Origin of the sequence: Haladaptatus cibarius D43, from assembly GCF_000710615.1 — an archaeon.
Classification (GTDB): Archaea; Halobacteriota; Halobacteria; order Halobacteriales; family Haladaptataceae; genus Haladaptatus; species Haladaptatus cibarius.
In genome coordinates this window covers 1,834,336-1,948,609 of sequence record NZ_JDTH01000002.1, presented here as the reverse complement: position 1 = coordinate 1,948,609, position 114,274 = coordinate 1,834,336, and the positions used below count along the sequence as shown (strand labels likewise).

At 58.3% G+C, this 114,274-nt stretch carries 115 protein-coding genes, 1 tRNA gene, 1 other RNA gene and 3 pseudogenes (1 of these 120 cut by a window edge); 70 read left to right on the top strand and 50 right to left on the bottom strand.

The features are described 5' to 3' along the window. Positions 1–71 precede the first annotated feature (71 nt). A complete protein-coding gene (locus HL45_RS15310) occupies positions 72–284 on the bottom strand; it encodes a hypothetical protein (RefSeq protein ID WP_049971909.1) in 213 nt (70 codons plus the stop codon). A 302-nt stretch (positions 285–586) separates the two neighbouring features. Between HL45_RS15310 and HL45_RS15305 the strand changes: the two genes are divergently transcribed. Next, positions 587–1,408, top strand: coding sequence for a hypothetical protein (locus HL45_RS15305; RefSeq protein WP_049971908.1), 822 nt, complete (start codon positions 587–589; stop codon positions 1,406–1,408). A gap of 34 nt (positions 1,409–1,442) precedes the next feature. On the opposite strand, the gene HL45_RS15300 is transcribed toward HL45_RS15305, so the two are convergent. The 3 genes from HL45_RS15300 to HL45_RS15290 all read right to left on the bottom strand — a co-directional run bounded on the left by HL45_RS15300 (position 1,443) and on the right by HL45_RS15290 (position 2,485). Next, on the bottom strand, positions 1,443–1,643 hold the full coding sequence (locus HL45_RS15300; RefSeq protein WP_049971907.1) for a hypothetical protein: 201 nt from the start codon (positions 1,641–1,643) through the stop codon (positions 1,443–1,445). Positions 1,644–1,778: 135 nt separating this feature from the next. Continuing rightward, positions 1,779–2,063 (bottom strand): translation initiation factor eIF-1A, encoded by a 285-nt coding sequence (gene eif1A, locus HL45_RS15295; RefSeq protein ID WP_049971906.1) that lies wholly within the window; start codon positions 2,061–2,063, stop codon positions 1,779–1,781. Between the two features lie 348 nt (positions 2,064–2,411). Further along, a tRNA-Lys gene (locus tag HL45_RS15290) sits at positions 2,412–2,485 on the bottom strand. A 96-nt stretch (positions 2,486–2,581) separates the two neighbouring features. Here HL45_RS15290 and HL45_RS15285 point away from each other — a divergent pair. After that, positions 2,582–3,880, top strand: a complete 1,299-nt coding sequence (locus HL45_RS15285) for an ArgE/DapE family deacylase (protein ID WP_049971905.1) — start codon at positions 2,582–2,584, stop codon at positions 3,878–3,880. A gap of 16 nt (positions 3,881–3,896) precedes the next feature. Here the strand turns inward: HL45_RS15285 and HL45_RS15280 are convergent, their stop codons facing one another. Further along, the gene (locus HL45_RS15280; RefSeq protein WP_049971904.1) at positions 3,897–4,562 is read right to left on the bottom strand and encodes a DUF7119 family protein; all 666 of its coding nucleotides are present in this window, start codon (positions 4,560–4,562) and stop codon (positions 3,897–3,899) included. Between the two features lie 592 nt (positions 4,563–5,154). Here HL45_RS15280 and HL45_RS15275 point away from each other — a divergent pair. The 4 genes from HL45_RS15275 to HL45_RS15260 all read left to right on the top strand — a co-directional run bounded on the left by HL45_RS15275 (position 5,155) and on the right by HL45_RS15260 (position 8,231). Further along, a complete protein-coding gene (locus tag HL45_RS15275) occupies positions 5,155–5,964 on the top strand; it encodes a hypothetical protein (RefSeq protein WP_049971903.1) in 810 nt (269 codons plus the stop codon). Between the two features lie 117 nt (positions 5,965–6,081). Then, on the top strand, positions 6,082–6,708 hold the full coding sequence (locus tag HL45_RS15270) for a VOC family protein (protein ID WP_049972076.1): 627 nt from the start codon (positions 6,082–6,084) through the stop codon (positions 6,706–6,708). A gap of 71 nt (positions 6,709–6,779) precedes the next feature. Beyond that, positions 6,780–7,745, top strand: coding sequence for an oxidoreductase (locus tag HL45_RS15265; protein ID WP_049971902.1), 966 nt, complete (start codon positions 6,780–6,782; stop codon positions 7,743–7,745). Between the two features lie 48 nt (positions 7,746–7,793). Continuing rightward, entirely contained in the window at positions 7,794–8,231 is a 438-nt protein-coding gene (locus tag HL45_RS15260; protein ID WP_049971901.1) for a Rieske (2Fe-2S) protein, read from the top strand. On the opposite strand, the gene HL45_RS15255 is transcribed toward HL45_RS15260, so the two are convergent. Next, the gene (locus tag HL45_RS15255; RefSeq protein WP_049971900.1) at positions 8,214–9,221 is read right to left on the bottom strand and encodes a M23 family metallopeptidase; all 1,008 of its coding nucleotides are present in this window, start codon (positions 9,219–9,221) and stop codon (positions 8,214–8,216) included. The two genes, HL45_RS15260 and HL45_RS15255, sit on opposite strands and share 18 nt — an antisense overlap. Positions 9,222–9,381: 160 nt before the next feature. Here HL45_RS15255 and HL45_RS15250 point away from each other — a divergent pair, with 160 nt between their 5' ends. Beyond that, positions 9,382–9,918 carry a hypothetical protein gene (locus HL45_RS15250; protein ID WP_049971899.1) on the top strand — a complete coding sequence of 179 codons (537 nt, stop codon included), beginning with the start codon at positions 9,382–9,384 and terminating at the stop codon, positions 9,916–9,918. A gap of 25 nt (positions 9,919–9,943) precedes the next feature. Here HL45_RS15250 and HL45_RS15245 read toward each other — a convergent pair whose 3' ends face one another. The 3 genes from HL45_RS15245 to HL45_RS15235 all read right to left on the bottom strand — a co-directional run bounded on the left by HL45_RS15245 (position 9,944) and on the right by HL45_RS15235 (position 12,345). Beyond that, complete coding sequence (locus tag HL45_RS15245; protein WP_049972075.1) at positions 9,944–10,780, bottom strand: RNA ligase family protein; 837 nt, start codon at positions 10,778–10,780, stop codon at positions 9,944–9,946. After that, complete coding sequence (locus tag HL45_RS15240; RefSeq protein ID WP_049971898.1) at positions 10,777–12,012, bottom strand: MBL fold metallo-hydrolase; 1,236 nt, start codon at positions 12,010–12,012, stop codon at positions 10,777–10,779. The genes HL45_RS15245 and HL45_RS15240 overlap by 4 nt, the downstream gene beginning before the upstream one ends. 81 nt (positions 12,013–12,093) lie before the next feature. Beyond that, positions 12,094–12,345, bottom strand: a complete 252-nt coding sequence (locus HL45_RS15235) for a hypothetical protein (protein WP_211250866.1) — start codon at positions 12,343–12,345, stop codon at positions 12,094–12,096. Between the two features lie 149 nt (positions 12,346–12,494). Between HL45_RS15235 and HL45_RS15230 the strand changes: the two genes are divergently transcribed. The 4 genes from HL45_RS15230 (at position 12,495) to HL45_RS15215 (ending at position 20,174) form a co-directional block, all read left to right on the top strand. Continuing rightward, entirely contained in the window at positions 12,495–15,065 is a 2,571-nt protein-coding gene (locus HL45_RS15230) for a PD-(D/E)XK nuclease family protein (protein ID WP_049971897.1), read from the top strand. Next, positions 15,058–17,904: a UvrD-helicase domain-containing protein gene (locus HL45_RS15225; RefSeq protein ID WP_049971896.1), complete on the top strand. Its 2,847-nt coding sequence runs from the start codon at positions 15,058–15,060 to the stop codon at positions 17,902–17,904. Before HL45_RS15230 ends, HL45_RS15225 begins: the two co-directional genes overlap by 8 nt. A 74-nt stretch (positions 17,905–17,978) precedes the next feature. Beyond that, positions 17,979–19,451: an aldehyde dehydrogenase family protein gene (locus HL45_RS15220; RefSeq protein WP_049971895.1), complete on the top strand. Its 1,473-nt coding sequence runs from the start codon at positions 17,979–17,981 to the stop codon at positions 19,449–19,451. Positions 19,452–19,760: 309 nt separating this feature from the next. After that, positions 19,761–20,174: an RDD family protein gene (locus HL45_RS15215; RefSeq protein WP_233274793.1), complete on the top strand. Its 414-nt coding sequence runs from the start codon at positions 19,761–19,763 to the stop codon at positions 20,172–20,174. 17 nt (positions 20,175–20,191) lie between these two features. Here HL45_RS15215 and HL45_RS15210 read toward each other — a convergent pair whose 3' ends face one another. Beyond that, entirely contained in the window at positions 20,192–21,517 is a 1,326-nt protein-coding gene (locus HL45_RS15210; protein WP_049971893.1) for a metallophosphoesterase, read from the bottom strand. A gap of 143 nt (positions 21,518–21,660) precedes the next feature. Between HL45_RS15210 and HL45_RS15205 the strand changes: the two genes are divergently transcribed. The 7 genes from HL45_RS15205 to HL45_RS15175 all read left to right on the top strand — a co-directional run bounded on the left by HL45_RS15205 (position 21,661) and on the right by HL45_RS15175 (position 27,011). Continuing rightward, positions 21,661–22,065 carry a 30S ribosomal protein S6e gene (locus HL45_RS15205; RefSeq protein ID WP_049971892.1) on the top strand — a complete coding sequence of 135 codons (405 nt, stop codon included), beginning with the start codon at positions 21,661–21,663 and terminating at the stop codon, positions 22,063–22,065. A gap of 42 nt (positions 22,066–22,107) precedes the next feature. After that, on the top strand, positions 22,108–22,545 hold the full coding sequence (locus HL45_RS15200; RefSeq protein ID WP_049971891.1) for a DUF7112 family protein: 438 nt from the start codon (positions 22,108–22,110) through the stop codon (positions 22,543–22,545). After that, positions 22,542–22,961: a DUF5807 family protein gene (locus HL45_RS15195; RefSeq protein ID WP_049971890.1), complete on the top strand. Its 420-nt coding sequence runs from the start codon at positions 22,542–22,544 to the stop codon at positions 22,959–22,961. The genes HL45_RS15200 and HL45_RS15195 overlap by 4 nt, the downstream gene beginning before the upstream one ends. Positions 22,962–23,061: 100 nt before the next feature. Then, positions 23,062–24,480, top strand: a complete 1,419-nt coding sequence (locus tag HL45_RS15190) for an ATP-binding response regulator (protein ID WP_049971889.1) — start codon at positions 23,062–23,064, stop codon at positions 24,478–24,480. Between the two features lie 66 nt (positions 24,481–24,546). Continuing rightward, on the top strand, positions 24,547–24,810 hold the full coding sequence (locus tag HL45_RS15185; RefSeq protein ID WP_049971888.1) for a hypothetical protein: 264 nt from the start codon (positions 24,547–24,549) through the stop codon (positions 24,808–24,810). A gap of 386 nt (positions 24,811–25,196) precedes the next feature. After that, complete coding sequence (locus HL45_RS15180; RefSeq protein ID WP_049971887.1) at positions 25,197–26,687, top strand: hypothetical protein; 1,491 nt, start codon at positions 25,197–25,199, stop codon at positions 26,685–26,687. A gap of 180 nt (positions 26,688–26,867) precedes the next feature. Then, a complete protein-coding gene (locus HL45_RS15175; RefSeq protein ID WP_049971886.1) occupies positions 26,868–27,011 on the top strand; it encodes a YHS domain-containing protein in 144 nt (47 codons plus the stop codon). Positions 27,012–27,092: 81 nt separating this feature from the next. Here the strand turns inward: HL45_RS15175 and HL45_RS15170 are convergent, their stop codons facing one another. Further along, positions 27,093–27,884 (bottom strand): BtpA/SgcQ family protein, encoded by a 792-nt coding sequence (locus tag HL45_RS15170; protein ID WP_049971885.1) that lies wholly within the window; start codon positions 27,882–27,884, stop codon positions 27,093–27,095. Between the two features lie 112 nt (positions 27,885–27,996). Here HL45_RS15170 and HL45_RS15165 point away from each other — a divergent pair, with 112 nt between their 5' ends. Then, positions 27,997–29,010, top strand: coding sequence for a phosphotransferase family protein (locus HL45_RS15165; RefSeq protein WP_049971884.1), 1,014 nt, complete (start codon positions 27,997–27,999; stop codon positions 29,008–29,010). A gap of 42 nt (positions 29,011–29,052) precedes the next feature. Here the strand turns inward: HL45_RS15165 and HL45_RS15160 are convergent, their stop codons facing one another. From HL45_RS15160 to HL45_RS15140, 5 genes are all read right to left on the bottom strand, one after another. Continuing rightward, the gene (locus tag HL45_RS15160) at positions 29,053–30,186 is read right to left on the bottom strand and encodes a DHH family phosphoesterase (protein ID WP_049971883.1); all 1,134 of its coding nucleotides are present in this window, start codon (positions 30,184–30,186) and stop codon (positions 29,053–29,055) included. Between the two features lie 63 nt (positions 30,187–30,249). Then, a complete protein-coding gene (locus HL45_RS15155) occupies positions 30,250–31,086 on the bottom strand; it encodes a M14 family metallopeptidase (RefSeq protein ID WP_211250865.1) in 837 nt (278 codons plus the stop codon). Between the two features lie 129 nt (positions 31,087–31,215). After that, complete coding sequence (locus HL45_RS15150) at positions 31,216–32,013, bottom strand: ABC transporter permease subunit (RefSeq protein ID WP_049971882.1); 798 nt, start codon at positions 32,011–32,013, stop codon at positions 31,216–31,218. Further along, the gene (locus tag HL45_RS15145) at positions 32,010–32,921 is read right to left on the bottom strand and encodes an ABC transporter ATP-binding protein (RefSeq protein ID WP_049971881.1); all 912 of its coding nucleotides are present in this window, start codon (positions 32,919–32,921) and stop codon (positions 32,010–32,012) included. Before HL45_RS15145 ends, HL45_RS15150 begins: the two co-directional genes overlap by 4 nt. A gap of 36 nt (positions 32,922–32,957) precedes the next feature. Next, positions 32,958–33,392, bottom strand: a complete 435-nt coding sequence (locus tag HL45_RS15140) for a universal stress protein (RefSeq protein WP_049972073.1) — start codon at positions 33,390–33,392, stop codon at positions 32,958–32,960. 254 nt (positions 33,393–33,646) lie between these two features. Here HL45_RS15140 and HL45_RS15135 point away from each other — a divergent pair, with 254 nt between their 5' ends. After that, complete coding sequence (locus tag HL45_RS15135) at positions 33,647–34,102, top strand: universal stress protein (RefSeq protein WP_049971880.1); 456 nt, start codon at positions 33,647–33,649, stop codon at positions 34,100–34,102. 71 nt (positions 34,103–34,173) lie between these two features. Next, positions 34,174–34,707 (top strand): DUF7529 family protein, encoded by a 534-nt coding sequence (locus HL45_RS15130; protein WP_049971879.1) that lies wholly within the window; start codon positions 34,174–34,176, stop codon positions 34,705–34,707. On the opposite strand, the gene HL45_RS15125 is transcribed toward HL45_RS15130, so the two are convergent. Further along, positions 34,708–35,391, bottom strand: coding sequence for a DUF5806 family protein (locus HL45_RS15125; RefSeq protein WP_049971878.1), 684 nt, complete (start codon positions 35,389–35,391; stop codon positions 34,708–34,710). 84 nt (positions 35,392–35,475) lie between these two features. Between HL45_RS15125 and HL45_RS15120 the strand changes: the two genes are divergently transcribed. Then, positions 35,476–35,844 carry a universal stress protein gene (locus HL45_RS15120; RefSeq protein ID WP_049971877.1) on the top strand — a complete coding sequence of 123 codons (369 nt, stop codon included), beginning with the start codon at positions 35,476–35,478 and terminating at the stop codon, positions 35,842–35,844. Continuing rightward, positions 35,841–36,365, top strand: coding sequence for a GNAT family N-acetyltransferase (locus tag HL45_RS15115; RefSeq protein ID WP_049971876.1), 525 nt, complete (start codon positions 35,841–35,843; stop codon positions 36,363–36,365). The genes HL45_RS15120 and HL45_RS15115 overlap by 4 nt, the downstream gene beginning before the upstream one ends. 7 nt (positions 36,366–36,372) lie before the next feature. On the opposite strand, the gene HL45_RS15110 is transcribed toward HL45_RS15115, so the two are convergent. Next, positions 36,373–36,828 carry a hypothetical protein gene (locus tag HL45_RS15110; protein ID WP_049971875.1) on the bottom strand — a complete coding sequence of 152 codons (456 nt, stop codon included), beginning with the start codon at positions 36,826–36,828 and terminating at the stop codon, positions 36,373–36,375. Between the two features lie 126 nt (positions 36,829–36,954). Between HL45_RS15110 and HL45_RS15105 the strand changes: the two genes are divergently transcribed. From HL45_RS15105 to HL45_RS15080, 6 genes are all read left to right on the top strand, one after another. Then, positions 36,955–39,411 (top strand): ABC transporter ATP-binding protein, encoded by a 2,457-nt coding sequence (locus HL45_RS15105; protein ID WP_049971874.1) that lies wholly within the window; start codon positions 36,955–36,957, stop codon positions 39,409–39,411. 283 nt (positions 39,412–39,694) lie between these two features. Further along, positions 39,695–41,380 (top strand): ABC transporter substrate-binding protein, encoded by a 1,686-nt coding sequence (locus HL45_RS15100; protein ID WP_049971873.1) that lies wholly within the window; start codon positions 39,695–39,697, stop codon positions 41,378–41,380. Positions 41,381–41,429: 49 nt separating this feature from the next. After that, entirely contained in the window at positions 41,430–42,443 is a 1,014-nt protein-coding gene (locus HL45_RS15095; protein WP_049971872.1) for an ABC transporter permease, read from the top strand. Further along, a complete protein-coding gene (locus HL45_RS15090; RefSeq protein WP_049971871.1) occupies positions 42,440–43,402 on the top strand; it encodes an ABC transporter permease in 963 nt (320 codons plus the stop codon). The genes HL45_RS15095 and HL45_RS15090 overlap by 4 nt, the downstream gene beginning before the upstream one ends. Then, complete coding sequence (locus HL45_RS15085; protein ID WP_049971870.1) at positions 43,402–43,761, top strand: DUF7268 family protein; 360 nt, start codon at positions 43,402–43,404, stop codon at positions 43,759–43,761. The genes HL45_RS15090 and HL45_RS15085 overlap by 1 nt, the downstream gene beginning before the upstream one ends. Positions 43,762–43,801: 40 nt before the next feature. Beyond that, positions 43,802–44,020, top strand: a complete 219-nt coding sequence (locus HL45_RS15080) for a hypothetical protein (RefSeq protein WP_233274792.1) — start codon at positions 43,802–43,804, stop codon at positions 44,018–44,020. On the opposite strand, the gene HL45_RS15075 is transcribed toward HL45_RS15080, so the two are convergent. The 4 genes and pseudogenes from HL45_RS15075 to HL45_RS15060 form a co-directional block, all read right to left on the bottom strand. Beyond that, positions 44,021–44,644, bottom strand: a complete 624-nt coding sequence (locus HL45_RS15075; protein WP_049971869.1) for a dienelactone hydrolase family protein — start codon at positions 44,642–44,644, stop codon at positions 44,021–44,023. A gap of 170 nt (positions 44,645–44,814) precedes the next feature. After that, positions 44,815–44,886, bottom strand: a pseudogene (locus HL45_RS21945) (UTP--glucose-1-phosphate uridylyltransferase); the annotation flags it as partial. A gap of 37 nt (positions 44,887–44,923) precedes the next feature. Beyond that, entirely contained in the window at positions 44,924–46,201 is a 1,278-nt protein-coding gene (locus HL45_RS15065; protein WP_049971867.1) for a dihydroorotase, read from the bottom strand. 25 nt (positions 46,202–46,226) lie between these two features. Beyond that, positions 46,227–46,916, bottom strand: coding sequence for a lipoate--protein ligase family protein (locus tag HL45_RS15060; RefSeq protein ID WP_049971866.1), 690 nt, complete (start codon positions 46,914–46,916; stop codon positions 46,227–46,229). A 54-nt stretch (positions 46,917–46,970) separates the two neighbouring features. On the opposite strand from HL45_RS15060, the gene HL45_RS15055 reads away from it, so the two are divergent. After that, the gene (locus HL45_RS15055) at positions 46,971–47,870 is read left to right on the top strand and encodes a hypothetical protein (RefSeq protein ID WP_049971865.1); all 900 of its coding nucleotides are present in this window, start codon (positions 46,971–46,973) and stop codon (positions 47,868–47,870) included. A 36-nt stretch (positions 47,871–47,906) separates the two neighbouring features. On the opposite strand, the gene HL45_RS15050 is transcribed toward HL45_RS15055, so the two are convergent. Next, positions 47,907–48,380, bottom strand: a complete 474-nt coding sequence (locus tag HL45_RS15050) for a DUF4385 domain-containing protein (RefSeq protein WP_049971864.1) — start codon at positions 48,378–48,380, stop codon at positions 47,907–47,909. Positions 48,381–48,478: 98 nt separating this feature from the next. Further along, a complete protein-coding gene (locus HL45_RS15045) occupies positions 48,479–49,051 on the bottom strand; it encodes a cysteine hydrolase family protein (protein ID WP_049971863.1) in 573 nt (190 codons plus the stop codon). A gap of 112 nt (positions 49,052–49,163) precedes the next feature. On the opposite strand from HL45_RS15045, the gene HL45_RS15040 reads away from it, so the two are divergent. Continuing rightward, positions 49,164–50,663 (top strand): Hvo_1808 family surface protein, encoded by a 1,500-nt coding sequence (locus HL45_RS15040; RefSeq protein ID WP_049971862.1) that lies wholly within the window; start codon positions 49,164–49,166, stop codon positions 50,661–50,663. 90 nt (positions 50,664–50,753) lie between these two features. Next, complete coding sequence (locus HL45_RS15035; RefSeq protein ID WP_049972071.1) at positions 50,754–51,899, top strand: nicotinate phosphoribosyltransferase; 1,146 nt, start codon at positions 50,754–50,756, stop codon at positions 51,897–51,899. 44 nt (positions 51,900–51,943) lie between these two features. On the opposite strand, the gene HL45_RS15030 is transcribed toward HL45_RS15035, so the two are convergent. Then, the gene (locus HL45_RS15030) at positions 51,944–52,546 is read right to left on the bottom strand and encodes a TIGR00296 family protein (protein WP_049971861.1); all 603 of its coding nucleotides are present in this window, start codon (positions 52,544–52,546) and stop codon (positions 51,944–51,946) included. 116 nt (positions 52,547–52,662) lie between these two features. Here HL45_RS15030 and rnpB point away from each other — a divergent pair. The 4 genes from rnpB (at position 52,663) to HL45_RS15015 (ending at position 57,994) form a co-directional block, all read left to right on the top strand. Beyond that, positions 52,663–53,046: RNase P RNA component (gene rnpB, locus HL45_RS15320), an RNA gene on the top strand. Positions 53,047–53,417: 371 nt separating this feature from the next. Continuing rightward, entirely contained in the window at positions 53,418–55,913 is a 2,496-nt protein-coding gene (locus tag HL45_RS15025; RefSeq protein WP_084156959.1) for a heavy metal translocating P-type ATPase, read from the top strand. Positions 55,914–55,970: 57 nt separating this feature from the next. Beyond that, the gene (locus tag HL45_RS15020; RefSeq protein ID WP_049971860.1) at positions 55,971–56,897 is read left to right on the top strand and encodes a cation diffusion facilitator family transporter; all 927 of its coding nucleotides are present in this window, start codon (positions 55,971–55,973) and stop codon (positions 56,895–56,897) included. 26 nt (positions 56,898–56,923) lie between these two features. After that, positions 56,924–57,994, top strand: coding sequence for a matrixin family metalloprotease (locus HL45_RS15015; RefSeq protein WP_049971859.1), 1,071 nt, complete (start codon positions 56,924–56,926; stop codon positions 57,992–57,994). A 7-nt stretch (positions 57,995–58,001) separates the two neighbouring features. Here HL45_RS15015 and HL45_RS15010 read toward each other — a convergent pair whose 3' ends face one another. The 7 genes from HL45_RS15010 to HL45_RS14980 all read right to left on the bottom strand — a co-directional run bounded on the left by HL45_RS15010 (position 58,002) and on the right by HL45_RS14980 (position 65,437). Beyond that, a complete protein-coding gene (locus tag HL45_RS15010; RefSeq protein ID WP_049971858.1) occupies positions 58,002–59,099 on the bottom strand; it encodes an aminopeptidase in 1,098 nt (365 codons plus the stop codon). 66 nt (positions 59,100–59,165) lie between these two features. Continuing rightward, positions 59,166–59,582 (bottom strand): CBS domain-containing protein, encoded by a 417-nt coding sequence (locus HL45_RS15005; RefSeq protein WP_049971857.1) that lies wholly within the window; start codon positions 59,580–59,582, stop codon positions 59,166–59,168. A gap of 66 nt (positions 59,583–59,648) precedes the next feature. Continuing rightward, on the bottom strand, positions 59,649–60,470 hold the full coding sequence (locus HL45_RS15000) for a metal ABC transporter permease (RefSeq protein WP_144240098.1): 822 nt from the start codon (positions 60,468–60,470) through the stop codon (positions 59,649–59,651). After that, positions 60,463–61,200: a metal ABC transporter ATP-binding protein gene (locus HL45_RS14995; RefSeq protein ID WP_049971855.1), complete on the bottom strand. Its 738-nt coding sequence runs from the start codon at positions 61,198–61,200 to the stop codon at positions 60,463–60,465. The genes HL45_RS15000 and HL45_RS14995 overlap by 8 nt, the downstream gene beginning before the upstream one ends. Next, the gene (locus HL45_RS14990; protein WP_049971854.1) at positions 61,197–62,249 is read right to left on the bottom strand and encodes a metal ABC transporter substrate-binding protein; all 1,053 of its coding nucleotides are present in this window, start codon (positions 62,247–62,249) and stop codon (positions 61,197–61,199) included. The genes HL45_RS14995 and HL45_RS14990 overlap by 4 nt, the downstream gene beginning before the upstream one ends. 223 nt (positions 62,250–62,472) lie before the next feature. Continuing rightward, entirely contained in the window at positions 62,473–65,091 is a 2,619-nt protein-coding gene (locus HL45_RS14985; RefSeq protein WP_049971853.1) for a valine--tRNA ligase, read from the bottom strand. A 151-nt stretch (positions 65,092–65,242) separates the two neighbouring features. Beyond that, on the bottom strand, positions 65,243–65,437 hold the full coding sequence (locus HL45_RS14980; RefSeq protein WP_049971852.1) for a hypothetical protein: 195 nt from the start codon (positions 65,435–65,437) through the stop codon (positions 65,243–65,245). Between the two features lie 334 nt (positions 65,438–65,771). On the opposite strand from HL45_RS14980, the gene HL45_RS14975 reads away from it, so the two are divergent. The 8 genes from HL45_RS14975 to gnd all read left to right on the top strand — a co-directional run bounded on the left by HL45_RS14975 (position 65,772) and on the right by gnd (position 71,775). Beyond that, the gene (locus HL45_RS14975; RefSeq protein ID WP_233274791.1) at positions 65,772–66,515 is read left to right on the top strand and encodes a lamin tail domain-containing protein; all 744 of its coding nucleotides are present in this window, start codon (positions 65,772–65,774) and stop codon (positions 66,513–66,515) included. 320 nt (positions 66,516–66,835) lie between these two features. Beyond that, positions 66,836–67,792, top strand: a complete 957-nt coding sequence (locus tag HL45_RS14970) for a CAP domain-containing protein (protein WP_049971850.1) — start codon at positions 66,836–66,838, stop codon at positions 67,790–67,792. A gap of 69 nt (positions 67,793–67,861) precedes the next feature. Next, complete coding sequence (locus HL45_RS14965; RefSeq protein WP_049971849.1) at positions 67,862–68,143, top strand: hypothetical protein; 282 nt, start codon at positions 67,862–67,864, stop codon at positions 68,141–68,143. Between the two features lie 60 nt (positions 68,144–68,203). Further along, on the top strand, positions 68,204–68,698 hold the full coding sequence (locus HL45_RS14960; protein ID WP_049971848.1) for a cation:proton antiporter regulatory subunit: 495 nt from the start codon (positions 68,204–68,206) through the stop codon (positions 68,696–68,698). A 7-nt stretch (positions 68,699–68,705) separates the two neighbouring features. Beyond that, positions 68,706–69,899, top strand: a complete 1,194-nt coding sequence (locus tag HL45_RS14955) for a cation:proton antiporter (protein WP_049971847.1) — start codon at positions 68,706–68,708, stop codon at positions 69,897–69,899. Positions 69,900–70,073: 174 nt separating this feature from the next. Next, positions 70,074–70,280: a hypothetical protein gene (locus tag HL45_RS14950; RefSeq protein WP_144240097.1), complete on the top strand. Its 207-nt coding sequence runs from the start codon at positions 70,074–70,076 to the stop codon at positions 70,278–70,280. A gap of 128 nt (positions 70,281–70,408) precedes the next feature. Then, positions 70,409–70,831, top strand: coding sequence for a hypothetical protein (locus HL45_RS14945; protein WP_049971845.1), 423 nt, complete (start codon positions 70,409–70,411; stop codon positions 70,829–70,831). 50 nt (positions 70,832–70,881) lie between these two features. Beyond that, a complete protein-coding gene (gene gnd / locus HL45_RS14940) occupies positions 70,882–71,775 on the top strand; it encodes a phosphogluconate dehydrogenase (NAD(+)-dependent, decarboxylating) (protein WP_049971844.1) in 894 nt (297 codons plus the stop codon). 32 nt (positions 71,776–71,807) lie between these two features. Here the strand turns inward: gnd and HL45_RS21295 are convergent, their stop codons facing one another. Next, on the bottom strand, positions 71,808–71,963 hold the full coding sequence (locus HL45_RS21295) for a hypothetical protein (RefSeq protein ID WP_162833884.1): 156 nt from the start codon (positions 71,961–71,963) through the stop codon (positions 71,808–71,810). Positions 71,964–72,091: 128 nt separating this feature from the next. Here HL45_RS21295 and HL45_RS14935 point away from each other — a divergent pair, with 128 nt between their 5' ends. The 3 genes and pseudogenes from HL45_RS14935 to HL45_RS21650 all read left to right on the top strand — a co-directional run bounded on the left by HL45_RS14935 (position 72,092) and on the right by HL45_RS21650 (position 74,183). Then, on the top strand, positions 72,092–72,667 hold the full coding sequence (locus HL45_RS14935) for a 2Fe-2S iron-sulfur cluster-binding protein (RefSeq protein ID WP_049971843.1): 576 nt from the start codon (positions 72,092–72,094) through the stop codon (positions 72,665–72,667). Between the two features lie 120 nt (positions 72,668–72,787). Then, positions 72,788–73,983 (top strand): annotated as a pseudogene (locus HL45_RS21655) (MATE family efflux transporter). Next, complete coding sequence (locus HL45_RS21650) at positions 73,977–74,183, top strand: hypothetical protein (RefSeq protein ID WP_233274789.1); 207 nt, start codon at positions 73,977–73,979, stop codon at positions 74,181–74,183. Before HL45_RS21655 ends, HL45_RS21650 begins: the two are co-directional and overlap by 7 nt. 339 nt (positions 74,184–74,522) lie before the next feature. Here the strand turns inward: HL45_RS21650 and HL45_RS14920 are convergent, their stop codons facing one another. Further along, positions 74,523–74,828, bottom strand: coding sequence for a DUF3784 domain-containing protein (locus HL45_RS14920; protein WP_049971841.1), 306 nt, complete (start codon positions 74,826–74,828; stop codon positions 74,523–74,525). A gap of 269 nt (positions 74,829–75,097) precedes the next feature. Between HL45_RS14920 and HL45_RS20500 the strand changes: the two genes are divergently transcribed. The 3 genes from HL45_RS20500 (at position 75,098) to HL45_RS14905 (ending at position 77,970) form a co-directional block, all read left to right on the top strand. Continuing rightward, positions 75,098–75,622, top strand: coding sequence for a hypothetical protein (locus HL45_RS20500; RefSeq protein ID WP_049971840.1), 525 nt, complete (start codon positions 75,098–75,100; stop codon positions 75,620–75,622). Further along, positions 75,622–76,674, top strand: coding sequence for a radical SAM protein (locus HL45_RS14910; RefSeq protein ID WP_049971839.1), 1,053 nt, complete (start codon positions 75,622–75,624; stop codon positions 76,672–76,674). Before HL45_RS20500 ends, HL45_RS14910 begins: the two co-directional genes overlap by 1 nt. Before the next feature lie 87 nt (positions 76,675–76,761). Beyond that, the gene (locus HL45_RS14905; RefSeq protein WP_049971838.1) at positions 76,762–77,970 is read left to right on the top strand and encodes an alpha/beta hydrolase; all 1,209 of its coding nucleotides are present in this window, start codon (positions 76,762–76,764) and stop codon (positions 77,968–77,970) included. Between the two features lie 412 nt (positions 77,971–78,382). Here HL45_RS14905 and HL45_RS14900 read toward each other — a convergent pair whose 3' ends face one another. Continuing rightward, positions 78,383–79,702: a 5'-deoxyadenosine deaminase gene (locus HL45_RS14900; RefSeq protein ID WP_049971837.1), complete on the bottom strand. Its 1,320-nt coding sequence runs from the start codon at positions 79,700–79,702 to the stop codon at positions 78,383–78,385. Between the two features lie 276 nt (positions 79,703–79,978). Between HL45_RS14900 and HL45_RS14895 the strand changes: the two genes are divergently transcribed. From HL45_RS14895 to trpB, 4 genes are all read left to right on the top strand, one after another. Continuing rightward, positions 79,979–81,403: an MATE family efflux transporter gene (locus HL45_RS14895; protein ID WP_303645176.1), complete on the top strand. Its 1,425-nt coding sequence runs from the start codon at positions 79,979–79,981 to the stop codon at positions 81,401–81,403. A 160-nt stretch (positions 81,404–81,563) separates the two neighbouring features. Then, the gene (locus HL45_RS14890) at positions 81,564–83,195 is read left to right on the top strand and encodes an alkaline phosphatase family protein (protein WP_049971835.1); all 1,632 of its coding nucleotides are present in this window, start codon (positions 81,564–81,566) and stop codon (positions 83,193–83,195) included. Between the two features lie 78 nt (positions 83,196–83,273). Continuing rightward, positions 83,274–84,806: an FAD-dependent oxidoreductase gene (locus HL45_RS14885; RefSeq protein ID WP_049971834.1), complete on the top strand. Its 1,533-nt coding sequence runs from the start codon at positions 83,274–83,276 to the stop codon at positions 84,804–84,806. A 216-nt stretch (positions 84,807–85,022) separates the two neighbouring features. After that, positions 85,023–86,192, top strand: a complete 1,170-nt coding sequence (trpB, locus tag HL45_RS14880) for a tryptophan synthase subunit beta (RefSeq protein ID WP_049971833.1) — start codon at positions 85,023–85,025, stop codon at positions 86,190–86,192. Between the two features lie 560 nt (positions 86,193–86,752). Here trpB and HL45_RS14875 read toward each other — a convergent pair. The 3 genes from HL45_RS14875 to HL45_RS14865 form a co-directional block, all read right to left on the bottom strand. Beyond that, entirely contained in the window at positions 86,753–88,000 is a 1,248-nt protein-coding gene (locus HL45_RS14875; RefSeq protein WP_049971832.1) for an MFS transporter, read from the bottom strand. Between the two features lie 302 nt (positions 88,001–88,302). Further along, positions 88,303–89,736, bottom strand: a complete 1,434-nt coding sequence (locus HL45_RS14870; protein ID WP_049971831.1) for a S8 family serine peptidase — start codon at positions 89,734–89,736, stop codon at positions 88,303–88,305. Positions 89,737–89,851: 115 nt separating this feature from the next. Beyond that, positions 89,852–90,373 carry a deoxyuridine 5'-triphosphate nucleotidohydrolase gene (locus HL45_RS14865; protein ID WP_267879600.1) on the bottom strand — a complete coding sequence of 174 codons (522 nt, stop codon included), beginning with the start codon at positions 90,371–90,373 and terminating at the stop codon, positions 89,852–89,854. A 150-nt stretch (positions 90,374–90,523) separates the two neighbouring features. Here HL45_RS14865 and HL45_RS14860 point away from each other — a divergent pair, with 150 nt between their 5' ends. After that, the gene (locus HL45_RS14860; RefSeq protein ID WP_049971830.1) at positions 90,524–92,503 is read left to right on the top strand and encodes an aconitate hydratase; all 1,980 of its coding nucleotides are present in this window, start codon (positions 90,524–90,526) and stop codon (positions 92,501–92,503) included. Positions 92,504–92,558: 55 nt separating this feature from the next. Here HL45_RS14860 and HL45_RS14855 read toward each other — a convergent pair whose 3' ends face one another. The 3 genes from HL45_RS14855 to HL45_RS20025 form a co-directional block, all read right to left on the bottom strand. Further along, a complete protein-coding gene (locus HL45_RS14855; RefSeq protein WP_049971829.1) occupies positions 92,559–92,771 on the bottom strand; it encodes a hypothetical protein in 213 nt (70 codons plus the stop codon). A gap of 62 nt (positions 92,772–92,833) precedes the next feature. Beyond that, positions 92,834–93,466, bottom strand: a complete 633-nt coding sequence (locus HL45_RS14850; RefSeq protein ID WP_049971828.1) for a hypothetical protein — start codon at positions 93,464–93,466, stop codon at positions 92,834–92,836. Between the two features lie 189 nt (positions 93,467–93,655). Continuing rightward, positions 93,656–93,874 (bottom strand): twin-arginine translocation signal domain-containing protein, encoded by a 219-nt coding sequence (locus HL45_RS20025; protein ID WP_084156952.1) that lies wholly within the window; start codon positions 93,872–93,874, stop codon positions 93,656–93,658. A gap of 129 nt (positions 93,875–94,003) precedes the next feature. Between HL45_RS20025 and rimI the strand changes: the two genes are divergently transcribed. The 4 genes from rimI to HL45_RS14830 are packed head-to-tail and all read left to right on the top strand — an operon-like array spanning position 94,004 to position 97,202. Beyond that, positions 94,004–94,474: a ribosomal protein S18-alanine N-acetyltransferase gene (gene rimI / locus HL45_RS14845; protein WP_049971827.1), complete on the top strand. Its 471-nt coding sequence runs from the start codon at positions 94,004–94,006 to the stop codon at positions 94,472–94,474. Between the two features lie 57 nt (positions 94,475–94,531). Next, on the top strand, positions 94,532–94,990 hold the full coding sequence (locus HL45_RS14840; protein ID WP_049971826.1) for a DUF5810 domain-containing protein: 459 nt from the start codon (positions 94,532–94,534) through the stop codon (positions 94,988–94,990). A 24-nt stretch (positions 94,991–95,014) separates the two neighbouring features. Continuing rightward, positions 95,015–95,425: a DUF5809 family protein gene (locus HL45_RS14835; protein ID WP_049971825.1), complete on the top strand. Its 411-nt coding sequence runs from the start codon at positions 95,015–95,017 to the stop codon at positions 95,423–95,425. Positions 95,426–95,453: 28 nt separating this feature from the next. Further along, complete coding sequence (locus HL45_RS14830) at positions 95,454–97,202, top strand: acyl-CoA dehydrogenase family protein (RefSeq protein ID WP_049971824.1); 1,749 nt, start codon at positions 95,454–95,456, stop codon at positions 97,200–97,202. Positions 97,203–97,229: 27 nt separating this feature from the next. Here HL45_RS14830 and HL45_RS14825 read toward each other — a convergent pair whose 3' ends face one another. Then, the gene (locus HL45_RS14825) at positions 97,230–97,676 is read right to left on the bottom strand and encodes a metal-dependent transcriptional regulator (RefSeq protein ID WP_211250864.1); all 447 of its coding nucleotides are present in this window, start codon (positions 97,674–97,676) and stop codon (positions 97,230–97,232) included. Between the two features lie 479 nt (positions 97,677–98,155). Between HL45_RS14825 and HL45_RS14820 the strand changes: the two genes are divergently transcribed. From HL45_RS14820 to HL45_RS14810, 3 genes are read left to right on the top strand one after another with little or no spacing between them, the layout of a single operon-like run. After that, a complete protein-coding gene (locus HL45_RS14820) occupies positions 98,156–98,707 on the top strand; it encodes an NUDIX hydrolase (RefSeq protein ID WP_049971822.1) in 552 nt (183 codons plus the stop codon). Further along, positions 98,704–99,222: an NUDIX hydrolase gene (locus tag HL45_RS14815; RefSeq protein ID WP_049971821.1), complete on the top strand. Its 519-nt coding sequence runs from the start codon at positions 98,704–98,706 to the stop codon at positions 99,220–99,222. The genes HL45_RS14820 and HL45_RS14815 overlap by 4 nt, the downstream gene beginning before the upstream one ends. A gap of 58 nt (positions 99,223–99,280) precedes the next feature. Further along, positions 99,281–99,628 carry a rhodanese-like domain-containing protein gene (locus tag HL45_RS14810; RefSeq protein WP_049971820.1) on the top strand — a complete coding sequence of 116 codons (348 nt, stop codon included), beginning with the start codon at positions 99,281–99,283 and terminating at the stop codon, positions 99,626–99,628. Positions 99,629–100,125: 497 nt separating this feature from the next. On the opposite strand, the gene yciH is transcribed toward HL45_RS14810, so the two are convergent. The 4 genes from yciH to HL45_RS14790 all read right to left on the bottom strand — a co-directional run bounded on the left by yciH (position 100,126) and on the right by HL45_RS14790 (position 104,780). Then, entirely contained in the window at positions 100,126–100,419 is a 294-nt protein-coding gene (gene yciH, locus HL45_RS14805) for a stress response translation initiation inhibitor YciH (protein ID WP_049971819.1), read from the bottom strand. Positions 100,420–100,484: 65 nt separating this feature from the next. Next, a complete protein-coding gene (locus HL45_RS14800; protein ID WP_049971818.1) occupies positions 100,485–102,728 on the bottom strand; it encodes a transglutaminase TgpA family protein in 2,244 nt (747 codons plus the stop codon). Then, positions 102,725–103,780 (bottom strand): DUF58 domain-containing protein, encoded by a 1,056-nt coding sequence (locus tag HL45_RS14795; RefSeq protein ID WP_049971817.1) that lies wholly within the window; start codon positions 103,778–103,780, stop codon positions 102,725–102,727. The genes HL45_RS14800 and HL45_RS14795 overlap by 4 nt, the downstream gene beginning before the upstream one ends. 1 nt (position 103,781) lies before the next feature. Next, the gene (locus HL45_RS14790) at positions 103,782–104,780 is read right to left on the bottom strand and encodes an AAA family ATPase (RefSeq protein ID WP_049971816.1); all 999 of its coding nucleotides are present in this window, start codon (positions 104,778–104,780) and stop codon (positions 103,782–103,784) included. Between the two features lie 265 nt (positions 104,781–105,045). Here HL45_RS14790 and HL45_RS20020 point away from each other — a divergent pair. Beyond that, a pseudogene (locus HL45_RS20020) lies at positions 105,046–105,192 on the top strand (antitoxin VapB family protein); the annotation flags it as partial. 76 nt (positions 105,193–105,268) lie between these two features. Here HL45_RS20020 and HL45_RS14785 read toward each other — a convergent pair. Then, on the bottom strand, positions 105,269–105,628 hold the full coding sequence (locus HL45_RS14785; RefSeq protein WP_049971815.1) for a DUF7573 domain-containing protein: 360 nt from the start codon (positions 105,626–105,628) through the stop codon (positions 105,269–105,271). 48 nt (positions 105,629–105,676) lie between these two features. Here HL45_RS14785 and HL45_RS14780 point away from each other — a divergent pair, with 48 nt between their 5' ends. After that, the gene (locus HL45_RS14780) at positions 105,677–105,883 is read left to right on the top strand and encodes a hypothetical protein (RefSeq protein ID WP_049971814.1); all 207 of its coding nucleotides are present in this window, start codon (positions 105,677–105,679) and stop codon (positions 105,881–105,883) included. Here HL45_RS14780 and HL45_RS14775 read toward each other — a convergent pair. The 3 genes from HL45_RS14775 to HL45_RS14765 form a co-directional block, all read right to left on the bottom strand. Then, the gene (locus HL45_RS14775; RefSeq protein WP_049971813.1) at positions 105,837–106,820 is read right to left on the bottom strand and encodes a 5,10-methylenetetrahydromethanopterin reductase; all 984 of its coding nucleotides are present in this window, start codon (positions 106,818–106,820) and stop codon (positions 105,837–105,839) included. The genes HL45_RS14780 and HL45_RS14775 overlap by 47 nt on opposite strands. Beyond that, positions 106,807–107,568 (bottom strand): coenzyme F420-0:L-glutamate ligase, encoded by a 762-nt coding sequence (locus HL45_RS14770; protein ID WP_049971812.1) that lies wholly within the window; start codon positions 107,566–107,568, stop codon positions 106,807–106,809. The genes HL45_RS14775 and HL45_RS14770 overlap by 14 nt, the downstream gene beginning before the upstream one ends. Positions 107,569–107,650: 82 nt before the next feature. Beyond that, positions 107,651–108,172 carry a metallophosphoesterase family protein gene (locus tag HL45_RS14765; RefSeq protein ID WP_049971811.1) on the bottom strand — a complete coding sequence of 174 codons (522 nt, stop codon included), beginning with the start codon at positions 108,170–108,172 and terminating at the stop codon, positions 107,651–107,653. 85 nt (positions 108,173–108,257) lie between these two features. Between HL45_RS14765 and HL45_RS14760 the strand changes: the two genes are divergently transcribed. The 6 genes from HL45_RS14760 to HL45_RS21430 all read left to right on the top strand — a co-directional run. Next, a complete protein-coding gene (locus HL45_RS14760) occupies positions 108,258–109,382 on the top strand; it encodes a PQQ-binding-like beta-propeller repeat protein (protein WP_049971810.1) in 1,125 nt (374 codons plus the stop codon). Positions 109,383–109,433: 51 nt separating this feature from the next. Continuing rightward, a complete protein-coding gene (locus HL45_RS14755) occupies positions 109,434–110,684 on the top strand; it encodes an NUDIX domain-containing protein (RefSeq protein ID WP_049971809.1) in 1,251 nt (416 codons plus the stop codon). A gap of 49 nt (positions 110,685–110,733) precedes the next feature. After that, the gene (locus HL45_RS14750; protein WP_211250863.1) at positions 110,734–110,940 is read left to right on the top strand and encodes a hypothetical protein; all 207 of its coding nucleotides are present in this window, start codon (positions 110,734–110,736) and stop codon (positions 110,938–110,940) included. 322 nt (positions 110,941–111,262) lie between these two features. After that, complete coding sequence (locus HL45_RS14745; protein WP_084157018.1) at positions 111,263–112,015, top strand: hypothetical protein; 753 nt, start codon at positions 111,263–111,265, stop codon at positions 112,013–112,015. 69 nt (positions 112,016–112,084) lie between these two features. Then, complete coding sequence (locus tag HL45_RS14740; RefSeq protein WP_211250862.1) at positions 112,085–113,905, top strand: spermidine synthase; 1,821 nt, start codon at positions 112,085–112,087, stop codon at positions 113,903–113,905. Positions 113,906–113,909: 4 nt separating this feature from the next. Further along, positions 113,910–114,274: the 5' portion of a hypothetical protein gene (locus HL45_RS21430; protein ID WP_211250861.1), read on the top strand. 139 nt of this gene lie beyond the right edge of the window; the window shows 365 of its 504 coding nt (coding positions 1–365); its start codon is at positions 113,910–113,912; the stop codon falls past the right edge of the window.

Here is a 114,274-nt window from a genome sequence, read left to right as displayed (position 1 = left end):
GTCTGCCACTTTTATTGGCTTGCGAGAAACGTTTCTGTAGTATGGTTGCCGAAAAACGAGGCGACTGTCGGTTACGCACGCCATCGCTGGATGTACGCCGTTCCCATCGCGACAAATGCGGTGCTGAGTGCGTCGAAGATTGCGACCGCAATGCCGTTGCCGAGTGCGAGGTAGATGGCGGTCCCAGCGATTAGCCCGAACAATCCTGCGACGATGACGTATTGCCATGTTGAAAGCTGTTCTGCTTGCTCGTCGAGCCTTCTGAGCGCGTTGGAAGCCGACATCTGTTATTACCTCGTTTGAATGTGTCTATAACTGGTACTGAGCGTATCTGCCGAGCAATCACTGACATTTTCGATGTTTTGACTGCTGATCGAATATACATCCCATTGTAGGACGGATACGACTTTGTCATGCTATTTATGACAATTATTAATAAATTTTAAAATGAATAAATACACACTAAAAATGTCGTATATTGTTCTTCATATTGGATTCAACCCGAAAAAACTAGTTCTAGATTGGTTATGTGAATGTATAACGGAGAAAAGTAACCATTATGCCCAATGCGGACTGGAGATAGAACATGCAACGAAGAGCAGCGGGCGTTTACGTAACCGTCTTTCTGGTTATCGCTGCCGGGGCGTACTCACTCATCGGAGTCGCTCAGGAGCCGACGGTTTCGGTCGAAAACCCCGACCAGACCCTCTCGAACCAAGGACAGAAATTCAACGTCGATGGGCGACAGTACAACGTCACGTCGCTTGGTGACGGTTCTGCGGAAGTCGCGTGGACGAACCAATCCGCAACCTACTCGGCTGAGTTAGGGAACAACACCACGGTAGAACAGGACAACACCACGTTCCGACTCCTCATCCCGAATCAGTCGAACCCGAGCCAAGCCACGTTGACCGAGGTACAAAACCTGAGCGAAGACACACAAACGGTCAATCAGGGTAACGTGACCTACGTCGTGGTCAACCAGAGTAGTAACGACAGCGCTAACAAGTCGCTCGTTCCGGTGGACGAGTACAAGCAACAGCAGTTCGGCGAGCCGGAGACGCAAACGCTCCAACAAGGAAACAACTTCCAGTACCAAAACAACTCGACGACGATAGCGAACATCTCCGCGGAGTCCGTGCTCCTACAGTGGGAGGCTCCGAAAACGACGACGACCTCGCTTTCGAGCGGTGGAACGGCCGAACTCGGTCCGAACAATCAAACCTACGTCGCCCACGGTCAGGGTGGCAACGTCGTCCTTTCGTCGAACGTCGATGCGTACAACAGCCAGAATGCGGAAATCGGTGAGTTCAACGAGCGTATCGCGGGCCTCTGGGGAGTGTCTATCTTGAGCTTCCTTGCAGCAATACTGTTGGCTATGTTCGCTTTCCTGCCGTTCAAAGGGTAGCTGAACGACGGCTAACAATCGAAAACTCGCCTTTTTACGCCCGAGAAATCCACGCCAGCGCCGCACCAATGCCGATTGCGGAGAGCGCGCCGATTATTTGGCCAATCATGAGCAGGGCGCTGCCGGATTTGCTCGCCCATGGTGTGCCGACGAGGGTTGCGATTCCGATGAGGACGAGCAGTGCGCCCATGACGATGCCGAACGGTTCGAGCGGATCCGAGACGAATCGGTTCATATCGGTGTTCTGTGTTCGGCTACCGTATAACATCTACTGAATGAAGTCGCGGAGGAGTGTGTATCGTCCAGATGACTCTCGACGATAACTTCGATAAGGATAGTGTAGTTGTTCTCGGTTCTAGAGAAACGGGTATTACTGGATGTGGCCTTCGCGTCGAAGTTGATCTGCGTCCTGTCCCGTGTATCGCCATTCGATGTTGGCTTTTTCATCTTGCCAGTCCCACGGCTCGACGAGGACGACGTCGCCCTCGTTAATCCATGTTCGATATTTCATTCGGCCGGGAATCCGTCCCATTCGTTCTTTTCCGTCCTCACAACGAACGCGAACGTGGTTCCCGCCGTTGTGTTCTGTTACGACGCCGAACATCTCGTCGCTGTTAGGCATTCGGAGATTTCGACGTTCTGTTTCTTCACTCACATCCAGTAATGGCACCGGACATGGTTAAGTGATGGGATACTATGGATACCATCTACCACGGCGTCGGAATCGCCTTTCGAGGGGGTTTCCACCCTACTTACGACATAATAGGTTGAGAAATGAATGGTGGTGTGACATTTTCCAACAGTGTTATTTCCGAGTAGACAAGCTGCGAAAATAGTATAGAATGGGTATCGACTATTCTTGCGGCTCACAAAGAAGTTCGCCGCAAGAAATACGGGCCGGAAGGGATTTGAACAACGCCCGAGAACCTGTGCCAGCGCAGAACCTCGGTCTAATTCAAATCCTGTGAGCCGCTTTGCTCGCCACGTTCGTTCCTCACAAAAGCGGGCTGGAAGGGATTTGAACCCCTGGCCGTCTGGTTAAAAGCCAGACGCTCTGCCTAACTGAGCTACCAGCCCTCATCCAGTTGTGGGAGTTGCGACGGTTAAACGTTTACCATTCTCTTCCGGTATCGGGTCGGCAAGGTTTACACTCCCGCCTGCATCTATCGAATCATGACAGGGTTTATCGATGCGCAGGGTAACGAACTGCGGACAGTTACCGAACGACTCTGCTCGTTCGACACGACGGGCGGGCAGGAAGCCTCCGCACAGGAATGGCTCGCCGACAAACTCGCGGATTTTGGGTTCGAAACCTACGAGTGGACTGCCGACGCCGAGCGATTGGCCAAACATCCGTCGTTCCCCGACGACCCGACGGACATCGAACACACTGAAGCCAGTGCAGGCGGGCCGAGTCTCGCCGAGCGCCCCAGCGTGGCGGGCGTGCTTGAGTTCGGAAATCCGAACGACGGGCCGACGCTCGTCCTGAACGGCCACATGGACGTGGTACCGGTCGCGCGCGAATCGTGGGACACCGACCCCTTCGAACCGACGTGGGACGACGCGGGCGAGAACCTCACCGCCCGCGGTTCGGCGGACATGAAATCCGGCGTCGTGACCTGTATCTTCGCGGCGAAGCATCTCGCCGAAACCGCTGATGGGGAACTCGACGGAAGAATCGTCGTCGAAAGCGTCGTCGGCGAGGAAGAAGGCGGACTCGGCGCGGCGGCGGCCGCACTCTCCAATCCGTATCCCTTCTCACGCGACGCGGCAATCGTCGCGGAACCGACCGACCTCACCCCCGTCATCGCCACCGAGGGGAGCGTCATGAAGCGACTCCACCTCACGGGGCGCTCGGCTCACGCGGCGACGCGCTGGCGCGGCGAGAGCGTCCTCCCGCATTTCGAGCGAATCCGCGAAGCCTTTTACGACCTGGAATCCGAGCGCGGAGAGTCGGTGACCCATCCGCTGTATGAGGAGTTCCCCGTCTCGTGGCCCATCGTCATCGGTACGGTCGAAGCCGGAACGTGGTCGTCCACCACCCCGGCGAACCTGACTGCCGAAATGCGCCTTGGCGTCGCCCCCGGCGAAACGGTTGACGAAGTTGAGGCCGCCTACGAAGAACGTCTGGCCGAAGTGGTCGAAGAAAACGAATGGCTATCCGAACACCCGCCGACTTTCGAACGATTTTCGATCCAGTTCGAGGCCGCGGAGACGGATGCGGACGAACCCGTCGTCGTCGCGCTCCAGTCCGCGATGGCCGACTACGACCGTGACGACCTCAACACGACGCTCCGCGGGGCGACCTACGGCGCGGACTCGCGCCACTACGTCCACGCGGAGATTCCGACCGTGATATTCGGTCCCGGAACCATCGAGCAGGCTCACTTCCCGAACGAGACGATTCACTGGCCGGACGTGGAAACCGCGGGTGCTGTGATGGTTGACACTGCCCGCGAGTTCCTCGGCTAAACGGATTTTTCGCACCTCACTCCAGTTCGCGTTCCAACGCGCGTGCGACCACCGCTTCCGGTTCTTCGCCTGCCAGCGCGGCCTGCCGTCTGAGTTCCCGGTACACCTCCGGCGGAAGCGAGAGCGTCACCTCGCCGAGTGTCACCCCGTGACGCCGCAGCGCGCGCTCGGGCGACGTTCCGTCGTTGATGTCGCTGACGATGGCGCGAACGTCCCGAACCGTCAGCGAGTTGTCGAGGATGGCCCACGCGAGTTGGTATCGGGCGTCCCCGCCCACCCGCGCGACGTGCTTCGCCGCGGTCGGCGCGATTTGTCCCAGCGCGACGTGTCTGCGAATCGACCGCGGCAGGTCGTGAACCCGCGCCCATTTGCGGATGAAGGCAACCGTCGTTTCGCCGCCTGCTTCCTCCGCGGCACCTTTGTACGACCCGACGCCTCGAACCAATGCGGCGCAGGCCGCGGCCCCGCGGAGCATGTAGACGCTGTCTTCGCTCCCGGCGCTTCCGTCGGCAAAGGCCCGGACGGTTTCGGCGGCTTCCGCGACGCTGTCCGGATCGTCCGGATCGAACGCTTTGGCCTGATTCGCGTGTTCGCCGGTAATCGTCTCGTCGCCGCGGATGACGGGTTCACCGACCGGTGATTTCCGGTCTGCTGGCGGTTCCTCCCCGAAGCCGTCAGTCATTGCTTGGGGATTGTCCCGATGGGGCAAAAAGGAACTGCTAACCCAGTTTTTTGCGGAATGGTTGGCTGTGGGTGTTATCCGCCTTATTCGCTCATCCTCTGTTATTCTTTCGAATATTTCGGTCTGTGTTATTTTTGCAAATGCCGTGGCGCGTGCGTCGGCAGGCCTGAGGCGTTCACCCCCGAGGGCCTGCCAGTTTTCGCGCGAGGGATGAGTACCGGAGCGAAGCGAGGAACGGAATCGGTTGGGGAGGTGTGTGGCCTGCGGAGGTGGTGGCGGTTTTCAGTGGACCCGTGACTTGCTATCGAAAATCTATCATAAAACAAGACAACACACGCTGGATTTCGTCGCAGTGGCGGTTTTCAGTGGAGTCGTGACTTGCTCACGACAAAGTTGACTTACTGCTCTTCTCTACGACAAGCCTCACTCGCTACTCCCGTCTACAGCAAATTCCTCCCTCTGAATCTATCCATCAGACGTCCCACATCACTGCCGCAATTTTATAACCGAAGCCGCCAAATCTCCGAGCAGAAACCGGGGCGACAGCCGAATTAACAGCACAACAACCCGCGAGAACCCCAACTGACCACCTATGCGAGACGAAGAGTACGACCCGACGACGTGCCCGGCGGCGGGCTGTGAGTACGAGGACGCAATCCGCTCCGTCGCAGCGCACATCAGCACGACGGACGACGACCGACACTCGTGGGACAACCTCGTCTTCGACGGTGCCCGCGATTTCGTCATCCGAGAAAAGCGCAGACAGCAGGACGGCGCGACCAACGCCCCCAACGACCAGAATTGCCCAAACAAGCCATCCGTGGAATCCGACTCTCCCTCGAAAAACGAACCCATCCAAACGCCCACACAAAAACCCACCCGAACGCTAGACCCCGACGAAATACCGCAACTCGACCTCGGGTTCGCTCGGGACGCGCTCGTTCTGCTTGACCTCGTCCGACAGTACGACGCCGATTCGTTGGCGGAGTTGGACACCTTCCGACTGGTGAACCTCTACACCCTGTTGTCCGACGTGAGCAGAGGGGCCGACGACGCCCGAAAGGAAGTTCGGGACGCGCTCCTCCACGTTCTCCAAGACGACCGACGAATCTCGTCCGACTACGGATCGGTGAAGCGATACACCACCCGACGACGGAATCAAAAAGACGAGGAAGTGATTCGCGCCGAACTGAACCGGGCCGGAATCGACCCCGACGAGGCGAGAAGCTTCGACACCAAAAAGCTCAAAGAACTAGCGGAAGAGCGCGGACTGGACGAATCCGCCATATTCGACCGCGAAGAACGAACCTACGTGAAAAAATCCGGAGCGGACGGGGACGGTCGCAGGCGGGCGTTCGAGGAACTCGACCCGGAAATTCGGTCGTTGGTCGAAGAGTGGTGAGGTTGTCTGTTGCGCTGCGGTGAGTTTTCGCCCCACTGGCATCGGTGTCACGTGGTGTCGTCGCTGTCCGCGAGAGTATATTGCCGCTCGGTTCGTATCTACGGATACGACCAAATCATGGTAGACGAGAACTCAAATGGGGAAATTCCCATCACGGCAGACCGCCCGGACAGCACGATTCACCTCAGCGGAACCGACCACGTTACCCTCATCGGAAGTAACGAGGAGGACACCGTCGAATTCTACCGCGACATCCTCGGGATGCCGCTCATCCTCCGTCAGCCAAATCTCGACGCGCCGAACGTCACGCACCTGTTCTTCGACACGGGCGACGGGCGGGTCATCACCTTCTTCGTGGAGGAAGGGCGACAGTCGAATCCCTCGCCACAGCGAACCGGAATCGGTGCGGTTCACCATCTCGCGTTCCGATTCGAACCGGAACGCTTGGAGGAAATCAAGCAGGGACTCGAAGAAAACGGCCACCGATACAACGTCTTCGACCGGAGCATCTTCTACTCGCTGTACACCAGCGACCACAACGGACTGACCATCGAACTGACGACCGACAAGTTCGACATTCCGGACGACAGACGCGCCGAAGTGCTGGCTACCGCCCAACGTCTACGCGAGGAAGACGGCTCCGACTACGCCAAAGCGGAACACCTCGAAGCCGCGTTGGAAGAACTCGGCATTCCGGTCGAACCCGTCGAACTTCCAGACGCGCCGACGGGTGCAGGTGTGTAGGCCGCGGGAAGAATTTCAGACCCACCGTATCGGGCAGTGGCTTTCTGTACCATGCGATCGTACACGATTCCATGACTGACACCGGATGGACTGCCGAACGAATGCCGGATATGACCGAAAAGACCGTCGTCGTCACGGGTGCGAACAGCGGCCTCGGTTACGAGGTGACCCGCGCCTTGGCTCGAAAGGGCGCAATCGTCGTCATGGCCTGCCGACGAACGAACCACGCGAAGACGGTCAAAGGGCGTATTCTCACGGAAATTCCCGACGCGACGCTCGACGTGCGCGAACTTGACCTTGCAGACCCGGACTCTATCCGGTCGTTCGCCGACGATTTCGAGGCCGAATACGACGACCTGCACGTCCTCTGTAACAACGCGGGCGTGATGGCAATTCCCCGCCGGGAAACCGAAGACGGGTACGAGATGCAGTTCGGCGTCAACCATCTCGGTCACTTCGCACTGACGGGTCTGCTGTTCGACCGACTGCTCGAAACGCGGGGGGAGACGCGCGTCGTGACCCAGAGCAGCGGCGTCCATGAACGCGGTGACATCAACTTCGAGGATTTACATGGCGAGCAGGAGTACGACAAATGGGACGCCTACGGCCAGAGCAAACTGGCGAACGTCCTCTTTGCCTACGAACTCGACAGGCGACTGGACGAGGCGAGTATCGACGGCGTGTTGAGCCTCGCCTGCCATCCGGGGTATGCGAGTACGAATCTCCAGCGACGCGGCCCAGAACAGGAAGGCTCACGACTTCGACTGTGGATGATGCGCCTTGTGAACGCAGTGTTTGCCCAAAGCGCGGAACGCGGCGCGCTTCCGATGCTTTACGCCGCGACCGATGAGGATGTCATGGGTGGGGAGTACGTCGGTCCCGGTGGACTGATGAACATGCGCGGTTTGCCCGAAATCCAACCGTCCAGCGACCGGTCGTACGACGAGCAGATGGCCGACCGCCTCTGGAAGATTTCTTCTGATTTGACTGGAGTCACCTACGATTTCGCGCAAGCGAAGACCGCGGACGACGATTAATTCTTCCGGAGAAGCACGTTTTATCTATCGCGCAAACAACGGTTATCCATGGTCGCCACGGACGATGCTACACAGTTGACGACGGTTGACGAACTCCCCGAAAACGGTTCGTTTCTCTTCACCGTTCTCGAACACGACGGGTCGAAAGGGGAGGTGATTCTGGTAAACGGCGGGGACTGCATCGCCGCGTGGCGAAACTTCTGTCAGCACGAAACCGACCAGCGACTCGACCGGGGATTCGGGGCTGCTATGCGCGACGGCGACATCATCTGCCCGAAACACGGGTCGATGTTCGACGGTTGTTCCGGTCACTGCGACAACGGAGAGGCGAAAGGCTCGACTCTCCTCTCGGTCGATGTGGCGGTCGAAGATGGGGATGTCTATCTCACCGATAGAACGTGTGACTTTCTGCACGAGGGCGGTATCGAAGACGATGACGACGAGGACGACGGCATGCCGTCGTCCTCGTCACATTTGACGTTTTGAAGCTTCGGAATCCGTCGATTCGGTCGTCGTCACGCGCTGACCCTCTCGAATCGAAGCGGGCTCGTTTTGCTCGCTCGCTCCGGTTTCGGCGTCCTCGATTCCGAGATTACCGAACGTAATCGGCAGTCCTGCCGAGAAAAAGAAATCCTGCCGGTCTTGCAGTTGAAAATGCAGATGTGGTTCGGTCGAGTTTCCCGAGTGTCCGCAGCGACCGATTTGCTGGCCGCGTTCGACTTTCTCGCCGTCTTCGACTGCGACGCTTCCCTCTGCCAGATGTGCGAGGACGCTGTACTCATTTTCCGCGTGCCGAATCGTGACGTAATTCCCCCTGATGTCGCGCTGAAACGGGTCGAGCATCCCTCGAAAATACGGCGAATCGCGGTGACCGTCCTTGGTTTCGACTACGGTTCCGTCCGCGGGTGCGAGCATCGGTTCGCTGTAACAGAAGTACTCGTCGGCACTGTCGCCATCACCATCGTGCGTGCGTCTGTCCTCGTCCGAAATCACGAAATCGTATGCGTATCGCTGTGAGACGATGCTCCACGAATGGGAATCCTCCTTCTCGACGCCGCCGTTGACGACCGTCCACGTTCCGGAAAACGGCAGTGTGAGTTCTGTCTGCTGGTCGAATCGTCCCGGTGCTGGTGGTTGACCACGGTACCGAAAAAGCGCGACGACGTTGCCGACGATTTGCCCCATCGACTGCACGAGGATGAACGGGTTGACCATTACGAGAAGGTTGCTCGCCAGAAAGCGCCCTCGCCAGCGCCAGTCGGTGTCGAATTCTACCGGCGATTCCTCGTCCGAGGTCGGAATCAGTACGCTAACCAGCGGCCACAGGCCGAACAGCCAGAACAGCATAAATATCCGGAGCGGTTCGAGCGACTCCGCAAAATAACTCGGAATCCCGAGAACTCCGAGATAGCTCACCGTAACCGGGTCGATTCGCCGGAGCGACGACCGCAGTGTTTGGAGGGTGTCCGCAATCATTTCAACCGTGACTTTCTTTTGTGCTCCGATAACTGTTTTCAGGCCGTTGGCGTTGCAGTGACTTTCCGATACAGCAGCTACGGTTCGGCGTAGCACTAACGCGGAACCTCTCAGAACGGTTCCGCAGAGGGTTATCGCGTTATCCCTCGAATAGTTTTGCATGGCACTCGTTGACGAACGATTGGTCGATGACATAGCGAAACACGACCGATACTACCGAGTCGAAGATTTCGTAACGTATCTCGAACGCCACCTTCGCGGCGAACCGGGCGTTCCGCTTTCAGTCATCCACGCTTACGCTGATGCACTCGGCTACGAACGAGAGAGAACCGACGAACTGCTAGAAGGACGCATCGTCGATTCGATGACGTGGGTCGCAGACGACGTGTTCTATCGAATCGGCGACGGCATCAGCATCTACCCGCTTTCGTGGCACGAACGATTGGACGGGTCGCGCGACGTGGCCGACTACGTGCGGGTGATGCTTGACGGCCGGGAGTCGGCGGGTGAAGAGTTTCCGAAGGGAGAACGAGGAATCGCGCAAACGGACATTCTGACCGCGCTGGAAATCATGACCGACGTGAATAGAAAGGAGGGCGAAAAAATGCTCCGAGAGCAACGCCACCACGGCGACATCGTCATCTACGCGTACCAGAATCCGGAAGACATCGTTCGATTGCCGGAAACGAAACAATAAGACGGGGCGAAATCGGTGTTCTATTTCAGCGACGGGAGACGAACTGCTGGGTGAGCGACGCGAGTTCCGACCGAAACGCCTGCACGTCGATGTCATTCGCCTCGCCGAACAGGCGGGCGTGTTCTTCGCGCACGATTGTCTCGAACGTTCGTTCGAACAGAGCATCCACCGCAACCGCCTGCCCATTCGATTCCAGCGCGTTTGCTACCCGTTCGAAACGACGGTCAGTCGCACATTCTCGGGCCAAGTCTTTCGGTGATTTCTCGCTCGTTTTTCGTTCGTTTGTCGCTTCAAAATCTCCATCGAGTAATTTGACGCGCCCACCCGTTTTGTTCCGGAGGACGACACCCGCCGCTTTCCCGTCGTACCAGTTCGACTGTGGCACCTCGTAGTCATGGGGGTCGAAATCAACCGCCCGAACCTCCTTTTCGAACGTGTTCACGTGATTCAGACCGAGACGGTCGTAAATCGCCTCCACCCGGTCGGGAGACAGAAACCGCTCACTGCTGTCCGACCAAATGTCGAACCCCAGAAACGACGGCGTTCGACGCCAGTCGTAGTCGATGATGTGCTGATACATTGCTTCGCCGAAGAAGACGACGGATTCGACGTTTTCGACTGCCGAGCGGAGCGCCGACCGGTCGAGGTTTTTTCGAATATGCCGAACCACGTGTTGGTAGGGCGTCGGAATCGCGTCCGCATCGTAGACGCGATTCCGGTCGCCAAATTGGAGCAGTCCCGACTCCTGAAGCCGAAACCGGAGATGTGTGCCGTCCACCTTCTCTTGAATCCAAAAGTGACCGCCGTCGAACAGCGATTTCGGTGCGTCGTCGGGTCGTGACATCGGAGGATAGCGTTTCATGCGCTCGTCCATTCCTCTCCAACTTCTGGCGCACTCGCGTCGTATCCATTGCCCCGCAACTCTTCGGCGAACGCCTCGCACCTGTCGCCGTGATTCACGAACACCGTCGCATCTCGGTACGATTTCAGAAAGTCGAGCAGGCCATCGCGGTCTGCGTGGGCGGAAAAGTCGTAGGACTCCACCTGTGCGCTGACGGGCATCACCCGGCCGTCGATTTCGCCGCGGCCCGAATCCAGCAGTTCCCTGCCGGGCGTTCCTTCGACCTGATAGCCAGTCATCGTGATTTTGTTGACGGGGTTCGCGCGGATTTCCGGAATGTAGGTCATCGCGGGGCCGCCTGAAAGCATTCCGGAGGTCGTCACGATGACCGTGTTTTTCCTCGCAATCCGCTTTCGCTGGCCGTTTTTTCCCGCCACGAATCGCGCGTTCGAGACGGCTCGTTTGAGTGCATCCTCGTCCCGGACGAAGTCGGTATTTCGTCGGAGCATTCGTGTCACTTCTTTGCCCATCCCATCGACGTAGCAGTCGATGTCGTGGGCTTCACAGACCAGCAACATCTCCTGCGTTCGACCGATGGCGAAGGCCGGAACGACGACGGTTCCGCCCTCCCAGAGCGTCGTCTTCACGCTCTCTGCGAATCGCTCTTCGACCTGCTTGCGCTCGTCGTGTTCCACGTCCGAGTAGGTGCTTTCGCAGATGACCACGTCCGCGTCGGGTCGCGCCGTGGTTCCCGACAAGAGTCGCTGGTTGCCGGTGTGGAAATCCGCGGTGTAGAGCAGTCTCGTCTCGCCGTCGTCCACGAGGACGTGCGCGCTTCCGGGGATGTGGCCAGCGTCGAAAAACGTGATTTTGTGACCTGCCGCTTCGAACGTCTCGCGGTAGCCGTGCGGAACCGACACCTGCCTGAGTCGTTTCAGGTCGGCTTCCGTAAACGGACAGTCGTAGCTCCCACCGTGGAGTTTCAGCGTGTCGCGCGCGAGCAAGTGGGCCAACTCCCGGGTGGGCGGCGTCCAGTGAATCGGCGGACGGTCGTCGCCGGAAAGTAGGGAGGGAAGAATCCCGACGTGGTCTAAGTGGCCGTGTGAGACGACGACAGCGTCGGGATTCACGCTTCCGACTGGAAACTGCGGCGGATTTCCCGTCAACATCCCGTAATCGAGCAGAAGGGAATCGTTGACGAGAATCGCGCTTCGCCCGACTTCGCGCGCCCCGCCGAGAAACTGGATGTTCATTGGGAAACAGTATTCGCCGGAGGCCTTTTCCTTCGTCGGTTCGGTCGCCGATGGCGACTGCCGAACAGTCGGCAGTCGTCCCTATTCGAATATTTTCTCTCGCTCGCGCTCTCGCTTGCGTGACTGTGACCGACCTGACTCGCTGCTCCCGCCGACCACATTCGACACCACGATGTACGCCAGATACAACAGAACTGCGAGGACGACGAGGGTGAGGACGGTGCTGACGAGCCACGACAGGAAGCCGAGGACGATGCTCACGATTTCCGCGACGAGCCACAGGAGGACGAGTGCGAGGATCGCCCAACCGCCAAGACGTAACCATCGAGTCATACTTCTCTATTTCGCTGTCAGCAGTATGAATGTTCGCCCCAAAACACGAATTTCGTCACGTCGTTTTCTGAGATTTTATTTTCTTTGTTCCCGATTTTCTAACCCACTCGTCGGTAGGTTTTTGCGCCCACTCCAACCACATCCTTGTCGTGTCATTGAAAAAGGCGAAGTCGGTCGAACGACTCTACGACGACTGTCGGGGGTACGACCGCGTCGTCGTTCCAGACGCGCCGCTTGCACAGGCGTTGAACCGACGACTGGACGAACCCCGGCTCGGGTCGTTCGCGGTGACGCCCCGTGGACTCGCGGCAGGGCGCGAGTGGCAACCCGACGACCGAAGACTGTTCCTTGCCGTCATCGACCGAACCGAACTGCACTGGAAACGCGCATCCTATCTCGTCCGGGCAGTGCTCAATTGCTGGTCGAAAACCGGGTCGTTGGATTCGATTTTCGAGTACGAGCGATTCGACACGGATGCGATGGCAACCGTAGTTGCCATCGCGCAGGAGGCGGACACCCGCCACCGACGACTGGCGGAGTACGAATCCGAAGATGAATCGGTCGCGGTAATCGCGCTGGAACTGTTTTCCGAACTGGAACGCTCGGTTTTACCCTCGGAGTACGACGAGATTTCCGCGTTTGCGGACACCTCGTTCGATCACGAACCGTTCCGTGTCTTCGATTCGGAGGGCGCAATCGTGGAAACGCTCTTCGACAGCATCACCGCGGAAAACGCCAACGAAGTCGCTGTCGTGATGGACGGCGGCAGTTCGTTTCCTGCTCTCGTGGAATCGGCGCTCGAATCCGCGGAAATCCCGTTTCACGGCGGCCCCCAATTTGCCGACGAATCGGCGAATCGAGCATTCCTGTCGCTCCTTCGCGCCGGTTTCGCCGGAAGCGACCTGCGTGTTCGAGACGTCCGCCCCGTGCTGACCGCGCTCGGCGAGAATCCGGCCGTCGAACACGACGAAAAGCGGCTTTCGGCACTTTCTGCTTCGTCGGTCGAATGGCTTCAGTCGTTCCGCGACGGAATCGAGGACGAGACGTTCGCTTCCGCACTGAAACGGTTCGAATCCCGCGCTGGCGTGTCCCTTCCGGAGTTCCGGCGAGAACTCGGAACGCTCGGTATCGCCGGGAAACAGGTCACGGAAACGGCTGTGGACGACCTCGAATTTTACCTTCAGTCGTTCGACGTTCCGGTAGACCGAGACGAAAACGGCGTTCTGCTGGCCAGCGCGAAATCCGCGGCCTACGTGGACAGGCCGGTCGTGTTCTACCTCGGCATGGACGAGGGTTGGACACATTCCCCGCCCGTCTGGCCGTGGACTGATTCGGAACGGCAGTTCGACAGAAATCTTCGACAGTTCCAACTCCTGCTTCAGAACGGGGTCGAACGGTATTCCCTCGTGCTGGACGAAAGCGGTGGACGCCCGGTTACGCCGTGTCTCTACTTCGAAGAACTGTTAGACGCGGATTTCGACCGATTCAGCGATTTGGAATCGGTGGCTCATTCGCGGCCCTACCGAACCCACAAAGTCGGTTTCGAGCACGAACCGATTTCCGTTTCCGATGAAATCGCTGAATCGACGGACGCCATCAGCCAATCGAGTTTGAACTCCTTCGTCGCTTGCCCGCGGGATTACTTCTTCCGCACCGCCCTCGAATCGCCGGACAAAATCTATTTCCGCGAAGGAAACCTGTTTCACGACTTCGCGGAGTTCTACGTGAACCATTCACCCGCGGTCGATGACGACCTGATTTCGGAGGTCGTAGCAATCATGCTGGACGAAGTCTCGCCGTTTTTTCCCGACGCAAAACGCCCGGTTCGAGAGACGCGATACCGAATCGGTATCGAGACCATCATCGAATATCTCGATGCCGACCCGCCGGAATCCGGTGAATTTCTCACGCCGGAGAGCGGTTGGGGCGAGAATACCTTCGCAGAGAAATTCGACCGCTCGGTCGAATCCCCGCTCACGGAACGCTGGTTCGAAAACGACTCGCTGGGACTGAAGGGAAAAATCGACCTTGTCCACTCCCCAACCCGACTGCTGGACTACAAAAGCGGGTCGAAGAAATCGGCGTATTCGGTCGTCAAATCGTCCTCGAGTGACGATATCGTCGACCGACCGAACTTTCAGGCCCTGCTGTATCTCGCCCACTGGCGCAACCAGCATCCCGGCCGACAACATCGATTTACCTTCTTCCACTTCCTCGAAACGCTTTCCGACGTGGTGACGGGCGAGGCGGACATCGGAGACACCCTGACGACGGTGACTTACTACCCCGAATCGTTTCCTGAGTTCGTCGCTTCGCGCGAAGTCTACGACCGACTCTGTGACGGCTACAAGGACTGCCGGACGACTTTCGAAGACCTTGGTTTCGAGCAGTACCGAGAAATCGCCTCGCGCAGGCCGTTTCCGGAAACGACCGACAAGGCGGACCTCCGCGAGTCGGAATACGCCGCGAATTTCACGGCGGACGTGTCGTCTGCGGTCACGACCGACGCCGACCCCGGAAAGGGCTGTGACCAAGCCCTCCGCGAACTGAACGGAGTTCGAAAACGAAACTACTTCCGTGAAGACGTGGACGCCTTCGAATCGTTCGTCGCAGAGCGATTGGGGGAACTGAACGACTACCGAACCGGGGAGCGATTCCCGGTCGGCGAACCGGCATTCGACCATCTCGACAACCGCGACTGCATTCTCACCGATGACTAATCCGAACGACCAACAACAGACGCTCATCGACAGCACCGACGGGATTTACAGGGTAGATGCCGGGGCCGGAACCGGAAAAACGTTCACTATCACCCGACGTTACGCGAATATCGTTTCGCAAACGGGCGTCTCCCCGGACGACGTTCTGCTCGTCACGTTCACCAACAACGCGGCGACGGAGATGAAAGAGCGCGTGGTCGAACACTGCAATTACGAAATGCGCGAACTGGCGGACGCGCCTATCGGGACGTTTCATAGCCTCTGTCACGACATCATTCAAGAACACGGCTTCGACGCACCAGAGTTGCTCGGCATCGACGACCATATCACCGCCAGTACGCGAATTCTCGGGGAGGAAATCGTGGAGGAAGCCCACTTTTCGGAGTTCATCGACCGATTCACCGACGACCACCCGGAACACGCCGAGTTCGTCAGAATCGTCCGAGATACGAGCGAACTGCTCGGACTGATTCACCAACTGTCCGCGAAAGGCGTCTTTCCAACCGAAGACGGCTGGTACCGAAACAGTGAGCGGTCGCTTGACGGCGAGTTCGACGCCTTTCGAGAGATATTCGACTCCGTGAACGAACAGCGCGGGCGCAAGCAGTCCCGTCTCCGCAAAAAGTTGGGGCGGTACGGGCGCGGAAAATGCTACCTTCCCGATGCACCGGAAAAGTCCGAACTGCGCGGCGGCAGGGGGACGAAACAGATCGACGAATCGGTCGCAAAACGCGTCTTCGATACCGACCGGGAAGCGCTGAAGGAGTTCGTCCACGACGTGTATTTCGAGTACGTCCGGTTCGCGCTCCGGCGGAACTACCTCAATTTCGGCTTCCTCCAGTTGTTCGCGTTCGTCTTACTCTGTGAGGACGACGACCTGCGAGAGGAATGCAAATACGAGTACGTGATGGTGGACGAGTTTCAGGATTCGAGCGAAATCCAGTTCAAACTCGCCCTCCTGCTGGCCGGAACCGACAACTTCTGCGTCGTCGGCGACTGGAAACAGAGCATCTACTCGTTTCAGTACGCCGAGGTGGCGAACATCACCGAGTTCGAATCCCGACTTGAGAGATTCGCCGACGAACTGAACGACGACGGGGAGCGCGTCGGGGTTTCTACTGCGGACGTGAACGACATCGCACTGGTCGAAAACTACCGATCCACGCAGGCCATCCTCGACTTTTCGGAACACAGCCTCACGACGGAAGCCGCGAAATCTGACGACGTAGACCCGGGCATCGCCGAGGAGATCGTCCCGCTCTCCTCGAACACGGAACACGAATATTCGCGCATCGAGGCCGTCGTCAGCGACGACGAACACGAATCCGTGTTGGAGACGATTCAGCAGGTCGTCGGAAACGAGGAGTACGCCATCGAACGAGACGGCGAACTACTCGCCCCACGCCACGAGGATATTGCGGTTCTCACCCGAACTCGGGATTTCGGCCGTGAACTACAGGACGTGGCCGACGAGTACGGCATCCCGATGGCGTACGAAGGCGGCGTCGAACTGTTCCGCACCGACCCGGCGAAACTCCTCCTCGCGTGGCTTCGCATCCTCGAAACCGATTCGAATCGAGGGTGGGCCGTCGTGTTGGAACAGGCGGGCTACAGTCTGGACGAGGTTCAGCACGTCCTCGAAACTGGAGAATATCCGACCGACATGGCCGACTTCCGCGCCGAAATCGAGGATATGGAAACCGTCGGCGCGGTTGCCAGAACGGTCTTTTCGCGGTACGGCTACGACGGAACTGACGCCGACGTGTTGCTCTCGACCCTGCAATCGGTGTTCGACGCGACGACGATGACTCGGGGCGACCTGATTCGATTTGTAGAGCGCGGTATCGAACGCGGAACCACGCAGGAGGTGGCCGACGGAATCGGCTCTGATTCGGTGACGGTGCAGACGATTCACGCTGCGAAGGGACTCGAACATCCGATCGTGATTTTGGCGAACATGAACGAAGGCCGATTCCCGACCCGAGGCTCTGACACCCGGGCCATCACCTACGGCGACCCGGTCGGACTCCGCCAGCGAAAACGTTACGCAGAAGCGCACGGCCGACCGCACATCTACGACGACTGGCAAACCGACGTTCTCCGGCACTGTCTTCCGAAAAACTACGACGAGGAACGGAGACTGCTGTACGTGGCGATGACGCGGGCCGAATCACATCTCGTTTTCTCGGCGGGCGAGTCCCCGAGTCCGCTGTTCGAGAACCTTCCAATTGATGCGTGGGAACGAACGCCCGACCTCTCGGTGGACGAGTCAGTTCGCACCGAACAGACGAAACTTCGGATTTCGACGCCCGACCCGGAAGGGCCGAGAGGCCACACACCGCACACGCTCATGCGCGACGACGTGTTCGAAGACCGCGAGGGACGCGGCACCGATTTCGGCGCGCGACTCCACGGTTTCGCGGAGCGCTACGCACGCGACGAACCGGTCGAACCGAAATCCGACGACCAGCGCCGGGTTGCCGAGTTTATCGACTCGATGGACGGCGAGAAAATAATCGAGGAGAACGCCTACCTGCCGCTCACGGTTGACGGCGAACAGGTGACGATTTCGGGGATCGTGGATTTGATTCACGTCACCCCAGATTCAGTCGAAATAGTGGATTACAAAACTGACCTTCGCAGAGACGCCCAATCGGAGTACGAAATTCAGTTGAGCATCTACTACCACGTCGTTTCGGCGGCCTATCCAGACCACGAGGTGTCAGCGAAAATTTTCTACACCGCACTGGACGACGCACTCGAACCGAGTGAGCTTCCCGAAATAAACCGACTGTCGAAGGCGGAACTGGCCGAATTGGTACGGGAGCGAACGGCGTAGAGGCAACCAACACAACCACACGACACCGCCGATTCCCCACTCTTTATCGGGGTCAAGGACGGAGTTGCAACCGAATGTCGGACAGAGATTTCACCGCGGACGGAGACTGGAACGCGCTCTATATCGACGGCGAATGGGTCGAGGGTGGCGACAGAGACGAACTCGAAGTGACGAACCCGGCGACGCAGGAACCAATCACGACGGTTCCGGCGGGTACCGAGGAGGACGTAAACCGCGCCTACGAGGCCGCCGCGGAGGCGCAGGCCGACTGGGCCGCGCAACCGGCAGAAGAACGCGTAGACGTGATCAAAAACGCGCTCGGTCTGCTAGACGACCACCGCGACGAGATTCTCGAATCGCTGGCGGTCGAATCGGGGAGCGCGAACGCCAAGGCCTTCGCCGAGTGGCAGACCGCACAGGGGATGTGCCACCACGCCACCGGTCTGGCCGACCAACTCGGCACCAAAGAGCAGGACTCGTTTATCCCCGGCAAGGAAAACGAAATCGAGCGCATCCCGGCAGGCGTCGTCGGCGTCATCTCACCGTGGAACTTCCCGTTCAACCTCTCGATGCGTGCCGTCGCTCCCGCGTTGGCGCTCGGTAACGCGGTCGTCTTGAAGCCTGCTTCGCCGACGCCTGTGACCGGCGGCCTGCTACTAGCGAAGATTTTCGACGAGGCTGGCCTGCCGAACGGTCTGTTGAACGTCGTGACCGGCCACGGAAGCGACATCGGCGACCGGATGGCCGAGCATCCCGAACTCGACGTGATGGCGTTCACCGGTTCGACGGAAATCGGCAAGCGCGTGGCTTCGAAGGCCGCAGAGAACCTTGCACTCCCGGCGATGGAACTCGGTGGCAACAACCCATTCGTCGTCACCGACGACGCGGATATCGACGCCGCAATCGACTCGGCGGTGTTCGGGTCGTTCCTCCATCAGGGCCAGATTTGTATTTCGATCAACCGCCACATCGTCCACGAGGATGTGTACGACGAGTACGTCGAGAAATTAACTGAGAGAGCAGCGAGTCTGCCGATTGGCGACCCCACGGACAGGGACAACGTCATCGGGCCGATTATCGATGAAGGCCAGCGCGACCAGATGCTCGACTACGTTGAATCGACCGTCGAGGCCGGTGCGACGCTGGAGACTGGTGGCGACCACGATGGCCTCTTCGTAGAACCGACGGTTCTCTCCGGTGCGACCAACGACATGGCCGCGGCGTGCAACGAACACTTCGGTCCAATTGCGCCCGTGATTCCGTACTCGGACGACGAGGAAGCCATCGAGATGGCGAACGACACCGAGTACGGCCTCGCCGGTGCGGTTCACGCTGGCGACATGGACCGTGCGCGTGAACTCGCGGACAGTATCGAAGCGGGCATGGTTCACATCAACGACCAACCGATCAACGAGGAACCGAACGTGCCGTTCGGTGGCGTGAAAGAATCCGGCATTGGACGGTACGACGGCGAAGCGATTCTGCACGAACTGACCCAGACGAAGTGGGTTTCGGTGCAAGAAGAGAAGCGTCAATATCCGTTCTGAAACCACCTTTTGACCACCACCTTTTACGACGGTCGCAGGCCAGCGTCCGGGTGATTCGCCAGAACGCTGACTGTCTTCTTCACGGGCGTCGCCCGTGAAGGAACGAGAGAGCGACGCTTTCTCACATTCCCTGTAAAAGCTGGATCAAAAGCACGGCACTCGCTCAGTCGCTTGCTTCTTCGCTCGTGGAGGAATCGCTAACCCCACCGGAAGCCAGTCTGTCTATCGCTCTCTTTGGTCGAGTGGCGAACATGGTTCGAAGACGACACAACAGAAAACTTATGACCTTTGTCTCGGAGGCTGATGGCAATGCCAGAACCAGTCATGGGAACTGAAGAAGACGTTATTCTCAACCGCGTCGTCGCGCTGATACTCGACGAAATCATCGCAGTCGTCTGCGCGCTGGTCGTCGGCGGAGTGATTGGCGGATTGCTCGGTTCGAGTGGCCTCGCGATTCTCTTGGCCCTCGCCATCATCTTCGGCTATCACGTCGTCCTCGAAGGACTGTACGGCCAGACGGTCGGCAAACGGTTGCTCGGAATCGTCGTCGTCACGCAACACGGTGACCCGTGTTCGATGGGCGCGTCGGTCGTCCGAAACGCGCTTCGAATCATCGACGCGTTTTTCCACTACGCCGTCGGGCTTGTGGTTATGCTCATCAACGACGACCGCCAGCGAATCGGCGACATCGCCGCCAACACCGTAGTCGTTCGCGCGAAATAGCCTGCCTCTGTCGGCTTTTACTCTTTCGACGTTGATTCGACAACCGTTTTTTCCGACCCCTCGATAACAGTTCGGTCAGGAATTTTCGGGTCGGATTTCGGTCTGCGCGAAAGCAGTCGTTGCAGCAGCGTGAGCTCGTTCGGCGCGTCCTTCTGGATTGTGTGGTACTCCACGATTACGCTTCCGTCTTCCTCGCCGATTCGGAAGTAGTTCAATTGGAACGAGGGGTAGTACACCGGTGGGAGGAGCCCGACCCACGTCGGGGTTCGGTGCAGTCGCTTGAGCCACGTTCCGGTGTTGATGATAACGCGTTCGCCGACGTCCGTGAGCGAGACGCGATGGGTGTGGCCGTAGATGAACGCCACGACGTCGGGATACTCCTCAAACACGTTTTTCGCGGCCTTGACGTAGGGCGTATCGGGGTTTTCAGTTGGCTCGTCCGACCGGACGAGGTCGAACCGTTCGAGCGTTTTCCGCGCGTCACGGACGAAAAAGTAGAGTGGAATCGAGATGATGAACAGGAGGCTGACGACTACGAGATTGACGAAAAAGACGAACTCGATGAGACTTCCGACGAATCCCAAATCCCGAAGTATCTCGGCGGTGACCCTCGTTGCCGTGTTTGCACCGAACAAGCCACTGTCCCCGATGAGCAAAACGACCAGATAGATGAGGCTCACGTTGAACAGGAGCAAGAACGGAAGCGCGGCATACCGAAGAAATGGACTCATCTCTCGATAGAAGTAGTTCGACGCTATCCAATCCGGAATCTCTTCGAGCGGCGTGAGCGACTGGATATCTTTCAGCCAGTTGTACCTCCCACGCCCCGAGAGTTGTCCGGCCTTGCTCGTGATATGGCGATTGACGAAGTATCCGAGAGGGTTCGCTCGTGGATTGCCGAAATCCGGCATTCGGTTATGTGCGTCTTGTTGCATCCCGTGTTCTATCCAAATTTTCCGCTCGGCGACGGTTCTGACGAGCGAAAGTGTCGGGTCGAGGATGACGTTGAACTCCCGTAATCGCTCGATGTATTCTGTATAGCCCGCCAGTTCGGCATCGTGATTGCCCGGAATGAGCGTGATGGTGACGTTCTCACCGGTCTTCCGAAACTGCTCGAACAACTGCGGATGATGGCTCACGAGTTTGTCGAACTTCGCTATCCCATCCGTCTCGGTGAACTCCCACAGTCCGAAGGCATCGCCGAGAATTATCAGTTCGGCGTCCTCGTCCGCCGATTCGAGCGTTTGAAGAAACTCGATGAACTCGGTTTCGAACTCACACTCCTGTAGCTGTTCGTCGCCCCCCACGTGAAGGTCGCTGACGAAGTAGTAGACGTCGGCCATGCTCCCCGCAAGGAACACATCGTCCCACTCTAAAGGGGCTTCGGCGAACGTTGCCGTTCGTGCGCCGCTTCGGCCACTAGCACGTCACACGTGCACCGCTCAAAATCGTATTCCTTTTAGGGAGCGACCGTCATCGTTTCCGTATGGCAAACTTTCAGGTCGTCGTTGCGGATCCCGACTCCGGAACGGCCTATCAACGCGACATCGACGGACAGGATGCGAACCGATTCCTCGGCAAATCCATCGGCGAGGACGTAGACGGCGGTGCCGTCGGACTTGACGGCTACACGGTCGAAATCACGGGCGGTTCCGACAACGCTGGCCGACCGATGCGCGGCGACGTCAACGGCCCGAACCTCAAAGACGTGCTCCTCGAAGGCGGCACGGGCTACAACCCGAAACGAGACGGCGAACGACGCCGTATCTCCGTTCGCGGCAAGGAAATCAGCGAGGCAGTCGCCCAACTAAACGTCTCGATTTCGGAGCGCGGCGACCAGTCCGTTGACGAACTGTACGGCGAAGGCGACGACGAAGAAGACGACGAGTAATTCGTCGGAGCACTCAAACACTTACACTGTCTTTTCATCACCATGACCCAGCGGGTTTCTAGCGAGACGACCGAAACAGTCCGGGCGACGATGGCACAAGCGGGTGCGACGAACCGTCCACGAATCGAGATTCCAGCGGACGAAGCGGACGCGTTTCCGGCAGACGAAATCGTGCGTTTCGTCGCGGACGAATCCGAATACCGCGCTCGAATCGAGCGCCCACTGACCGGCGACGGCCGCCTGATTCGCGGTCTGTACGACACGCCACGAATCGCCCGGAATCCGGGAGAGGGCGAGAACCGACTCTCCGAATGGTTCGCCGAGAGCAACCGCCAGTTCGGCGGGTCGGTTCTCGTGGACGTCGTCGAAGAAGGATTCAAGTACGGCATTCGGAATCCCGGCGAGCGCGCCGTCTACGAGGCGACGGAAGCGCCGAACGAAAGTCTCGCCGACATCGCAAAGCAGGTGGACGACCAATGAGCGCGGACAAACGCGCGGAATTTTTGGCGGGTGAGCGCACCAACGACGTGGCGCTCTTTCTCGCCGACTCGTTCGTTTCGAACGAGTCGATTACCGACTACGGCGAGTCGGTTCCCGGTGGAACGCTTCTCATCGTTTCGGGTGACACTGGTCGAAGCATCTTCCAGAAGGCGACGGGAATGGAGGCGATGGGCTTTGCAAAGCAGGCGATGGGAACCGAAGGAGACATCGCGGCCGACCTCTCCGGTGCGGACTGTCCGGACGGCGACCACGATGTTGAGTTCATCTTCGCGTTCGCGGAAGAACAAAACGAGGATGTCGGTGGACTCTACGGCGAGGGGGACGTGATTCACGCCTACGCCTACTGCACCTGCGGAACCGCATTCTCCCACAAATGGGTGGCTGGCGACCGATAGTTCAGTCGTGATTTCTCGTCCTATCCTTGTTTCCACAATAGGTCGCTGAAATAAATAGGTTAATTATATATCTTACGGCCACTTTCGGAAAAACGACTCCATGCCGAGTGTAGAGGATATATCGACGAGGAGGAATCTACCAATCGGGATTCGCGTTCTTCATGTTGACGCCGACGAAGCGGTTCTGCAAGCGTCTCGGGAGTCTCTCGAACGCGAAAACGACATCGACACGGTCGTCCCTGTTACGAGCAACGACGATGCCATCGACTATCTTTCAGAGCATCATGCAGACATCGACTGCGTCGTCAGCGATTACGACCCGGAGTGCGGTTCCGGGTTAAAACTGCTCGACACCGTCAGAGAGCGGTGGCCGAGTCTCCCGTTCATCGTCTTCACCGGCAGCGGAAGCGAAGACGTAGCGAGCAGAGCGATGTCTTCGGGCGCGACCAACTATCTGCAAAAAGGGACGACGGACACCAGATTACTTTCGCTCATCTCGCAAATCCGTCAGGCTGTTTCCCATCGCCGAACCGAAAAGGAGGTTCACCGTGGCTTCCGGGCTATCGAGATGACCAACGAAGGTATCGCTCTTCTCACGAACTCGTTCGATTTCAACTACGTCAACGAGGCCTACGCGGATCTGTTCGGCTACGACCAAGAAACGCTCATCGGACTGGGATGGGCCGAGACGATGTCCGACGAGTCGGTCGAGCGTCTCCGCTCCGACATCGTCCCGACGGTCGATTCGGAAGGGGAATGGACGGGCGAAGTCACCGGCCAAAATCACGACGGAAATACGCTCACGCTAACTCTTTCCATATCGACCATCGCAGAAAACGAGTACGTCTGTGCTGTTCGCGACGTGACCGAACGAAAGGAGCGCGAAGAAGAACTCATTCAGGAGAACGAACGCTTAGACAAGTTTGCGAGCAAGGTTTCACACGACCTCAGAAGTCCGTTGAGCATTATTTACGGCTATCTCAACGTCGCTCGGAAGACGGGCAAAGAGGAGCATTTCGACGAAATAGAAGCGGCCGCAGACCGCATCGAGGCCATCATCACCGACCTGTTGGAGGTCGCTCGGGAGGGCCAAAAGGAACTCGACCGCGAAGTCATCCATCTTCACGACTTCGTCGAGCATATTTGGGACGGTATCGAGAGCGGGGAAGCCACGCTCTATCTTACGTTCTCCGACGTTCGAATCGTCGCAGACCACGGCCGTCTGACCGAACTGTTCGCCAATCTCTTTCGAAACGCGGTCGAACACGGTGGCAACGACGTCGCCATCTCGGTCGGAACCACGGACAACGGCTTTTACATCGAAGACGACGGTTCCGGGATTCCGGAAGAACAGCGCCAAAGCATCGTCGAATCGGGCTACTCCACCGCCGATAGCACCGGACTCGGTCTGAGTATCGTTCAGGAAATCGCCGATTCTCACGGGTGGAAAATGCACGTCGAGGACAGCGACGAGGGCGGTGCGCGCTTTCGTTTTTCGGGCGTCGAATGCACACGGTGATACCGATAGTCCAGACGTTTTGCTCGCGTCGATACCGACTTTACTTTCGGTGGCATCTGTTCACGTATGGCAACGCGCGTACCCATCTCGGACTGGGACGCAGTCTCCGACAACCTTCGCCGGTTCGCCCCAAACGTCGATGGATACGAGGCAAAACTCATTGCCAGAATGGGTGTTGCCCGATTCACCATCACTCGGGATGGACACGTCACCGCAGGAATGCCGCTGCACGATTTCGACGGCCGGGCCGATTCGCTCGTCTTCGACCACCGTGCTGGCGCGATTCGAATCGAGCGCGCCGGGGTGACCTACGTATTCCGCAGGCCGTAGAACGAGCACGAATGACGGAGGGGTGAGACGACCCCGCGATTCGGGTAGCAACCGCGTACAATCGACGCTATCTCCTATTTTCATCGACTATTGAGTCGGTAGACACACCATACGCCAGTTCGCTTCGGTCACCTTCTTGTTTCATCGACAGGGGAATCTACTCGTCGGGCGTCAATTTTCATTCGCTCGCCGCTTCACTCGTACTATCGTTCTGATACTCTCACACAAATGGTTTTCATACAACAAGTCAACGGATGACACCATACTTCTATACAGTCTCGGGATAATTATTCTATAAAACCGCGTTGTAGGCACTTATTACTGCGTAATTATTCTATCAGACTGCTCATAACAAAGTGTGAATCCGTTTTCCACCATTTTGTAGCATGCCAAAAAACAACGGCAACCAGAGGAAGCTTAATCGCAGAGACTACGTAAAAGGGATAGCAGCAGCCGGTATCGGTGCCGCTACCGTCTTTTCCGGTTCGGCGGCGGCCCGAACGAACGCGAACGGTGAGGACGTGTATCTTGTTTTCGGTGCCGACACGTCGTCAGACCTCGAATCGTGGCTGGCAGACCGCGCTGGTGACCTGCAATCCAGTTCGCAGGAGTCGAACTCCGAAGTCATCCAATATCAGGATGTCAACCAACTGAACGTCAACCAACAGGAGAACGCTGTCGCAATCTCCATCGATGGCGGGCAGGCGGATGCGATTCAGCGCACCTACCAGAACAACACGAACACGCAGAAAGGCGACGCAGAGTCGATAAACGCCAAGAAAGAAAAGAAAGAACACACCTTCGAAGATGTCAAACACGCGTACATCGTCTTCGCGGGTGACTCCGATTCGCGCGAATTCTCCGGCTGGGTCGTCAGCGACGACGTCTTCCAGAGCAAACAAAGCGCGGAGGCGGACATCGAGCAAAAACAGGAGGTCGAACAGGCCAACTACAACAGTCAGAGTACCGCCGTCGCCATCTCGGAAGGCGGTAGTTACTCCCGGTCATACCAGCGAAGCTACCAAGAAAACAACAACGTACAGACGGCGAAAGCACTGGCGGCGAACGTCGGCGACGGCGACAGTCAGAAGGCAGATTCGTCGGTTGCACAGTGGCAGGATGTCGACCAACTGAACGTCAACGAACAGGGTATCGCCGTCGCAATCGCAGTCGGTGAGGGCAGCACCGCCAAGGCGTGGCAGGTGAGTTGTCAGTTCAACACGAACAAGCAGGTTGCGAAGGCGGCCGCGATAAACTTCGACCCGAAATCGATGGACGAGGCCAAGGCAATGGCCAGAATGAAGGGCGACTTCTCGGAGTCGGACGTAAAGCGGATGGACGACGGCGCGAAACAGTCGAACACGCAGGATGCGGAGGCGGACATCGACCAATGGCAGGACGTCAATCAGCTTAACATCAACCTGCAGAACGCCGCCGTTTCGGTCGCTCTCGACGCTAGCGTCGCAACAGCCACGCAGGCGAGCTACCAAGCGAACCTCAACGCGCAAGTCGCGGAGGCGACCGCGGTGAACTTCGAAGATGGCGGTTGGAAGGCCGCAACGGTGCTGAATGGTACGGACGCCAAAGGCGACGGTTCGTGGGCAGTCAGCTACGACAACGGTGGCAAACAGGTCAACAAGCAGGCGGCCATCGCCAACATCGACCAAGAGCAGTACGTCGAACAGTTGAACGTCAACGAACAGTACAGCGCTGTCGCGTTCGCGGTGAAAGACGGCAACGCGTCGGCAGAACAGCTCAACTATCAGCTCAATCAGAACGAACAGATAGCCGAATCCGACGCGAGCAACGAAAGCGACCAAAACGACGGCAAGAAAGACGACGGCAAGAAGGAGAAGGACGAAAAGTGCGCGGCGTAACCGAATGAGCTGATTCGAAGGCAAAGTAGGGCGTTCTCGACGAACGCAAGACGCACTTTTCCCACCGAAAACGTGACCCTCTTCTTTCGAGGACGACGGTTCCGCGGTCGCTGAACCGACTCCAACGTGGCCGAAACGACCATTGACGAGCAGGTTGTGCCTCGAAATCGGTGAATCACGATGGCCGAATGTCCCGTCTGCGGAATGGACGTCGATGCGGACGACCCGCCAGCCCAAACCGAGTACGAAGGCGAAACCTACGTCTTTTGCGAAGGAATGGGATGTAAGGAAACGTTCGAAGAAAACCCGGAGCAGTACACCTGAAACTGGTCGTGAGTGGCGTCGGCAGCAGGCGGTGCCATCCTTCGGGATGACGCCGCGATTTCCGCGCAGTGCTGCTTCCGCTTACGCTCGGCGAACGAGTTCCGAAACCCGCGATTCGTCCACTTCGTTCGTCGTCTTCCCCTCTTCTTTCAGCGCGGTTCCGACGATTGCGCCGTCGGCGATTTCCAACAAGTCGGCCACGTTTTCCGTCGTGGTTCCACTGCCGACAAGGACGGAGGCGTCCGAACTGGCTTCGTCTCGAACCGAGACGACCGATTCGAGCAGGTCGGTATCGACTTCGTGTCCGGTTCCGACGCCGCTCACGACCAGTCCGTCCGCGCGTCCGCGCCCGAGGGTTTCGTCCACGAGTTCGGTCAGCGGTCGCTCGGCCAGCGGTGCCGAGTGTTTCACGTCGATGTCGGCGAGGATTTTCACGCCAGAGTCGATTTCGTCCCGAAGCCGCAGGGTTTCGTGAGCATTTCCTTCGACGACACCTTGGTCGGTCAGGCGCGCTCCGGTGTGGACGTTCACACGGATGAAATCCGCGCCGCCAGCGGTCGCAATCGACAGGGCGGATTCGGCGTCGTTTCGCAGGACGTTCACGCCGAGGGGGCAGTCAACCGCCTGCCGGAGTTCGGTGACGATGCGAGTCATCGACGCGACGACGTGTTTTGGCACGTCGTCGGGGTAAAACGGCGAATCGCCGAAGTTCTCCACCATGATTGCGTCAACGCCGCCGGATTCGAGTGCGTGCACGTCAGTGAGCGCGCGGGTTCGAATCGCATCGAAACTACCGCCGTAATCGGGCGAACCGGGGAGGGCAGATAGGTGAACCATGCCGACGATGGCGTCGTCAGTTTCGAAAATGCTCATACCGGGTTGTCGTTGCGCCCCGGATTAAGCGACCCGAGTTTTATCGATTGCTGTTGACGATTCGACACCAAAAGACTTCTACCGCCGTAACGACGAGCGAACTATCGTTGCTATGACCGGAACGAGTCCGGATGTCGAGGTCGTCCCTCGAATGGTCGAAGAGATTCTTGACGGTCGGCAAGTGGTGGACGTAACAGCGGCCGAAGAAGGCACTGACGACGTTTTCTTCGTGACCGTCGAGATGCCAAACACCAGCCGGGAGTGCGTGCTGAAAGCCCGTTCGTTCGTTAACCCGCCCGCGTTTCGAGTCGAACCACGAGTCATCGACTTCGTGAGTCGTCGAACCGAGATTCCGGTTCCGGATGTTTTCGGCTACGTGGACGACCACGACGACCTGCCTGCGCCGTTTTTCCTGATGGGCCGCGCACCCGGCGAGCAGATTTCCGGCCCGGAATCGCTCACCGACGACGCGCTCGAACGAACCGCACGCGATGCGGGAAGACATCTCGGCGAACTCCACTCTTCAGCGTCGTTCGATGGTTATGGGCGACTTCGTGCAGGGGTAGATGTCGATAGCGAACCGACCGTCGGCGACCTCGCGGTCGCCGACCCCGCCGAAGAGTTGCCATCGGCGCTTCGACGCTCCGCGGAGGGCGGATTCGAACGTATCGAAGAAACCCGGTTTTCCGACATGCTCGGCGACCTCCGTGCTGGCCTCGACACGCATCTCGACGCGGTTCCTGCTGACTCCGAACCGGTACTCATCCACGCCGATTACCGATTCGGAAACCTACTCATCGACCCCGAAACTGGTGCGGTTCGAACGGTTCTCGACTGGGGGAACCCGTCCACTGGTCACAGCGAATACGACCTCGTCCAAACAGAACAGTATCTCTGCGGGCGACTCCCGCTCGACGCTGACCGTCGCCATCTCGTCCGAAACGCGCTCGAAGCAGGCTACGGTGAGACGAACGACCTCTCGCGCGACGAGGGATTCGACGCGGTTCGACGCGCGTACCTCTTCATCACGCAACTCTGGCCGCTCGCGTGGTTCGACCTTTGGTACGGCGGAGACGACGAGATTGCAGAACAACAACGAAAACTGATGCGGTCACTTCTCCCCTGAGCGCCTTCCTTTTTCGTCGATTGCCGTGTCGCTCGACTGTTACTACTCGTTCGATTCGTCTTCCGTTTCTGTCTCTTCCGCTTCTGCCTCTTCTTCTGTTCTTTCGTCATCTTCGTGTTTCAGGCTCCAGAACGCCTCTAGAATGACCTGTTTCGCCACCGCACCCTGCGTCGTCCAGTGATGGGCGTAATCCAGCATGTCGTCGTAGATGCTCGGTTTGCACCCCGCGGCTTTCGGGTGGCCGCCGCCGTTGACCTGCCGGGCGACTTCGTGGCATCGCTGGAACTCGTCGGTGCCCCGGATGCTCGCGCTTCCGGCGGGTTTGACGACCACGGAGGCGTCCGCGCCCTGTTCGCGCATCGCTTCTGCAACTTCGTTCTGTGAACAGCGGCCGTAGGTAACGCCGACCGTCCAGTCGCCGATTTCTTTCATGTCGGCGCGCTCCACTGCACGCTCGACGAGAGCTTCTTTCTCGACGCGCTGTTCGGCGAGAAAATCGAGCACCGCTTCCGGGAAGTCCGCGCCGTGCTCCTGAATCACGTCCATGTACTCTTCCGGTTCCGACCAGTAGGAGTAGTCCGCGAGGTCGTCGCTTCGCGTGTCTTCGCGGAGCCAGAGGTCGTGGTCGCGCGTGACGACTGAGAGTTCGACGAGATAGTCGGGGAACTCGTAATCGAGCGACCGAGCGACCACATCCGCCGTGCACTCCTCCTCGGATTCGCCGACGACGAGTTCGACGCCTTCGGCGCGAACTGCGTCGGCGACGGCGTCGTCCCACTGGTGGTGGTCGTACCAGAACACTTCGTCGGCCTCCTCTACGAGAACCTCCAATTCCGCCGCGATTTCTTCGTAAGTGTCCGGACAGAGGTCGCAGACGAAAACGGTCGCGCCGGGTTCGCTGTAGGCGACGACCCGTTCGAGTGCGTTGCCGAGGTCGTGCGGCCCTGCGTCGATGAGCGCGCCTTCGCCGTATGCTTCGCGGATTAGCGCCGTCGCGGCCAGTCCGTCAGCGTCCGGGTCTGCCACCACTGCGACTTCAGCACCGGTCAGCGTTTCCTGTGCCTCCTGTTCCTCTCGATGCTCTTCGAACGAGTCGGGAATGAAAAATCCCTCACCGGGGAGTAGCGATTTCCGTTCCAGCGAGAGGTTGTCGTCGTCGATAACCCAATCTTTCATACCTCTTCTCTGGTGCGCGACGCAAAGAGTTCCCGGTTCTGCGGGCGAGACGTTTTTTCTCGCCTACTCGTACGTCCTGTCCATTCCGTTTCGTCGAAGCAGGTGGCGAACCATGTTGAGCGTCCAGTTGACGCGCGTGTCGAGGTCAGTTCCGTATCGCGTCGTCTCCACGATGTAGCCGGGGATGTACATGTCCGCGAAGACTTTGTGAATCAACAACGGGTGGTCGCCGTCGATGAGGTTCCCGCGTTTGAACTCGTAATATTCGGGGAACGAGTCGTCCAGATGATGCTCGTTCATGTACTTTGCCGTCATCGTCGCGTCCACGTCCGCACCTTCCGAAAGCGTGGGGTAGATGGCTTGTCCGTCGCCGTCAGGGCCGTCCGATTCTCGGTAGAGTCCCTTCGAACTGTGAAGGTTGAGCACCGTTTTCGGATTGTGTCTGTCGATGGCGCTCCAAATCGCTCTGGCGAGCGCGGTTCTCGGTTCCTTTCCGGGAGTGAATTTTCGGTTTAGGTTGCCGTTATCGTTCGAATACGTCCCGCGCTCGATGGCGACCGGGTTCGCCCGCGGAATCACCACCAGTGTTCCTCTATCGACCGACCACGTCGCAACGTCGTCCGCCGCGCGATAGCCGCTTTCCTCGTTGCCGTGAATGCCGCCGACGACGACTGCCGTCGGGCCGGGTTCACCGGATTCCGTTACGTACACGTCAGTTTCTTCCTCGGTTCCGGTTCGAATCGTGTACGACGAATCCTCTCCGCTTGCTGCCCCGGTTCCTGTGAATCCGACCGTCGTTGCCGCGAGTGCCGCGCCCGACTTCACCAAAAAGTCCCGCCGCGAACCGCTCGTTTCGAATCTCGAATTGTCCGATTTTTCTGTTTGGTTGTCTCTAACCATTTAGCAATTATACAACAACTCTCTCCCGCTTATTATTTTCTTATAAACTAATAAATATTATTCTAAATAGTACGTGCTGTTCCAGTGACGGTGGAATTTTTGGTGACGACGGTTCCCCTTCTTGAGCAATCAGAGATCTGTTTGATTGAACTTCAGATAGCCAAACACGACGGGGATAACAGCCCACGCGATGAGAACGAGAATTGCGAACCAGCCAGTCTCGTAAAACGACCCGACTGTCCCATTCGAGTGTACGACAGTATCGATGCCGGTCGAATACGCCTGAATCGGACTCAGGCTGTCGATGAAACTCGCCCACTCCGGGCGTCCACCGCGGGGCGTCGAAAAGCCGTTCAATACGTATCGGAACAGTTGTGGAATGGACGACCAGCCAATCAGCGTCAACATGAAGAAACCGACGCTCGTCGCCATCGCGCGATTACTCGTCGGTGATACCGCCGAAAAACAGACTGCTGCTCCCGAATACGCCGCCGCGAGGAGACAGACGAGGACGATAAACACGATGTAACTCGCAATTGAGAATCCCCCATCGAACGCCAGAAACACGACGGTTGCAACGAAAATGCCGATACACGTCGCCGTTCCGACGACCATCGCCCTTCCGGCGGCGATTCCCGCGACGACATCGCGGCGGGTGTAGGGCTGTGCGAGGAGCAGTTTGAGGCTCCCTAACTCGCGCTCCCCGGCGATTGCATCGTAGCTCATCATGAGCGCTGCCAGCGGAACCAGAAAGACGACGAAGCCGACCGCACTGAAAAAGTCGGCGTCGCCGGGCGTGCTGTTCCCGCTCATTCCCATATACACCGGCACGGTGAGGAAAATGACGAACGCGACGGCCGCGGTTCCGAGCGACCATTTCCGGTAGGAATCCAAGAAATCCTTCTTCGCTAACACGCGCCAGTTCATGCCGACACCTCTGCAGTGTAGGTAGCGAACAGTTCTTCCAGTGACGCCTCGTCCGTATCGAAATTCTCGATTGTACTGCCAGTGGCTTCGATGGTATCGAGGACGGTTTTCTTCGCTCGCTCGCTGCACGCGACCACAACCGTCGTTCCGTCGGCCGAAACCTGCGCCACCCCGTCGATACCCCGCACGTTATCGATGGTTTCCGCGGAGTAGCGGTCTACCTGTACGGTGAGCGTTGCATCGGTTTGCACCGTCTGTCGAAGACCGTCGATGGTGTCTACCGTGACTAACTCGCCGCTTTGCAGGATGGCGACTCGGTCACAGACCGCTTCGACCTGTTCCAGAATGTGGCTTGAGAAGAAGACGGTCGTTCCTCGGTCACGCTCCTCGCGGATGATTTCGCGCATGGCGAGTGCCCCGTTCGGGTCGAGTCCCGTCGTCGGTTCGTCGAGAATGAGCAGATCGGGGTCGCCGACGAGCGCCATTCCGAGAACGAGTCGCTGTGTCATTCCCTTTGAAAACCCTTCCGTCCGCCGGTCTGCGGCATCGGGGATGCCGACCCGCCGAAGCAGTTCGTCCGGGTCGCTGTCAACACCCCGAGATTCGGCGATGAATTCGAGGTGCTGTCGGGCGGTTAGATAGTCGTAGGTACGATAGCCATCGGGTAGCACCCCGATACGTTCGTGAACTCGGCGCGTCTCGTGCTGTGCATCGTAACCGAACACGCGAGCGGTTCCGTTGGTCGGGCGGACGTAATCGAGAAGAATGTCGATAGTTGTCGATTTCCCCGCCCCGTTCGGGCCGAGGAAGCCGAACACTTCTCCTTCCTCCACGGTGAGGGAGAGGTTTCGGAGGGCGACGACGTTCCCGAATCGTTTGGCGACGCCGTCCAATTCGATAGCGGACATACCGCAAAAATTGCAGCCGGATGATATAAACTTTGGTCACGCCTCGCCGGGGTCGAGTTGCCGGACAGTCATCACGGGCGTCGGGCAAGTACGGACGACGCGTTCCGCGACGCTTCCGATGAGGAATCGGTTCTCGCCGTGGCGTCCTCTGGTTCCCGTTGCGACCACGTCGGCGTCATTGTCGCGGACGTACTCGCGGATTTCTGCGGCAGGGTTGCCTTCTCGAACTGCGGTAACGACGTCGCGGTCGGCGTGATCGCGCACTGATTCGAGTGCAGTTTCGCCCTGCGATTCGAGCGCGGCGTGCAGTTCGTCTCGGAGCGTTTCGGGTGAGGATTCGACCTCACCTGCGTCCACGACGTACAGCGCGTGAACTTCGGCGTCGAACTTGCGCGCGAGGTCAAGCGCGACCGTAACCGCACGCTCCACGCTTTCGGAGCCATCGGTGGCGATGACGACGGTGTCTATCATGGTTTCTTCTTCCGTTTGCATCGTTGTTAAAGTGTGAGGTCGTATATTGCGTCAACCAAAACTGCTAAGTGTTATGTTATACGTTATCAATACGCCCGACGGGGCAAGGTTGCACCCAAACCGCAATCACACCCGATTGCGGTTTGTTGGTATCGAACCGAACGTTCTCCCGTACTGTCTCGGATTTCGAGAGCCGTGCCGATTTCGCACCCAGTGAGAGAAGGTTTTTTGCCTCCCTGCACGCACCCACGGATATGACCGCGTCGCCAGTCGAAGTGAATACGGTACTCGTTCCGGTTGACGGGAGCGACGAATCGGTGCGAGCAATCGAGTACGCAGTCGCTATCGCCGAGAAGTACGACGCGCGCGTCCACGCGCTCTACGTCCTCGGCGAGGAGATGACCCGCGCAGTCGAGACAGGTGCCGTCGAAGAGGAGGATGTCGTCGTCGAAACCGAATCGTTCATCGACAGTGCCCACGACGTCGCGGACGACGCGGACGTCGAACTCAGCAACTCCATCGCGCTCGGATTCTCCACCATGCGCAAACTCCAGCATCCCGGCAGTGCCGTCCTCGACTGCGCGGACGAAATCGACGCCGACTTCCTCGTCATCCCGCGAGAACCACTTTCCGGCGAACCCGGCGAAGTGCTGGAGAAGGCCGCGGAGTACGTGCTGTTGTACGCCAGCCAACCCGTGCTTTCGGTCTAACTTTTCTCCGTCTGATCTTCTCGAACCGCGATGACACAACGTTTTTACCCGAAAAAGCCCCGAATCGGTGTATGGACGGGACGACGCCGAATACCACGGCGCACTCACGAGCGATGCCGTTTTGGGAGGACGTTCTCGCCGACATGGAAGCCACGGCGGAGGACTACGAACAGTCGGGATGGGACGTCGTACAACTCCATCCGGGCGACGTGACGCCACGTTGGACTGAAGACCACGACGAGTTCGGACTGGACGTACTCGTCCCGAACGACGAGTTCGACGCGGTTTCCGACCTGCTCGATTCCGGCGTCGAGTTCGACGCCTTCGAGGCGTTCCGCGCGACGGGTGACTCTCTCGTCTTCGTCGTCGTCGTCATGGAAGACCACGACACCGAAACCGCGGTCTGCTATCCGACGTACTACGACGTGCGAGGGGCGGAACAAATGCTACAGGATGCGATGAACGCGGGCGTGATGTATTCGTTCATCCGAACCTTGACCGAAGACCGCGTTCGATTCACGCACGACGACCCCGCGGTGTTCCAACCGCCGGAACCGGAGCAAGAAGCCGAAACGGACGACTCGGCGACTGACGCTGACGAATAGTTACTCGTTTTCGCCGATTTCGTGGCCGCAGTGCGGACACTCCATCTCGTCGTGGCGCAACTGCTCGCTTGATTCGCGCACTTCGCGCATCACGTCCGAAATTCGGTCTTCGGCGGCGAGTTCGTCGTCAACCGAGAGATCAACGCCCTCGACTTCGAGAAGGAACTTCGCCACCTCGGTCACTTCGTACATCACGTCGTCCAGTTCCTCGGCGGTGAAAAACCCGGACATCGCGCCGTAGAGGAACGTCGCACCCGCTTTCCTGACTTTATCCTCGAACGCAGACCGCGCTTGATTGACCGCCTGCGGGGTGTAGGTGTCGGTCATGAACGGGATGAGATACGGCAGGTTGTTGCCAATCTTCGTCATCTCGACGCCCGTTTCGGTTCTGAAATCTGCACAGAGTCGAGCGATTGCCCACTCGCGCGCGGTGATATACGTCCGGTCGCGCAGGAACTCGTTGACGCGGTCGTACTCCGCGCCGTCCATCTTCTTGAACCGCGCATATTTTTGTACGTCCGGCGGGAGTTCGGGAGCGGAATCCGCGGATTCCGCTCCTTGCGCGCTTGATTCTGTATTTTCGTCCGTATCACTAATTCCGTTCGGCTCGTTCATTTCGTCCGCTTCGCCCATCTCGTTCGAGTCCTCCGTGTCGCGTTCCGGCGGGGAGGGGTCGTTTGACATACGCCGTCGTTACCGAGCGGGGTGCAAAAGCGTATCGCAGTATCGCACCCAACTGTTTTGGCAGATGCCGGGCATGGGGGTAGTATGAAAGTATTGTTGGGAATCGGTGGAAGTGAAGACTCTTTCACCGCACTGGAACAGACGGTATCGCGCGCCGTTCTCGCGGACGACGACCTGACGGTCGCCGTCCTCGACAATCCGGAGAGCGACCGGACGAAGGACGAAATCGGCGAGAAGGTCGAAACCGTGCTCGCGGACGCCGACTTAGACGCGACAGTACGCGACGTGTCGGGTGACCCTGGAAGCCGACTGCTCGACATCGCCGAAAGCGAGGGCTACGACCAAATCGTTCTCGGCGGCGGCCAGCGCAGTCCGATGGGGAAAATTCGACTCGGCCACATCGCCGAGTTCGTCCTGTTGAACTCCCACGTCTCGGTGAAACTGGTACGATGAACGACCATCGACGTTTTCCGGACGAACCCGCAGGGCCGTTTCCGGAACCGCCGCTTTCGTTCAACGACCGTGAGGAGCGCGAGATAGAAATCCGAGCGTTCGAAGACGACGTGGAACCGCTCGTGGCGATGTACTCCGATTTCGACCCCGCCGACCGCGCACAGGGGATTCCCCCGGCCACGGAGTCACGAGTCCGAAATTGGGTCGAGACCCTGACCGACGGCGACGGCTACAACGTGGTCGCGTGGCACGGCGACGAAATTGCGGGCCACGCGACCCTCGTTCCGGACGGTGACTCCGCCTACGAACTCGCCATCTTCGTTCATCAGGACTACCAGCGCGCGGGAATCGGATCACACCTCATTCGCACACTACTCGGCTACGGACGACAGCAGGATGTCGATAAAGTGTGGCTCACGGTCGAACGCTGGAACCGCGCCGCCGTGAACCTCTACCGGAACGTCGGATTCGACACCGCCGACGCGGAGAGTTTCGAGTTGGAGATGGTGTTGCGGTTGTAATTCCAGACTACTGTTTTTCGCTCGGTTTTATCTCGAAATCGATGCACAGGTACGGATTCGAACCAAGATAGACGAATCGGTGTTGTCCCGGCGAGAGTTCTCGAAGGAGACCGTACGTCCCGAAATCGGCGACTGCATCCCGTCTTATCGGTAGTTCTATGGCTTCCGAACTACCCGGGGACAGAGCTAATGCCGCCAACGGAACGCCGTTCGCTGTTGTCCCGACGAGTTCTACCCATCCGGATTTGGTTTCTTCCAAAAGTGTAAACGGGTGTTCTGGGCTAACGATTACTTCTCTCTCGGAAACATTCTCTATCGTGACCGTAATCGTCCGCCCAAATTCGACGGCCTCCCTGTCCGCCGAAAGCCGCAACCATTCGTCTTCGACTTCCACGAGTCTGTCGTCGTCCAGCGTGTACTCCGCCACTGATTTCGGGGAATACAATTCGGATACCCGTTTCATACTGTCCTGCACACTCCGCCTAGACAACAACCTTCCTTCGTCGATGGCCGCTTTCCTCGTTCGTATGCCGCGTGCTACATACAACCGAACGATTTTTGCTAACAGGAAAAGGATACCCGCGTAACTGTGACCGATTTACTGTCCATCTCGAATCTCAAGACGCAGTTCCACACGGAGCGGGGAACGGTCAAGGCGGTGGACGACTTCGAACTGACCATCCGCGAGGGTGAGACGGTCGGACTCGTCGGCGAATCGGGGTCGGGAAAGAGCGTCACCGCGCTCTCCGCGATGCAACTCATCGACGACCCGGGCGAAGTCGTCTCCGGCGACATCAAGTTCCAAGACGAGGACATCGCTTCCGAGTTCGCGGATAAGTACCCGGAAGGCGTCGGAAAGTTCGTGTTCCCCGACGAGGGCTACATCGACTTCATGAACGCTCCCGAACCCGTCATGCGAGACATCCGGGGTGGCGAAATGGGGATGATTTTCCAAGACCCGATGACCTCGCTCAATCCCGCGCTGACCGTGGGCGAGCAAGTCGCGGAAAGTCTGCGACTCCACCAGTACGAGGGCAAACGAAACGACAACTGGTGGAACGCGGTTCGTGAAATCGCGCCGAAACTCGGTGATGACAGCATGGACGAAGACCTCCTCCAGGACACCATCGACATCCTGCAGGAAGTCGGGATTTCCGAGCCAGAATCCCGCGTCGAGGAGTACCCACACGAGTTCTCCGGCGGGATGCGCCAGCGCGTCCTCATCGCCATCGCGCTCGCCTGCAAACCGAAACTGCTCATCGCGGACGAACCGACGACCGCGCTGGACGTGACGATTCAGGCCCAGATTCTCGACCTCATCAACGATTTGCAGGACGAACTGGGCATGTCCGTGTTCATGATTACGCACGACCTCGGCGTCGTCGCCGAAACCTGTGACCGCGTTGCGGTAATGTATGCGGGCGACCTCGTGGAAGTCGGCCCGGTTGACGAGATTTTCCACAATCCGAGCCACCCCTACACCTACGCGCTGCTCGAATCCATCCCGCGCGAGGACAAAGAGCGCCTGACGCCAATCGACGGCAACGTTCCCGACCTCATCGACATGCCCGAAGGGTGTCACTTCGCGCCGCGCTGTCCGTGGGCGAAACCGGAGTGTACGCAGGGCGAAATTCCGAGTCTTCAACACGGCCCGGACGGCGTTGACCATCGCGCGAAATGCGTTCTCGAAGATTTCGAGGAGCAAGAGTACATCGAGGAACACGAGAGTATTTCGACCGAAGGACACGAAACCGGCGAATCGCTGGTGACGGTTGACCAACTGAAAAAACACTATTCCCGGGCGGACGATTTCCTCGACAAGTGGCTCGCAAAGGAGAATCAGAGCGTGAAAGCGGTCGATGGCATCTCTTTCGACATCTACGAGGGCGAGACGCTCGGCCTCGTCGGCGAATCTGGGTGTGGTAAATCGACCGCCGGTCGCTCGCTCTTGCGCCTCGAACAGCTGACGGACGGGCGCGTCGTCTTCGCGGGAACCGACCTCGGCGGGTTGGACAGCACGGAACTCCGCGAGACACGAAAAGACATGCAGATGATTTTCCAAGACCCGCTGTCCAGTCTTGACCCGCGGATGACGGTCGAACAAACCATCGCCGAACCGCTAAAAATCCATGGCCTTGCGAAAGGTAACCGCGACGAGCGCGTTACCGAACTGATGGAGAACGTCGGTCTGGAACCGGGTCAGCGCGACCGTTATCCCCACGAAATTTCGGGCGGTCAGCGCCAGCGCGTCGGCATCGCCCGCGCACTGGCGGTTGACCCCGACTTCATCGTCGCCGACGAACCGGTTTCTGCGCTGGACGTGTCCGTGCAGGCCCAAATCATCAACTTGCTGGAAGATTTGCAGGAGGAGTTCGGGTTGACCTATCTGTTCATCGCGCACGACCTCTCCGTGGTTCGCCACATCTCAGACCGCATCGCGGTGATGTACCTCGGCGAAATCGTGGAAGTCGCGGACACCGACGAACTGTTTGCCGACCCGAAACACCCCTACACGCAGGCGCTCCTCTCGGCGATTCCGGAACCCGACCCGCGAGCGGACACCGACGACCGAATCATCCTCGAAGGCGACGTTCCGTCGCCAATCGACCCGCCGAGTGGCTGTCACTTCCGAACCCGTTGTCCGAAAATCATCCCGCCGGAAGGCATGGACATCGACCAGCGGGCGTTCCGCGAAGTGATGGATTACCGCGAACGGGTCGAAGACCGCTCCATCAACCTCGACTCCGTGCGCGAGCAGGCAGCGGAAGGCACCGCTCCAGTGCAGGAAGCGACCGCAACCGACGGTGGGTCGGTGGCTAGCGGTTCCTTCCGCGCCGTCCTCTGGAGTCGCCTGTTCGACACCGAACCGACGGGCGAACCCCGCGAGATAGTCGAACAATCGTTCGACCATCTCGAAAACGGCGATTGGGAGTCTGCCGAGTCGCTCCTCCGTGAAAACTTCACGAGCATCTGCGAACACAACAGTCCAGTGCTACAGAACAGCGCACACCCCTCGGCGTGCCATCTCTACGACCAACCCGAATAGCTGGATTTCGTGTACCTTTGTGTATTTTTGCCCGAATGTGGTGACAATACTCGGGTAGTCTGATTGATTTTATCACCCCATCCGCGACCGAATCCAAAACTAACGTGGCGCATCAAAGATTTCATACCGTTGCCAAAAGTGGAATTTCGGCGGCTTATTTTGAACTCGAAAGATAAATCACCGACTACTAATCACTTTCACGACGTATTATGTGTTGATCCATATGAATATATTCTACTATCGGTTCGGTATGTTTATATGGAACATAGAAACACTGTGACGTATGGCGTCACGAAACAATGTAACAGACAGACGTAGTTTCCTCAAAGCGGCGGGCGGAGCGGCCGCCGCCGCATCGCTCGCCGGTTGTCTCGGCGGCGACGAAGGAGACGACGGAAACGGCGATGGCGACGGCAACGGCGGTGGACTGCTCTCCTACGCGCGTGGGAGTGACTCCAGTTCGCTCGACCCGCAGGCGACGACCAGCGGTGAGGACGCGAAGGTGATGAACCAGATTTTCGACCGCCTCATCCACTTCAAGCCCGGAGAAACCGCGCTCACCGAAGGTCTTGCGACGGATTTCAACCTCGACGGCCAGACGGCGACGCTCCAACTCCGCGAGGACGCAAAATTCCACAACGGCGAGGATTTCACCGCAGACGACTTTCTCGCAACCTACGACAGATTCCTCAAGGAGGACTCGGAACACTACATCGACAACCACTACGATGGAAAAGGAAACGCGTCCATCTACGGTAATTACCTGCTCGGCAAGGTCAACAATGTGAGTGCCGACGGCGATTACACGCTGAAGTTCGAACTCGGGGAGCGATACGCGCCGTTCCTCGCCAACCTTGCCGTATTCGCACTCGCGGTGCTCTCGAAGAAACAAATCCAAGAGAGCGGCGGCCAGATTGCCAGCAAGCCGGTCGGCACCGGCCCGTTCGAACTGGACAACTGGAACACGAACCAAGGCCGCATCCGACTCACGGCGAACGGCGACTACTGGGGCGACGCGCCCAATGTGAATGAAGTAGTCTTCGACGGCGTTCAGGACAACGGTACTCGCGCACAGCGACTCCTCTCCGGAGAATCCCAGATTGTTGACGGCCTCGGCGCACAACAGGCGAAGCAGATTGAGGGTGGCGACGGCGTCACGCTCGAACGGACGGAAGGCCTGAACGTCGGATACATGGCGTTCAACATGTCGCGCGTCGAAGCGTTCCGCGACAAGAACGTCCGAAAGGCTATCAGCCACGCCATCAACACGGAAGCCATCGTGGAGAACATCTACGAGGGACTCGCCGTCCAGTCGAGTCAGCCGATTCCACCGGGAGTCATGGGCTACAACGACAGTCTTGACCCGTACCCGTACAACCCGGAGAAAGCCCAAGAACTCCTCAACCAGACGGACTACGCCGACGGCTTCTCGTTCGAACTGTCGACGATGAACAACCCGCGTCCGTACTTCCCGTCACCCGTTCAGACGGCGGACACGGTTCGTTCGAACCTCCAAGAAATCGGCATCGAAGTCACCGTCAACGAACAGGTGTGGGACCCGTACCTCACCTACACGTCCGAGGGTAAACACGACGCCTGTTTCCTCGGTTGGATGACCGACAACGGTGACCCGGACAACTTCTACTACGCACTGCTCCACCCACAACCGAAAGACGGCGTCGAAGCCTCCGAAGACCAAGATTGGATGGCGTGGGAAGACATGAACAACACGAGCAACAACGCCGCGTGGGCGAACAACGAGTTCATGAGCCTCATCGAGGAAGGACAGAAGAAGTACGGCGACAGCGAGCGCGAGCAAATCTACAAAGACGCCGGAAAAATCGCGCACGACGAAGCACCGTGGGTGTACGTCACCCACACCGAGGAACTTCGCGGTGTCAGCAACGACGTGAGCAACTTTACGCTTGCGCCAATCAGCGGACCGTACCTCAATTTGGTTGAACTATAACGACCGAAGAACGCATCTTTTTTGGTGACCGATAGCATGCGTTTGGATAATGATTAGCAAGCGCTTTCTCCTAAAGCGTATTCTGTTGCTGATCCCGGTTTTGTTGGGCGTTGCGACGTTCGTTTTCGCAATTCTCCATCTTTCTCCGGGGAACCCGGCGCGGTCGATGGCCGGTCAGCGCGCATCGGAGGAGTTCGTTCGTCAGATAGAACGTGACTTGGGACTCGACCAACCGATATGGGTGCAGTACGGAGAGTTCCTCTTCAACACCCTCAAGCTCGATTTGGGTCAGTCGTACAACCTTCGGCGAGGCGTTCCGGTCACCACGATTCTGGGCGACAAACTCCCGACAACCATCGAGATGGCGATTATCGGCCAGATAATCGGTGTTTCGATAGGTATCCCGCTGGGGATTATCAGCGCGGTCAAACAGAACTCGTTCACCGACCACTTCACGCGGGTCGGTGCACTGACGGGAATCAGCGTGCCTATCTTCTGGAGCGGCCCGCTTCTCATCCTCCTGTTCGCTCAGATGCTCGGCGTCCTTCCGACGAGCGGCCGTATCGCGGCGGAGCATTCGATACCGGCGATAACCGGTTTCATTACGCTCGACACACTGCTCGTGCTTGAGTTCGATGCGTTCGTATCCGCAATTCGGCACCTCTTCTTGCCGTGCCTCGTTCTTGGCATCTACCAGATGGCGCTCATCTCCCGGATGATGCGCTCGTCGATGCTGGAAGTCGTCCGGCAGGATTACATCCGAACTGCGCGCGCCAAGGGGCAGGGAATCAAAATCACCCTGATGAAACACGGCCTTCGGAACGCGCTCATTCCGGTGATTACGGTCATCGGTATTCAGTTCGGTTCACTGCTCGGCGGTGCGGTGCTGACCGAAACCGTGTTCGGTATCTCGGGCGTCGGCCGACTGCTGGTGGACGCCATCACTGCCGGTGACTACCCTGTCGTGCAAGGTACCGTGCTGGTATTCGCGCTCCTGTTCACGCTGGTTAATCTCGGCGTTGACATCACATACTCCTACCTCGACCCGAGGATCGAACAATGAGTACGCAATCACAATCCGAAGAACAGCAGACGCGCGGAGTCGTCGAACGACTCCGTGCCTCGCCGTTCCTCTCACAGCTTCTGTCGAATCGTCTCGCCGTGGCCGGCCTGTTCATCATCCTCTCGATGGTGGCAATCGCCCTCTACGCGAGGTTGTTCCTCGACCTCGGGGTAATCACGACCTCGCAACTCGGTAGCGCCCCGTCGATGCAAGGGCCGTGCGGTCATCAGTCGCTCTCGGGGTCGGTCGGTTCGCTCGGTTCCTGTGAATACCTCTTCGGAACCGACATCCAGAGCCGTGACATCTTTCCCCGCGTCATGTACGGTGCGTGGCTGGCGCTGAAATACGGTACCATCACGGTCGGTGCCTCGACGGTTCTCGGCGTCGGACTCGGCATCATGGCGGCCTACTACGGCGACCTCACCGACAACGTCATCATGCGGACGATGGACGTGCTGCTCGCGTTCCCGGCGCTCTTGCTGGCGCTCGCGCTGGTCGCCATCTTCCCGAACGATTGGGGACTCTGGCGTGCAGTCGTCGCACTGACGCTCGTGTACACGCCGCGGTTCGCCCGCGTCGTCCGCGGTGCGGCGCTGAAAGTGCTCGAAGACGAGTACATCGACGCGACGGTCGCACTCGGCGCAACCGACCCGCGGGTGCTCGTGCGGCACATCCTGCCGAACTCGCTCGCACCCATCACGGTGCAGAGTACGCTCAACTTCGGGCTGGCCATCATCGACCTCGCGGCGCTCTCGTTTCTCGGATTCGGTGCGCAAGCGGGGACTCCGTCGTGGGGGCTGATGCTTTCGAACGGCGTCGAAAACGGCTTGCTCTCCGGCGAGTGGTGGTGGTCGTTCTTCCCCGGTCTGTTCCTCGCCGTGACCGTGCTGGGCTTCAACCTGCTCGGCGACGGCATGCGCGACGCACTCGACCCCCGCATGCGTGAAACGGTAGACTGATGGATTCCCTCGGTGCGGTGCTCTTTTCGCGCGCTCGCTTCGCCGCCCGGTTCGGGTTTCTCGGGTTCGCGTTGGGCGCTGTTGCTCTCCTCGCCGCCGTGTTGTTGGGCGATTCGGTGCGGTTCGCCAGCGCGAACGTCTTCGCACTCGGTGCGCTCGGGTTCGCTATCGGCCTCCTCGGGTGGTCGGGTTCGGTGTTCGCGGGTGAGGCCATCGAAAACATGAACGAACAACTCGATTCGAACTCGGACTGGACGGAGGCGGACTCCCGTCGTGCGATGACGGTCATCGGTAGTATCGGTGCTGGCTGGATGGTCGGCGTGAGTGCGATGACGCCCGTCTTGCATGCGGCATATTAGGCCGTAAGCTTTTTGTCTAAATATCATAGTTAAGAGTTGTATGGTCGTTCTCGAATCGACACTTGTGGGGCTTCTGATCCTCGGGATTGGGGTTGCTGTAGCGACAAGACCACAGAAAACATTTGAAATCAGACATAGTGTTGCCGTCGCCTCTTCGGGCGAACTCACCGAGTTCGGCATCGCTCGATACCAAGCCTACGGACTGCTTTGTACCCTTCTCGGCTTGCTGCTGGTAATCGTCCCGCTTTTCCTCCCGTAGCTACAGATTCGACGCAAACCACTCGCCTGTCACGTTCGCAACCGTCTCCAGCGTCCCCGGTTCGGAGAACAGGTGGCCCGCACCCGCCACGATTTCGAGTTCCTTCTCGCAGGACAACTGCGCGTATGCCTCCCGGTTCAGTTCGAGTACCTGCGTGTCCTCCGCGCCGACGACGAACAGCGTCGGCGCGGACATCGCGTCTAACACTGCTGTTGCGAGGTCAACCCGCCCGCCGCGCGAAACGACTGCGCCGACGGGGTGGCGCGCCGCCGCACGAAGCGCGGCGGCGGCTCCCGTACTCGACCGGAAATAGCCCAGTTGGTACTCTGTTGTCTCCGCACGGTTTTCGACCCACTCCGTCGCCGCGACGAGTCGGTCGGTCAGCAGTTCGATGTCGAACCGATTCTCGTAGACGGTGTCTTCTTCTTCGGTGAGCAAGTCGAACAGCAACGTTCCCAGACCGAACTCCCGCAGTCGCTCGGCCACGAAGTTGTTACGCGGACTCTTCCGACTGCTTCCACTGCCGTGCGCAAAAATCACGATTCCCGTTGCTTCCTGCGGAACTTCGAGATTCCCTTCCAGTCGAACGCCATCGACCGAAATCGCCACTTCCCCCGATTCCATGACACGTTGACGTTCGGCCTCGCAGTGCCTAATCGTGACGGCTGTCACGTACTGTTTTTCAGTCTCCGTTCCGCTAGTCCCCGTTCTTCGGGCATGTTAACGTTCACCGACCATCCGTCCGCCGTCATCGCTAGCATCGTCTTTTCGTCCACGAGTCGCTGAATCGACTCCGCCTTCGGTTTCTCGTCGGTCAGCGGTCGGAGGCACATTCCTTTTCCGGCGGCGAGGACGACGGCTTGCATACACTTCCTACTCTATCGAACTTTTAAATAATTCGGGCTATCCTCGAACGTTCTCCCCGACTGCTTCTCCGAACTCGCCGTCCTCGAACACCACGTTTCCGCGAACCATCGTCAGTTCGGGGAAGACACCCGTCCAGCCTTCGAACGGCGTCCAGCCGCATTTCGAGTGGAGGTCGTCGCCACGAATTTCACGGGTTTCGTCGGGGTCAACCAGCACGAGGTCGGCCATTCTGCCCTCCTCGATGCGACCTTTTCGCGGCATACCGAATACCTTCGACGGATTCCGGGCGGTCAGGTCTGCTACTCGGTCATAACTTAGATTTCCTTTCCGGGCCTCTTCAAGCAGGAGTGGAAGCATCGTTTCGACGCCGGGCACGCCGCTCGGTGCGTCCCAGATGCTTGCGTCCTTCTCCTCGCGGGTGTGCGGTGCGTGGTCTGTCGCAATCATATCGACCGTTCCGTCCGCAACGCGCGCGAACACTTCTTCCCGCCGTTTTTCGCTCCTGAGCGGCGGATTCATCCGCCCGAAGGTTCCGAGTTCGTCTGCGTTGTTGCGCGAGAGGAACAGATGATGCGGCGTCACCTCGCACGTCGCGCCGATTTCCTGTGCGGCGTCGATGCCCTCGGGCGTGCTGGTGTGTGCAATGTGTAATCGCGCGCCGAGTTCGTCCCCGATTTCACAGGCGCGCTCCACGGCGGCGGCCTCGGCCTCTGCAGTGCGGTAGGCACTCCACGCATCCGAATCGTCGCCGTCCCGCGATTTTGCGTCCTCATCGAACAAATCCGCATCCTCGGCGTGAACCGTCACGACGAGATAGTCGTCGGTGGCGCGTTCGGCCGCTTTGCGGAATAAGTCTTCCTCTATTCCCATCTTCCCCGTCGAATCCGCGAGAAACACCTCGCCGAGCGCGAGCACCGGGCGGTCAAACAGTGATTCCGGGTTCCACTCGGGCGTAACGCCGCCGTTGATTCCGTAGTCGATGTACGAAGCTTTCGCCAATTCCGCCTTCTCGTCGAACGACTCACCGTCTATCGTCGGCGGGTTGGTGTTCGGTTGGTCTACGACGGTCGTGACGCCGCCCGCCGCCGCACTCTTGCTTCCGGTTTCCCACGTCTCTTTGTGCGAAAACCCGGGCTGGCGGAAATGAACGTGGGCGTCGATTGCGCCCGGAAGAAGGAGTTTCCCTGTGGCGTCGATGGCCTCGCCCGATTCCGTGAGCGACGACCCGATTGCGGAAATCCGTCCTGCGTCGGTGTCGATGCGAACGTCTCGCTTGCTCCCGTCGGCGAGCGTTGCGTTCCGAATGGTAAGCATACCCGCGAGTGGTTTGGGAACCGTCCTAAATCTCTCGGTCGCCGACGTGTTCGACCGTCACTTCCGCATCGCCGACCAGCAGGGCTTCGATGGTTTCGATGACAAATTCGGGGTCTGCATCTCCGTCTGCTTTGGCGATACTGCCGACCGAACCCGGGTCGAAGGGCACGTCGAGCGCCGCATAAATCGGGTCGAGGACGCTTGCGATTTCGTCGTGGCCGTCCACGACGACGACGCCCGAAACCAGTGCTGATCCCGTTCTGACTCGCTGTGCGACTCCGGCGAGCTTTCCGTTCCACTGGAGCGAATAGTCTCCCGGACAGAACGACCGCGGCGGTTCGCCGCGTTGGGCTGGAACGCCGAGTCGCCAGAAGGCCCGCTGAACTGCCTCGGTCGTTTCGGCGTACCGCTCTTCCATCCCTCGTCGCATATCCGCGAGTGGAACCGTGTGGGCGAAGGCAACTGTCGTTCCGGTGTAGGCGACTGCTCGTCCGCCGACGCTTCGCTCGATGGGTTCGAGCCCGCAGGTTTCGGCAACCGATTTCGCCACATCGAATCCATCGGCGCGGGCGTCCCGCCGACCGAACGCGATTTGTCGGTGGGGTGTCCACACCCGAACCGCGGCCTCACCGCTGTCTGCCGTCTCTGTGAGCATCGTGGCGGTGACCGTCCGGTCTTCGTCTCGCGTTTCGGCCCGCCCACGAAGCACGCGCATAGCATTCCATTGTAACCCGACGTATGTAAACGCACTCGGTCTAGAGTGGGTTGCATGGTCGGACTTCCGCCGGAGGTTCTGTCGCGCTATCCGCGCTTTTCGCTCTACAACTCCCCTTACACCGCCCACGACGAGGGCTGTGCTATCGACCTGTATCCCGGTAGCGATGGTTTCCGAGGGTCGGACAGTCGAGTGGGGAGCGAAGCGACCCGCGAGACGAGCGCGCCCAGTCCTGTCGCTGGCGAAGTGGTCGAAACGCGGACGGTGACCGCTCCGCGGAAACACTACGCCGTGGCGCAGGACTATCTCATCGTGGTCGATACCGGCGACTATCTAGCTCGGATGCTCCACGTAAAGCCCGGCGTCGAACCCGGCAACTGGATCGAAATCGGTGACTCGCTGGGCGAGATGGTTCGCTCGGGATTCTTCGCGCCGTGGGTCGCAAACCACATCCACCTCGGCTTTCGTCCGCAAGATTCGAACCCGGTTCGTGCCTCTGGGTCGCTTCCGATGGAGTGCCCGGTCGAAATCGAACCGCTTGCATGGGACGGGTCAGGTCGCGTGGTCGCCACTGGCGACACCTTCGTCGTCCTCGATTCACCGACGCATCCTGCGCCGGGCGAACGATTCGTCGGAATCGCTGGTATTACAGGCGATGAAACTACCGTACTCGACGGCGGACTCCCACATTACGAGGGCGGCGGCGCGCTGGGAAACCGAAGTGGGTGTTCCGATTCGGCCACCGATAGTTCTGATTCGGTCTCGCTTTTGAATTCGTCCGTCGGCAGCGCCGACGGACGAACCGTGACGTGGAACGACGTGGAAATTCGCGTGAACGGAACGCCGATTACCGGCCTCTCGCTGTTCGTCGCGCGCGAGCAGTTCGGCGCGAAACTCGTCTGCCCGGGCCACGACTTTTCGGCCGGGGACTCGATTTCCGTGAGTATCCACTGAGTCCGTCGGGCATCTACTCGTTCGAAGGTTGGCTAACTACTGCGTGCGATTTCGATGGTTTTCTTTCAACGTCTGGTATCTTTCATCGTGGCGAATCTCGTCCCATCTTCGTTTAAAAATTTTCGCCGCTTCGCGCTTTTCGGGGTCGGCCCAGCGTTCCGGTTCTCGTTCTTCGCCATCGTCGTCGTACTTCTTCCCGCCGGGATATTTCGCGTAGCGCATTGCTCTCGTAAACCCCATCTGGCAGTATTTTCGCGCCATATCCATCCCGATGAAGTCGTCGTTCTCGCGGTACGTTTCGTACTGTTCGAACAGTTTCTTCGCCGACTCTTCTGCTGATTCGGGGTCGGCATACGACCAGTGCGGAAGCAGTTCGGATTTGTACGGTTCGACTTTGAACACGCCTTTTTCGCTTCCGTCGAGTTCGTAGTTCTCGACGTACTTTTCGGGGTGTCCTCGATAGTTCACGTCGTCTTCCGGGCCGTCCGAATTGTGGTCGTGTGCTGGCACTGGTTTGGAGTTCGAGTTCCGTGCTGTTGGTTCGTTTGGCTACTTGGCGGGCAGGTCACGGCCTGCCCACCAAACCGCCGATTTCGGGTTCGAATCCCTTACGAAAACTCAACGTCGTCTAACTCCACGCCTTCCCCGAACAACCACGCCGAGTGTTCCACTGCGTACTCCTTGTGACCTTCTTCGATGTATCCCACGGCGTCCTCCACGATGACCGGCTTGAAATCCCGCAATCCCGCGCTTCCGGCGGTGTGGAGGACACAGACGTTTGCCAGCGTTCCGCAGATGAGCAGGTCTTTGATGCCGTGAGTATCGAGATAGCCTTCGAGATCGGTCTGGTAGAAGGCGTCGTAGGTGTGTTTCGTGACGACGTGGTCGTCCTCGCGCACGTCGAGTTCGTCCACGATTTCGGTTTCCCACGTCCCTTCGACGACGTGTTCTCCCCAGCGGTCGAACTCGTCGTAGTAGTGCGCGTCCTCGAACTGCTCCGGCGGGTGAACGTCGCGGGTGAACACCGCGGACGCACCTGACTCGCGCGCGCGTGCGAGAAGTTCTTGAATTCGGTCGAAAACGCCCTCACTCCCCGGCGCGTAAAGGCTTCCGTCCGGGTGACAGAAGCCGTTTTGCATGTCAACGACGACGACGGCGGTCGAATCTGGGTCGAAGTTCATGTCGCATCCTACGTCAGGTTCCCACCAAACCGTTTCGAAGGTAACACATCTGTTGTGTCACGTCACATTCACGACCTTTTTTACACAGTAGTCCTACCTGTCCCCTACAGGAATGCGAACGATTACCGTTGTCGCGGTCGCTCTCATGCTCGTCTTAGCTGGGTGTTCATCGACTCCCACCGAGGACACGACCACGGACGACCCCGACGTGACGAACACGACGCAAGCCCCCGATGACACTCCATCGGGCGAGAAACAAGCAGTTCACCCACCCGACCCCGAATCCGACGTGCTAGGATGGGAGGAAGGCTACTGGTTCAACGAGACGGTCAATGTGACCCGTAACGACGGACTGAACGATTCGGAACTCGACGCCGTCGTCAGTCGCTCGATGGCCCGCGTCGAGAAGATTCGAGGACTGGAGTTCGATAAGAAAGTTCCGGTAAAAGTTATCGCGCGCGACGAGTTCCGGAGCGAGCAGGGAAAACAGACGTCGCCACCGAAGCGCACGCTGTTCGACAACGTCAAATTCGAGGCGCTGATGATGATTGACGAATCGACCGACTCCATTGCGGTGCAGACCCAAAACTCCGGAACGTCGGTCGGCGGCTACTACAGCCCCGGAGAGGAGTCCATCGTCATCATCTCGAACAACCAGAGCTCGCCCAAGATGAACGAGATTACGCTGTCACAGGAGTTGTTCCACGCGCTCCAAGACCAGAAGTTCGGCTTCGACTCGTTCGACCAATCCACCCGTGAGCGACACAACGCCATCGACGGCGTCGTCGAGGGCGACGGCAACTATCTCGACTATCTCTACGAACAGCGGTGTAACAACGCGTGGCAGGGAACGTGCCTGATGCCCGACGAGAGCGAAAGCAGTGGCGGGGGCCAACTCGCCAACATCGGCCCGTATCTGCTCAAATTCCAACCGTACAGCGACGGCCCGCCGTTCGTAAAACAAATCCACGAAGAACAGGGCTGGGAGGATGTCAACGCACTCTACGAAAATCCACCCGCCAGCACCGAGCAGGTAATCCACCCCGAAAAGTATCCCGACGACGAGCCAGCACAGATTACCGTGCAGGACAGAACCAGCAACGGTTGGGAGCGTCTGAAACCCGAGGGCCGTCCGAACTTCGGTGAAGTCGGCGAAGCGGGCATCTTCTCGATGTTCATGTACCCCGCCTACGAGAGTCAGCGCGCGCCGGTTATTCCCGCCAACGGGTTCATCAACAGGGATAGCGAGGGTAATCCACAGGATTTCGACCCGCTGAACTACCAAAGTACGCCGACCGAAGGCTGGGACGGCGACAAAATCGTCGCCTACACGAACGACAACACGCCGAGAAACGAGACGGGATACGTCTTTAAAACCAAATGGGACTCGAACAAGGACGCTACGGAGTTCGTGGACGGCTACAAACGACTGCTCAACTATCGCAACGCAAAGCAGGTGGATGGCCGACAGAACACGTGGACGGTACCGGACAGCACCGGTTTCGGTGACGCCTTCTACGTCCAGCAGAACGGCGACACCGTCGTTATCGTGAACGCGCCGACGGTCAACGACCTTTCGGACGTTCGACGCAATTCCGCGCCGCAGGCATAGCTCTAACTTTTTCCGATTCTCTGCCCGACAAACCCGGTGGTTTTTCGCTGTCGCGGGGAATACCCCCGGTATGAGCAACAGGTGGTTCGCGTGAGCGACCGATTCGACGTGGTTTCGGAGGATGCGATTCGTGACGGAACCGCGACGGACGCCTACTTTTTGCGTACCGAAACGACTCTCGAAGCCGCGGGGAAGAATCCGCACGTCGTCGCCGAGGTGACTGCCGACCAGTTCCCGACGGGCGAGTTCGAACTGCTTGCCGGACTGAAAGACGCGGCCAATCTCCTCGCCGGATTGCCAATCGACGTGGACGCGATGGAAGAGGGCCGACTGTTCGACGGCGGGCCGGTGTGTACCATCGAAGGCAACTATCTCGATTTCGCGCGACACGAAACTTCGCTTCTCGGCTTTCTGTCTCACGCCTCGGGAATGGCGACGAACGCACTCGAAGCGCGCGTCGCTGCGCCGGACTCCCAAATCGTGAGTTTCGGCGCGCGACACGTCCATCCGTCGATTGCCGCAGTAGTAGAACGCTCGGCTCTCGTCGCGGGATTGGACGGCTTTTCACACGTCGCGGCGGGTGAAATCCTCGGCAAGGAACCGAGCGGCACCATGCCCCATGCGCTTCTCATCTGTTTCGGCAGTGGCAAACAGGAAGAAGCGTGGCGCGCATTCGATGCGGCAGTCGGCGACGACGTTCCCCGTGTCGCACTCTGTGACACTTTTTCCGACGAAAAAGACGAGGTGCTTCGCGCGGCGAACGCACTCGGCGACTCCTTGGATAGCGTCAGAATCGACACCACGGGGTCGCGCCGGGGAGACTTCCGACACATACTACGCGAACTGCACTGGGAACTGGATTCCCACGGCTTCGAGGACGTGGACATCTTCGCCAGCGGGGGCCTCGGCCCCAAAGAACTCCGCGAACTCCGCGATGTGGCGGCGGGATTCGGCGTCGGCAGTCACATCACCAGTGCGGAACCGGTCGATTTTGCGCTCGACATCGTGGAAATCAACGATAAACCGGTGGCAAAACGCGGGAAACTCTCGGGTAAAAAACAGGTGTATCGAACCGCAGACGGTGGCCATCACGTTTCCCTCGCGCGTCACGAACCTGATGCTGACGGCGAACCGCTACTGCAACCGCTCATTCGTGACGGTAAAATCGTTCGAGAGTTCGATATTGACACTGCCGCTCGTCGCGCCCGCGACGACGCTTCGCTGGTGGATTTCTGAATTTGGTCGATTTCTACGTTCTATCTTCGCTCGATTGGTCGATTTTAAATCCGTTCGATACTTCCTTCGGGTTTCCGCTCGCGGAACACTGGCCCTTCGATGAGGGTGACGAACACGTCGTCTTCTTCCCACGCGCCGTGGGGAAGTCCTGCTTTTCGACACGCTCGGTCGAGATACTCGAATTCGCTCCAGTTGTGTTCGGTGGGGAGCGTCGGGTACATCCACGCGTGCTTGCCGTGGCCTTCGACCGCGACACCGTGGCGACCCAACGTCATGTCTCGCGTTGGGTTGTCGGTCAACATCGTGTTTTCGACGATGAACACGGAGATGTTGAGATTCGACAACTCGGCGGGTTCGATTTCCGACCCGCAGGAGTCGCCGCTTGCCGCCGCGATGGCGGAATCGACGATTTGGTGTCCTAACTGTTCGCTCGTGTCGTAGGCACCAGCGCACCCACGGAGACTGCCGCGCCCACGGGTGGACTCCAGCCGGACGAAGACGCCCGTCCGGGCGTAGAATGCTTCTCGCATACTCCCCGGTTGCTCTCGTTGCCCATTGATAACATACGAATTTACTGCCTCCCGTGCGAGTTCTACCGCGCGCGTGCCATCCTCGTAAGAGAGGGCTACTGCCTGTGCCTCAGACATACAAGTTGCTTATGCACAGAAGCATCTTCAACGCTTCCCTTCAATCTGGCTGGCTTTAAGCCCCCATGACTACGAAGACCGAACGGCTTAAACGCGAGTATGAACTAGTTTTCCCCGGCAGAGGGAGCTCGGTTCCCGCGGACGACGGTTCCGATAGTACGTCGGAACCCACGTGAGGAAAGTCCCCCCACCGTCCGAGCAGGCAACCGGACGCAAGTCCGGAGTGGGAAACCACTGGCTCTGGAACAGAAACGAGACCACTTCGTGTGACCGATGCAGTGTGCGAACCGACCCGAGAGGGGAGGGAGTTAACCCACTAAGGGCGCGTGACTTCGTCACGCCACGTCGTACTGACTCAGTCAGTGCGCGGACCACGAAGAATGGATGGAACGGCGAATCCTTGCCGGTGCAAGTCCGTGCCATCATGGTAGCTCGGACACACGGTGCGGACGCTTAGCCGAATGCCGAGCCGAACAGAAGGGGGCTTACTCCCCTCAGCCGATTTTCAGATGCCGAACGCCAGTGCCAGTAATGCAACCCCTGCGAGCACTTCGACAGCGACCATCGCTAGGGCGGCGCTTGCTTTGATGTGCGTCATACTACCCAGTTACACGGTACACTGCGACCCCAATAAGTGAGAACGATGGTTATGCACCGTTTCCGTTTTCAACGGTCTATTAACAGATTGAACGGTTTTGAACGGTGTTTTTCACACCAAATGTGCCGATGAAACGTTTGTGCAACGCAGAGAAACGAAGTTATACGAGCGTCTTATTGTTAACTATGGGTGTATTATTTAATAATAATTCCATAAACTGCCCCGGTTTTGTGGCAGTGCAATTAATAACTCTTCAGCGACTACGGTTCGATAATGAGTAACAACGAGGCTGAGACGCTTCGTCTCTCGATTCCTAGCATGGACTGCCCGTCTTGCGCCGGGAAAGTGACGAAAAGCGTCGAATCGCTTGACGCGGTCGAGGAAACCGACGCGCAAGTGACCTCGGGCCGGTTAGTCGTCACGTTCGACGCTAACCGAACCGATGCAGATGCTATCCGAACCGCCGTCGAGAGCGCGGGCTACGATGTGGATGACACGCGAAGCGAGACGCTTTCAGTTCCCAGTATGGACTGTCCGTCCTGTGCCGGAAAAGTCGAAAACGCACTTTCGGATGTTCCGGGCGTCATGGAGTACGACACACAGCCCACGTCGGGCCGAGTCGTTATCACCACCTCCTCGGACGCATCCCACGACGACCTCGTGACGGCAGTTGAGAGTGCAGGCTACGAGGTGGAAGAGGTAACAACCGACGACAGTTCCAACGGTTCGGCGGTCGAATCCCCGCACACGGTGTGGAAGAGCACTCGCGCGCTAAAAACGTGGGCTGGCGGGATTTTTCTCGTCTTCGGACTGATATTTGAGTTCTTCTTCCCTGCTTCGAATCCCGAACTGTTTGCCGCAGTCGGTCGGACGTTCACCGCCGCGGACATCGGTTTCCTCGTGGCCACCGCAATCGGCGGGCAGGAAATCGTTCGAAACGGCTACTATTCCGCGAAAAACGCCAGTCTCGACATCGACCTGTTGATGTCCGTCGGCATCCTCGGCGCGCTGGCCGTCAATCTCTACTTCGAAGCCGCGACGCTCGCGGTGCTGTTCAGCGTCGCCGAACTCCTCGAACGATTTTCGATGGACAGAGCGCGAAACTCCCTGCGCGAACTGATGGACTTGTCGCCCGACATGGCGACTGTTCGCCGGGAAGGTGGCGAAAAAACGGTGCCAGTCGAAGACGTTCACGTCGGCGACACCGTGGTCGTCCGTCCCGGCGAGAAAATCCCGGTGGACGGCGACGTACGCGAGGGAACGAGTTCGGTCAATCAGGCACCAATCACGGGCGAAAGCGTCCCAGTCGAGAAGGAAGTCGGCGACGAGGTGTTCGCCGGGACGGTAAACGAAGAGGGCTACCTCGAAGTCGAATCGACCGCGGAAGCGGACGATTCGACCATCTCGAACATCGTGGAGATGGTCGAGGACGCACAGGGCAACCAAACCGAACACGAGCAGTTCGTCGATCGATTTGCGCGCTACTACACCCCCGTCGTGGTCGTCGCGGCGGTTCTCACCGCCGCGGTGCCGCCGCTCTTCCTCGATGGATCATTTCAGGACTGGTTCACCCGCGGACTGACGCTTCTGGTCGTCGCGTGTCCCTGTGCATTCGTCATCAGCACGCCCGTCAGCGTGGTGTCCGGACTCACCAGTTCGGCGCGAAACGGGGTTCTCATCAAAGGTGGCGACCACCTCGAAGCGATGGGCGAACTCGATTCGGTCGCCTTCGACAAAACGGGTACGCTGACAAAGGGCGAACTGACCGTCACGGACGTTCTCTCGCTCAACGGCAACAGCGCGGACGACGTGCTTCGGTGCGCCCACAGCATCGAACACCGGAGCGAACACCCAATTGCCGAGGCAATTATCGGCCACGCACACGACCGAGGCGTCGGCGAGCGCGAAGTTTCTGATTTCGAGAGTTTAACTGGGAAGGGCGTCCGAGCCGATTTGGACGGCGTAACTCACTACGCCGGAAAACCTGCACTGTTCGCCGAATTGGGCTTCGACCTCGAACACACGCATCTGACAACTGATGGGGGTAGCGCGGTCGTTCAACAGGGCGAGATGGTCGAATCGGTCGAACCGGAAAGCATCTGCGACGGCCGCGAGGACTGTCTCGACCTGCTCACGGAGGTCGTCCCGCGATTTGAGCAGGAGGGAAAAACCATCGTTTTCGTCGGAACCGAGGATGAACTGGAGGGCGTCATCGCCATCGCGGACGAAGTGCGCCCCGGCGCAAAAAAGACCGTCCAACGCCTCCACGACCTCGGTATCTCAAACATCGTGATGCTCACGGGAGACAACGAAGGCACCGCCCGCGCAATCGCGGAACAGGTCGGCGTGGACGAGTTCCGGGCCGAACTCATGCCGGAGGAGAAAGTATCCGCTGTCGAAGAACTCACCGAGGGCGGTGTCGCTATGGTCGGTGACGGCATCAACGACGCGCCCGCGATGGCCGCCGCGACGGTCGGGGTCGCAATGGGCGCGGCCGGAACCGACACCGCCATCGAAACCGCCGACGTGGCCCTGATGAGCGACGATCTGTCGAAACTCCCGTACCTCCGCAGACTCGCCCGGAAAGCGAACGGCGTCATTCGGCAGAACATCTGGGCCAGCCTTGCGGTGAAAGCCGTCCTCGCGGTGGGCGCACCGCTCAACTTGGTGCAGGTCGTTCACGCCATCATCATCGGGGATATGGGAATGACCTTCGGCGTGACGAGCAACGCGATGCGACTGGCGGGCGTCAAACCGGACGACGACTAGAACTCCAAGAGCCGATTTTCCACAACGACTGATAGCCTCCAGACCGTACCTTGTCCGATGGCGCACGACCATGCTGACCACGACGATTCCGACGATTCCGGCGACACCAGTTTTCGCGCGCTAACCATCGCGTTGGTTATCAACACGATTTTCTTCGTCGTGGAACTGGTCGGGGCACTCTACTCCGGGTCGCTGACCCTGCTGGCTGATGCGGTTCACATGCTCGCCGACAGCGCGAGTCTCGGCCTCGCGCTGTTCGCGGCGTGGATTTCCGCGCGTCCCGCCGACGCCCGCAGAACCTACGGCTACCAGCGCGCCGAAGTGCTCGGCGCGCTGGGCAACGGACTCCTTTTGTTGGTCGCAGTCGGCTACGTGTTGTTCGATTCGCTTCGCCGATTCGGCAATCCACAGCCAATTGATGCCGAACTCGTGGTTGTCGTGGGCGTGCTCGGACTGCTGGCAAATCTCGCTGGCGCGTGGGTGCTGTCGGAACACCGCGGAATTTTGAACGTCGAAGGCGCGTTTCTCCACCTCGTTGCGGACGCGCTGGGAAGCGTGGCGGCGATTGCCGTCGGCATCGCGCTCGTCTTCACCGATTTGTACATTCTCGACCCGCTGTTCGCCGTCTTCGTCGCGCTGTTGGTGCTTTACTCCGCGAAAGATCTCTTCGGTGAAAGTCTGAACATTCTCTTGCAAGGAACCCCTGCTGGAATCGATGTGGACGAAGTCCGCGCGTATCTGACCGACCTGCCGGGCGTCGTGGAGGCACACGACGTTCACGTTTGGTCGCTGAGTTCGACGCAGTACACGCTTTCGGCGCACGTCGCGGTCGAAGAGGGCGTTGACCCCGACGCGGTGCTTCGGCACTGTCAGCAGGAACTCGGTGAGCAGTTCGATATCGACCATGCGACGATTCAGGTCGAATCGGCGTCCTACACCCACACCCTCGATTTCGATTGTACTTTCCGGAGTCCCAAGGCTTGATACCACCGCGCCCCCTTTATGAGACAATGACGCGGCGCGCCCTCCTGCTTGTCCTCTGTCTCGTCCTGTCCGGTTGTGCCAGCGTTCAGTTCGACCTGCCGACCGAGGTGGAACAGGTCGAAACGACTGACCCGACGTTCGACGATTCGACGCGGAATCCGACGCAGGGAACGGGACAAACCGCCTCCGAGGGGGCCATCGCAGACCGGTCGAATCCATGGGATGAATCGGTCGTCACGGTGGCGATTAACACGAGCGCGAACTCCGACCGTCAATATCGCGAGGAAGTGCAGCATGCGCTCGACTACTGGGAAGCAAACAGCGAACAGTACGCGGGCTACGCGATTCAGTACGAACTCGTTCCAAATGCGGGGAGTCCCGACCTCATCGTCAACTTCGTGGAGAACGTCGAAAGCTGTCCACGAGTCGAGCACGCCGCGGGATGTGCGCCGTACATCACGAACTCGAACCAGATTTCTCGCCCTATGCATATCGACGTGGACGATTCGTTTTCCAGCGATTCGACGGTTCACATCCTGAAACACGAACTCGGCCACACGCTCGGCTTGAATCACAGTTCCGCCCCGCAGTCGGTGATGTCCTCCCAATCGTCGCTGGCTTCCCGACCAATGACGGACGCAACCGACCGTGATCTGCCGTGGGCCGACGCCGAACTGACGGTGTATCTCGGCCAAACGAGCGAGCAAAAAGACCGAGAGGCAATTCGAGAACAGGTAGAACACGCGCTCGACTACTACGCTGACGGAGCAGAAGATACCGTTCCGTCGAACGTTTCGTTCACCGTGACGAACAATCGAGCGAACGCGGACATCGTCGTGGAGTTCCCCGACGAACTGCCGTGCAATCCGAGTTCGAGCGGTTCCTGCGGCGGTATCCGCGGAACTGACCCCGACCAAGACGGCGCGCTGGAGGAGTACGACAGACTGACCATCTCGATTTCCGGCGTCGATACCGACGCTGCCGGCTGGTACGTCGGCTACTGGTTGGGATACGGATTCGGCCTCGACGAGTCGGAACTGGCCCCACCGTTCCAAGACGCGTCGGTACGAGAACGACAAAGCGAATGGTGGATATAGATTCGGTTTACCCTTCGAAGCCGTCTTCCCACCTGAACGCGCCGTTTCGCTGGACGACTTCGCCGTCCACTTCCATCCGCGATTTTTCGTTCATGTCGGTTATCATGTCGATGTGTACCGCGCTGTCGTTGCCAGTTTCGCCCTCGGGAAGGCAGGCGTCGTATGCGCGTCCGACCGCGAGGTGAATCGTATCACCCATCTTCTCGTCGAACAGGATGCTGTCGGTAAAGCGGTCGATGCCGCGGTTCATCCCGATGCCGAGTTCGCCGAGTCGTCGTGCTCCTTCGTCCGTGTCGAGGATGTCGGCCAATACGTCCTCACCTGTTTCGGCGCTAAAATCGACCACATCGCCGCCTTCGAACGTGAGATGCACGTTTCGGATTCGCTTGCCGCGGTGCGTCATCGGCACGTCGAAAAACACCTCGCCCTCGGTGGCGTGCGGCGCGGTGAACACCTCGCCGCTCGGCAGATTGTGTGAGTCGTAAGCCACCGTCGCGCAACTGTTGACCGCGGTTCGCTCTTCTACCGACATCGTGAGGTCGGTGTTCTCCTTGACGATTCTGATCTCGGTTCCCTCGTCCAAAATCGTCTTCATCTTCGCCATCTCCCCGGCGAGCGACTCCCAGTCCTGAAGCACGGCGTCGTAGACGAACGCCTGATACTCCTCGTAGGCCATCCCCGCCTGCTGTGCGTGGGCGCGGGTCGGATGAATCGTCGAAACCCAGTCGGTTCCGAGGCGAGTTTCGCGGATACCCATTCTTGCCTTGTTGTACGCTTGTTCCGTCTCTCCCGGAACGTCGGCTTTCGCCGTCGTACTCGTGGTTCCGCCAAGCCTAAGCACTACGTCGGCGTTTTCGTACATCGCCAGTTCGTGTTCCGGATTTTCATCGAAGTCGCCGTCGTGTCCGCGAAGGAACGACCGTTCGACTTCGTCGGAGTGATACACCGTAAGCGGGTTCGCTCCGCGTTCGCCCAGTTTCTCGCCGACCGCCATGGCGAGTTCGTGTGCGCCATCGTCAACCAGTACGACGACGTTGTCGCCTGATTCGACCCGGGCGCTCCAATCTACCAGCACTTCGGCGTGTTCGTGGATTCGCTCGTCCATACTCGCCAATCGAAGACCGGAAGAAAAGTTCTCGTGGTTTGCTGACGCGGCGATTTGTCCCCCGATTCACAACCGCGGCGACTGCTCTTCGATAACATCTGCGACTTCGTCCAACTCGTCAGCCACCGCGACCAGCACGTCATCGAGTGTCACGAGTCCGGTCAGTTGCCCGCTTTCGACGACCGGAAGACGCCGAATTTCGGCGTCTTCCATCTGCTCGACTGCATCGTGGACGTTCGCATCGGACTCGATAGTTGTCAGGTCGCGGGTCATAATCTCGCTTACCGCTCGATTCGATGCATTTCCGTCGTCCGCGAGCGAGAGCGCGATTTTTCGGTCGGTGACGATTCCGACTGGTTCGTCGTTATTTACGATTGGAACACAGCCGACGCTTTCGTCGCCCATCATTTGTACAATCTCCGCGAGCGTGGCGTCTTCGGTTGCAGTGACGACGTCAGTCGCCGCAATGTCGCTAACTGTCATGGAATCCCCCGAAACGGGAACAACGAGGAGTCACCTAAAGACGACGGCCATCGACGATTTTCCTCCTCAGCGAGCAACGACGGCGACCAGCGTGAACACACCGATTGCAACCAAAACGATAGTTCCCCCCGCCGCGAGTCCGTAGGCGTAGGACAGCGTGATGCCGACGATGACGGCGATTTCGCCGATGAGCACGCCGATGACGAGCGACTGGCGGAAACTATGCGCGACCTGTGACGCCGCGGCGACCGGAACCACGAGCATCGCGGCGACGAGGATGACACCCATGATTTGCATGGCCGCGACGACGACCAACGCGGTCAGCACGACCAGCAGGCGGTTGTACCGTCGTACCGGGATTCCCGACACGCGGGCCGCCGTCTCGTCGAACGTGACGGCGAACAGTTGTCGTCGCGTGACACCGACGACGCCGACGACGAGGGCCGAGAGCGCGACCATCACGGTGACGTTTTCGGAGGTGACCGTCGCCAAACTGCCGAACAGATATTGGTCGATGCCGACCGCAATTCCGCCGTCCGAGAGGCTGATGAGGACGCTCCCGAGGGCGAACCCGCCCGACAACACGATTGCCATGGCCACGTCGCCGTAGGCGTCGGTGTGTTCCGCGAGCGCCTGTATCGCCAGCGCCGCGAGTACGGACACCACGAGCGCGGTGAGATACGGCGAGACGACGACATCCAAACTTCCGAGGAACAGTCCGACCGCGACTCCCGCGAAGGCGGAATGGGCCAGCGTATCCCCGATGAGTGCCATCCCGCGGTGGACGAGAAACGACCCGACGAGGGGTGCGACGAGGCCCACGCAGAGTCCCGCAATGAGCGCGAGACGCATGAACCGATAGCTCAGCATCTCCGCAACATCAATCATGGTCGTGGTGGAGTTGTCGTTGGTTCGCGCCGTAGGCCTCGGCCAGCACCTCGCTAGCTTCGAACTCGTCGGTGTCCCCGTGGAAGTACAGCTTTCGGTTCAGGCAGGCGATTCTGTCCGCGTGTTCCGTGACGACGCCGATGTCGTGTTCCACGAGAATGACGGCCAAACCGTCCTCGTTCAGGTCGTGCAGGAGGGTGTAAAACTCCTCTCTGGATTCGGCATCGACGCCGACCGTCGGTTCGTCCAGCACGAGCACGTCAGCGTCTGCGGCCAGCGCGCGGGCGATGAACGCGCGCTGTTGTTGTCCGCCCGAAAGGCGGGCAACCCTGCGGTTTGCCAGAGCCGAGATTCCGACGGTTTCCATCGCATGTGCGACCGCCTCACGGTGTTTCTCTCCGGCGAATCCGAACCCAAGGAGGGAACTCCGCCCCGCCCTGACGACTTCCTCGACCGTCACGGGCATTCCGGAAACTGCCGTCACGTTCTGTGCGACGTAGCCGACGCGCCCGCCTTTTCTCCCTTTCTCCGGCGATTCGCCGAACAGGCGAACCGTCCCCTCGTCCGGCGTTTGCAAGCCGAGGACGAGTTCGAGGAGAGTGCTCTTTCCCGACCCGTTCGGGCCGACGAGCCCGAGAAATTCGCCGTCCTCGACCGTCATCGAAACGTCCGAAAGCACCGGTCTGTCGCCGTAGCCGAACGTCGCGTTTTCGATTTCGGCGACTGTCATTTCGCTCCGAGTGCCGTTTTCAACGAGGGGAGATTCACTTCTTCCATGATTTCGATGTATCCCCAATCCTTCTCATTCCACTCTTCCGTGACGCTCGGAATCGGCGTAATCGAAAGGTGGTCTTTTGCATCGGTTTCCGAAACCAGTTGTTTCGCGGCCCTGTCGGATTCGAAAACGGGTGCGAGAACGTGCGTGATGTCGTGTTCCTCGATGATATTCTGCGCGCGCTGTACGTCCTTCGGACTCGGCGACGAGTCGGGTGCGAGTCCCGTCAGGGCGTGAATCTCGAACCCGTATCGCTCGCCGAGATACTGAAAGGCGTTGTGTCCAGCGACCAGCACCGCGTTTCGCTCCGTGGATTCCAGTTCGGATTCGAACGTCGAATCGAGTTCGTCCAACTGATTTTGGAAGTCCTCCGCGTTTCCGGCGAGGGACTCGCCGGAAACGCCCTCCATTTCCGAAAGGCCACTTTCGATGGTCGAGACTGCTTGGTTCGCGCGTTGCGGGTCGAGCCAAAAGTGCGGGTCGCTGGCTCCGTGGTCGTGCCCGCCTTCGCCCTTGTCGTGCTGGTCGCCCTCCTCGTGGCCGTGCTCGGTTTCGTTCCCGTGATTTTCCTCCTCATGATGCTTTTCTTCACCTTCATGCTTGTCGCCGTGTCCCGGCGCGGGCAGGAGAGAAATTCCGTGTCTCGCCGCGACAATCGTGATTTCTGGACGGTCTTGTTCGATGTTTTTCACCATCCTGTCGGCCCACGGCTGAAACCCTTTCCCCATGTAAATTACTGCGTCGGATTCCATCGCGTCCCGCTGAACCTGCGCGGACGGTTCCCATCCGTGACCGTGCTGACCGACTGGCACCAAACTCTCGGCGTTCGCGGCGTCCCCTACAACATTCCGCGCGAAGTCGGTTAGGACGAAAAACGACGTTTGCACCGTGGTCGAATCGTCCGACCCATCACCGGCAGAAGAGCCGAGACAACCGGCAATCGTTCCGTTCACGAGCAGTGCGGTTCCCGTTTTGAGCGCACGTCTTCGAGTGATGTTCGTCATTAGTATATTAACAATATTAGGGCTCTAGTTAATAAATTCTGCTATTGTCGTATTCGTTGTTGTTAACCAGTGTCGTCATCCGCCAATCCCGTCAACTAACGATATTGGCGGGTTGCAATGCTTCTGGATAGGTACGTTAGTCGTGGCGCACTGTCGCCAACTGATTCGCATCCCTTCCGGCGAATTTCGTCCGAGAAAAGCTCGTGAGATTCGACTTTACACTTCAGGGAAAGACGAGAACCGTCGCGTGCTCGGTTTCGAGCACTTCGACTTCCTCGCCGCTTTCCGCGCGGTACTCCTCTTCGATTTCGACCCAGTCGCCGTCGAGGGTGACTTCCTCGCCCGCGGCGGCCAGCGTAATTTCGCCGTGAGTGTCTAACTGAGCTTTGAGTTCGGCGGGGTCGGTCGATTCCAGCGCGCCGACGACTGCGCCCGCTTTGTCGCGGAACTTCGGCCCGATTGCGGAGTGGTCGGGCGAAACGCCGACCGGCGCGAGTTCGACGTTCGGCCTGCCGGCTTCCAGATACACCGGGGCGTTCACGGCCTCGCTCAGGTCGTAGGTGTCCGGTTTCCGCTCGGCATCGCTGTACAGTTCGATGCGGTCGAGTTCTTCGTTGAGCGCCATTCCCTCGTCGGATTTCCACGCCCGAACCTCGCTCGCGGTTTCGGCGATGATTTCGCCAGCCAGTTCGGCTTCCTCGTCGTGCATTTCGACGTCCGGCCAGCGCGACTGACTGATGCTTTCCTCGGTTCCGGGGAGGTGGCTGTACACCTCTTCGGCGAAGAACGGCGAGAACGGCGAGAGCATCCGGATGATGGATGAGAACGTCGTGTACAGCGCGTGTCGCGCCGCGTTTCGCTCGCCGGGACGGCCTTCGTACAGGCGACCCTTGACGAGTTCGAGGTAGTCGTCCGCGAGGTCGTTCCAGACGAACTCGCGGAGCGTTCGGAGCGCGCTGTCGTAGCGGTACTCTTCCATGTCCTCGCTGACGGAGTCGGCGGTCTGTGACAACCGCGAGAGAATCCAGCGGTCTGCGTCACGGTAGGCCGGGTCGCTGATTTCGGGCGTGTTCTCGTCGAAGTGGTTGCGCGAGAACTGAAAGATGTTCCAGATTTTCGTGAGGAAGCGCGATGCGGAAGTCGCCTCCTTCGGCTGGAACTGAACGTCGCTTCCGGGCTGCCCGCCGAGAACCAATGCCTGCCGGAGCGAGTCGGCACCGTACTCGTCGATGGCTTCCCTCGGCGTGACGACGTTGCCCCGGGACTTGCTCATCTTGTTGCCGTCCGGGCCGAACACCATGCCGTTGATGAGAGCGGTGTCCCACGGACGCTCGTCCGTCAACTCGCCGACGCGCAGGAGCGTGTAGAACGCCCACGTCCGGATGATGTCGTGTCCCTGCGGGCGGAGCGAGACGGGTTCGAACTCGTCCAGTTCGAGGTCGTCGGGCCACCCGCTGATGTGAAGCGGCGTGATAGACGAATCCATCCACGTGTCCATCACGTCGGTTTCGCCAGTCCACGAGTCCGCGCCACATTCCGGACAGTCGCCGACTGCCGGGCCGGTTTCGGTCGGGTCAACTGGTAGTTCGTCCGTGTCTGCAAGATGCCAGTGGCCACAGTCTTCGCATTCCCATGCCGGAATCGGCGTGGCGAACACGCGCTGGCGGGAGATAACCCAATCCCAGTCCATGCCCTCTGCCCACTCTTCGAGGCGCGCGTGCATGTGGTCGGGAATCCACTCGACTTTCTCCGCCTTTTCCATAATTTCGTCCGACTGCACCTTGACGAACCACTGTTCTTTCGACAGAATCTCGATTGGCGTATCACAGCGCCAGCAGGCACCGACCGCCTGTTCGGTCGGTTCGGAGTCGTTGAGGTAGCCCTCCTCGTCCAGCGTTTCGGCTATTTCCTCTTTCGCCTCGCTGATGGTCAGGCCCTCAAACTCGCCCGCGAGTTCGTTCAGGTAACCGTCCTCGGTGAACACCGGGCGCAAGTCCAAATCGTGCTCCGCCCACCAGTCCACGTCCTGTTTGTCGCCGAACGTACAAATCATCACCGCGCCGGTTCCGAAGTCGCCGTCAACGTCGTCGTCGGCGATGAGTTCGACTTCCTGCCCGAACAGTGGCACTTCGAACGTCTCACCGATTCGGTCGGCGTAGCGTTCGTCGTCGGAGTCAACCGCCATACCGACACAGGCCGAGAGCAGTTCGGGGCGGGTGGTTGCGATTTCTATATCGTCGTTGTCCACGCCGTCGAAGGTGACGTAGTAGAGCGTTCCCGTCCGATCTTCCTTCTCGACTTCCGCGTCCGCGATGGCCGTCTCACAGCGAGGACACCAGTTAACGGGGTGTTCGTCGCGGTAGACGTACTCTTCCATCTCGATGAACGACTGCTGGGTTTTCGCCCAGTACTCCTCGTCCATCGTCCGGAACTCCGCGTTCCAGTCGATTGAGAAGCCGAGTTCGTTCATCGTCTCCTTCATCGAGTCGATCTGTTCCTCGGTGTGTTCGATACAGAGATTGCGGAACTTCTCCCGGGAAACGTCGGTTCGGTGAATGTCGTGGTTCTCCTCGACCTTCACTTCTGTCGGCAGTCCGTGACAGTCCCATCCCTGCGGAAACAGCACTTGTTCGCCCTGAAGGCGGTGATAGCGCGCCGCGAAGTCGATGTAACTCCACTGGAGTCCGTGTCCGATGTGGAGGTTTCCGGTCGGATACGGTGGTGGCGTGTCGATGACGTACTCCAAATCACCGTCGGGGGTGTATACATCGGAGCCTTGCCACTCTTTCCGCCATTTTGGTTCTATACGCTCGGGTTCGTAGTCGTTTGGAACGTCGCTCATGGATACAAATTCCTGTCGCTGTCTGGTGATTCGGTGAGAAACACGACCGGCTTATCGTCTGCACTATAGACGTACTACCGACACCATCGCGCTCATACCTGTGACTGTGCGCGTCGTCGCTGATAAAGGTTCCCGTCCGATGGCGTTCGAATCAATCCCGAACTGTCCAATATCTTTGAACGAGAGCGAAGATGCCGATGGTTCCGAGCGCGGCGGCGACGGCCTGAAACAGTCTTGTCAGATTTTCGATAACGAAGAGGAAATACGGCATCGCCAGCAACACTGCGATGACCGAAAGGAGAACGATGACGACGTTTAATCGTCGGATGATTCGGTCGTCGCTCATATCCGATACGATACACCGGTTAATTATTTGATTGTACCGGATAACGAAACAGATGCACAGAATTATTTGAAATGACAACTCGCTTTCTCCGGATTCTATCCGAAACACACGAATTTATATCAGTATGTGTGTCTGTGACCTGACTATATAAAATACTAATAGAAACAAGGTTAATTTTGTAATATAAAAAATTAAAAACTATGGTGCAGTCGTCACGCTCGTTTTCACACTGGTTCTTAGTGGTATCGCTGGTGCGATTGCTGTCGTTCCTGCTAATGGGTACATCACCGACAGCGACCGAGTCACTGTCACCGATGTCGTGGACGGCGATACGTTGGACGTTCGCTATTCCGATGGAACGACGGAAACCGTCCGATTGCTCGGCGTCGATACGCCCGAAACGCACAGCGCGAACACGCCCGACGAGTTCGAAGGCCTTCCGACCAACAGCGCCGGTGAGAACTGTCTCGCCGACGAGGGTGAAGACGCCACGGCGTTCATGACCCGCGAACTCGAAGGCAAGCAGGTCACCCTGAAGTTCGATTCCGAATCCGACAAACGCGGCTACTACGGGCGACTGCTGGCCTACGTCTACCACGGCGGTGAAGATTACAACTACAAACTCATCGACTCCGGGCGGGCGCGGGTGTACGATTCGACGTTTTCCAAGAGCGATAGCTACTACAGCGCCGAATCGAGCGCCCAAAGCGAACGCAGGGACTTGTGGCGGTGCCGCGACGCTGGCGGTGCGGGTGACGTAGACATCGAGACGATTCACGCCGATGCTTCGGGGAACGACAACGACAACCTGAACGACGAGTACGTGATCCTCGAAAACACCGGTTCCAGCACGATTTCGCTCTCGGGATGGACGATTTCGGACGCAGTGGGCCAGTCGTACACCTTTTCGGGAACGTCGCTCGCCCCCGGTGAAACTGTGATGCTCCACACCGGCAGCGGTTCGGATTCGAGCAGTGACGTGTACTGGAACCGCGGTTCCGCCGTCTGGAACAACGACGGTGATACCGTTTTGCTCGACACCGATTCGGGAAGTCGGGTAACGAGTCGCGCGTACTAACAAATAACGAACGTATTCTTTGCAGGGTGCCGTGGAAATATCCTTTAACTGATATTACCTTTGCCCCCGTATCTATTTCTCTCTGATTTGATGATTTTGTCATCTCACCAACCAACAAATTTCGTTTACTAATATCTCGTGCGAATTTCATTAGAAATCCATAATCAATGGCTAATTATGCAAAAAATTATGTTCCCATGGTAGGGACACCTATCCGCGATGGCATGGCACGCTAGCCCCCACGACGACCGGCAGTCACAACTATCGACCGACTGCCGCGATGAGTATCGACAGACGACCACCCGACCAGCGAGGACGGCATGAGACGGAAACCCCTCTCGGTCGCTCTTTCGCTGGCCCTCGCAATCCTCGTTCTAACCAGTACGGTCGCCGTCGGTGCGGTTTCGTCCGAATCGACGATGTCGGAAAGCGACCACGATTCGACTGCAAACGAAACCGATTCGACCGACGCGACTGACGCCGCCGAGGTGGATGGATGGGAACGCGCGATTTCTGCCGTACAGAACGCACTCGAAGACGGCGAACTGAACGGTGATTTCTGGCACTTCCTTCAATCAATCCTGTCCGGAGGTGAAGACGATGCTGACCGACCGACGACTCCGGAACCGGAACAGCCGACGACCGAACCGCCCGAAACGACGGCTTCGACCCCGGACGAGACGACTACTACGGAAACACCGGACACGACGACCCAGCCGGAATCTACCACGACTCCAGAAACAACCACCACGGAATCGCCTGAAACCACTACGACTGAGCCAACGACGACGCCAGACGAATCGGACGGCTTCGACCGGAGCGAAGTCGAGCGGTACGTCCACCAGTTCGTCAACGAAGAGCGCACGGAACGTGGCCTCAACGCCATCTCGTTCGACACCGAACTCCGCGACATCGCGCGCGGACACAGCGAGGACATGGCGACTCGAAACTACTTCTCGCACACCTCTCCCGAGGGCGAGAACTTCGCCGACCGCTACGAGCAAGCAGGCTACATCTGTCAAGCATCGACTGGTGACGGTTCGTACCTCACGGGCGGCGAAAATATCGCCCAGACGTGGTACGACACGCCGATTAACAGCGGCGACGAAACGGTTCGCTACACCACGGAACGCGAACTCGCTCGCGGTATCGTCGACCAGTGGATGAACTCGCAGGGCCACCGCGAGAACATTCTCACCGATTCGTGGCAGAACGAAGGAATTGGCATCTACGTCACAGAAGACGGACAGGTGTACGCGACGCAGAACTTCTGTTAACCAAAATCGGCCTGTTTTTATTTTCGGCGAAAGGGTTACCCGTCCCGTATTCGAATCACTACCATTGGAATGAGTAGTTTCGAGCGTCTTGACCTCCGAATTTCGCCCGAGGAAGCTACCGATTTGGTTCGGCATCGACTCGACGACCTTCGTGTGGTTCGGCGCGACGGAGCCATCGAGTTCCGAACCGCTACCGGATTTGTCGTAGCCACCCTCCATCACTCCGACGAGGAGAATGAGACGAAGGCTAGGCTCCGCTACAGAACCGCTCCGCGACTACCGGTGTATCTCCACAAAGTGTCCAAAGGGGAGGAAATTCGAGACGCACTCTTCGAATTTCGAGTGACGTAATCCATCGCCCACCGTGATTTTTAGCGTGACGTTTATGCCTTTTCCAACTCCCTTTCCACTATGACTGTCTACGAATCGGAAATCCCCGGCGTCGGCCACAAGTTCGAACTCGAACTCGACGGCGAGGAGCGACTCGTCGTCATCATCCACCACGATGGAAAACGCGAACTGTATCGGCGTCCGTCGCCGAACGAGGACAGCGTCAAACTCGCCTCGCTGACGGGCAAGAAAGCCCGTCAGCTCGGCTCTATCCTCGAAGGAGCCTACTTCCAACCGGTCGAGATGGACGATTTGAACGTTCCGCTCGGGGAGTCCATCATCGAATGGGTGGAGGTCAAAGACGGTTCCCCGCTGGTTGACCAAACCCTTCAACAGGCGGAAATCAGACAGCAAACCGGTGTCTCCATCATCGCAATTCAGCGCGGCGAGGAGACGATTTCGAACCCAAGTCCGGATACGGGCATCGACTCGGGCGACATCCTCGTCGCCATCGGAACCCGCGAGGAACAGGCGGAACTCTCGGACTTGCTCACCGCCGACGACGAGGGCAACTGAACAACCGATGGCAGACCCGCTCCTCGTTCAGTTCGGAATTGCAGTGACGGCTATAGCGCTCATCGGGGCGCTCGCATCCCGTATTAGCCTCTCCGTCATCCCCGCCTACATCATCGTCGGCATCCTCGTCGGTCCCAACGAACCGACAGCCATCGGCGGCATCTCGCTGCAACTCGTCCAAACCGGCGAGTTCATCGACCTTCTCGCCGAACTCGGTATCGTCTTCCTCCTCTTTTTCCTCGGCTTGGAGTTCAGCCTTCAGCAACTCGTTTCGAACCGCGACCGACTGGTCAAAATCGGCTTCGTAGACCTCGGAATCAACTTCCTTCTCGGGCTGGGACTCGGTGTCCTGTTCGGCTTCTCGTGGCTCGAATCCTTTTTCCTCGCTGGAATCGTCTACATTTCCTCCAGCGCCGTGATAACGAAGTCGCTCATTGACCAAGGCTGGATTGCGAACGCGGAAAGCGAACCGATTCTCGGAACGCTCGTCTTCGAGGACATCTTCATCGCGGTGTATCTGGCCCTGCTGTCGGCGGTCGCACTGGGCGAGGGAAGTCCGACTGACGCCGCACTATCCATCGGTGTATCGGTGGCCTTCCTCGTCGTCCTCGTCGCGGTTGCGTGGTACGGTTCGGAGTACATCGAACGACTGTTCGAAACCGAATCGAACGAACTGTTTCTTCTTCGCGTGACCGGCGTCACCGTCCTCATCGCCGGAACCGCCTTGGCACTGGGCGTCAGCGAGGCAGTCGCCGCCTTCTTCGTCGGGACGATGTTCAGTCAAACCGACCACGTCCACCGAATCGAACAAGTGCTTTCGCCGGTTCGTGACCTGTTCGCCGCCATCTTCTTTTTTTCCATCGGCTTGGCCACGGACATCACCCTGCTGGCGGATATCCTCCTCCTGTTGGGTGTTGCGGTGGTCGTTACGACCGTCGGCAAGTTCGTCAGCGGAACCGTTTCGGGGCGTTTCTACGGACTCGACAGAACGCGCTCGTTCCGCGTCGGGTTCGGAATGGTTCCCCGCGGCGAGTTCTCGCTGGTCTTATCGACGCTCGCCATAAGCGTCGGAACCGGTGCGCTCGGTGACCTGATTCCCGCGTTTACCGTCGGCTACGTGCTCATTATGAGCATTCTCGGAACGCTGTTGATTCAGCACTCGGACAGGGTGACGGACGTGTTGGAAACGGCGCTCGCGTAGCCGCGTGGCCGAAATAGATTTTATATCTTACAAAATATATATGTCATTTACTGTCCAAACTGCGGCGTCGATGTTGGCTCCGATTCGATTTACTGTCGGGACTGTTATCGACGACTGAGCGATACCGTCACGACCAGACCGCGGGGCATTACACTCGTCTGCGGACTCGTGCTCGTGAGCGGTTTCTTGCAGGCGGTGTTAGGATACTGGCTTCTCGACGGCGGCCTTTTCGCTACAGTACTCGGCGGGTTCACTCTGTTCGTGGCCGCTCTCCAGTTCGTCATTGTTTACGGTCTGTGGCGATGGAAACTCGCGGTGACGGTGTACGGATTGGAGGTGTTCCTCAGCGTCGGTGGATTCTCTCTCGGTGCCCCGATTTGAGTCGCCAAATTGGTTCTCAACGGGGGTATTCTCCTCTACCTGCTCACGCAAAAGCGTCGGTTTTGAATCCCGGTTTTAGATTCCTCCGAACCCCTATTTTGAAGTAGCCTCTGTCCACAGATTGTCACGTGTCTTGCGAAGAATGCGGCGCGAGTACCCGCGACGGTGCGAAACTCTGCCGTGATTGTGGTGCGCCGACGCCGAAATACATCGAAGCTATCTGCGTGCTGGCGCTGGTCGTTGATCCCTTTGTTTTCGCACTGCTGTTCTCGGTAACGGTGATTCCGCCGTCAGTTGCCGAGATTGGCCTCCTCGTTCTCTCGCCGTTTCTCTTCGCAAAATTTCCTATCTACTACGGTTTGTTTCGAGCGAAAACGTGGGCGTGGGGGTTCGCCGTCGTGATGTTCGCTCTCGGCGCGCTGGTCGGCTTGGTTGCGCTCTGGTTCGGCAGTCCGAGCGGTTTCGTGACACTGCTCGGAAACGGTTCCATCGCGGCGTACATCTACAGCAAACACGCGGTGTACGTTCCTGCTACAACGACAACAGCATAAACTGAACTCGAACCGCAACCCCTACCTCTCCCCCACCAGCACCTACTGCCATGCAACTGGGCGTCATCGGACTGGGGCGCATGGGTCGAATCGTAGTGGACAGAACGCTCGATGCGGGACACGACATCGTCGCCTACGACATCTCCGAGGAGGCGGTCGAATCAGCAGAGTCGGCGGGTGCGGAACCCGCCGATTCGGTGGCTGACCTCGCCGAGAAACTCGGCGACGAGAAGCGAATCTGGCTGATGGTGCCCGCCGGGGAACCCGTGGATGCCGCGCTGGAGGATTTGGAACCGTTCCTTGACGAGGACGACGTGGTCGTCGATGGCGGGAACTCGTATTTCGAGGACTCGGTTCGACGTGCAGAAACCACGGAATCGGCGTATCTCGACTGCGGCACCAGCGGCGGCCCGGCGGGAGCAGAACTTGGCTTCTCGCTAATGGTCGGCGGGCCGCAGTGGGCCTACGACGAACTGGTTCCCGTGTTCGACGCAGTCGCGACCGGCTCGGATGGCCACGACAGAATGGGCAAAGCAGGCTCGGGGCACTACGTCAAGATGGTTCACAACGGCGTCGAGTACGCGCTGATGCAGACCTACGGCGAGGGCTTCGAACTGCTCCACGAGGGACGATACGACCTCGATTTGGAGAAAGTCGCCCGGACGTGGAACAACGGCGCGGTTATCCGCTCGTGGCTTCTCGAACTCTGTGAGGAAGCGTTCCGCGAGGAGGGCACCGATTTGGGCGACGTGGCCGACCACATCGCAGGTGGTTCGACCGGGACGTGGACGGTGCAGGAAGCGTTAGAACAGGAGGTTCCGGTTCCGCTTATCTACCAAGCCCTCGGCGAGCGATTCGACAGTCGGTCGGAAGGCCGATTCTCGCGGCGGTTGGCCAATCGACTTCGATATGGCTTCGGTCGGCACGAGGTCAAGCGAGAGTAATCTCCGCGAGCGACGAGTGAAACGAGAATGACTCACGAACGATACAGATGAAGCGCAATGAGGAAGACTAAAAGAAGCGGGATAATCGAGAACGCCGCTTCGAGCGGAACCAAGACAAGCACTATCGCGGACACGACGACGAACTCAAGTGCGACCAACACACTCACAGCCTCGGCCGGAGTCGCCATTTTCAACATTCGTCTCGCCACGACTGTTAATTCTATGGAATGATTCGATTGCTGGTCGAGCGACCGTCACTCCGTTTCCACCCGTCAATCACAATGCTGTTAAACCACCGTTCCGTAGCTTCCGCCATATGGTAAACGAACTGGGTCTGGGACTCGGGCTACTGCTCACGCTCACCGCAGTGGCTCTGCACTTCACCAAGGGAACCAAGTGGCGCGCCGCGGACGACATTTCCCAAGAAGTGCTCGACCGACGCGCGGCGAGTGTCCCCGAAACCGACTTCCCCGAACCGATGAACCGCTCTATCGGTGGTGGCGGTGCGGTCGCTGTGGGTGCCGGTGCGGAAGGCGAACTCGAAGGCGAAGAAGGCGAGGAAGAGGACGCTGGCTTCGACCCCGAAGCGATTCCGGAGGACGAAGTCGAATACTTCGAAGTCGAATACGTCAAAGAGGGTTCGACCATCGAAGTCGCCAGCAACGAGACGATTCTCGAAGCAGGCGAAGAAGAAGGCTGGGACCTTCCGTACTCCTGCCGCGCAGGGTCGTGTCTCTCCTGTGGTGCGAAAATCGCCGACGGAGAACCGGACGACGTCATTCACAGCAACAACGACACGCTTAGCGACGACGAACTCGACAACGGATACTTCCTGTCCTGTACGGCCTATCCGCAGGCCGACATCAGCGTCGAGACGAACGAAACGCCGTAGTCTGCTCGCCGTCCTCTCTTCGGCGACATTTCCTTTTTATTTCCTTACACAACTCGCAATTCAAAGCGTTGAAATCTCCTCAAATACTGTCGAATACTAGTGACGGAAACGTAGGATACGATTACCGAGGGACGGCTTTCGCGACCACTATTTAAGCTCGCGTGGCCGACTATCATCACGCAACTCCTGCAAGTTGCCTACAACATTACAGACACTATCTGGCTCGGGCGCGTCTCCGCACCCGCGGTCGGTGCCCTGAGTGTCGCACTTCCCGTTAGCATTCTCATTATCTCCATCAGCGGCGGATTTACCGTCGCCGGAAGTACGCTCGTCGCCCAGTACATCGGCGCGGAAAGCGACACGTCCGCGGGAGAAGTCACGGGACAGACGATTTCGTTCGTCGGCGTTCTGTCGCTCGTCCTCGGCGCGTTAGCTATTTCCTCGCAGAATCACTGCTGGCGTTGTATCCGGCACAGGACGCGACTGCGAATACGGTCATTCCGTTGGCCACCGACTACCTTCGAGTGCTGTTCCTCGGAACGCCGTTCATCTTCGGCTTTCACGTCTTCTCTGCGCTCATGCGCGGGTACGGAAACACCCGCCTCCTGATGCGAGTCCTGACCGTCAGCGTCCTGTTGAACGTCGTCGCAGACCCGCTGTTCATCTTCGGTTGGGGGTCAATCGACGGAATGGGAATTGAGGGGGCCGCGATTGCGACCGTCCTCGCCCGCGGTGTGGCGACTGTCATCGGTCTTTATATCCTCTTTCGAACGTCGTTTGGCCCGGATATCCGACTCGAAAATCTCGTCCCTGACGTTTCTCATGTTTGGGACATCGTCCGAATCGGCACGCCCAGTGCGCTGGAGGAATCCTCCGGCGCGCTGGCGATGCTCACTCTCACCGCCATTATCGTCACCTTCGTCTCGCCGGTTATCGCGGCCTACGGCCTCGGCAATCGAATCGTCTCCCTCGTTTTCCTCCCGGCGGTCGGACTGGGTCGCGCGACGAACACGATTGTCGGCCAAAACCTCGGCGCGGGCAAGGTTGACCGCGCGGAACAGGCCGTCTGGTTGGCTGCAAAAGCGGGGTGTGCGGTAATGGTCGTCGTGGCTTTCGTTGCGCTGGCGTTTTCGGACATCCTCGTCAGCGTCTTCCTTTCCAGTGGCTCGGAGTACGCAAACGAAACGCTTCGCCACGCATCCGAGTATCTCGAAATTCGAACCATCGAGTTCGTCTTCATCGGTCTGTTCCACGTCCTCGTCGGGGCGTACCGTGGGCCGGAAACACGAAAACTGCGATGGTGTTCTCGATGGTGACGCTGTGGCTCTGTCGGGTTCCCGTCGTCTACTACTTCTCCATCGTCCTCGGCCTCGGTTCGACTGGCATCTGGTTGGGTGTCGCAATTGGGCACATCGTGGGCGCAATCGGGGCCGGACTGTGGTTCACTCGCGGCACGTGGAAGCAGGCCGTCATCAGTGACCCGGTACAATTCTCATCGACCGGCGTTGAGAAGTAAAATCGGTGGAAATGTGTTCTGTGGACTCTCTCTCTCGTGAGCCTTGCCGCGGATAGTTCAGATTATAATCTTGAGCGAACTAGACGAAAGATATATTGTAATTAATAACTTACATTAACGTGGTCATATAGTACGATGGCCAGATAAAAATAATAATGAAATCAGAAAAACTTGAATTAGTGAATCGGCGTACCGTACTCCAGACATTTCTTGCACTTGCGGCAGTGATGGGTGGCTCGCTATTCAGTGTTGCTGGCAAGGATGAAGAGGAAGAACCTCGCGCCGAATGCCACTCTTGTGGAGACACGCTCGTGGCCGATATGCAGATACCTGCATAAATCAGTAGGTGTATCGGCGCGAGCCGAAAATCATTCTTCCGGCGAAGATGACGACGATGACTCCGAAGGCAATCCACACGATATTTTCAAATACGCCCAGGTAGTCGACGATTCCCACAACCATCGTGAGAACTCCAACGAGAATGGCGTTCGTTCCAATGAAGTTATTCAGTCCTTGCTCGTCGGCTACTTCGTCCGGGTCGTATCCTGCAATCAGCTTGGACATTCCTTTATATTTGATGAGGGCACCAAGTACGACCACGAACAGACCACTCGTGAGTGTGAGTATCAGTCGATCTACGGCCATATGATATATTAGTCACTATTGCACAAATATTTTTCTACGATCTTCATACTGACGGATAAAGGAAAAAATCAATAAAATTTTTATTTATTTATCTCAATTTATTTTAGATATTCTATCCTTATGCGCCATGAAATTGTCTCATCTCCTAAAATCGAGATGATTTACACACTCTTTTAAATCAGAATTATTTTTATAACAATTAATCCTCTTTAAAATGTCGGAAATTATTAAATATATTTAAAAAGTACATCTGTATATTAAAATTTACGATGGATGCTGTAAAAGCTTCACGACAAATAGATCACACGGACAGCGTTTCTCAGCGATCAGAGTTTGATTTTGGTCACGGAGTTGATGAAGTTCTGCAGACGAATATGCTCGTCCACATGGACGGCGTATTCACACCAGAACTGATTGAGGAAGTTGGGTCGAACCACGTCGAAAAATCCGATCTTAACGACCTCCAAAAGGAGATAAATCCCGGTCTGATAACTCCGAAAAACCTCCCGTATCTGGAGGAAGACCAAGTCGCTGACCTCCAGAAACGGTCTACTGAAAACTCCTTGACGGATGAGCAGATGCAGTCGATAATCCGCGTCAATGCACGTGCGCGCGAGGTGGAAGATAGCGTCGAGATAAACGGAACAGTCGGTGACAACGATGTTAAGCCGACAGCATGTACCGTCGCCGCAGTGTGTGTAGCCGTCGTCGCCGTTGGTGTCTACAACACTGTCGGCGCTGTTCATACCGCCGCTGCTGCAGTTGCTGTCGAAACATACGTGGGGGTCACGTAATGTACGTGAGCACTCTCTCCATGTTCCTCGATTACAAGTGTAATTTCGCTTGTGACCACTGTAGTGTCGGGAGTAGCCCGGAGACAAAATATGAGCTGTCTGATGAATATATCGACCAAGCGTTCGAGGAAGCGGAGGAGCTCGATACCTTACAGCTCGTCGTGTTCACCGGAGGTGAGGTAACGCTTCACCTCGACAAACTGCTTGCATCGATAAAAGAGGCGAAATCCAGAGGCTATCGAACCCGAATCGTCACGAACGCTTGGTGGGCACACAACATGGAGCGTGCCAGAAGCATGATTAAGAAGCTCGTTGATGCCGGACTGGATGAAATTAACACCAGCTACGACGACTTTCACACGGAGTACGCCCCGCCGGACAACATCGTGAATTTGGTGGAGGCGGCTGTTGAGAGCGACCTCAAACAAACTTCCGTTGCCATGATTATCGGGGACGAAAACCCAACCTATGATGCGCAAGCGATGATAGACTTGCTCACCGAGCGATTTGGCGCACATCCGGACGCGTACTCCGATAGGTTGACGATTCTGGAAGACACCGTTTCACCACTCGGTCGTGGTGCCCAGATTGACGTTACGGAATTGACCGCTCGGAATGGCGTCGATTCCGGCTGCTCCGACGTCGTAAGTACAATTTCACTCCATCCAGACGGGACGATAAAAGCCTGCTGCGGCCACGCACAGTGGTACGTTCCCGACCTGACGTTGGGAAGTTTGGACGAGAAATCGCTTATGGATATTGTCCACAATAGCCAAGAGAATATGATTTATTGGCTAATTCACAATATTGGCCCGAAAAAGCTCTTGGAGCGAATCGGCGTCGAGGGCGAGTACAGCGGTATCTGCCACGCTTGTCACGACCTGCTTGGAAACTATCGTGAGGAGTTCTTGGAGTACGTTCGAGAGAACAAAGAAGACATCGTGCGTGATGATATCTTCCTGAGTGACACAATCAAAAGGGACGCTCAGTCCATGGTTGACCACGAACCGGCAATCATACAACGTCTGGACAATATCGCAGATACGGCATAGAAGAACCCTATAACTTATTTGAACACACTCACTGATAGAATATTAAAGCAGCGGTTACGTCGTAGTTCATCAACTAAAAACATGAATATGAATCAAATTATTGATAACTTCGTAACTTCTCTAAAGCAACACCAGTTTGATACAGCAGAACGCTATTTTACCGACGACCTCGCAGAGGCGTACCCCTCCTCGAAACTCGAATCGGACTGGATTCGATTAACTGAGACGCTCGGCGAGTTCAATTCTGTCGAAACCGTTCGAACACAAGATGCAGACCCGTATCAGATTCGGAACGTGGAACTGCAGTTCGATGATGGTCAACAGACCCTTCGAATCGTTTTTTCGGGAGGAGACGAGTCCATCTCCGGACTCCAATACATTTCGCAGCAACGGGGCACGACGGTGCTTCCGGAGTACGTCGATGAATCTCGGTTCAGTTGCGAACAAGTCGTCGTCGGCAGTGACGAATATCCTCTCTCGGGAGAAATCGCACTGCCGACCGCGGAAGAACCGTATCCCGGTGTAGTGCTGGTTCACGGGTCAGGTCCTCACGACATGGACTGTTCATTGGAATCCTACAAGCCGTTTCGTGACCTCGGTTACGGACTTGCCTCCCAAACAATCGGGACGCTGCGATATAACAAACGAACCTACTCCTACGACCTGAACGAGAACGAATGCACGGTAGATAACTTGGTGTTGGATGATGCGGTTAATGCGGTGAATCAGATAGCAAATCGTAAGGACATCTCCGAAGTCTTCGTGATTGGGCATAGTTTGGGCGGCATGCTCGCTCCGGCGATTATCCGCCGCTCGAACGCACAGGGGGGTATCCTCCTCGCCGCGAACGCTCGCCGATTGGAAGACGTAGTTATCGACCAGTACCGCACGCTGGCCGATGAGGGCGCGGTCGATGCTAGTCAACTACGGTCTTTGGAAGGCGAGTATCAACAAATACGTAATCGGGATTGGAACGATGACGTGGAGTTGCTGGAGTTCCCCGTTTCGTTTTGGGATAGCCTCTCTGATTACGAACCAGTACAGACAGCATCCGACCTCAATGTACCCGTGAGAATCGCACAAGGAAAACGGGATGCCCAAATCTCAACCGAGAAGGATTTCGAAGTATGGAAATCGGAGTTGAAATCGGAAGACGGTGTTTCGTTCCGTCTCTTCGACGACCTCAACCACCTGTTCGTAGAAGAAGATGAAAACGGCCACTCCGGCCAACCCCAAGCAAACGTAGCGGACGACCTCATCCAGTGGGTGTCCAACTGGTGTACTACAGTCCGATAATCTCCGGTGTGCGACTTCCCGATAGAACGACACTGCATGTTAGAGGTCGAAAACGGGCAGCGCGATGTGGTCAAAGCCCTGAATCGAATGCGTCATATCGAACCGTTCTCGTCACTCTGCTAAATACCATCTCGCTCGCGCTTCCGAAATCGTCCGAAATCGGCGGTTCAAGCGATCCCTACTACATACTTATCTGGCTATTAGTTAACAAGGTGCGTTACTAATTACCATCCATGCACCTCCAGCATCACGACGACGAATACGCGGTTCGCAACCCTGCCGACCTAGCGACCGTTCGACAAACGCCCGATGGCCAGTGGATTGCAGAAGACGCAGCCGGTCGATCTGCTCACGGTTCAACGCCTGCGACGGCAATCGCCGCGTTGAGAAGATAACCGGAAATCGGCAACGCTCAGAAGATGCCGGTTTCGGGAGCCACGTCTAGCCCTGCCGCGATTTCGTTCGCCTCCGCGCGAATCGCGTCGGCGTCGGCGACGACGACCTCGCCGTCTTGTTGAAGCACGTCTCCGGCGACCATCGTGAACTCCACGTCGTCGCCGTGCGCGCCGAAAACGGCGTGCGAAAGCGGGTCGTACAGCGGTGTCGCGCGGGTGATGTCGGCTGTCACGCCGATGATGTCTGCCTGCCAGCCTTCCCGGAGTTTTCCGACGCGGTCGAATCCGGCGGCGCGAGCGCCGTTTATCGTCGCCATCTCGAAGATGGTTCCCGCGGGGGCCGCCTGCGCGTCGAGTTCGTCCACCTTTTGCAGGAGGCTCGCTTGCCGCATTTCGGTGAAGGGGTCTAACGTGTTGTTGCACGGCGGGCCGTCGTTGCCCAGCGCGACGTTGATTCCCCGGTCGAGGTAGTCGATGATTGGCGCGATTCCACTGGCGAGTTTCATGTTCGAAGAGGGACAGTAGGTGACATGTGTTCCCGTCTCCGCAAGCACCTCGCGCTCCGATTCGTCCGTCCAGACGCAGTGGGCGAGGACGACGTCTTCGCCAGTCAATCCGACTTCGTCCAACCAGTGAATGTTTCGCTGGCCGGTGTCGGATTCCACGGTGACGATTTCGTCCTGATTTTCGCTCGCGTGCGTGTGGATTCTTACGCCGTCGTATTTGTCGGTTAATCGTCGCGCACCGCGGAGACACTCCTCGGTACAGGAGACGGCGAATCGCGGCGTGACGGCGTACTGAATCCGGCCATTGTTCGCGCCGTGGTACTGCCGGATGAGGTCTTCCGTCGTTTCCAGTCCCGCCTCGGTGACTTCGTGGAGTCCCTCGGGGGCGCGTTTGTCCATCAGCACCTTTCCGATGCGACCCCGGATTCTCATCTCCTCCGCGGCGTCGAAGGCTCGATTTGCATGCCGAACCGAGAGGTGGTCGATACAGGTGGTCGTCCCGCTCTCGATGAGTTCGAGATAGCCTAATCGGGCCGCGGCGTACATCTCCTCCGCGTCGAGATTGGCTTCCATCGGGAGGACGTATTCGAACAACCAGTCGAGCAGTTCGGCGTCGTCGGCGATTCCTCGCCCGAGGCTCTGTACCGAGTGAATGTGGCCGCCGACGAGGCCCGGAAGGAGAAGGTCGTACTCGTCTACGTCGTGTTCGGCGTATCTGTCGAGCAGTTCGGTGCGGTCACCGACTGCTTCGATCGTCTCGCCGGAGACGACGACTGCCCCGTCCTCGATAATCGTCGTCGCGTCGGCGACGACTGTTCCAGTCAGTATCATAAATGTCCGTTCGTTCCGTCTCCATTGGTGCACCTAACGGCTATGAGTACTTCGGTTTCGACGGCTGGTCAGATGGACGTCGTGACTATCTCTGGATTTCACTACCGCCTAAATCCACTTTTGCCCGGTTTAGGCTGTTTTTAAACCCGAATTACCTTTCGGAAATCTCTCCCGCGGTTCCTGCGGACATGACCTCGAAGCCGGGTTCTGGTAGATATTGCCACCTGATTTTAGAGTCGAAATATTGAAACGGTACTATTTCGTTTCGAAAGTACGATGACTAGCACACAGCCCAGCAGTTCGATTACGGAGGGTGGGTTGGTGCGACCGATGTTCGAACTCGCGTGGCCGATAGTCGTTATTCAGTTGTTGCAGGTGATGTACAACGTCGCGGACACCTTCTGGCTGGGTCGACTCTCCGCCAACGCGGTCGGCGCGATGAGTATCGCGTTCCCGCTTATCTTCTTCCTTATCTCCATCGCGGGCGGATTCACGACCGCCGGGAGCATCCTCGTCGCCCAATACACCGGGGCCGATAGCGAAGGGTCTGCCGGAAAAGTCGCGGGACAAATTCTGTCGTTCGTGGCACTCCTCTCGGTCGTCCTCGGGACGCTCGGTTTCTTCCTCACCGAACCGATGCTCACACTGATGCCGTCTCAGGGAGCGACGACGGTGGATGTCGTTCCGCTCGCTCGCCAGTACATGGAAGTGTTCTTCCTCGGCCTGCCGTTCCTCTTCGGCTTCTTCGTCTTCAGTTCGCTGATGCGGGGTTACGGTAACACTCGGACGCCCATGCGAATCATGTTCGTCAGCGTGGTCGTGAACGTCATTCTCGATCCGCTACTCATCTTCGGATTCGGTCCCATTGAAGGCATGGGAATCCAAGGTGCCGCGCTCGCAACCATCTCCGCGCGAGCGGTCGCAACCGTCCTCGGACTGTACATCCTGTTCGGAACCAGCGCCGGGCCGGACGTACAGGTCGGTGACCTCGTTCCCGACCTCGGATACATTTGGGACATCGTTCGACTCGGTACGCCGAGCGCGCTCGAACAATCCACCAGTGCGCTGGCGATGATTACTCTGACCGCAATGGTCGTCCAGTTCGCGCCGCCCGTGGTCAGCGCTTACGGACTTGGTAATCGCCTCGCCTCACTCGTGTTTCTCCCGGCAATGGGGTTAGGCCGGGCGACCAACACGATGGTCGGGCAGAACCTCGGCGCGGAGAAACCTGACCGTGCGGAGCGCGCCGTTTGGCTCGCGGCGAAGGTTGGCTCCGCCGTCATGCTTTCCGTTGCAATCGTTGCGGCACTGTTTCCGGAACCAATCGTCGGCGTATTCATGGCGACGGGAACGCAGGAGGCCGCGGCAACAATCGAGTTCGGAAGTGAGTATCTCCGGATTCGTTCCGTCGAGTTCGCGTTTATGGCTCTGTTACAGGTGCTGCTCGGTGCGTACCGCGGGGCCGGAAACACGAAAACTGCGATGGCGTTTTCGATGGTGGCGCTCTGGCTTGGGCGGGTTCCAGTCGTCTACTATCTCGCATTCGTTCAGGACATGGGGCCGACCGGGATTTGGATGGGAATGGCAGTCGGCAACGTCGTCGGAGCAGTCGCCGCCGCGCTCTGGTTCACCCGTGGAACGTGGAAGCGAACTGTCATCGACGACACCAGCACGGTTGCTACTGACGGCGAAGGCGACTAATTTACTGTCGTGGAGGTTTAAGCGTGCCATAATAAAATGAGTAGAACTGGTAGGAGCCAGCAATGAGTCTGGCGAGCGTCGCAGCGCAGGGTCGATATGGTTCCTGTCCGACGGAAGAAACGAGATACGCTGGCCGAAGCTATGTCCCGGGTGAGATACGATGAGTAACGTAGATGTCCTCCTCATCGGTATCGACGCGGGCTGTCTGCCAGTTTTCGAACGCCTCTACGAAGAAGACGTTATCCCGAACATTCGGTCTATCTGTGAGGATGGCGCGTCCGCCCCGCTCGAGTCCCAGATGCCGCCGTGGACGCCGAGTGCGTGGCCGTCACTCTACACGGGGGTCAACCCCGGACAACACGGCGTCTGTGGGTTCGTCGCCTACGAAGGTTACGACTTCCACGTCGTCAGCGGAAACGACGTCGAGGAACACTCGATATGGTCGCTGCTCGATAAACACGGCAAATCGAGTGTCGTCGTCAACGTGCCAGTTACCCATCCACCGGAAGAAATCGATGGCGCGATAATTCCGGGTTTCATCGGGCCGGAAGACCCCCGGTGCTATCCGGAAGGGCTACTGGACGAGGTTCGCAACGAAATCGGCGACTATCGAGTCTATCCGAACTACACCCGCGGTGACGAGCGACTCTCGGACGCTGAAAAGATGGACGAGTACACGAACCTCGTCCGCATGCGCGGCGAGGCGTTCCGCTATCTGGCCGACAAACACGAACCCGACTTCGGGTTCGTCCAATTCCAGAAGACGGACACCGTCTTCCACGAGTTCAACGGCGAGTGGGACAAGGTGAAAACCGTCTACGAGGAAGCCGACAAGCAGGTCGGCCAATTGCTGGAGGAGTGTGACCCGAACACGGTTCTCATCGCCAGCGACCACGGGATGGGTCCCTACGAAAAGTACGAGTTCCGCGTCAACGAGTTTCTGCGCGACGAAGGCTACGTGAAGGCACGGAAAGGTGGCAAAGGAATGCCGTCGTGGAACCCGATTCAGGAGGAACTCCGGGAAGGCAAGGATACGAAGACGTGGGAACCGAACACCTTCGAGCGAATGGCCGCGAAGATGGCGGAGTTCGGGTTCACCGCCCACCGAATCAGAACTGGTTTGGAGAAGGTCGGGCTGGCGGAAATCGCAAAGCAGTACGCGCCGAAAAACGTCGCCCGAACCGGAAACGAGCAGGTCGATTTCCCGAAATCGACCGCCTACATGCGCGCCCGAACCGAGTTGGGCGTCAGAATCAACTTGCGCGGCCGTGAACCGCAGGGTATCGTTCCCCCGGACAAGTACGACGAAGTCCGCGACGACTTGATAGAAAAACTCAGTGGGGTAGAAACACCCGACGGCGAACCGGTCTTCGGCGAAGTCGCACCCCGCGAGAAGTACTTCCACGGGAAAAACGCCGACAACGCCCCGGACATCGTGACGATTCCGAACGAGATGGGGCAGTTCCTCTCTGCACAACTGCTTGGCGATTACTTCGCACCGCCGACCGAACCGTGGAATCACAAAATAGAGGGTATCGTCGCCGCGCAAGGAAGGGGAATCGACCCGGACGGAATGCCGACGAAGGCTCATCTCTTCGACGTTGCGCCGACCATTATGTCCGCGTTCGGGATTCCGTACAGCGACCGAATGGACGGAGACGTAATTCCGGTCGTTGACGATAGTGGTTCACAGAGCTATCCGGAGTACGACGAAGACGACGACGTTTCGATGGACAGCGACGACGAAGCAGGCGTCGAGGAGCGACTGGCCGACCTCGGCTACATGCAGTAATCTCACATCGGTTTCGGTCGCCCATCTTCCGGCCACCTTCCTTATCCACTCCGACCTCGAACGTGTTCGGGGGTTTCCATGAATGCAAACGACTCACCGGAAACGGACGACTTACCCGGAACAGACGACTCACTCTGGCTCGAAACGACTGAATCGACCGATTTCGAACCGCTTCAGGACGACCATCGCGTAGACGTTGCGGTCGTCGGCGGCGGTATCGCGGGGCTCTCCGCCGCGATGGAACTGAAAGACGCCGGACGAACAGTTTCGGTGCTCGAATCCGATAGAATCGTCTCCGGAGTGACAGCGCGAACGACCGCCAAATTGACGAGTCAGCACGGAATCGTGTATCAATCACTCGTCTCCCGGTTCGGGCGCGACCGCGCTCGCCAGTACGCCGAGGCGAACGAGGCCGCCATCGAAATCGTCGCCGAGCGCGCGGACGACTTCGACTGTGATTTTCGTACCCGCCCTGCCTACACTTACGTCTCTGACGAAAACGACCGGAACAAAATTCGACAGGAGGTGAACGCCGCGCGGAGCGTCGGCCTGCCCGCTTCCTTCACGGAGGATATTTCGATTCCGTCGGACGCCGTGGCCGCAGTTCGATTCGACGACCAAGCGCAGTTCCATCCGCGGAAGTATCTGCTCGGGTTAGCCGCCGAAATTTCCGGCGACGGATGCGATGTTTTCGAACAGACGAAGGCAACCGACCTCGATTCCGGTTCGCCCTGCAAAGTCACGACGGAGCGAGGAACCGTAACCGCGGACGCCGTCGTCGTCGCAACCCATTTTCCATTTTCCGACCCCGCCGGATACTTCGCCCGGCAGTTTCCGAAGCGGTCGTACGTGCTGGCAACTCGAATCGCCGACCCGCAACCGAAGGGGATGTACTATCGCTCCGGCGAGCCATATTTCTCGGTTCGACCACACGAAATCGACGGCGAATCGTTCGTCCTCATTGGCGGGCAAAATCACAAAACTGGACAAGGTGGTTCGACCGCCGACAGATATCGCGCAGTCGAGCGCGAGGCGAGAAACCACTTCGATGTGGAAGAAGTAGTCTACCGCTGGTCAACGCAGGATTATCGAACGACGGATTCCGTTCCGTTCGTTGGCCCGCTTGCGCCGTGGATGGACGACGTCTACGTCGCAACGGGATTCGGCGGGTGGGGGATGACGAACGGTATCGCCGCGGGTCGGATTCTCGCCGACGAAATCGCCGGACGGGGAAGCGAGTGGTCGGACGTTTTCGACCCCAGACGACTCCCGTCCCTGTCGGATGCGAAACCACTCGCGCAGGAGAACGCGAACACGGGAAAGCGATTCGTGGAGGACTGGGTTCGGAAACCGCACGGAACGCGCAAATCGCACGATTCTCTCCCACGAGGAGAGGCGAGAGTAACCCGCGAGGACGGAAACGCCGTCGCCGAGTACCGGGACGAGGATGGTGAACTCCACCGCGTTTCGGCGGTTTGTACGCACCTGAAATGTGTCGTCGCGTGGAACGACGCGGAGCAATCGTGGGATTGTCCGTGTCACGGGTCGCGGTTCGACTTCGATGGGGCAGTTCTCGACGGGCCAGCGGTTCGTGACTTGCCGAAGAAGTGAGAATTGCCGGTGGACATGACTTCTTTGAGTTGAATTTAGCTCCTCTTTCCAGCGTTAAGTTTCAGAAATGATTCTCGTAGAATAGTATTTGGGTACTGCCACGCAACTGGTGTTACGAATGGCCTCCGGCCATAGAGGTTGTACATATATGTCTCTTAATGCTCTCCGATGATCTCTGAAGTAGATTTATGTACATGGGAATGAAACGATTCCCCCATGTCACAGGAAAACGCGACTCAGTTCGGGACGTTCGGTGGGAGATACGTCCCCGACGCGCTCGAAGAACCGCTCTCCGGCCTCGCAGAAGCGTTCGACGAAATTTACGACACCGACGAGTTTCAGGACGACTTTCGCTCTCTCCTTGCGGATTTCGCGGGGAGGCCGACACCAATCTACCACGCGAAGCGTCTCTCCGAGGAGTACGGCGCACAAATCTATCTGAAACGCGAAGACCTGCTCCACGGCGGAGCGCACAAAATCAACAACTGCCTCGGACAGGCATTGCTCGCTAAGAAAGCCGGAAAAGAACGTCTCATCGCGGAAACCGGTGCGGGCCAGCACGGCACCGCATCCGCCATGGTCGGCGCGCTCCTCGACATTCCCACGGAAATCTACATGGGGAAAAAGGACGCCGAGCGCCAGAAAATGAACGTCTTCCGAATGCACCTGATGGGGGCCGAGGTGAACGAAGTCACTCGTGGCGATTCCGGCCTTGCGGACGCGGTGGACGCCGCGTTGGAGGACTTCGCCGAAAACATGGAGGACACCCACTACCTCGTCGGGAGCGTCGTCGGCCCTGACCCGTTCCCGCGAATGGTGCGCGACTTCCAGTCGGTCATCGGCGCGGAAGCGAGGGAGCAGATACAGGAGAAAACCGGCGGACTCCCCGACGCTGCAGTCGCCTGCGTCGGCGGCGGGTCGAACGCAATCGGCCTCTTTCACGCCTTCCGAGACGACCCAGTCGAACTCTACGGCGCGGAGGGCGGCGGCGAGGGGTCGGACTCGAAACGCCACGCTGCACCGCTGGCCAACGGCAAAACTGACATTCTGCACGGAATGCGAACCCGGATTCTGGCGGACGACGTGGAAGTGCACTCCGTTTCCGCAGGACTCGATTACCCTGGCGTCGGCCCGGAACACGCCCAGTTCCACGAGTCCGGTCGCTGTGAGTATCACGGCATCACTGACGACGAAGCCCTCTCTGCGTTCCGTGAACTAAGCGAACTGGAGGGAATTATTCCCGCACTCGAATCCAGCCACGCCGTCGCGCTGGCGAAACAGATTGCCGAAGAGAAGGACGAAGACGACGTGATTCTCATCAATCTGAGTGGCCGCGGGGACAAAGACATGGAACAGGCCGCCGATATGTTCGACTTGGGTGAGTAAACCGACCGAGAATTTTCTTTGGCTTTTTCGCCGTCGTTGGTTTCCGTACGGTTGCAAGTGCAGAGGAAACCGTCTTTCACTTCGTGACTGCAAATCACGTCTGCAAATCGCCCTCACTCGTCACTTGCTCCTTGCAGTCGCTCGTTCCTCGTTCGCCAGTCCGCCAGGCCCGCAGGCGGGCCGAGGGCGACTGCCCTCGGCCCCGCCAAGTGATTGGTTGAATCGCCGATTTTGGCTTTTGGCTGGTGTGTTCGCGGTGGTTTGTGCCAGCGCGCTCGCACGAGAGGTGAAGCGTTAGCGAACATCGAGTGCAACTTCCGCGCTGGCGGGGAGGAGTGGGGAGTACGAGATTTCGAAGAAATCTCGATGTGAGCGGTGTAACCGCGAACTGGCGGGTGCGGTGCGGAGGCGGTCTGATTGGAGTCGGCAATAGCTAGCACCTCGAAAGATACGGTTCTCGACGGAGTTTCTCGGCTTTAAAAACCGATTCTGTGGCCAAATCCTATCTCTGCACCAAATGTACCACCAACCGAATCCGCATCAAATGCAGTTTCGTTTCGCTACCACTGCGTCAGCGCCTTCGCGCCGTGCGAATACGACAGCACGCCGAAGAAGGTCAGCACGCCGGAAATAGAGGCCAAACCACCGACGTAAAACACCCACTGGATGCCGGGGCCGGTCATCAGGATACCTGCCAGAATCGGCGCGAGGATGCTTCCGGGTCGCCAGACGAGTTCCCGAATTCCGAAGCTACTGGCCACACCTGCGCCGTCCGCGCCTTCGTCCGCGAAGAGGGCCATGCTGGCCGGTTCGCGGAAACTGTCCGCCACGCCGAGGAGGGCGTTCAGGAAGACGAGGGGCAGGAAAGCGGGCGAGAGTTCGCCGAGGATGGGAAACATGGCTGGCAGGCCGAGCGTTTGGCCGATTGTGGGGGCGAATGGAACGCAGAGGGCGACCAATCCGTACAGTCCGCCGCCGACGAAGACGAAGAGGGCGCGTCCGTAATTGTCGGACAGTCGGCCCGTGTAGGGCTGAAACAGCATGTTCATGAACTTCTCCGAGACGAGAACGACGCTGACTGCGAGGGCCGCGTATGCCAGTCCACCCTCCGCGGCGTTCAGTCCGGCGTAGACGACGACCCAGTTTCGAACCATCGTCACCGCCACGGCGTACTGCGCCCGGAAACTCGTCAGCGTGAGCAGTTTGGGATTCAGCGCCAAATCCGAGAAGGGGAACCCCTCGATTCGCGTCCCATCACGTTCGACGAACAGGAGGATACCGAGCAGGGCCGGAATTAGTAGGGCAACGATGACACCGAAAACCACGCTGAATCCGTAGCGACTGTACAGCACCGCAGCGGCAATCGACCCGAGGATGGACGCCGCAAACCGCGCCGAGTTCGCCTTGCCGATGTTGTTCGCTCGCGTGTCTACCGACGAGAGTTCCCCGACCAGAGAAAGCGTGATGAGGCTGGTTCCGGTGATGGCAACTCCTTGAAGCGCCCGCGCCGCAATGAAGCCCCAACTGCTCTCTACGAACGGGAAGGCGGCGTAGGAGCAAACCGATAGCGCGAGACTTACGAGCAGGACGGTTCGCTTGTCGTAGCGGTCGCCCGCCCACGCCATCGGGATGGTGACCACGGTTTGTGCCGCGGTCAATCCGGAAACGAACAGGCCGACGACGACTCCCGACTCCGGGTCGAGAACGTTGAGATATTCGGGAAGTAGGGTCGCCAGCGTGATGACTCCGAACCCGGCGGCGAACCGAGTGAGATAGAGCGCGTAAAACTGAACCCGTTGGCGTTGCACGCTTGTCAGTGCGAAGAACCGTTGAAAAACCCTTTCGTTTCGAAATAGTTGCGTTCGACCACTCGTGTTTCAGTTGTCGGCACTCGTGCGTGGCATTCGTCACTCTGTGTTGGCTTCGTTACGACAGTCCGAACACAGTCCGTCTTCGAGATACACATCGAGTACCTGTTCGCTGCAGTTGTCACACTCTTTTATTACGTCTGAAGACATCAGTCGCTTCGACCGACTGACTGTGGCAATTCGATAAAAATAGATGTGTCGATTTCTGTGGTCGCCCCGGTGAGGTTTCTGAAACTCTCAGTTCAGTAGTTCACGAGGCTCACGTCGCTGTACGTGGCCATATTTCCGTTCTCTGCACGAGTGACGGCGGACTCCGCGTTCGCGAATCCAGAACCGATGTTCCACGGCGTGTAGCTACTGACTGCGTCTTCCGCCTCCGCTGTCATCGTGTTCAGCAGTTCTGCGGGCGTCGGCGAGCTGCCGTTGTTCTGTCGATAGGCATCGACGAGGAGGGTCGCAATTCCGGCGACTGCCGGGCAGGCCATACTCGTCCCGCTGATGCTTGCGTACCACAGGTCGGTGTCTGCTCCCTGCAGGTTGAGTGGGTCTGTCGGTGCCATCGTGCTGACGATGGCGTTTCCGGGCGCACCGATTCCCGGTCGGTAGATTCCAAGCGGCCCGGATGGCGACCCGTCGTTGCGATACTGCTCCAAATTATCGAGTGCCGTTTTGCGGTTCCAGTTGCTCGGACTGGCACTTTGCTCGCGCCCGCGCGAGGAGAAGTCCGTAACCGTCTTGTCGTCTCTCGTTGCGGCGACGCCCAGCACGTTGGGCGCCTTGGCGTACTGGTTGAGCGTGTTCGTACTCGGCCCGGAGTTGCCCGCCGCGAACACCGGCAGAAGTCCTTCCTGCCACGCCTCCCATGTGGCGACGTTCAGCGCGTCGTCCGGGTTGAACGCATTTCCGTTCGAAGACCCGTAGGAGTTCGAGATGACGGAGATGTCCGTCTCACCCGCTTTCTGCCGCGCGAGCAGGTGGTCGAACGCGGCCACCGGTTTCACGATGAGCAGTGCTAGCCCCGCCGAGTAAACGGTGAGGTCGGCGTCGGGAGCCATTCCCCTCTGTTGCCCGTCGCTTTTCGTTCCATCGCCAGCGACCGTCCCGGAACAGTGGGTTCCGTGACCGTTGTCGTCGGTGTCCAAGTCCCCGGCCGGAACCCAGAGAGTCGGTTCGCCGAGCGGATTACCAACCCATCGCCAGTTTGCAACGAGGCTCGAATCGAGGTCGGGGTGGTCGCCATCGACTCCCGAGTCGATAACTGCGGTGTGAACGCCGCCCCCGGTGTAGTCGCTCGATTGCACTTCGGAAACGTTGGTCACCTCCCGTATGTCCTCGTTGTAGTAGTCCAGTTCGACGTTCTTCTGAATGTATCGAACCGAGTCCCAGTCGGCCAACGTCTTCAATTGATTCACGGAGAGTTCGGTGTATCCGATAGGAAGTACCTCGAACTTGTGGTAGCCATTCACGAGGTCAAGCGTGCCCAACTGGTCAACGTCGTCGTTGCTGTCGAACACGACGAGGGACTGCTGGAGCGCGCTTGTCGCAAGGTCGAACGCGCCGTCGATAATCCCGTCACCCGCACTCGCAGTGCCGCTGAATGGTATTGCCGACGCGACTGCCGCTGCGCCGGTTGCTTTCAGGAATCGCCGCCGTCCGTGTGGTTGGGTATCAACCATCCCATATTCCACTCTGAAATAAATAAACTAAACACTTTCCGCCAAGAGTTGAAACATTCTATTCTACGTAATTTCCACAAAAATGATGCTGAAACAACCTTGTCGTGGTTTATTCCTACGAAACCGGTTCGATGTTCTCGCCCTGATAATCGCCGTCGTAGGTTGTCTCGTGGCTCGCTTCGCCGAACACGAGTTGTGCAATTCGTGCACCCCGTTCGAGTTCGATGTCGTGATGAACCTGTAGCAGTCCCTCGCCTTTGCCTTCGTAGCCTGCGTCCCAAACTGCCGTGTTGAGCATGCAGGAGTTGCGCATGAGCGACGAGCGTGGATAAATATAGCCGACGTGGTTTTCCGGAATCCGTACCGTTTCCGCGTACTGGACGATGTACGCCCCTTTCGGGAGGTAGTACGTTTCCGGTACGTTTTCGCCGACTTGCTCGGACTCGATTCGCTGTCGGTCACCGATTTCTTTTTCCTCCCGACCGATTCGGCCGGAATCGCGCTGTTCGTACACGGCTTCCAGCGTCAAATCGACCCCGTTGGGCTGAACCTGCTCGTCTGTGGTTTCCGCGATGTGCTCTGCAACGAACGTCCCACTCCGGAACATACCACGTTCTTCAGTTCTACCCGTAAAAATCGTGTCGAATCGGTGCGTCGGTTGTTCCGTGTTGGCATTCGTTTGGCTTAGATTTCGAAAGAATTGCCGGACGAGAGCCGAATTTACCACGAACGATGAAAACGTAAACACGCGGGATTTATACCTTCGGAGAGTCGATATTCGACCGATATGGGACAAACACTGACGGAAAAGATTCTCGACGACCACCTCGTCGAGGGCGAACTCGAAACCGGTGAAGAAATCGGAATCGAGATCGACCAAGTTCTTACACAGGACACGACTGGCACCCTCGTCTGGCTCCAGTTCGAGGCGCTCGACATGGACGAAGTCCAGACCGAAGTCGCCGCGCAGTACTGTGACCACCAGACCTATCAGTTCGACTTTAAAAACACGGACGACCACCGATTCCTCCGCTCGGCGGCAGGCACGTTCGGCGCACACTACTCCCGCCCCGGCAACGGTATCTGTCACAACGTCCACAAGGAGAACTTTGCCGCACCCGGCAAGACGATGCTCGGTTCGGACTCCCACACGCCGACCCCCGGCGGACTGGGCGAACTCGCAATCGGTTCCGGCGGACTCGACGTCGCAGTCGCCATGGGTGGCGGCCCGTACTACATCGAGATGCCCGAAATCGTCAGCGTTCGACTCGAAGGCGAACTCCCAGAATGGGCAACTGCCAAGGACGTCATCCTTGAGATGCTCCGTCGCCTCTCCGTAAAAGGCGGCGTCGGCAAAATATTCGAATACACCGGCCCCGGCGTCGAAACGCTCACCGTTCCCGAGCGAACGACCATCACGAACATGGGTACGGAACTCGGCGCGACGACTTCCATCTTCCCGACCGACGAGGAGACGGAAGACTGGCTCTCCCGACTCGGCCGCGAGGACGAATACGTCGAACTCACGCCCGACGACGACGCGGAGTACGACGACGAAATCGTCATCGACCTCTCTGACCTCGAACCGCTCATCGCACAGCCGTCGATGCCGGACAACGTCGTTCCCGTCCGCGAAGTCGCTGGCGAATCCGTTGACCAAGTCATTCTCGGTTCCTGTACGAACGGTGGCTACGAGGACATTCTCCCCGCCGCGAAAATGCTCGAAGACCGCACAGTAGACCGGAAAACCGACCTCATCGTCGCACCCGGTTCCAAGCAGGCCTCCGAGATGCTCGCCCGCGAGGGCTGGGTCGCAGAGATGATGGCCGCTGGCGTCAACTTCTCCGAGGCGACCTGTGGTGCCTGTATCGGTATCGGTCACGTTCCGGCATCCGACTCCGTCTCGCTCCGAACCTTCAACCGCAACTTCGAAGGTCGCTCCGGAATCGAGGACGACTCGGTCTACCTCTGTTCGCCGGAAGTCGCCACGGCGGCGGCAATCAAGGGCGAAATCATCGACCCACGCGACCTCGCCGACGAACTCGGCGATTTAGACGCACCGGGCGTCGAAATGGGCGACAAGTACGGCACCAGCGCCGACGACCCAGACCTCATCTCCCCCGACGAGGCCGTGGACGACGACCTCATCAAAGGCCCGAACATCGGCGACGTGCCGCTGAAGGACGAACTCGAATCCAACCTCGCAGGCCCTGCCCTGCTCAAGATGCAGGACAACATCACGACCGACCACATCATCCCTGCGACGCAGGATATCCTGATGTACCGGTCGAACATCCCGAAACTCTCCGAGTTCACCCTCTCGCGCGTTGACGACTCGTTCGCACAGCGCGCACTCGACGCAGACGGCGGCTTCCTCGTCGCTGGCGAGAACTACGGTCAGGGTAGCTCCCGCGAACACGCGGCCCTGTGCCCGATGTTCCTCGGTGTCGAAGGTGTGCTCGCACAGAGCTTCGCCCGCATCCACAAAGCGAATCTCTTCAACTTCGGTCTGCTCCCCCTCGAAATCGACGCGGACGATTACGAGCAAATCGAGCAGGGCGACGACATCGAAGTCGTTGACGACGTTGCGGAAGCAGTCCGCTCCGGTCAGGAAGAGTTCACGGTTCGCGTGAACGACGACTGGGAACTCACCGCGAACCTCGACGCCTCCGAGCGCGAACGCCGTATCCTCGCAGACGGTGGCAAGCTCTCGCACACGAAAAAGCAGGCCGAGTCCGGCGACAGCGCGGCACCTGCTGACGACTAAGCGCGAGCTTTTATTTTCCAATTTTAACGAGGCTGCACAGAATCGCAGTTAAAGATCAAAAGTATTCGAAATATATTAAAAATAGGCCAACTACAATTATTAACATGACAATGATACGATAAAAAATTACACCTGATTCGTTCAGCTCTGTTTCTTTGTTTATTCCTGGCGTATTTCGAAGTTTGAAAATTGCCCTAGGAAATAATATCCAGATCAAACCTATTGCCACGATTAATATGGCGGAAACTGCTATTTCTGAGAGATTCATATCGCCCTATCCTTCTCTCATAGTTATAAATTTTCTTTCTTTGGAAAAGCAAGTATGTTGCTCTATTTTATATTGGCGCTAATTGGGAAGTTTTTGGCAACGTATTTTGGAGTCCCTGTCCCGGTGTCAGAATCATTTACTGATGTCTTGGTATTATCTATCTTCTTAATACCAAACCGGTCTTTAGTCTCTTGACTCATGTTTTCCGGATTTAAGTCGATAGTCCCATCTTCTTGCGCCAACATGGTGCTAACCGATGGTTCATCTGCACTATCTTGGCCGAAGATGAGAGAGTATTCGCTTTCGGTTGCATTATTGCCTAAGTAGCCGTAATTACACCCCACCTTTATATTTAGATGTTCAGCAGTTGGGATCACATCTTGTGGTGCCTCAACGAAGAAACGCTGGAAATGCTTACAATCAGTCCATCTATCTTCGAAAGCACTCGGATGATGTGTTAATTCCCACCCGTCCGAAACTTGGCTAACACCATTATTATCTGATAGAGATTCTGCAATATCATCAACCGCGAGAGCGAATGCGACACCGGGGTGTAACATTCCGAGTCCTACGTCGGCAACGAGTTCTATCGAATCTGGGAGTACATCGTTACTACCACTGTGCGGATAAACACCGAAGTAACTGTTATTAGAGTCTGGGTCTATACTCCATCTATCTGTGTTGCCCAGGGTCATATCGTAGTACTGTCCTCCAATCTTAGACGACCGGGTATATCCTGAAACCTGTGGGTTGTCCCATCTACCACACATAGTTGCATCAATGGCCATATCATGAAGCCAAGCATTACGTTTTGGGTGCCAGACAGCCTCGTACCAAGCCAGAGCAGATCCTTGTGTTATAAAACCAACACTTTCTGTACTCTCTCACTTATCAGAACATTTCCATAATTTTTCAGGACAATCTGATCCGGAAAACGAACCGCAATCAACATTCGAAACTTCGGTGCAACTACCATCCATACCTTGGGCTATTCCACTCATTGCAAGCGGTGTGCCGAGGACTGCCAGTCCACCTGCAGCACCAATTCCTTGGAGTACGTTACGCCGGTTTGCAGTCGACTTGTTATTGTCTTTTCCTGTCATGAAACATTTTGTGGTTAGAATCAATATAATAAGTTTTCTTATTTTATATTAACTATTTATAATTTATATATTCTTGTGATGAGTAGTTCGGACGTCAAGGCTTTGTCTCATTAGACCGAACCCCCACCCGTGACAACTACCGCGAACGAGGCGGACGCACCCACGATTCGCCCCGCCGAAGACGCGGATTTGCTCGCCATCTTCCGCATCGAGAAGGCGTCGTTTAGCCAGCCGTGGCCGTTTTCCGCGTTTCAGCGCTACGTCGGCGAACCGACGTTTCTGGTGGCCGCGGGCGACTCGAAAATCCTCGGGTACGTCGTCGCGGACATCGTGCCAAATCACGGGCGGGCGCTCGGCCACATCAAAGACCTCGCGGTGCATCCCTCTCGCAGAGGGGAGGGAATCGGGCGGCAACTGTTGCTGCGCGCGCTCAACGGCCTCCAAGCGCGCGGTGTTCATTCCGTCAAATTGGAGGTGCGAGAGAGCAACGAACCCGCGATTTCCCTGTATCAGGAGTTCGGTTTCCACTACTTTCGAACCGTGCCGCGCTACTACGGCGACGGGGAGAGCGCGCTCGTGATGATAGTCGAACTCGATTGAGTCGCTCCCATCGCCCGAACTGAACCGCTTTTCCGTCTGTGTTTCCTACAGGGCGATATGGGATTTGCGTGTCCGGTCTGCGAGACGCCACAGTCCGACGGGGAACACCTCGCCAACCATCTCGCGTTCGCCGCGATGCTCGGCGATGACGACCACGAAACGTGGTTGGACGAGCACACGCCGGGATGGAGCGAGGAGAGTCCGGACGAACTCGCATCGCGCGTCACGGAACACGCCTCGGAAGAGGAGTATCCGCAGGTGTTCGAGGATACGGTTCACGACCACGGCCATCAGCATCACGGCCAGCAGGAACGCAGTTTAGAGACCGAACTCCAGCAAACCGGCGGCTACGGACGTGACGCGAATATAGGTGCGGAAGCCCAATCCATCCTCAACGAAGCGCGACAGATGACCGAGGAGATGCTGGACGAAAACGGAGATACTGACGGGAACGGAGACGCTGACGGGAACGAAGACACTGACAGAAAAGCAGACGACGAGGACGAAAACGAATAGTTCCCGCCCCGTGAATTGCCGGGTATGGAAACGCACGGAACCTTCTCCCCTGAAGACGAATCCACAGCACGCGAACAGTACGAGTCCGTTGGCCCGGCGGCCCAAACCGTCGTCAAGGAGACGGCGAAAGCGATGGAATTCGACCGCGAGGAGTACCGCGAGCGCGTAACGGGCGACGTGATCGAAACCGCTCGGGACGCGCTGTTCGCTTCGCTTCTCTCGGTTACCACCGGAACGCGCGAGGAGTTCGAGGACGCGATCCCCGAGAACTTCGACGTTCACGTGGAAGGGAGCGACAACGTCGAAAACGTCGCGTGGCACGTCGCACCCGCCACAGAAACCGTGGTTGCCGCGACCTACAACGAAAAGGAAAATGCGGCGATTGCGACCCTCCAGCGAATCGCCTTCGGCCGTGTCTACCGGGACATCGTTTAATTACTTCGCACCCGATTCGTTCGGTAGCATGACATCAAATCCCGAACAACTCGACCACTCTTCCTCGCTCGATTACGCTCAGTTCGAGCAGGGACGCGGCATGAACTACTGGGAGTACGACCCAGTACTTCGCTCGGAAGTCGCCCGAACCGGGGCGAGCGACTGGTCAGAAGACCGATTCGAGGAGTTCGGCGACACCGTCGGAACAGTAATTGCCGACAACTCGGACACAATCGACCGCCACGACCCGGAACTGCATCGCTACGACAGATTCGGAACGCTCGTCAACGAAGTAGAATACCACCCGGCCCAACTGGAAAACGAGGAACTGGCCTACGGCGCAGGAATCGTCGCCGACTCGTTTCGGTCGCCACCCGGTAGGGACAGTCCGGAATCCATTCTTCACCATCTAACGATGGACTACCTGCTGGCCTACGCGGACGTGGGGCTGACCTGCTCGGTCGCCATGACCGCCGGTGTCGCGCTCGTGTTAGAGCGTTTCGATGACGGTTCCCTCTCCGACTTTTACGATGGACTCACGACCCGGAACTACGACGACCTCCTGCAAGGGGCGATGTTCCTCACCGAGCGTCAAGGCGGAAGCGACGTGGGTGTAACCGAAACCATCGCAGAGCGCCCGGAGGGTGACGAATCGGACGACCTGTGGAAACTCACAGGCGAAAAATGGTTCTGCTCGAACGTCGATTCCGGTGCGATTCTCACGCTCGCGCGGCGACCCGACGCACCCGAAGGAACCGCCGGACTGTCGCTGTTTTTCGTCTCCGAAACGAAACGCGACGGCGAGCAAAACGATTTCTACATTCGTCGCCTGAAGGACAAACTCGGTACCGTGAGCGTCCCGACGGCGGAAGTCGAGTTTCGGGAAACGGAGGCCTACCTCGTGGGCGACACCGAATCCGGATTCAAATACATATCCGAGATGCTCAATCTCGAACGAATCGCCAACGCGTTCGCATCGTGTGGCCTCATCGGTCGGGCGCTGTTGGAGAGCAAAGTTCGCGCCGCGAACCGAGAAGCGTTCGGCCAGCGGATCGACCGATATCCGCTGATGCGCCGGGATTTGGTGGAGATGGCAGTTGCACACGAAGCGGCGACGGCGTTCACGTTCGACGCCGGAAAGGAGTTCGAACGCTACCGGCAGGGCGACGAGGACGCCTTCGCGCTGATGCGACTGCTCGTTCCGATTGCGAAGGCCCGAACCGGGCGCATGGCGGTCGAGGTGGCATCTTACGCGATGGAGGTTCAGGGCGGAAACGGCTACGTGAACGATTTCGTAACACACCGACTCCTGCGGGATGCACAAGTGCTTCCGATTTGGGAAGGCACTTCGAACGTTCTCTCGCTCGACGTGCTTCGCTCGATGGCACGGGAAAACGCCCACGAACCCGCGCTTTCCCGCATTCGGGAACGACTCGGCGGTGTAGAACACGACGACCTCGCCGACCTCGTGGAAACGACGCGCGAGGAACTCGGTGAAGTAGAAGAGGCGCTGGTGACGCTGGCGACCAGCGACGACGACTACGCGCAACTCCACGCGAAAGAACTCGCGGCGTACATCTTCGACGTGTACACCGCAGGCCTTCTCCTCGCGGAAGCAGACCGAGAACTCGAACAAGGACGCGAGCGAAAATCGCTGGTTGCGCGGCAGTTCACCACCGATGCGTTCGGCTCTGCACCCGCACGCGGTATCACGAGCGGCGAGCGACTGTCGCTTGATGTGTTCGAAAAAATCGTTCGGTTCGAATCAGCGGAATAGAATCAGATTGCAGGGCAGAAAGCCGTTTTAGTTCGGGACGTGTTCCTCACCGCGAACGTCGTCACAGCATTCGCTGTACTCGGTTTGGGGCGCACTGCATTGCCCAGCACAGGGGTGGTCGATTAACTCACGAAGTCGGGACGCAACATCGTCCGAGAGGGCTTGGCCCATCTCGCGGGTGTCCTCGGGACTGTCGATTTCGAGGTCGTCTTCGAGAAAGTTCTCGGCGAGGCAATGTTTCCACATCACTTCGCGGGCCGTCTCCTCGCCCTCGTCGGTGAGTCGTGCGCCCTTGTACTTCTCGTAGGTTGCGAGGTCGCGCGATTCGAGCGTCGTCAGCATTTCCGTGACGCTGGCGGCGCTCACGTCGAGGGCAGTCGCCAATTCTCCGGTTTTTGCCGGGCGGCCGGTGCTCTTGCTGACGAGATGAATCGTGCTGAGGTAGCGCCCGACGCTCGCGGAAACCTCACTCATTACCTCCATCTGAGTGCAGGAGCGGCATAAATCCATCCCTCAACCTTTTCCCACAGTCGGGAGCCAAAGCCAGTCCCACGCGGGACTGGCTTTGACCGTCCTCCCTTGCAAAAGGTTGATCAAAAGCCTCCTCACCCCCTCAGTTGCGTCTTCGACGCTCCTTCGAGGGATTCGTCGGCCCGGAAAATCGGAAATTTTCCGGCGAAACGCTAGCCCCCAGCGGTTGTGTAGTTTGCCGGGAACGACGTCAAGCCGACCAATCCACGGGACGCGCCGGATGGACGCTGAGCCAGCGGTCGGCGAAGCGCCCAGCCATGCGGGGAGGAAGGGGACGTTGCGGTTGCGGTAATTTATAGTTGCAATTTCGGCGGTTTCTCTGTCGCCAGAACTTTCACTCTCTCCTCGTCCGATACTGATTCACTCTTGTTCCCCATTGCCATTCTCCCGCTTTTAAGCCCCATCCCCGACATTCCACAACCATGACCGACGACTGGCGCGACCACGACTGGCCGGTGCTCGAATCCGAAATCGAATACGAAACCGGCTGGTACACGGGCGGCTACGACCTCGTGGAGCAACCCGACGGGACGACGAAAAAATACTACTGGGCCGAACTCCCGCCAGCAGTGGTCGTGCTGGCCGTCGCGGGCGACGAAATCGTCTTCGTGGAACAGTACCGTCCCGCGATTGGAGAAGCCTGTCTGGAATGCCCCGCTGGAATCGTCGAGGATGGGGAATCCTACACCACTGCCGGGGCGCGAGAACTCCGCGAGGAAACGGGATTCGAGGCGAACAGCCTCGCACTGCTCGAATCCTTTTGGGTCGCCACGGGCGTTCTACGCCACGAGCGCGGCATCGTCTTCGCCGAGGGATTGACGCCGACCGAGCAAAATCTGGACGACAACGAGTTCCTTTCCGTCCGAGCGATTCCCGTCGATGACGCCTTGGATGCGGCACGCGAGGCACCCGCCAACGACGCGACTATCGAAGCACTGCTCCTCGCCAGCGAGGCAGGACTCATCGACGGATGAACTGGAAACGCAAAGCGAGACGGGGACTGTCGCTGTTCGGCCACGCTGTGGGGTACGACTCCCTCAAACGACCCGACGGAAAACGCGTCCGGAAACTCTGGTTCGACCCGCCGGATTCGGTGGCCATCGTGGCGCGCACAGGTGACGAACTCGTGCTCATCGAGGAGTATCGCCCGCGACTCGGGAAGACGATGCTATCCTGTCCGGCGGGGCGAATCGACCCCGGCGAGTCGTTCGAACAGGCCGCAAAACGCGAACTCAGCGAGGAAACCGGCTACGAGGCGGGACACGTCGAATTGCTCGAAACGTACTATCCGACGGCGGGAATGCGAAAGCGCCGCGGCGTCGTGTTCGCGGACGACCTCACGTCGGGAACCCAGCACCTCGAACCGGGCGAGTTCATCGAAGTCAGAACCGTTCCGGTCGCGGACGCAATCGAAAAAGTCCGTGCTGGCCCGATTTGTGGCTGGTCGCTTCCACCGTTATTGGTCGCACAGGAAGAGGGACTGCTCTGATACCTCGTTCGAAATTCGACCGGGTCGCTTATTCCGTCGGCGTCCATACGACACGTCGATGGACGCCGAAATCTCGACCGACGACGTTCACGAGCTCGTAGAGTCAGACGAAGACGTGCGAATCGTCGACATCCGACCGGAGTCGCAGTTCGACGGCGGTCATATCCCCGGAAGCGAGAACATTCCCTTCCACGCACTTCCACAGCGCATCTCGGAGTTAGAAGAGGCAGAGCGCGTCGTCACCGTCTGTCCCCTCGGAAAGTCGAGCGTGCAGGCCGCTCGCCTCATCGACTCCTACGAAGGCATCCCCGAAAACACGCGCGTCGAAAGTATGGCTGGCGGACTAAACGATTGGGAACACGACCTCGAATCGGCCGACGGTGCTGAATCCGACGCACCGTTCTGATTCTGTTTCTCCTTCGGCAACAATACATAAACATATGCTACTTCTTCCCAGTGTGTTTTCCACAACCAACAATGACACATGTTAGCGTGCGTGATATCGGGGGCGTACTGCAAGCGCCGAGCAGGGCGCGGCCTTCAATGAATTATCGCATACGGTTCGCAGGAGTACGAAATATACTACCTCTCGGATACGGTTCGGGACAACTTTGGTGACGACCTGATAACAAATCTGGTCGAGTTAGGCCGCGACCTCCACAGTACTATCGGGCTAGCGGGAGCTGTCGCGCCCGAACTCGGCACTCCTCGCGCGAACGTTTACACGTTCAGCAATCTGTTCGTCCTGCATTTCATCCGAACCGAGACGGAGGGTACCCTCGTCGCATTCAGCGAGCGAAGCGGGAAATCCCTCTATCGTGTTATCGACGACTGTCTCGAAAGAATAGACGCGTAGCTCTGCTCTCTTCCGTTTTTAGTCTCGAAAACGACCGAGAGTATCCGCTAGGCGACGTTAAAGCCCTTGTCGCGGAGGAAATCCTCGACGCGCCCGGTGTGGTTACCCTGCAGTTCGATCTGTCCTTCCTCGACCGTGCCACCACAAGCGAACTTGGATTTTAGGTCAGAGGACAAGGTGTCCAAATCGACGTCTTTCGGGTCGAATCCTTCGATAATCGTTACCTCTTTTCCGTAACGGCGCTCGTCGATGCGAATAGTGATCTGCTGGGATTCTTTTGCGACGTCTTCACAGACGCAAAGCTCCTGAGGCAGCCCGCACGTCGAGCAGACTTCCGACATTACGCATGGGGCTACGAAAGCAACCTATTAAACACTGTCGGGTATGTTGCCATGTCGAGTGATATTTATCCACTCGACTTCTGACGTTTCGACCCTCGGACGATGTCGTTTACGAGTGACACGGCTTCGTCTGCGTGTTCTCGACTCACATCTCCTGCATATCGCGCCCGTTCGTACAGCGACCCGACACGTTGTGCTCGGTCGTCCACACCGACGTGCGAGAGCGAAGCGATATACTCGCGCGGCGTCTCACCCTGTCGTCGCATACGATGCTTCTGCGCGAGATAGTACTCCAACCGACTGAACGCCCGCTCTACGTCCGTCTCGGGGTCGTCACGCGGTTGCCAGCGAACCCACACCGTTCGATACGCCCGTTGCAGTATGCCGGTTCGTCTTGCCGTCAGCAGCACTCCAATCGCCAGCAAGCTACTGTACAGCAGTTGCTCCCTCGACGGCGGTTCGATAGGAATCCCGCCTCCCTCCTCGGACGACGAGTTCGTCGTCTCTGTCGGCGTCACCGCGCTCGTCAACTCGCCGAGGTCTGGATTTTGCGGCTCACCGGGATCTGGATTAGGACCGTCTACCCCATCGCTGGTGGAGTTGTCTTCGTCATCCGTGGTCGTGGTCGTCGTGGTCGTCGTGGTGGTTGTCGTCGGTTCCGGCGTCCACGTTCCGTTCTCGCTTTCGTCCGTATCGACGCCGCTTTCGCCGCTCGCACGCGCGTCGTTGACCATCTCCTGTTCCGCGTCCGAACGCGGTTCACTCGGCGTCGGGTCGAATCGAACCCACCCCGTGTCCGGGAAGTACACCTCGACCCACGCGTGCGAGTCGAGGCCCCGGACGACCCACTCATCCTCCGAAACGCGCTGACCCGACGTGTAACCGGTGGCGAACCGCGCGGGAATATCCTGCGTTCGGAGCATCGTCACCATCGACGTGGCGTAGTAGACGCAGTAGCCTTCCTCCATCTCGAAGACGAACGAATCGGCCATTTCTCCGTCCGGTCGCTCGACATCGAGGGAGTACTCCTTGTTCTCCTCCAACCACGTTTCGATGCGGATCGCCTTCTCGTATGGATTGTCCGCGTCGGCGGTAATCTCGCTCGTCTTCTCTTTCAGTCGATTCGACGTTGACCCGGGCAGTTGCGAGTACTGCTGTCGTATTTCGGATGGATAGTTGGTTCCCGCATCGCGCAACGTTTCGGGGTTTTTCGTCGGAACTCGACTGCGAACGCTGTACGAATCGCCTTTCGTTAGCGCGCTTTTCGGCGACAGACTTCCGGTGCTACTGATTCGGGTTCTGTCGTCCATATCTCCCATCACGCGTATCGGTTTCCACGCCGCGGGCATCGCGTTGACGCGGTCAGCTTCGACGGTGAACGTCTGTCGGACTTCGTAGGACGTTCCGGGCGGTGATGACTGGTCTTCGTATGACCGACTGCCACCGGTTCGAATCCAACCGTCGCCCGTATATCGGTCGTAGGACGCTACTTTCCAGTAGCCGCCGTGATTCGACGTGACGGTGTACTGCACCTTCGGCGAAAGTTCGATGCTCCCCTGTATCGCAACGCGCTGGTCGTTGCTGATGAGGCCGCCGCCACCTCCGGAACCGCCGCCGCTACTCGGAAGAATCGGACTCGCACTGCCGCCCGGAACGACGCTCACCGTCGTCGAGAGCAGTATCATTGCGACTAGTGCGACCGCCAGCACGTCCATCTGCGCGATGGTACCGCCGTACCGGGACATTGTCCCGAAGGCGACGATGCCGAGTGCGCCGACCATCCCGGTGAGCGTCACGAACGCCCCGGCGTCGCCCGTCAGGACGAAAAAGCCGAGTACTGCCCCGCCGCTCGCCGCAGCGAGTCCGTACCGTCGCCGGAAGACGAGATACCACGGAACGAAGACGGCGGCGGGTGAGACGCTCAACGCCCACGTCTCGATTTCGCGCATCATCTCGACCGACAGCCCAGTCAACAGTGCGATGGTGTCCGCGATGATTCGGTCTGCCTGTTCCAGCGAGAGATACATCCCGGGAACCGTCGCGTAGTAACTGAATAGGCCGATTACGAGCAAAATTGCACCGATTACGAACGCCGTCCACGCTGGAAGCTTTCGCGCCAGCAGCATGGCTCCGACGAGCGCGCCTGCGACTACGAACAGCAAATCGCCAGCGACGCCAACGACGTTCGTAATCCGATAGAGAATGCTCAGATACGACCCGATGAGAACCGCCGTCGAACAGACGGCAAGCCAGTGATATGGTATCGCTACGCCACCGAACCGAAGTCGGTTGTCCTGTCTCGTGCTCATCGTGAGTCTCCGTTTTCGCCCGTCACGTCAACGTGGCTGTCTACGCCACCGTCGGCGCGCGCCGATGGTGGCGACCCTCCTGTCCCGAACACGAACTCGTTGAACGCCACCGTCCGTCCGGCGAACTGGATTTCCGCCTCTTCGCGCGCGGTCTGTCCGCGGATGACGATGTCCGCCTGTCCTCGTTCGCGGTCGTGAACGCGCCCGCTCTCCATATGTGCGAGTAGTGTGAGAATGTCCGTCTGCTGTGTATCGCCGAAATCAGGGGGAATCCGACTTTCGGGCGTCCGCAGGCCAACCGAGATTCCCACATCGAGCATCGCGGACGCGATGCTCGCCGCTGCGTCCGCCACGGTATCGACGCGGCCACCGTCCGCCTCCGCCGTGATTTCGATTTGTTGTCGTTCCTCTTCCGTTTCGAACTCCTTGATAAGCAAGTCGTCCGCCGGTCGTTTCGCACTGGATTTCCAATGGACGTCGCGGAGCGGGTCGCCGCGCTGATATTCGCGCAGCTGGTCGAACTCGCGCCGCGCCGAAACGCCGAGACTCTCTTCGAGCGCGGAGACGGTTTTCATGCCATCGACCGGATGAATCCGCGGAAAGACGAGTATCGTCTCGCGCACTTGGTGGGTGAACGTCCGCCGAAACAGGCCGAACACGTCCTCGGCAACGATGCGAACCGGGCCAATCGACTGTTCACCGCGCTTTGTGAGTCGAACGTCGTACTCTATTTCTGTCTCGCCGATGCTGGTTCCGACCGATTCGCCCGAATGTTCGAGTCCGTCCGCGAGGCCAAGCGAAACTCGCCCTGTGAACGGGTCGGGTGCCGAAAATTCGAGCGTGATGGTCGCCTCGTTCTCCCGAAAGCCGACGCTCGGCGCGGTAACGGTGAGATTCGGATGGCTCGTCCGTTTCAGTTGGACGTATCCGACGACCAACGCGACGAGAATCGGGCCGACGACGGCGTTCAACGAGCGTGCCCCGAAAAAGAACGCCATCACGACTCCGAGGATAGCGACAACGAGGAATCCCTGTCCACGTCGCGTCAGCATCTCATTCCACCGGAACGTTGTCGAGGGCGGCCTGAACGACGGCCTTCCCTTCCTCGCCGCCCATCGTGCCGGAGGTGCCGCGGACGCGGTGGCTCAACACCATTTCCGCTTCCAACTTCACGTCGTCGGGGACGACGTACTCCCGGCCTTCGAGGAGTGCGCGCGCCTGTGCCGCACGGAGAACGGAAATCGACCCACGGGGACTCACGCCGAGTTGCCCGTGGTCGCGGGTGTAGTTCGCCAGTCGCGTGACGTACTCTCGGACGGGTTCCTGAACCGTCACTTTCGAAACCGTCGCTCGCGCTCGACGGATGTCGCTGGCGCTCGCAACCGGGTCGAGTCGGCGAATCGGATGCTCGCCGACGACCCGTCGGAGGATTTCGGACTCGTCTTCCGGATTCGGATAACCGAGCGAGAGTTTCTTCATGAATCGGTCGATTTCCGCCACCGGCAGTTCGTAGGTTCTGTCCTGTTCAATCGCGTTCTGCGTGGCGATGACGGTGAACGGTCGCGGCATCTCGTGCGTCGTTCCGTCGATGGTGACCTGCTCTTCTTCCATCGCTTCGAGCAGGGCGGCCTGCGTCTTCGGCGGTGCACGGTTGATTTCGTCCGCGAGGACGACGTTGCCGAAAATCGGGCCGGGTTGGAACTCGAACTCGCGGCTCTTCTGGTTGAAGATGTTGACGCCGGTTACGTCCGACGGAAGGAGGTCGGGCGTGAACTGCACGCGCTTGAACGAACAGTCGATTGAGCGCGCCAGCGACCGTGCCAGCATCGTTTTTCCGACGCCGGGAACGTCCTCCAACAGTAGATGACCGCGCGCGAGAATCGTCGTCAGAATGTGTTCGGCGGCGTCGTGCTGGCCGACGATGACGTGTTCGATATTTTCGATGATTCGTTGGGTCAAGTCCGCCGCATCTTCGATAGAAAGTGGGTCTGCAAACTCGTCTGTCGGTCGTTCCACATGTGTCGGCTCGGGGTCTTTGTTAGCTTCCTTCATGCTCTAAATGCCGGGGTTCGGTCGTAACGGGTTCGGATGGCACCTGTTGGAGACGCAAAAGTCCCCTCTCGTTATGCGTACTATGGAGACGTACCTTTGTAACTTTTGTCGCTATTCAAAGAGTTGTTCGACTTACTGTTGAATACTTTGTGGATTGGTGCTTTCTGACTGACGACAAGTAAGGAGAGAAGTCATCCACATCGACCCTGAGTACATAAAACTGCACACAGATAGTACATAAAACTGCACACAGATATGTGTACGCATGGGGACGAAAAACATCTCGTTGAACGACGAAGCCTACGAGCAACTTCGAGCGAGGAAACACGAGGGCGAAAGTTTCTCCGATGTAGTAAAACGTCTGGCTGGTGAGCGCTCCCTGCTCGAAATCGCGGGAATCCTTTCGAAGGAGTAGGCCGATGAACCGATTCTTGCACGAAACGTGACCCATTTCGAGCGAATCGACGGCCTAAGTCGAATCTTACTGACTACCACTCTTTGCAGTCCGCACAAACCATCTCGCCTTCGTCTCGCCACCGTTTTTCGACCGATTCGCCACAGCACTCACAGGCGATTCCACCGGGCGTCCAGTCGTAGGTCGCGCGGGCCGGTTCGATGTCTGCGTCGGAATCGACCAGCGACTCCGAGTCACCTTCGCCTGCGGAGTCGGAACGTGAACAACGTTCCGACTCCGCTCCCGATTCTGACTCTAATTCGGCTTCTGACTCCGTTTCCGCTTCGGCCTCAGATTCCTCTCGTTCGGACTCGGCTTCCGCCTCGTCCGCATTCGTCCCGAAGTCGGCCAGTGACGTATCCCGCGACACGCTCTCGTCTACGAATCGCCACATCGTAAGCGTGACGGAGAAACCAAGTACCCCCAGTACGGACGTTGCAGTATGGTAAACCTCGTCCACAACATCACGGAGATGATTCGGCTGTTCACCGAAGTCGCAGTTTCGTTCCCCGGTTCCGCAATCCTCCTCTTCTTCGGCGCACTGCTCGTCGGCGTCTCGGTGCTGGTTTTCGGCTTCCTCGCGTTCGGCGGACTCGGTGCCGCTATGGTTCCCGACACGGCAGGTCGAGGGCCGCAGCGACAAGGCTAATCGCTTCCTTTCTGTCCGGACCGAGGGGTGACCCGGCGACGAAACTATCCGCGTAATCGAGCACTGCGTCGATTCGTCCGGCCACCGTCTCCGGCGTTCCGGCGATACAGAAGGTGTCTATCATTTCCGGTGTCACCAGTTCGAACGCGGCGGAAAACTCCCCTGCGCCGATTTTCTTCCCGATTTCGTCCGCGCGCTCGTGGTCGATTCCGTGCCTGTCCAGCACCGGTTTCGGCGCGCCACCCGCGATGAACGCGACCGGCGGTTTGGCGGCCTTTCGCGCTTCGTCGCCGTCCTCCGCGATGCTCACGCTGGCGAAGGCGGCGAAGTCAAACTCGCCGCGATGGTTGGGCCGGTCGGCCAATCCCTCCGAAATTCGCTCGTCCGCCCACTCGAAATCACGCGGATGGGAAGCGTTGACCAGCGCGCCGTCCGCGTGTTTCGCGCTCATCCTCAGCATGTGTGGCCCTTGTGCTCCGACGTACACCGGAATTACGCCGATATCGTAGTTCAGGCCTGCATCCTCCGCGACGAAGGTTCCATCGTGAGTTACGCGCTCGCCGTCCCAGAGTCGCTGTGAGACTTTCATCGTCTCCAGCACGCGTCGGAGCGGGCGGCCGCGGTCGATACCGAGATTTTGGAGCGTTGAGCGGTCGCCAGCACCGAGTCCGAAAACGCCTCGTCCGTCGCTGGTTTCGTGGATGGTCGCAACCTGCGAAGCGAGGGATACGGGGTGGGTTTCGTAGGGGTTCACGACGCCCGGGCCGAGTCGGATGTCCTCGGTTTCGGCCGCGATTTGCGAGAGCACCGTGAAGGGGTCACGGTTGTTGTAGTGACTGCTCGCGAACAGCGTGTCGAAGCCCTCGCGCTCGGCGCGCGCGCCGAGCGCAACCAGTTCCGAAACTGGGTCTTCCGGCGTGAGTTCAATCCCGCGCAAACTCCCACCCCCTGAGCGCCTGTCGGACGAAATCGCCATCGACCGCCCGAAAGAGATTGTCGCTCCCTTCGTGGTTGCCGAACTCCCAGTCGCGGACGACGACGACCGGCAGGCCGTCGTCGCCCTCGCCGCTCACGAGGTTCGCGGTGGACGCGAGTTCGTCCACGACAGATTCGACCGTCACTTCGAGTTCGTGGCCGTCTCTGTCGCGTTCCCCGCGCCAATCCCGACTGGCGGGCATTCCGGCCCATCCGAGGGCGACACCGCGCTGGCCGTGTCGGAACGGCCTACCACAGGTGTCGCTGACGACGACCGGCACGTCCTGCGAGAGCGCCGACCGGATTCGGTCGGCGCTCTCGTTCGGTCGCTTCGGGAGCAACAGGAGGTCTGCGTTTCCGGTGTTCGAGCGGTCGATTCCGGCATTCACGCCGATGTGGCCGAATCGCGTCGAGGTGAGCAGGAAGGGTGCCTCCATGATAATCTCGGTGCTCTCTTCGAGAACTGCCTGTGCGAATCGCGGGTCTTTCTCCTCGCCCGCAATTTCGCCGAGTCTACTTGCGAGTTCCTCCGCCCGTGGACTCGCCGGGAAGTCCGCGAGATTTGCGGTGCGGCCTTCGGCTTTCGAGACGATGGTGCTCGCGACCAGCAGTACGTCGCCGGGTTCGAGGTCAACTCGCTCCTCCACGAGTTCGGCGATGTCGTCGCCGGGTTCGACCTCCGGAATCCCCGGAACCGCGAAAACGTTCATGCCCGGACGTTCGCGCGCCCGGATAAAAACCCGCCCGAAACGTGCAAATTGCGGTAGCTTTCGTAAGTTCGAACGACAAGCGCTAGTTTTCGTGAATCTGCACCGAAACTGCCCCCTCTTCGACGCTCGCAACCAGCATCGTCGCGTTTCTGGCCGGGGCCGCCCCCGTTGCACTTCCCGGATTGAGCAGTCGGACGCCATCGACTTCCTCGTCCATCACTCGGTGCGTGTGGCCGGAAACGCCGACGACCGACGAAGCGGCCGAGAAGTCGGCTACTTCGTCGGAATCTTCTCGAACGATTTCGGCGACTCGACTGCGATAGCCGCGTTTCGGCCCGCTTCCGTGCGTCACGACGAACGTCACGCCGCCGAGTTCTCGGGTTGCCACTTCAGGGAGACGGAGCGACCGCGGGTCGGTGTTTCCGGCGACTGCGGTGAGGTTGCCGTCGGTCAGTTCCGTGATGGAAACCAACGCGTCCGCCGAATCGAAATCCCCGGCGTGAATCGTGTAATCCGCCCGCTGGATTCGGGTTCGAACCCAGTCGGGGAGGCGATTCGCTCGCGTGGGAATGTGCGTGTCGCTGATGATGGCGACCCGAAGCATAGTTCCCGCTTCGTTGTCCCGGTAGAAAAGCGTTCGAGGCCGATTCCACCGGAACGCTTTTTTGCTCAGTTTCGGTGGTTTAGTTATGACCCGCGGGTTCCGCCGCGAATTTCTTCGCGCTACAGGTGCCAGTTTGCTGGCGTTCGGAAGCGGGTGTACCTCGCTCCGAGCGAACGGCGGCGACACCAGATGGACGGTGACGCTGGACGGCTATCCCGCACGAGCATCGGCCGTTACCGATACCGGATTCGTCGTGGCGACCACGCTGGAACCAAACGGCGAACTCGGGTTCGTTCGATTCTCCGGCGAGTACGAACCGCTTGCCGACCTGTCGCGGATTACCGCCCCCCCGATTCTCGTCGATAATCGCGCATTCGTCGAGGCGGACGGAAGTATCCACGAGGTTCCGGTGAACGGTGACGGCCCGACCGAACTTCGAACCGACTACTTGGCGTTCGGCCGCTACTCTGCGGTTCCGGTGGATTCCTCACGACTGTACGGCGTCGCCTACAGCGAAGAAATCGAGAAATACGCGGCCTTCTCGGTGAACCTCGACACGGAGCGAATCGAGTGGGCGTATCCCTTCGGACACATCCGTTCGTCGGTCGATACGGACGGCGAGCGCGTGTTTGCGGCCTCACCGACGGGGACGATACGGGCGTATGATGCGGACGAGGGGAAGACGCTATGGAAGCAGAAAACCGGCAGAAATGCTGCACTCACGCACCACGACGGTGCCGTTTTCGTCGCCTCGATGGACGGCGTTACGGCACTGAACTCAACTGACGGGAGCGTGCGCTGGCAGACAGAAAGCGACTGGATTGGGTCGGTCGGAACGCTTCCCGAAGCGAACGATTCGAGCGTGTACGCCATTCTTTCGCTTTATTCGAACCACAGTCGGAGTCGATTTGCGATGGAGACGTACATCGTTGCGTGCAACAGACACACCGGCGAAGAGCGCTGGCGAAAGCGGGCGAAGTTCGGCACGCCACTTTCAGTGACCGAGAAGGAAGTCGCAATCGAATCTGTCGAACGAGTCGAAACGACGCAAGAGGAATCAACTCCGGAAAATAGCCTCTCCATTTTCGGTATCGGCGGTGCGCAGAAAGAACAGTACGCGTTGAACGAGCGAGCGACGATGAAACCGATCCTGCGCGACGACGTGGTCATCGTCGGCGATGACACGTCAATCGTCGCCTACGACCGCTAGCTGGCTTCGGTTCTCCCACAGATTCACCCTCTCTCGGAACGACGATTTCGTATGGACGAAGCCCACGTCGTCACCTGCTTTCTGCGGAATCGAGGTGACGTGCTACTGCTCCGGCGAAGCGAGCAGGTCGGGTCGTATGCTGGTCTGTGGGGCGCGGTCGCCGGACACGCCGAGGACGACCCCGACGCCCACGCGCGCGAAGAAATCCAAGAGGAAACCGGCCTGTTTTTTGCCTGTACGTTCGTTCGAGCGGGCGATTCCTTCGAGGTGGAAGACGAATCGCTCGGAAAACGCTGGATAGTCCACCCGTACCTGTTCGACTGCGCGACTCGCGCAGTCGAACCCGACTGGGAAACGACCGAGGTGGAGTGGGTTCCTCCGACCGAAATCCTTCGCCGGGAGACGGTGCCCGACCTGTGGAACTCTTACGAACACGTCGCGCCGAGCGTCGAATCGGTCGCCGAGGATACGAAACACGGTTCCGCGTACATCTCGATTCGTGCCCTCGAAATCCTCCGCGACCGGGCCGGATTGCTCGCGGTTCGAGACGGCGACTGGGACGAACTGGCCGAGTTGGCAATCGAACTTCGCTCTGCCCGGCCGAGCATGGCCGTCCTCGAAAACCGACTCAATCGCGTGATGGCGGAAACTGACTCCCCGTCCACCGTCGAGCAGTCCGCTATCGAGGGAATCGACCGCGCCTACCGAGTTGACGAGGAAGCGACCGAAAACGCACGAGAGAAAACCGAAGATTCGACCGTTTTCACCCTTTCCCGTTCCGGAACCGTGTTGGACGCGCTTCGCGGCGCGAAGCGCGTCTTCGTCGCGGAATCCCGACCAGCATGTGAGAGCGTCGGCGTTGCGGAGGAAATCGCCGAAAGTACGAACGTAACGCTTCACACCGACGCCGGAATCGGGCACGTGTTGGCGACGGAGGACGTAGACAGCGTGGTCGTCGGTGCGGATGCCGTTCTCCCGAACGGCGACGTGGTGAACAAGACCGGAACGCGGCTGGCGGCCATGGCCGCCAACCGCGAAGGCGTGCCGGTGTTCGTCGTTACGTCCACCGACAAGGTACGACTCCGCGACGGGGTGGACGGCCCGGAACTGGAATCGGGTGATTCTACGGCGGTGTACGACGGCGATGGGAGTCTGTCGGTGCTGAACCCGACGTTCGACGTAACGCCCGCGGAGTTCGTCACTGGGTACGTGACCGAGCGCGGTTTGCTCGGAAGAAAGGCTGTTTGGGACGTAAGCGAGGAACTACGGTCGTTGGTCGGGTGGCGAGAAGACGAGACGTGATTGTACTGCATTGGTTTTGGCTTTTGTGCTGTCTTCTCTCTCAGTTCTGGTGACGATACTCGTCATTCATCCCGACGGCCTTCCCACCTCGGCGTCGGCTATCGACTTTCTCATCCACTTTACGCTTCCCGTCATCGCAGGGTACGCCGTGTGGTCGAATCCCTCGAACAAACGATGGCTTTGCTTCTCCATCCTCCTCCCGTCCACGTTTTTCTTCCTCTCGCTTTTGTTCGTTCTGTACGGCGAAACACCGTGAATGCTTCTGCGTCGTTTCGAAAGGTGCTTTCGAACCCCTCCGGTTGTCAGCGTCAAACCAGTCGTGCGGTGACGAAAACCACACCCATTGGAACCGGCATCTACTAACAGAATCTCAGTCTCTTCTCTTTAATATAAATGGTATCGTCACTCGACGACGAAGCACTGGTGACTTCACGAATGGTGGAGGTTCAGAATTTAATCTATTTCCCAGAGATTTATACATCATAATGATTTACAGACAGATACACGGTTTGCATCAGCGGGCGCGTGGTATACTCCCTCGGGATGCAACACTGCGGCCGATAATGAAATATACAGCCATGAAACGTCGTAGCTTCCTCCAAAAAGGTGGTATCGTTGGCACAGGCGCACTCACCGCGCTTGCTGGTTGCACTTCAGAGAACTCTCCGCCCCCTCGTCGGTCGAACGTCGTCAACGACCTCTCGATTACGGGCAACAATCTACAGATTCGGCCGTTCCCGGCCGACCAACAGTGGGTCATGTCTCGACGGGATATCGACCTTGTTTCTACAGGCTCGTCCGACGGAAACACGAATGGCAACGGGGCGGCGAACTCACTGAGTGGGTTCTCCCCGGTTGGCGTCGCAAGCGCTGCCAAAGGTCGAGGAGCTACTGGCCGAGGGTCTGGAGGGTACTCCTCGGCTCCACGGACGCACAACGGACGAGCGTGGTTCTTCGGTGGCTCATACGCTAACTCTTGGTACGACGACCACGAGGATGAGGTGGAGAAGTACCCGGTGACACTCGCTGCGATTGGAGTGGCATATCTCGGGACGAATCAGCAGTTCCAAGAACAAGACCCCGGAGCGGGGCCGGTTAGTTGGGATCAGACCTACGACGAACCCGATCCGAACACGAAGATCGAAACGCCGCTTGTCGGCGAGCAGGGCGCTGGCTGGTACCGTGTTGGCGCTCACACCGTCATCGAAGAACAAGCCTTAGCGGAGGGAGAAGACGGTGACTTGGGCTGGGAATGTATCGACATCCGCGTTGAGCGAGCCAACGGGAGCTTAGAAGTTACCGAGCGATGGAAGGTGTCCCCACGCGTCTGATGAGCAACTGTCCGACCAGCAGTATCGCCTTCATACTATCTCCAGTCAGAGTACCGGATTCCTCCGATAATGTCGCGTATATCCACATCCCAAATCTCGAAACAAGCGATCCTCCACACGGCCGCATTCGCCGTCGCACTCTGTAGTTTCGCATACGAGCTGGTGTACTCCGAGTTGCTGACGGTGATGTACGGCGGGGCGCTCACACAGTATGGGTTGACTATCGGCCTGTTTTTCTCTTCGTTGGGAATCGGGTCGTACCTCTCGAAGCATTTGGACGATGGACGGAATGCGAACTTCTTCCGGACGGAAGTGTATCTTGCATTCGCTGCGCCAGCTGGATTGTTGTTTATTATCTGGATAAACACGGTGGAGTTCCCGGCTGTCGTGCCGTCGATGGCATTGCAGGTGGCTGCACGCCTCCCTGTTGTCCTCGTTGGCATCCTGTCGGGGTTCGAATTGCCGTTACTGCTGTCAATGGTGAAAGCCGAACACGGCACCGATCCAGACCCGGGTGGATGGCGAGTGAAGGTCGCAGAGATAGTCAACAGCATCGCCTATCGAGTGACCGGTTTGTTCTTCCATACATCGAAGAGCAGTGACGAGTACGACACGTACTCGACGGTCTTGGCGATGGATTACCTCGGTGGGTTAGGTGGGGCATTGATTTACGTGTACTATCTCTACCCCGAGTTCGGGCTCATCTCATCGGTGTTCCTGTTGGCGCTACTCAACTGTGTCGCCGCGTTGCTGTTTGCCCTGCGGTTCAGTGTTCGTCCATGGGGCATCTTCGCCGAAGAGAAGCGGAATATCTTGACCGAAGAACGGGTATCGTTCCTCGTCGCGTGTCTGCTCCTCACCAGTGTGTTCACTGGGGTCGCTGTAAATCATCAGACAGTGAACAATGAGGTGACCGAGTACTACATGGAGGACGTCATCGAGTCGAACTGGGCCAACGACGTAGTTGAAGCCGACATCACCGACCAGCAGACGACGAAACACCAGCAGATAGTGAAGTACGAACGATCGTGGGCGGGAGACTCTAAGAACATGCAGTTCGCCGGAGACTCTGATACGTGCATGCGGTTGGATACTGCGATACAAGTGTGCGACAGCTGGACTGATTCGTATCACAGTGGTCTCGTCGATGTGCCGATGACGATGTATCCAAACAGCACGGAAACCGACGTGCTCCTCGTCGGCGGGGGGGACTACATCGCTGACAAGCACCTCCGAAATCACCGTGTGGATGTTGACCAGGTCGATATCGACGGGGAGTTTCTGGAGTATGCGAAAGACGATCCGTTCCTGAGCCAGTACCACGACGATGCCTACGAGTACGAGAACCTCAGCGTTCATCAACAGGACATCTATGCGTATCTCCAGGAGAATGACAAGCAGTACGACGTCATCCTCCTCGACCTCCCCGGAGCGAAAAGTCGGAAGATGCTCGGATTGTACTCCGTCGAGTTCTATTCGATGCTCACCAATCATCTCTCCGACGACGGAACTGTCGTGACTTGGGGATATTCGAAGTACGCCTACGGGGAACATTATAAAGCGTACATGAACACGGTTTCTGAAGCCGGATTCGAGTACAAGATGTCGTACTGGGCTCGGGACGACTTCAATCAGGACGGCGATCCTCAACTGGGTGAGCGCTTCCATGTGCTCGCCACAGATGATAACCGACCAATCATTAGTCCCCAGAATGGAACTACATACGTTCAGACATACGGCGACCACTACGAAGACCGAGAGTGGCGGAAGACACCCACCTATACCAATGTAGAAACGAACCGGGTCTTCCACCCGAACTACGACATCATCGTCGATACACGGGCTGTGAGTATCGATAGCGGGAACACGAGCATCACGAACGAGGCCTAACACAATGAGCACAACAGAGAAACTGTACCTTTCGTACACGGACGAAAAACCGTCTCTTGAAGAGTATGAAATCAAACACCAAGAGGTCGGAGAGTTCTTCGGTCACGAATTTACTTTCACCATAATTGGAGATTCTCACTACATCGGCTGTGAGGCGCTTCAATTCCATGAATTCCTCACGTGCAATCCGATTCAATCAGACACTACCCAACCAGAACCGGGAGAAAATCTCCGGCGTAGCCCTCATGGAATGGTCAACGTCGTACCGATTACGAAGGGCTATACGGAAACGCTCTCCCACGCGATAGACGATCTCGACATCACTGTCGAGTTCGCCAGTGAACCACTGTCTAGTTTCAGCGACCCGGC

Coding starts and splice junctions, on each gene's coding strand:
- HL45_RS15310 (WP_049971909.1), bottom strand. CDS start 284: ATGTCGGCTTCCAACGCGCTCAGAAGGCTCGACGAGCAAGCAGAACAG.
- HL45_RS15305 (WP_049971908.1), top strand. CDS start 587: ATGCAACGAAGAGCAGCGGGCGTTTACGTAACCGTCTTTCTGGTTATC.
- HL45_RS15300 (WP_049971907.1), bottom strand. CDS start 1,643: ATGAACCGATTCGTCTCGGATCCGCTCGAACCGTTCGGCATCGTCATG.
- HL45_RS15285 (WP_049971905.1), top strand. CDS start 2,582: ATGACAGGGTTTATCGATGCGCAGGGTAACGAACTGCGGACAGTTACC.
- HL45_RS15280 (WP_049971904.1), bottom strand. CDS start 4,562: ATGACTGACGGCTTCGGGGAGGAACCGCCAGCAGACCGGAAATCACCG.
- HL45_RS15275 (WP_049971903.1), top strand. CDS start 5,155: ATGCGAGACGAAGAGTACGACCCGACGACGTGCCCGGCGGCGGGCTGT.
- HL45_RS15270 (WP_049972076.1), top strand. CDS start 6,082: ATGGTAGACGAGAACTCAAATGGGGAAATTCCCATCACGGCAGACCGC.
- HL45_RS15265 (WP_049971902.1), top strand. CDS start 6,780: ATGACTGACACCGGATGGACTGCCGAACGAATGCCGGATATGACCGAA.
- HL45_RS15260 (WP_049971901.1), top strand. CDS start 7,794: ATGGTCGCCACGGACGATGCTACACAGTTGACGACGGTTGACGAACTC.
- HL45_RS15255 (WP_049971900.1), bottom strand. CDS start 9,221: ATGATTGCGGACACCCTCCAAACACTGCGGTCGTCGCTCCGGCGAATC.
- HL45_RS15250 (WP_049971899.1), top strand. CDS start 9,382: ATGGCACTCGTTGACGAACGATTGGTCGATGACATAGCGAAACACGAC.
- HL45_RS15245 (WP_049972075.1), bottom strand. CDS start 10,780: ATGAAACGCTATCCTCCGATGTCACGACCCGACGACGCACCGAAATCG.
- HL45_RS15240 (WP_049971898.1), bottom strand. CDS start 12,012: ATGAACATCCAGTTTCTCGGCGGGGCGCGCGAAGTCGGGCGAAGCGCG.
- HL45_RS15235 (WP_211250866.1), bottom strand. CDS start 12,345: ATGACTCGATGGTTACGTCTTGGCGGTTGGGCGATCCTCGCACTCGTC.
- HL45_RS15225 (WP_049971896.1), top strand. CDS start 15,058: ATGACTAATCCGAACGACCAACAACAGACGCTCATCGACAGCACCGAC.
- HL45_RS15220 (WP_049971895.1), top strand. CDS start 17,979: ATGTCGGACAGAGATTTCACCGCGGACGGAGACTGGAACGCGCTCTAT.
- HL45_RS15215 (WP_233274793.1), top strand. CDS start 19,761: ATGCCAGAACCAGTCATGGGAACTGAAGAAGACGTTATTCTCAACCGC.
- HL45_RS15210 (WP_049971893.1), bottom strand. CDS start 21,517: ATGGCCGACGTCTACTACTTCGTCAGCGACCTTCACGTGGGGGGCGAC.
- HL45_RS15205 (WP_049971892.1), top strand. CDS start 21,661: ATGGCAAACTTTCAGGTCGTCGTTGCGGATCCCGACTCCGGAACGGCC.
- HL45_RS15200 (WP_049971891.1), top strand. CDS start 22,108: ATGACCCAGCGGGTTTCTAGCGAGACGACCGAAACAGTCCGGGCGACG.
- HL45_RS15195 (WP_049971890.1), top strand. CDS start 22,542: ATGAGCGCGGACAAACGCGCGGAATTTTTGGCGGGTGAGCGCACCAAC.
- HL45_RS15190 (WP_049971889.1), top strand. CDS start 23,062: ATGCCGAGTGTAGAGGATATATCGACGAGGAGGAATCTACCAATCGGG.
- HL45_RS15185 (WP_049971888.1), top strand. CDS start 24,547: ATGGCAACGCGCGTACCCATCTCGGACTGGGACGCAGTCTCCGACAAC.
- HL45_RS15180 (WP_049971887.1), top strand. CDS start 25,197: ATGCCAAAAAACAACGGCAACCAGAGGAAGCTTAATCGCAGAGACTAC.
- HL45_RS15175 (WP_049971886.1), top strand. CDS start 26,868: ATGGCCGAATGTCCCGTCTGCGGAATGGACGTCGATGCGGACGACCCG.
- HL45_RS15170 (WP_049971885.1), bottom strand. CDS start 27,884: ATGAGCATTTTCGAAACTGACGACGCCATCGTCGGCATGGTTCACCTA.
- HL45_RS15165 (WP_049971884.1), top strand. CDS start 27,997: ATGACCGGAACGAGTCCGGATGTCGAGGTCGTCCCTCGAATGGTCGAA.
- HL45_RS15160 (WP_049971883.1), bottom strand. CDS start 30,186: ATGAAAGATTGGGTTATCGACGACGACAACCTCTCGCTGGAACGGAAA.
- HL45_RS15155 (WP_211250865.1), bottom strand. CDS start 31,086: ATGGTTAGAGACAACCAAACAGAAAAATCGGACAATTCGAGATTCGAA.
- HL45_RS15150 (WP_049971882.1), bottom strand. CDS start 32,013: ATGAACTGGCGCGTGTTAGCGAAGAAGGATTTCTTGGATTCCTACCGG.
- HL45_RS15145 (WP_049971881.1), bottom strand. CDS start 32,921: ATGTCCGCTATCGAATTGGACGGCGTCGCCAAACGATTCGGGAACGTC.
- HL45_RS15140 (WP_049972073.1), bottom strand. CDS start 33,392: ATGATAGACACCGTCGTCATCGCCACCGATGGCTCCGAAAGCGTGGAG.
- HL45_RS15135 (WP_049971880.1), top strand. CDS start 33,647: ATGACCGCGTCGCCAGTCGAAGTGAATACGGTACTCGTTCCGGTTGAC.
- HL45_RS15130 (WP_049971879.1), top strand. CDS start 34,174: ATGGACGGGACGACGCCGAATACCACGGCGCACTCACGAGCGATGCCG.
- HL45_RS15125 (WP_049971878.1), bottom strand. CDS start 35,391: ATGTCAAACGACCCCTCCCCGCCGGAACGCGACACGGAGGACTCGAAC.
- HL45_RS15120 (WP_049971877.1), top strand. CDS start 35,476: ATGAAAGTATTGTTGGGAATCGGTGGAAGTGAAGACTCTTTCACCGCA.
- HL45_RS15115 (WP_049971876.1), top strand. CDS start 35,841: ATGAACGACCATCGACGTTTTCCGGACGAACCCGCAGGGCCGTTTCCG.
- HL45_RS15110 (WP_049971875.1), bottom strand. CDS start 36,828: ATGAAACGGGTATCCGAATTGTATTCCCCGAAATCAGTGGCGGAGTAC.
- HL45_RS15100 (WP_049971873.1), top strand. CDS start 39,695: ATGGCGTCACGAAACAATGTAACAGACAGACGTAGTTTCCTCAAAGCG.
- HL45_RS15095 (WP_049971872.1), top strand. CDS start 41,430: ATGATTAGCAAGCGCTTTCTCCTAAAGCGTATTCTGTTGCTGATCCCG.
- HL45_RS15090 (WP_049971871.1), top strand. CDS start 42,440: ATGAGTACGCAATCACAATCCGAAGAACAGCAGACGCGCGGAGTCGTC.
- HL45_RS15085 (WP_049971870.1), top strand. CDS start 43,402: ATGGATTCCCTCGGTGCGGTGCTCTTTTCGCGCGCTCGCTTCGCCGCC.
- HL45_RS15080 (WP_233274792.1), top strand. CDS start 43,802: ATGGTCGTTCTCGAATCGACACTTGTGGGGCTTCTGATCCTCGGGATT.
- HL45_RS15075 (WP_049971869.1), bottom strand. CDS start 44,644: ATGGAATCGGGGGAAGTGGCGATTTCGGTCGATGGCGTTCGACTGGAA.
- HL45_RS15065 (WP_049971867.1), bottom strand. CDS start 46,201: ATGCTTACCATTCGGAACGCAACGCTCGCCGACGGGAGCAAGCGAGAC.
- HL45_RS15060 (WP_049971866.1), bottom strand. CDS start 46,916: ATGCGCGTGCTTCGTGGGCGGGCCGAAACGCGAGACGAAGACCGGACG.
- HL45_RS15055 (WP_049971865.1), top strand. CDS start 46,971: ATGGTCGGACTTCCGCCGGAGGTTCTGTCGCGCTATCCGCGCTTTTCG.
- HL45_RS15045 (WP_049971863.1), bottom strand. CDS start 49,051: ATGAACTTCGACCCAGATTCGACCGCCGTCGTCGTCGTTGACATGCAA.
- HL45_RS15040 (WP_049971862.1), top strand. CDS start 49,164: ATGCGAACGATTACCGTTGTCGCGGTCGCTCTCATGCTCGTCTTAGCT.
- HL45_RS15030 (WP_049971861.1), bottom strand. CDS start 52,546: ATGTCTGAGGCACAGGCAGTAGCCCTCTCTTACGAGGATGGCACGCGC.
- HL45_RS15025 (WP_084156959.1), top strand. CDS start 53,418: ATGAGTAACAACGAGGCTGAGACGCTTCGTCTCTCGATTCCTAGCATG.
- HL45_RS15020 (WP_049971860.1), top strand. CDS start 55,971: ATGGCGCACGACCATGCTGACCACGACGATTCCGACGATTCCGGCGAC.
- HL45_RS15015 (WP_049971859.1), top strand. CDS start 56,924: ATGACGCGGCGCGCCCTCCTGCTTGTCCTCTGTCTCGTCCTGTCCGGT.
- HL45_RS15010 (WP_049971858.1), bottom strand. CDS start 59,099: ATGGACGAGCGAATCCACGAACACGCCGAAGTGCTGGTAGATTGGAGC.
- HL45_RS15005 (WP_049971857.1), bottom strand. CDS start 59,582: ATGACAGTTAGCGACATTGCGGCGACTGACGTCGTCACTGCAACCGAA.
- HL45_RS15000 (WP_144240098.1), bottom strand. CDS start 60,470: ATGATTGATGTTGCGGAGATGCTGAGCTATCGGTTCATGCGTCTCGCG.
- HL45_RS14995 (WP_049971855.1), bottom strand. CDS start 61,200: ATGACAGTCGCCGAAATCGAAAACGCGACGTTCGGCTACGGCGACAGA.
- HL45_RS14990 (WP_049971854.1), bottom strand. CDS start 62,249: ATGACGAACATCACTCGAAGACGTGCGCTCAAAACGGGAACCGCACTG.
- HL45_RS14985 (WP_049971853.1), bottom strand. CDS start 65,091: ATGAGCGACGTTCCAAACGACTACGAACCCGAGCGTATAGAACCAAAA.
- HL45_RS14980 (WP_049971852.1), bottom strand. CDS start 65,437: ATGAGCGACGACCGAATCATCCGACGATTAAACGTCGTCATCGTTCTC.
- HL45_RS14970 (WP_049971850.1), top strand. CDS start 66,836: ATGAGACGGAAACCCCTCTCGGTCGCTCTTTCGCTGGCCCTCGCAATC.
- HL45_RS14965 (WP_049971849.1), top strand. CDS start 67,862: ATGAGTAGTTTCGAGCGTCTTGACCTCCGAATTTCGCCCGAGGAAGCT.
- HL45_RS14960 (WP_049971848.1), top strand. CDS start 68,204: ATGACTGTCTACGAATCGGAAATCCCCGGCGTCGGCCACAAGTTCGAA.
- HL45_RS14955 (WP_049971847.1), top strand. CDS start 68,706: ATGGCAGACCCGCTCCTCGTTCAGTTCGGAATTGCAGTGACGGCTATA.
- gnd (WP_049971844.1), top strand. CDS start 70,882: ATGCAACTGGGCGTCATCGGACTGGGGCGCATGGGTCGAATCGTAGTG.
- HL45_RS21295 (WP_162833884.1), bottom strand. CDS start 71,963: ATGGCGACTCCGGCCGAGGCTGTGAGTGTGTTGGTCGCACTTGAGTTC.
- HL45_RS14935 (WP_049971843.1), top strand. CDS start 72,092: ATGGTAAACGAACTGGGTCTGGGACTCGGGCTACTGCTCACGCTCACC.
- HL45_RS21650 (WP_233274789.1), top strand. CDS start 73,977: ATGGTGACGCTGTGGCTCTGTCGGGTTCCCGTCGTCTACTACTTCTCC.
- HL45_RS14920 (WP_049971841.1), bottom strand. CDS start 74,828: ATGGCCGTAGATCGACTGATACTCACACTCACGAGTGGTCTGTTCGTG.
- HL45_RS20500 (WP_049971840.1), top strand. CDS start 75,098: ATGGATGCTGTAAAAGCTTCACGACAAATAGATCACACGGACAGCGTT.
- HL45_RS14910 (WP_049971839.1), top strand. CDS start 75,622: ATGTACGTGAGCACTCTCTCCATGTTCCTCGATTACAAGTGTAATTTC.
- HL45_RS14905 (WP_049971838.1), top strand. CDS start 76,762: ATGAATCAAATTATTGATAACTTCGTAACTTCTCTAAAGCAACACCAG.
- HL45_RS14900 (WP_049971837.1), bottom strand. CDS start 79,702: ATGATACTGACTGGAACAGTCGTCGCCGACGCGACGACGATTATCGAG.
- HL45_RS14895 (WP_303645176.1), top strand. CDS start 79,979: ATGACTAGCACACAGCCCAGCAGTTCGATTACGGAGGGTGGGTTGGTG.
- HL45_RS14890 (WP_049971835.1), top strand. CDS start 81,564: ATGAGTAACGTAGATGTCCTCCTCATCGGTATCGACGCGGGCTGTCTG.
- HL45_RS14885 (WP_049971834.1), top strand. CDS start 83,274: ATGAATGCAAACGACTCACCGGAAACGGACGACTTACCCGGAACAGAC.
- trpB (WP_049971833.1), top strand. CDS start 85,023: ATGTCACAGGAAAACGCGACTCAGTTCGGGACGTTCGGTGGGAGATAC.
- HL45_RS14870 (WP_049971831.1), bottom strand. CDS start 89,736: ATGGTTGATACCCAACCACACGGACGGCGGCGATTCCTGAAAGCAACC.
- HL45_RS14860 (WP_049971830.1), top strand. CDS start 90,524: ATGGGACAAACACTGACGGAAAAGATTCTCGACGACCACCTCGTCGAG.
- HL45_RS14855 (WP_049971829.1), bottom strand. CDS start 92,771: ATGAATCTCTCAGAAATAGCAGTTTCCGCCATATTAATCGTGGCAATA.
- HL45_RS14850 (WP_049971828.1), bottom strand. CDS start 93,466: ATGACCCTGGGCAACACAGATAGATGGAGTATAGACCCAGACTCTAAT.
- HL45_RS20025 (WP_084156952.1), bottom strand. CDS start 93,874: ATGACAGGAAAAGACAATAACAAGTCGACTGCAAACCGGCGTAACGTA.
- HL45_RS14840 (WP_049971826.1), top strand. CDS start 94,532: ATGGGATTTGCGTGTCCGGTCTGCGAGACGCCACAGTCCGACGGGGAA.
- HL45_RS14835 (WP_049971825.1), top strand. CDS start 95,015: ATGGAAACGCACGGAACCTTCTCCCCTGAAGACGAATCCACAGCACGC.
- HL45_RS14830 (WP_049971824.1), top strand. CDS start 95,454: ATGACATCAAATCCCGAACAACTCGACCACTCTTCCTCGCTCGATTAC.
- HL45_RS14825 (WP_211250864.1), bottom strand. CDS start 97,676: ATGAGTGAGGTTTCCGCGAGCGTCGGGCGCTACCTCAGCACGATTCAT.
- HL45_RS14820 (WP_049971822.1), top strand. CDS start 98,156: ATGACCGACGACTGGCGCGACCACGACTGGCCGGTGCTCGAATCCGAA.
- HL45_RS14815 (WP_049971821.1), top strand. CDS start 98,704: ATGAACTGGAAACGCAAAGCGAGACGGGGACTGTCGCTGTTCGGCCAC.
- HL45_RS14810 (WP_049971820.1), top strand. CDS start 99,281: ATGGACGCCGAAATCTCGACCGACGACGTTCACGAGCTCGTAGAGTCA.
- yciH (WP_049971819.1), bottom strand. CDS start 100,419: ATGTCGGAAGTCTGCTCGACGTGCGGGCTGCCTCAGGAGCTTTGCGTC.
- HL45_RS14800 (WP_049971818.1), bottom strand. CDS start 102,728: ATGAGCACGAGACAGGACAACCGACTTCGGTTCGGTGGCGTAGCGATA.
- HL45_RS14795 (WP_049971817.1), bottom strand. CDS start 103,780: ATGCTGACGCGACGTGGACAGGGATTCCTCGTTGTCGCTATCCTCGGA.
- HL45_RS14790 (WP_049971816.1), bottom strand. CDS start 104,780: ATGAAGGAAGCTAACAAAGACCCCGAGCCGACACATGTGGAACGACCG.
- HL45_RS14785 (WP_049971815.1), bottom strand. CDS start 105,628: ATGTGGCGATTCGTAGACGAGAGCGTGTCGCGGGATACGTCACTGGCC.
- HL45_RS14780 (WP_049971814.1), top strand. CDS start 105,677: ATGGTAAACCTCGTCCACAACATCACGGAGATGATTCGGCTGTTCACC.
- HL45_RS14770 (WP_049971812.1), bottom strand. CDS start 107,568: ATGAACGTTTTCGCGGTTCCGGGGATTCCGGAGGTCGAACCCGGCGAC.
- HL45_RS14765 (WP_049971811.1), bottom strand. CDS start 108,172: ATGCTTCGGGTCGCCATCATCAGCGACACGCACATTCCCACGCGAGCG.
- HL45_RS14760 (WP_049971810.1), top strand. CDS start 108,258: ATGACCCGCGGGTTCCGCCGCGAATTTCTTCGCGCTACAGGTGCCAGT.
- HL45_RS14755 (WP_049971809.1), top strand. CDS start 109,434: ATGGACGAAGCCCACGTCGTCACCTGCTTTCTGCGGAATCGAGGTGAC.
- HL45_RS14745 (WP_084157018.1), top strand. CDS start 111,263: ATGAAACGTCGTAGCTTCCTCCAAAAAGGTGGTATCGTTGGCACAGGC.
- HL45_RS14740 (WP_211250862.1), top strand. CDS start 112,085: ATGTCGCGTATATCCACATCCCAAATCTCGAAACAAGCGATCCTCCAC.